Source organism: Paraburkholderia bryophila (assembly GCF_003269035.1).
Lineage (GTDB): Bacteria > Pseudomonadota > Gammaproteobacteria > Burkholderiales > Burkholderiaceae > Paraburkholderia > Paraburkholderia bryophila.
The window spans coordinates 115,343-228,323 of record NZ_QLTK01000006.1 but is presented as its reverse complement, the minus strand read 5'-3'; the positions used below and the strand labels follow the sequence as shown (position 1 = coordinate 228,323).

The window sequence follows — 112,981 nt, the reverse complement described above, 5'->3', positions numbered from 1 at the left end:
GAACGCCACGGACGTCCCCGCCGCGTGATGCGCACTCTTGATGTAGCCGAGCTCGAGCAGTTGATGGCGAATCAGATCGGGATAGCGGTCCGTGATCAGCAAATGGCCTTTCTTCGGCTGCAACGGCAGCGACGGCACGAGTTGCCGCGCGCCCAGACCATTCGCCACGATCACACAGGCCGCGCTGATCGATTCGCCGTTGCTCAGCGTGACGCCGTCCGACTCGATTGAACTCACCGCCGCACCGAGTCGCAGACCAATATTTGCCGCGCCGGGCGATTGCGTCAGCAACCATTCGGCGACGGTGGGCGCATACACGATGCTGTCGTGCTCGATCCGCAACCCGCCCGCCAGCGACGCCGCCAGCGCCGGTTCGCACATTCGCAGTGCGGCGGCGTCGAGCAGTTGCGCAGCGACGCCCTGCGCTTCGAACGCCGCCTGCATGACGCGGGCGGCTTGCCACTCTTCGTCGTCGGCCGCGACCCACAGCGTGCCGCAGCGCGCGAACGCGTCACGCGTGCGCAAGCGCGGCGCGAGTTCGAGCCACAAGTCGCGCGCGTAGCGGCTCAGCGCGAATTCCGCCGGCGAGTCGTTCATCACGACGATATGGCCCATGCCGGCCGCCGTCGCACCGCTGCCGATGCCGTGTGCGTCCAGCACCTCGACCCGCATGCCGAGCGCGGCCAGTTCCGCCGCGCATGCCGCGCCGACGATGCCCGCTCCGACGATCAGCGCGTCCGCTCTCATGCCGTGCGAATGCCCCACGCGAACGGATCGCGCTCGTCAAAACACAGCCGCCCTTCCGCCATGATGTGTGCGCGGCCGGTGATGGTCGGAATCACGGCGTCACCGAAACCGTCAGCGTCGCCGTCTCCGTCACCCCCACCCCCGCGCCGATAGCTCGCCTCGAACACGCTGCCGATAATGCTTTCCTGCCGCCATACCGCGCCTTCGGCGAGCTTGCCGTCGGCCGCGAGACAGGCGATTTTCGCGCTGGTGCCGGTGCCGCATGGCGAGCGGTCGTACGCATTGCCCGGGCACAGCACGAAGCTGCGGCTGTCGATGCCGTCACGCGAGCCCGGTCCGAACAGTTCGATGTGGTCGATCAACGCGCCGTCGGCGCCGGTAATGCGCTGCGCGATCAACGCGTCGCGAATCGCGCCGCTGAAAGCAGTCAATTCGCCGATCCGCGACGCCTCCAGCGCCTGACCATGATCGGCCACGAGAAAAAACCAGTTGCCGCCCCAACCGATGTCGCCGGTCAGCGCGCCGTAGCCCGGCACCTCCACCGCGACGGCCTGGCGATAACGGTAGGCCGGCACGTTGCGTACGCCGACGCTGCCGTCCTCGTTGAGCGTCGCCTCGACCACGCCGACCGGCGTCTCGATCCGATGACGCCCCGGCCCGATCCGTCCCAGATGCGCGAGCGACACGATCAGGCCGATCGTCCCGTGTCCGCACATGCCGAGATAGCCGACGTTGTTGAAAAAGATCACGCCGGCCGCGCAGGTGGGGTCGTGCGGCTCGCACAGCAGCGCGCCCACCACCACGTCCGAGCCGCGCGGCTCGGTGACGACGCCGGCGCGCCAGTCGTCGAAGCGGCTGCGCAATACCTCGAGCCGTTGCGCCAGGGAGCCGCCGCCGAGGTCCGGGCCGCCCGTCACCACGAGGCGGGTCGGTTCACCGCCGGTATGCGAGTCGATGATGTCAATGGTTTTCATGACGCCCATGGTAGAAACGACGGACGTTCAAGTCTTGGTGCGCTTGAGCGTGGATTGTGACGATTTCGGCATAGTTCTACCGGTGTGCGAGGGGTGTTCGGCTCGATGCAGGTCCAGCCCGGCGACTATGCCGAAATCGTCATCCGTCACGCGCGATTCACGCAAGACGGCGGGATTTTCCCTGCTTACACTGCGCTTCGACACATCACACTCAGGAGAGCAGTCGTGGCGCATATCTGGGAAGGCGTATTACCTGCGGTCACCACCAAGTTTCACGCGGATTTCAGCATAGACCGGGCATGGACCGGCAAGAATATCGAAGCTCAGATCGACGCGGGCGTGGACGGCATCATCGTGTGCGGGTCGCTGGGTGAAGCGTCCACGTTGTCGCTGGACGAGAAGTTGCAGGTACTCGATATCGCCGTGGAAGCCGCGCGCGGCCGCGTGCCGGTTCTGTTGACGATCGCCGAAAACAGCACGCTCGACGCCTGCCGTCAGGCCGAAGCCGGTAGCCGTCACGGCGCGGCGGGCTATATGGTGCTGCCGGGCCTGCGCTATCTGTCGGACCGCCGCGAGACGCTTAACCACTTCCGTAGCGTCGCCGCCGCGAGCGCGCTGCCGCTGATGATCTACAACAATCCGCTCGCCTACGGCGTCGACATGACACCGGACATGTTCGCCGAGATCGCCGACGAAGCGAAAATCGTCGCGATCAAGGAATCCTGCGGCGACGTGCGGCGCGTGACCGATCTGATCAACGCGGTCGGCGATCGCTTCGCGATTCTGTGCGGGGTCGACAATCTGGCGATGGAAGCGATCCTGATGGGCGCGCACGGCTGGGTGGCGGGTCTCGTCTGCGCGTTTCCGCGCGAGACGGTGGCGATCTACCGATTGCTGAAGGCGGGACGGCTCGAAGAAGCCCGCGCGATTTACCGCTGGTTCGCGCCGCTGCTGGCGCTCGACGTGTCGGCGAAACTCGTGCAGAACATCAAGCTGGCCGAGACGATCGTCGGGTTGGGAACGGAGCCGGTGCGGCCGCCGCGTCTGCCGCTCGTGGGCGAAGAACGCGAGGCGGTGGAAACGTTGATTCGTCGCGCGCTGGAGACGCGGCCAGCGCTGCCGCAGATTTAAGCTGGATTGAAAGTCGGGCGGCGCTCAGGCCGCTTCTTTCTGGGGACCGGCGGCTTCGTCCTGCAGCAGGTGCAGCAGCCGGTAGCCGCTTTTGTACACCGGCTGCAGCCGGAAGCCGTTCGGTTCGTCGATTTCGAGCAGCAGGCGCAAGCGCGAAACGTGACTGTCGATCGTGCGGGTAAATTCGCGAAACTCACGGCCCCAAACCATCGCGAAAATATGGTCGCGCGACATCACGCGGCCAATGTTGGAAAAGAACAGCGCCGCCAGCTGGTATTGCGTGCCGGACAAGGCCACGATCCGTCCGCGCACCAGCACGATCTGGCGCCGCGTGTCGAAGCGGTACGGTCCCGCCTCGAAGCTCGCATCGCTGAATCGGTCAGGATACGTGCGCCGCAGCAGCGCCGCGACGCGTTCGCGAAACTCGGCTGGCCGGACGGGCAACGCGACATAGTCGTCCGCGCCGCCGACGAAAGCGCGCACCATGCTTTCCTCCGACGTATCGCTGGACGCGAACACGATCGGCAAGCGGTCGCCGCCCGCGGCGCGCACCAACCGCAGAATCTCGGCGCCGGCGAGGCGGGTAGCCTGCCAGTCCAGTACCAGCAAATCCACGGTGGAACGCGCGAGCGATTTCGACATGGCAAGGCCGTCGTCATAGGAAACACAGGTGTGGCTGGCGCCGCTCAGGATCTTTTCGATCGACTGACGCATGAGCGGGTCATGCTGAAGGATGGCAATGCGCATGGGATAACTCTCAACGGATAGGTCGGACGCGATTCTCAGAGCCCCACCCATCCGAACCCATAGGAGCAATCCTAATTTACATAGTTATCGGCTCCCTCTGACAGAGGCGACCGGCATTCCTACAGGCTTTTCCGACTGTTCCCGTGGCTTCGTCCTGGCCAGCACTAAAAACGGCCGCACACGGGAACCTTCCCCAATCCAATTAAGCACTTCCAGAAAGCCCCGGCTTTCGTCCTGTAAAATCGCGCCTGGCCCCTGTCGTCATCGCGCTCGCCCTATCCGGACCGGCGCGCCGGTGTCCCGTGCTCTACCCCGCGCTTGCCACACTTCTCGCCCGACGACCGCCGTATTTCCACGCGCTACGTGTGGCTTCCAATTCAAGACAAGAAACAGTTAATGCAAGCGACAAATCTGGGTGGAGCGCAGGCTGTCACCCCACGCCCTCTTGGGCGCAGCGACTACAAGACGCTCGGCCTCGCGGCCCTCGGCGGGGCGCTGGAGTTCTACGACTTCATCATCTTCGTGTTTTTCGCGCCGGCCATCGGCCAGCTGTTTTTCCCGGCCGACATGCCGGACTGGCTGCGCCAGGTGCAAACCTTCGGCATCTTCGCCGCGGGCTATCTGGCACGGCCGCTCGGCGGCATCATCATGGCGCACTTCGGCGACCTGTTCGGCCGTAAGCGCATGTTCACGCTGAGCGTGCTGCTGATGTCGGTGCCGACGCTGATGATGGGTCTGCTGCCGACCTATGCCAGCATCGGCGTGCTCGCGCCGGTTCTGCTGCTGCTGTTCCGCGTGATGCAAGGCGCGGCGGTCGGCGGTGAAGTGCCGGGCGCATGGGTGTTCGTCTCCGAGCACGTGCCGCAGCGGCACATCGGCTATGCATGCGGCACGCTGACGGCCGGTCTCACGGCCGGCATCCTGCTCGGCTCGCTGATCGCGTCGGCAGTGAACCGCCACTTCGCGCCGGCGGAAATCTCGGCCTACGCATGGCGGATTCCGTTTCTGGTCGGCGGCGTGTTCGGCATGTTTTCGGTCTATCTGCGCCGCTGGCTGCATGAAACGCCGGTGTTCGCCGAGCTCAAGCAGCGCAAGGCGATTGCCGCCGAAGTGCCGCTCAAGGCGGTGCTGCGCGACCACGGCCGCGCGGTGATCGTGTCGATGCTGCTCACGTGGATGTTGTCGGCCGCGATCGTCGTGGTGATTCTGATGACGCCGACGCTGCTGCAGAAGCAGTTTCACGTCGCGCCGGCCACCGCGCTGCTGGCGAACTGCGTGGCGACGCTGTGTCTGACGATCGGCTGCGTGCTGGCGGGCTCGATCGCCGGGCGGATCGGCGCAGGCCGCACGATTTTCGTCGGCGGACTCGCGCTGGCGGTGACCTACTACGTGATGTTCCAGCAACTCGCCGCCGATACCTCGGCGCTGGTGCCGCTGTATGCCGCGGCCGGGCTGTTCGTCGGCGTGATCGGCGCGATTCCGTTCGTGATGGTCAAGGCGTTCCCGCCGGTGGTGCGTTTCTCGGGCATTTCGTTTTCGTACAACGTGGCGTATGCGGTGTTCGGCGGCCTCACGCCGATCGCCGTTTCGCTGATGATGAAGTCCAACCCGATGGCCGCGCCGATGTACGTCGCCACGATCTGCGTGCTCGGTGCGTTGACGACACTGTTCATCAAGGACGCGCCGCAGAAGCATTGAGCTGGCGGTTTGCGCCGGCCGGATGAGCCGGCGGTTCGCAACGACGGCGCGCCTTGGGCGCGCCGTGGTCGTTTGAACGGGTGTAGGCGCCGGTGCGCGGGCTCGCATCGGCCTGCCGCGGCCGGCAAGACACCGCGACTTTCCGTAGTGCCGTGACATGCATACTTCACGTAGTCCCGAAACATGACCCGCTGCATCGCGCCTACGATGTAACGCATGAACTCGCCCAACCCCTCCCTCTCGCCCTCCCTCGGCCGGATTCTCGCGACCGTCAGCGTCGGCTTCGTCGTCACCCAGTTGGACGTGACCATCGTCAATATCGCGCTGCCGAAAATCGGCGCGGACCTGCACGCGAACGTGGCAGGCCTGCAGTGGGTGGTCGACGCCTACACGTTGGCCTTCGCCGTGCTGATGCTGTCGGCCGGCGTGCTCGGCGACCGTCTCGGCGCGCGGCGCATGTACGCGGCGGGCATCGTGCTGTTCGCGCTGGCGTCGCTCGCCTGCGGACTGGCGCTCGACGCCGCCATGCTGGTCGGCGCGCGCGCGGTGCAAGGCATTGGCGCCGCGGCCATGCTGCCGAATTCGCTCGCGCTGCTCAACCGCGCGTACGGGCACGACCCGAAGCTGCGTGCCCGCGCGGTCGGACTATGGACCGCCGCCGGCGCGATCTCGATCGCGGCGGGACCGGTGGTCGGCGGGCTGCTGATCGCGGCGTTCGGCTGGCGCAGCATCTTTCTCGTCAATCTGCCGATTTGCGCGGCCGGTCTGCTCGCCACGTTGCTCTGGGTGCCGCGCACCGAACCTGCCCATCGCGATCCGCAACATACTGCTGGAACCCGCACGGCCACGCCGCGCGGTATCGATCCGGGCGGTCAGTGCCTCGCGATCGTCGCGCTGACCGCCTTCGTCGCCGCGGTGATCGAATGGCGGCCGCTGGGGTTGAGCCATCCGCTGGTGGCCGGCGGCTTCGTGCTCGCCTTGGTCGCGGCGGGCGCGTTTGTCGCCGTGGAAGCGCGCGCCGAATCGCCGATGCTGCCGCTATCGCTCTTCGGCAAACGCAGTTTCAGCGTGGCGGTGCTGTTCGGCATCTGCGTGAATCTGACGTACTACGGCATGGTGTTCGTGTTGAGCCTCTATCTGCAGCGCGTACGCGGTTACACGCCGTTGCAGGCGGGGCTGGCCTTCCTGCCGCTGACCGGCGGCTTTCTGATCTCGAACGTGGCGAGCGGCTGGGTCGTGGGACGCTACGGCGTGCGGGTGCCGATGATTGCCGGCGCGATTACCGCGGGACTCGGCTATGGCCTGCTGCATTTCGTCGACGCCGGCACGCCGCTGATCGGCTTGCTGCTGCCGTTCCTGCTGATTCCGTCGGGCATGGGGCTAGCCGTCCCGGCGATGACCACCGCCGTGCTGGCCTCGGCCGAAGCGAAGCGGGCGGGCACGGCCTCCGCGGTGTTGAACACCGCGCGACAAGCCGGCGGCGCCGTGGGCGTAGCGGCCTTCGGCGCGCTGGCAAGCGGCGCTGCCGCCACGCAGATCGTCGCGGGCATGCAGGCCGCGACCGCGATCTCGGTCGGTCTGCTGGCGCTCGGCGGTGTGCTGAGCTGCTTTATTCATCCGCAGCCGCATGCGTCGTCTTCGTCGCCATCGTCGTCTGGCAACGTGGGCGATACGCGGGTTGGCGAATCTCAGCCTCGCTGACAACCGACGCTTTTTATCAACGCAAAAAACAACCCCCGCAATTGCTTAGGCAATGCGGGGGTTGTTGTCGGCGCGATGCAACGCAGTGCCGTGCAGCGCAGCGCGGCCGTCGCGCGAAAAAACTTCTGCCGCCGTTACGATGCTTTTACAGCGACGCCTCCTGTATCGTGCCGGTATCGATCGCGCGCTCGATCAGACCTTCCTTCTGCGCTTTTTCGATCGCGTCGGCGATCAGCTTTTCCGGTTCCTCGATCTCGGCCTTCAGCGCGCCAAGGAATCCGGACGCATCCAGAACGACCAGCGTTTTGGCCGAATCGGCGAGGCTGATGATCACCCGGTGAGGGGTCGGCCCTTCGCCGAGGCTCGCGCACAACTGGGTGACGTTGCCGCCAATGGTTTGCTCGAAACTTTGAATCATTATTTGCTCCCTTGGTTACAGCCAGAATCACAAGCACTCGACACAGCCTACCGCAACCCGCCGATCAACGACCCAGCCCGCCGCGCGGCGCACGCGCGCCGTCGATACTGATGCGGCCCGCGCCGGTCACGAACAGCAGCAGGAAACCGCCGGCAATCCCGATGTTCTTCCAGAAATGAATCACCATGTCGCGTTGCAGCGCGGCGTCGGTGACGTTCCAGAAATCGTGGCCGAGCACCGCCGTCGCGACCGTGTAGACGGCCATGATCAGCGCCAGCGGGCGCACCTTGAAGCCGACGATCAGCAGCAGGCCGCCGAGCGCTTCGACCGCCGTGGCGATCGGCGCGGCGATCTGCACGAAGGGCACGCCCTTCGAATGCAGGTAGCCCACAAAGCCCGCATAGCCCAGCAATTTCATCACACCGCCCCACAGAAACAACACGGCGAGCGCAATACGCGCGATGAGGATAACGCCGGAATCGATGGGACGCGTCATGAGGGACTCCTGTAAATGAATAAGCAGCAGACCTGTCTAACGGGCCGCAGTTCCCCGCTGTGCCACTGAGAATATGTGCATTACCCGTCTTTTCCAAGCTCGGGGCGGGTTGAGCGGCGTCGGGCGACGCCGCGTGACGAGGTAGTCGAACGGTGCCCGAGCGGCGCCCGGCGACGCCGAGATCGTGACGAGCGCCGGCATTCGCCGCTTGGGTCACACCAGTCAGGCGCGCGGATAGCTCGCCACTTCGATCAGATTGCCGTCCGGATCGCGGCAATACACCGAGATCATCTTGCCGCGCGCGCCGTCGCGTTCGACCGGGCCGGCCTCGATCGCCACGCCCTGCGCCAGCCAATGCGCCTTGACTTCGGCGGGGCTTGCGGTGGTGGTGACGAAGCACAGGTCGGCGCTGCCGGGCACCGGCTCGCGCCCGGTGAACCACGCGACGGTATCGGCCGAGGCGGGGCGCAGATTGATCTTCTGATTGCCGTAGGTCATCGCCACCCGCGTGCCGGTGCGCGATTCGAACTCGGTGCGTTGCATGCCGAGCATACGTGCGTACCAGGCGGCGCTGGCCTCGACGTCGGCAACGTTCAGAACGAGGTGGTCGAGCGTGTCGATCGAGAAGCTCATGAGGTTCGTCCTTGCGAGGTGAAGTGAGGCGCGCCGGCAAGCGGCAGCGACCTCTGCTTACGACTGAGGCGCATCCGGCGCCAGCAACACGCCCTTGGTGAATACGAAGCAACCATAGCCGCGCTCTTCGCCTGTGGCGATGACGCAATAGGCCTTGCGCGCGCGCTCGTAAAAAGCGAATCGTTCGATCGACACGAACGGCACCTCGCGACCTTCGGCAGCATTGACCTCGATCTGCGCTTCGCGCTGCACCGCGGGAATGGTTTTCGGCTCGCCCACCACTTCCATCCGCGACGCGGGATGGTCGATGAACGTGTCCAGCGGCATCACCGACAACACCGCGCGAATTGCACGCGGCGCGCTCACGCCGTCGAGGTGGAGCAACTCGCCCAGCACCGACTCGCGCGCCACCGAACTGCCCGGGAAGTTGGCGTCGCAGATCACGAGTTCGTCGCCGTGGCCCATCGAGCGTAGCGCATGCAATATGTCGGCGTTGAGCAGCGGGTCCAGATTCTTCAGCACGGTCTCTCCTTGAGGTCCGATTGGCGGTTTATCGCCGGGTGTGGACGCTAAGTCCGGATAACGCAAAGCGATCGTTGCGGGCGCTTCACCTGCGCACCTGCGTATGGCCAGGCGCCTGACGACGAGCAAGGCCCGACACGGGCGGCGCGGCGCTTCGACTCGCTTTCCGACGAACGATTGTAGCAAGCAACGAGAGCCCGTCCCGCGCCAACCGGCAAGGCGTGCGCTGGATCGTCCCGCATGACGGCGCGCGACTCGTTGCCGGCGTTTGGAACCGGCTGGCTCGCGCGCGCCGTGCAGGTGTCACGCCCGGTGTGCATGGCGTGCGCCGCGTGGGTGACACGCCCGGCGCGTGTGACACGCCCAGCGTGCGTGTCATGCGCGGCAGCTCGGCCGCCGCACTGCCAGCGCAACCAGCCGAGCGCCGCCAGCAACACGAGACCCAAGCCGCCCAGCACCGGCTCGCGCCAGGCGAGCAGCGCGGTAAAAGCGAAGGCGCGCGTATTCGCAAGTAGCGCGAATCCGGCGATGGCACTGCAAAGCGCGTCGACGGCGTCCGACCAACGGGCAAACGCGACAACGGTATCGGCAAGCGTGACGGCGGCGGGCTCATGCATGATTTTCTCCGTGAGGAAGGCCGTGAGGCAAGGTTGTGGGTCAGGCGCCGCCCGGCGCCTCGTCGAGAAAGCCCGTCACGCTCTGCAGACGGCCACGCGAGTCGACCATGCCGAAGTCGGAGCCCTTGACGATCGCATCGCCCGTCGGCGCGATCAGCGCCCACGAAAAACGCAGCCGGTTCGCGAAGCCGTCCACCTCGGTGGTGCGGCAAAACGTGTGATGCGGAAAGCGTTCGTAGACCGCGCGAATCATCGCGTCGATGCCATCGTGGCCCGCGCCGGCCAGCAACGGATCGCGATAGTCGGCGTCGGCGCTCCAGGTCGCCGCGATCAACTCGCGACGGCGGCCGCCATCGGTTTCGTTCCATGCGTCGAAATAACGGTCGATCAGATCGGTATGCGTATTCATCTCAGACTCCTTGGTGAACTCGACTGAGCGCAACGCTCGGCAGACAGGGTGTCGACGGCGGGCTCGGAGTGAAGATTGACGGTTGCGGTGCGGGGAGTCGATTACGTCGGAGGTAAGGATCTCCCTGCGCCGCCATGCAGGGTCTTCATGGGGATCCTGTCGAGCGGCCGGATCGGTCAGCAGCGCAAGCGGCCGCTAACCGCCGTGTTCACACTGCCGCGCGCGTTGGGCGTCGAACTTCACGCCGTGCCGGATGGCGTGGTCACCGCCTGAGTCGCGTGTGCCGCGTTGTGACGCGTTGCGCTCACGGCCCGCCTGCTGGTGGTGCGGGATCGGGTAGGCGTTGGTGTCGAAAGGACTCGAAGCGGTTACGGGCATTCGTAGATTTCGCCGGGGTATTCCATTACCTGTCGGGTAATGGATCGCTGGTGTGCTTTGGCTATCATGGGCGCCATGAACACACTCTCTCTTGCGCACACGGCGCCGTCGTCACCGTCGTCGCCATCGGCAAGCCGCACCGTCGGCGATCTGCTGCGCGAATGGCGTCAGCGGCGAAGAATGAGCCAGTTGCTGCTCGCCACCGAGGCCGACGTTTCAACCCGGCATTTGAGCTTCGTCGAATCGGGGCGAGCGGTGCCGAGCCGGGAAATGGTCATGCATCTTGCCGAGCGGCTCGACGTTCCGCTGCGTGCGCGCAATGCGCTGCTGGTTGCCGCGGGCTACGCGCCGCTGTTCCGCGAGCGCCCTCTGTCGGACCCGCAACTCGCCGCCGCACGCGAGGCCGTCGAGCTGGTGTTGAAAGGACACGAGCCCTACCCGGCGCTCGCAATCGATCGCCACTGGACCATCGTCGCCGCGAACAATGCGCTCGCGCCGCTGCTATCCGGCGCCAGTCCCGAACTGTTGAAACCACCGGTCAACGCACTGCGGTTGAGCTTGCATCCGGACGGTATTGCCGGTTCGATCGTCAATTGGCATGCATGGCGCGACCATGCACTCGCGCGGCTGCAACGGCAAATCGAAGTGAGCGGCGACAGCACGTTGAGCGCCCTGCGCGACGAACTGGCCGCGTACCCCGCACCGCCCGGCGCCGTGGCGGCCGAGCACGACAACGCGGCCGTCAATCAGATTGCCGTGCCGTTGCGGTTGCGCACACCGATCGGCGAGTTATCGTTTTTCAGTACCACCACCGTGTTCGGCACGCCGGTGGACGTCACGCTATCGGAGCTCGCCATTGAAGCGTTCTTTCCCGCCGATCAGCAAACCGCCACCGCGCTGCGCGAGTTCGCCGACAACCAGCGTGCCGAAACCGCGCCGTAGCGATTGCCTCACACCGTGAGACCGGGCAAGCTCGGAGGTTTAACATTGCGCGCACGCACGGCTGAACCTACACGCACAGAGGGCTTGCACTTGAACGACGCCACCGCTGTATGCATCCGCCAACTCGGCCCTGCCGATCGCGACGCTTATTTTCAGCTTCGCTTGCGCGGGCTCAAGGCTCATCCGGAATCGTTCGGCCAGAGCTACGAGGAAGCGCTGGCGCGAGGCCCCGAGCAACACGACGCGAGGTTGCAAGGTTCGCGCGCCGCCGAGGGGGAGTTTTTGCTCGGCGCTTTTGCGTCGGCGCAGACTTCAGCGGACACACCGTTGCTCGGCGTGGTAGGACTGTCGCGCAACCAGCACGACAAGGAGCGGCATAAGGCGGCCGTCGTCGGCATGTACGTCGCGCCCGAAGCGGCGGGCCGCGGCATCGGCCGCGCATTGCTCGACGAATTGCTGGCACGCGCTGCGCGGATCCACGGGTTGCGGCAAATCCAGTTGATGGTCGGCAGTCACAACACGGGGGCGCGCAGGCTCTATGAATCGGTCGGCTTTATCAAGTACGGCTGTGAAGTGGGCGCGTTGAATGTCGGCGGCGTGTTTCACGATGCCGATCTGATGGTGCGTTTCATGTAATGGGTTTTCGCGCGGGGGCCTCACCGGCCTAGGCGAAACGCGATCCGCTACTTCTCTTTGTAACCGGCCCCAGTCCTCGCGACATGCCAACCGGGCTCATCAGCCGTGTCGTTCGGTGCTTGCCGCAGCGCACCGCCTGGCCGCCCGGTAGTCGGGGCCGCCGCGCTGGGGCGGCCTGATGCCCGGCTATGGCGCCCGCCCGGCCTACGGTTGTCACATCGGCGCCGACTCCGACGGCATGGTGTCAGGCAGCCTGCTGGGCCAGCTCCCGGTCTCCGCCGAATTCGCCCGCTTCGTGCTCAGCATGCGTCTGAGCGGTCCGCTCGGCTTCAAGGTGGAACGCGTTCGACAGACCGGCGCGAAAGCGTTACGTAAGACGTTACAACTTCCGCCCAGTTTGTAACCGGGGCCGCACCAGTCCGTTACATCTCCGATTTGTCCCTCTAACAGCAATGGTTGGCGGTATATATTACTTAATATTCCGCTCCCTTTCTGTTTCCTTTCTTGCTCCCGCGCAAATTACCGCACTGCGAGCCCACTCCGCCTTTTGTTCATATCATTTCGCTAGATCCCCACTGGACAAGGGTTTTCATGGATCAGACAAAAAAATTTCACGGCGAAAAATCTGCTAGGCATTGACTATTACAGCACCGTGAAAGAGTTACCGAAATTTGATGTATCTTTTTGAGATATTTTTTAGAGAAGGGATTGATTTCTTGTTTTGCCCTTCATACAATTCGTCCCAAGCTGTTACGAAATGTAACGCGATGTATCAAAAGGTCGCCGTCTGTATCAAGTCGGTGACATGTAGCCGGAGGTTATCGTTTCCGGCGAGGCAGAAAAGAAATAACGGCAAAAAATGCCGACATAGTAATTCGGGGCTTCGGAAACAGAGAAAATGGACCGTAGCAGCGAGACGCTGGATTCAATCCGCGAGATTAATTTGTCTTACATCATGCTTGCGCAACGTATGTTGCGTGAGGACAAACCGGTCGGCATGTTCCGTCTCGGTCTGTCGTCGGAACTGGCTGATTTGCTGGCGGGCTTGTCGCTCGCGCAAATCGTCAAGCTGGCCGCTTCCGATCAGCTTTTGTGCTTTTTCCGCTTCAATGACCACGCCATGTTGTCGGCGTTGACGCAAACCACGAAGCACGCCGCCGTTGCACCGACTCACGCGGCAATCCTGCTGGCAGGCCAACCTGCCGAGCAGTTTGCTTAATCGAGGTGACTGCAATGCTCAAGCGTAGCCTGACGGAAGACGCACAAGAAGTATTCCGTGCGATCGCGCTGATCGAACTGGGCGCCCGTATGCAGGTGCTCGAGAGTGAGTTGACGCTCTCGCGCGACCGCATGATCCGCCTGTACCGCGAGGTCAAAGGCGTATCGCCGCCCAAGGGCATGCTGCCGTTCTCGGCGGACTGGTACATGACGTGGCTGGCGAACATCCACGCATCGTTGTTCTACAACACGTACCTGTTTCTGAAGAACGAAGCGCGTTGTTCGCATCTGGACGCGCTGACCAAAGGGTATCGGCTGTATCTGGAACATTGCAAGCACAGCGAATCCGAACCGGTGCTGGATCTGACGCGCGCCTGGACGCTGGTACGTTTCTTCGACGCCGACATTCTGCAGTTGACCAAGTGCTGCCGTTGTACCGGCAAGTTCGTCGCCCACAAGCACGACCTGCAGCACAACGTGGTGTGCGGTGCTTGCCAGCCGCCGTCGCGTGCCGGCAAGACGAAGAAGGCGGCAGCCGCTCGCCAGGAAGCGCTCGAAGCCGCGCAGATCGCGCAAGCCGCCTGAGTTGAAGTTATTCGACGAGGGCTGGTCCGGCCCGACTCGAACCGAAGCCTGAAATGCAAAAGGTCCGCCATTGAGCGGACCTTTGTTTTTACGGCGTCTGATTTTTCGTGGCGCCGCGACACTGCGGTGCCACGACACTTTACGCGGCGCCGGTTTGGGACCTCGACTCAGCCGATCAGTCCGATCGTCTGCACCACCAGCCACAGATTAGCCGCGCTGATCACCACGAACAGCGTCCACGCGACGAATCGCGTCAGCAGCGTATTGGCGAACTCCCCCATCAACGCACGGTCGCCGGTCATCCTGATCAGCGGATAAAGCGCGAACGGCAATTGCAGGCTCAACACGACCTGACTGGCGACCAGCAACTTGCCGACCGCGCCGTTGCCCATCATCTGCACGCCGATCAACGCGGGAATCAGCGCCAGCGCGCGCGTGATGAAGCGGCGCTGCCAGCACGGAATTTTCAGGTTCAGGAAGCCTTCCATGATGACCTGCCCCGCGACCGTGCCCGTGAAGGTCGAGCTTTGTCCCGACGCGAGCAGCGCAATGGCGAACAGCACCGCCGCAAAGCCGGTGCCGACGATCGGCGCAAGCAGCTTGTAGGCGTCTTCGATTTCAGTGACCTGGGTATGGCCGTTCGCATGAAACGCGGCGGCGGCGAGAATCAGGATCGCCATGTTGATCAGCAGCGCGATCACCAACGCCCCAATGGTATCGAGCCGCGACATGCCGATCGCCGAACGGATGCTGGCGGAATCGCGCTTCACCGCACGCGTCTGCACGATCGACGAATGCAGGTAGAGGTTGTGCGGCATGACGGTCGCGCCAAGAATACCGATGGCGAGATACAGCGGTTCGCGCGAATTCAGCGCCTGCCACGAAGGAATCAGCCCCAGCGCGACCGCAGGCCAATGCGGCTTCACCAGCGCGAGTTCGACGATATACCCCACGCCGATGGTCGCGATCAGGCCGAGCATGATCGCTTCGAGGTCGCGGAAATTTTTGCCCTTCAGGCCGAGCACGATCAGCGTATCGAACGCTGTCAGCAGCACGCCGGTGGTCAGCGAGCATTTGAACAGCAGATGGAAAGCCAGCGCGCCGCCGAGCACCTCGGCCAGATCGCACGCAATGATCGACACTTCCGCGAGCACCCATTGAAAGCGCGCCACCACCGGCGAATAACGTGCGCTGGACAGTTGCGCGAGGTCACGCCCCGTCGCGATACCGAGACGCATGCTCAAACATTGCAGCGCAATGGCCGCGAGACTCGACAGAACGACGACGAACAGCAGGCTGTAACCATAGCGCGAACCGGCTTCGATGTCGGTCGCCCAGTTGCCGGGGTCCATGTAGCCGATCGAAATCAGCAGGCCGGGACCGGCGAATTGCAGAATCTTTTTCCAGAGCGGCGCGCCTTGCGTGACGGCGACCGAGCCTTGCACCTCGGATGGGCAAAACGGCGCCGTGGCGGTGGTGGGTAGTTTGAACTGCAAGCGTGGAGTCTCTCGAGGAGGATAAAGCGCGGCGTCTCGTATCGGGCGCCGCGAGCCGCCTCAAGTGTACAAAGAAACCTCCGGCAATGTCCCACTCAGCGCGTAGCGGCCGACGTCGCGAATCCGGTAGTCGAGCGGATCGTGCAACGTGTGGACTCGCGCGTTGCGCCAGAAACGATCGAGGGCGAGCGGTCCATGCGTGGCACGCGCGCCACAGGCGTCGAACAGTTTTTCGCTGACGTCGAGCGCCGCGCGGTGCGCAACGATCTTCGCCTCCGACGTCGCGAGCGCGACGTGCGCGCGCGTTTCCGCCGTGAGCGATGTGCCTTGCTGCCAGGCATCGTCGAGTGCGAACGCGGCGCGTGTAGCGAGCGCTTCGGCGCTTACCGTCTGCAGACGCATCTCGCCGAAACGCTGAATCAGGTAGGGATCGTCGGTGGCTTTGTCGACGCCGGAGGTGATCCACGGCCGGCCATGCTGGGTCACGTACGTGCGTGCTTCCTCGAGCGCACCTTGCGCAATGCCTACAAACAGATTGGTCAGCACCTGCTGCGAGATCAGCGTGCGCAAATTCGCGTACGGGGTGTCGGCTCGCTGCAACACTTCGTGCGGCTCGACCACGACCCGCGCGAACGAAACGCTGCCGCTGTCGGTCTGCCGCTGGCCGATCGGGTCCCAGTCTTCATGCACGGTGATGCCCTCGCGCGCGGTCGGCACGACGGCGAACACCGGTTTGCCGGTGACGGGGTCGTGCGCGGAAACCGTCATCATCTGCGAGCCGCGTGTGCCGGAGCAAAAGCCTTTCTGTCCGTCGAGAAGGTAACCGCCGTCGGTGGTTGCGCCCGCAACCAACCGGGTATCGAGCGGATTGACCGCGTTGCCCCACCACCAGCCTTGTTCGACAGAGCCGCGCAAATAGTGGGCACGTTGTGCCGGATTGCCCCAGACGTTGACGCTCACCACCTGCAGGCAGGTAAAGCCCAGCAAATGCGCAAGCGCGCTGTCGACGCGTGCGATCCGCCGGATCGTTTCGTAGATGTCGGGCCAGCGCGCGCCCGCGCCGCCGAATTCACGCGGCACCGCAAGCGTGAGCAGCCCGGCGTCGGCGATCCATTGCTTTTCCTGCGCGGCGTGGCCGCCGTCGCGATCGCGCTGCGCCGCGCTCGCGCGCAACGCGTCGAGCAAACCGGCGAGGTCGCTCGCCACGGGTGTGGCAGATGCGTCGCGTGTGTGCAGCGCCGCGGTAGGGCGAGGATCATTCATGCTGAGTCCGTTTAGAAAAAGTTGCGCGGCCTGCGATCACGCGCGCTGCGCGAAGCGTCTAACGAGCCGGTCGCCGGCGAATTGCACCGCGGTCACGATCGCGATCAGCAAGACGATCACCGTCACCATCACCGTCGTGTCGAAACGCTGGTAGCCGTAGCGGATCGCCAGATCGCCGAGGCCGCCGGCGCCGACCGCGCCCGCCATCGCCGACGAGCCGATCATGGCCACCACGGTAATGGTGAAGCCGCCGAGAATGCCGGGCAGCGCCTCGGGCAACAGCACATGCCAGATGATATGCCGGCGCTGCGCGCCCATGGCTTGCGCGGCCTCGATCAAGCCGCGGTCCACTTCACGCAGGCTCACTTCCGCGACGCGCGCGAAAAACGGGATCGCCGCGATGCTGAGCGGCACGATCGCCGCCCATACGCCGATCGTGGTGCCGATCAGCAAACGCGTCAACGGCAGCAGCGCGACCAGCAGAATGATGAACGGCGTGGAGCGGAACGCGTTGACGAGCGCGCCGAGCGCGCCGTTCACCGCGCGCTTCTCGCAGATACCGCCGCGTGTCGTGGTGACCAGCAGCAGCGCCAACGGTATGCCGATCAATGCCGCGAAGAACGCGGACACGCCCACCATGACGATGGTGTCGCGAATCGCGTCGGCCAATTCAGAGAGCCACAGATCAGACATAGCCGAGTACCTCGACATGGTTCGCATGGCGGCGCGCGCGTTCGAGCAGCGTCGCGATCTGCTTCTGCACGGTACTGTCCGCGCGTTCCCGCACGTGCGCCGACACCACCAGACGCCCCTGCGCATGTCCCTGAATCCGGTCTATGCCGCCATGCACGAAACTGACGCTACCGCCCTCGCTGCCTAGCGCCGAGGTGAGGCCGCCGATATCCGGCTCGTGCGCGTCGGTGCCCGTGAAGCGCACGTCAAGCAGAATCCGCGCTTCGGTCTGCGCCAGATCGTGCAACGGCTTGACCCGCTCCGCCAGATCCGCGGGCAAATCGTGCACCAGCGTGCGCAGCAACGCGCGCGTCGCGTCGTGTTGCGGATCGCCGAACACACGCCACACCGGACCGGTTTCCACCACGGCGCCCCGTTCGATCACGGCGACCGTATCGCAGACTTCGCGAATCACCTGCATTTCGTGCGTGATCAGCACGATGGTCAAATTGAGCCGCCGGTTGATATCGCGCAGTAACGCGAGAATGGCCTGGGTCGTTTCGGGATCGAGAGCGGAAGTCGCTTCGTCGCACAGCAGAATGTCCGGGTCCGTGACCAGCGCTCGCGCGATACCGACGCGCTGTTTCTGACCACCGGACAAGCTCACCGGATAAGCGTCGCGTTTACCGGACAAGCCGACCAGTTCGAGTAGCGCAGCCACTTTCCTATCGATTTCGGCTTTCGGCACACCCGCGATTTTCAGCGGCAATGCAATGTTTTCGCGCACTGTTTTCGCGGAGAGCAGATTGAAGTGCTGAAATACCATGCCGATGCGTCGGCGCAATGCCACGAGCTCGCGCTCGTCGAGATCGCCGACGCTCACGCCGTTCACGCGTACCGCGCCGGACCCCTGTTTTTCCAGACCATTGACCAGCCGCAGCAGCGTCGACTTGCCCGCACCGCTGCGGCCGATAATACCGAACACCTCGCCGCGTGCAACCTTCAGCGTGACGTTGGCAAGCGCCGTAGTCGACACGCCGCGCGCGTCCGTGAACTGCTTGCTCACGCTGTCGAATACCACGGCGGTGTGTTCGGGCGTCTGAGGGGCATCGCGATTCGAGGTGACAGACGGCGAGTCTTCGATGAACTGCGGGGCGCCGAAAAGATGAGCCATGGCAATGCTCCTGTCAGGCTTGCACCGTGGTGGGCCGGTCAGCTTGCTCACCGACTTGCGAACCGGTTTGCGAGCTGGTTTGCAGACCCTCTTGCGCAGACCGCCGATGCCGCGCACCGGCATGCACCGCCGGCAGTCGCGCACGACCGCCGCCGAACAGCTTCTCCCGCAGCGTCGGCGCCGGATCGTAGTCTTCCTTATAGACGCCACGATTCTGCAACTCGGGCACCACCAGATCCACGAAGTCTTCGAACGATTCAGGCATGACGGTGCGCGTCAGATTGAAACCGTCCACTCCGGCCTCGTCGATCCACGACACCAGCTCGTCGGCGATCTGCTGCGGCGAGCCGACGACCGGCTTCGCGCGACCACCGAGCGTCATCTGTTCCAGCACCTTGCGCTTGGTCCACACACCGCTCACGCTCTTCTTCGAGATCGCTTCAACAGCCGACTGCATCGACTCGGTCTTCACATACGAAATCGGTTCGTCCAGCTCGTATTGCGAGAAGTCGATACCGGTCGAACTGGAGAAATGCGCGATGCCGCCTTCCGCGCTGGCATAGCGCCGATATTCCTCGAATTTCTCCTGCGCCGCGCGCTCGGTTTCGCCAACTACCACGGTAATGCCCGCGAAGATCTTGATATCGTCCGGCGCGCGTCCAAAGCTCACCGCTCGCGCGCGAATGTCGTCGACAATGGAGCGCGTCAACTGCTTGTTCTGTCCGCCGACAAACACGCATTCCGCGTGACGTGCGGCGAAATCGACACCGCGGCTCGACGAACCCGCCTGGTACAACACCGGCGTGCGTTGCGGCGAAGGTTCGCTGAGATGAATCGCGTCGATCGAATAGTACGGCCCGTCGTGCTTCACGCGGTGCACCTTGTCCGGGTGCGAGAAGATGCGCGCCGCGCGGTCGCGCACCACGGCATCGTCTTCCCAGCTTTGCTCCCACAGCTTGTAGACCACCTCCATGTAATCGTCGGCGCGGTCGTAGCGATCGTCGTGACTGATCTGCTGCGCGAGTCCCATGCCGCGCGCCGCGCTGTCCAGATAGCCGGTGACGATGTTCCAGCCCACCCGTCCCTTGGTCAGGTGATCGAGCGTCGACATGCGGCGCGCGAACAGATACGGCGGCTCGTAAGTCAGGTTCGACGTGACGCCGAAACCGATGTGCTTCGTGACGTGCGCCATGGCGGGCACGATCAGCGCGGGGTCGTTGATCGGAATCTGCACCGACTCGCGCAACGGCGTTTGCGGTCCACCTTGATAAACGTCGTATACGCCGACGATATCCGCGAGAAAGATCCCGTCGAACTTGCCGCGCTCCAGCGTCTGCGCAAGGTTCGTCCAGTAGTCGAGGTCGGTGTAGTGGGCCGACCGGTCACGCGGATGGGTCCACAAACCATGATTGATATGGCCGACCGCGTTCATATTGAACGCGTTCAGCAGGATCTTTTTCTTCGCCATCGTGCGACTCCTTATCTATGGCTCTCGGCTACACGACGCGGCTACCACGCCACGGCGTAGAGGTTGCCGAAGGCTTTGTCGAGCGCGGCGCGCACGGCGGGCGAATGCTGATAGATGGCGATGAACTTGCGGATACGCGGATCGTCGACGCTATCCGGCCGCACGACCCATTGGATCGCGTAGTTCTTGTTTTCCAGTCCGTCGAACAGCAATGCACTGTTCGGGTCGGTGGTGCCCGCGAGCTTGATGAAGCTTGGGTAGCCTTGGGCGAGATCGACGTCGTCGAGCGAGCGCGCCAGTTGCGAGGCTTCGAGCTGGACGATCTTCAGATGCTTGGGGTTGTCGATAATGTCGAGCGTGGTCGCGCGATAGTCGATGCCCGGCGTCAACTTGATCAGTCCGGCGCGTTGCAGCAGCAACAGACCGCGGCCGCCGTTGACCGGATCGTTCGCAATCGCCACCGTCGCGCCGTTCTTCAATTCGTCGAAGCGTTTGATCTTCTTCGAATAGAGGCCGATCTTCATGATCGTACCCGGCGCGATCGCGACGAAGTTGTAGCCGCCCTGCTTCTTCGCGTTCTCGAGAAACGGAATGTGCTGGAAGTAATTGACGTCGATGTCTTTATTGGCGAGCGCCGCGTTCGGTGTATTCCAGTCGGTGAACTCGATGATCTTGACGTCGAGACCTTGTTCTTTTGCCTCGCGTGCGGCGACTTTGAGCGCCTCGATTTGCGGGCTGGTGGCAGTGCCGATTTTCAGCGTGGGCGAATCGGCCGCCTGCGCGTGCGTGGCCGATAAGGCAAGCGTGAAACTGAACGTGATCGCGCCGATCAGCGCGAGCGTCGGTGCGTTGAGAAAACGCCGTACTTTGGGCAAGGGAATACGCATGGTGAGCTCGTAGAGTTAGACGTGGTGCGTTTCGAGGCGAGCGGATTCAACGGCCCGACCGAGTCGAGTTCGGGTAAGCCGTACGGCATCGGGCAACGGGAAACGGCAACGGGCGGCTTAGCCGGCGCGTCGTGACAGCGACAGGACGCGCGAATCGCTCAGCGCGGACAGCGGAAGGTCGGACAGGTCATCGCCTCTCTCCAGATGAGGTGCGAATCATCATAGAGGGCGGAAAACCAGCGGTCTACGAACGGATTTTTGGAAGGAAAGCGGGAAAAAAGATTTGGGCCGGTCCAGCAATTCGCTTACCGACCATGGCGGCCGGCGCTTGCCATTGCGTTGCGAATTCCGGTGATCTTCGGCATGGCGTCGTTGGCCGCGCTTTTGTCTGCGAAACGCGCGGCCAGATTACGCGTCCATTCGTCGTGAATGCGTGGCGACCATCGTGGCGCGTAGAACTCGTGATCCGCGAAGGTCAGCAAGACATCTCGCACCACCATTGGAAACAGCGCACACGCGTCCAGCACGACAGTGAAGCGACCGAACGACAGCATCAAAGATCGTATCCGTCGATCGATTCGCTATCGGCCACCACGTCGTCCATGCGCATACGGCGATGCCGACCTACCTTGCGGAAGGGTAGATCACCGGCTTCCAGACGAGCGATCAGAAACGGCCGCGAAACACCGAGTAAGTCCGCCGCCTGCTTGGTGGTCAGTTCGGTGTCAGCGGGATAGAGAAGAAACACCTGCTGGCTCGCCATCATGGCCAATACCCGAGACAGCACGCGCAATGTGGCGGGCGGTACTTCGATGCGGGCAATGTCGCCGTCCGTGCCCTCTTCCACCAGCGCGACGCTGTGGGCGCGCGAATGGTCGAGCGCCGCGCCCATCAGGCGGCTCGCGGCGGATAACACGGTGGCGTCGTCGTCCGACAGCACGATACGGTCGGGTGTGGCGGTAGTCATGGTTGGCTCCAAATTAGGTTCAAGTACAGGCCAACAAGCCACTCAAACGCAATAAAAGAAACAAACGAATTATTCGAAACGCATTTTTGTGAACCGTCCACCTGTTTGACCCATGAAAAAAACCGGGCCGCGCTCCCGCACGACCCGGCTTTCGCCACCCTTAAATACTCTGAATGGAAGGCTACTGCTTCGCCACCTGCTGCACAGCCACCGCAGCGCCGGACGTAGCCGAAACCGCAGTCGCCTCCGAAGCCGGCGCCACCGCCCCAACCGCCGCATCCGGCGCCGTCACATCACCCCAGCCGCCGCCCAGCGCGCGAATCAGGTTCACCGTCGCCACCGCCTGCGTGCCTTGCAAATGGCTCGCCTGCAATTGCGAAGTCAGCACCTGCCGCTCGCCGTCGATCACATCCAGATAGCTGACCGCGCCCTCCGTGTACTGCGTGCGCGACAAATGGGCCGCGCGTTGCGACGCTTCGACCGCATTGTTCTGCTCGCGCATCTGATCGTCGAGCAAACGCAGATCGGCCAGGTTGTCCTCCACCTCGCGGAACGCCACCAGCACCTGCTGACGATACTGCGCGACGTCTTCGTCGTACTTCGAACGCGCTTGCGCGAGATCCGCCTTACGCCGTCCGCCATCGAACAACGGCAACGTCAACGCGCCACCGGCGAGCGGCCCGAGCACGAACGCGCGGCTCGACCACAAGAACAGATCGCCCAGCGTAGCCGACTCGAATCCGAACGCGCCGGTGATATCGAGTTTCGGGAAGAACGCCGATTTCGCCAGCCCCACACGCGCATTGGCAGCCTGCATCGCCCGTTCCGCAGCCGAAATATCCGGCCGGCGTTCGAGTAGCGCCGACGGCAAACCCGCCGGCACACGCACTGTGACCGGTGTGAGCGGGGCTTCCGCGAACGAGAATTCCGCCGGCGGCTTGCCGAGCAGAATCGCGAGACTGTGCTCGGACGCGGCACGCTGGCGCGCCACGCCGACCGCGTCGGCACGCGCGCTGGCGAGTTCATTGCGGGAACGCGACACATCCAGCTCGCCGATGTCGCCTTCCTTGAAACGCCGCTCGACCAGCTTCAGCGTATCTTCGCGCAACGCCACGGTACGCCGATACAGATCCTGATCCGAGTCGAGCTCACGCAACTGGAAGTAGTTCTGCGCCACATCCGCTTGCAAAGACAACTGCACCGAGCGGAACAGCGCTTCGCTTTGCTGCTCGTCCGCGCGCGACGCGTTCACATTCGAGCCGACACGCCCAAACAGATCCGTCTCGTACGACGCGGTAGTTTGCGCACGCCAGATCGTGCCGGTCGTACCACCCGCGCTATCCGGCAAGAACTGCGAGGCCGCCGACGCACGCTCGCGCGTCGGGCCGAAGCCCGCGTCGAGTTTCGGGAACCAGTCGGACTTAGCCGCTTGCGTCACCGCACGCGACTGCTGCACGCGCGCCGCCGCCGCTTTCAGGTCCTGATTCGCGGCAGCCGCCTGTTCTTCCAGCGCGTTCAGTTGCGGATCGCCGAAGACCGTCCACCATTCGCCGCGATGCGCGTCGTCGGCGGGTTGCGCCGTTTTCCACGTGCCGGCTTGCTGCGGCGACACCGCCGCGCCCGAAGTCGACGTCGTCACCGGCGCCTCCTTGAAGGCCGCGGGCGTGTCGATATCCGGCCGCTTGTAGGTCGGTTCCAGCGAGCAGGCGGCGAGCAACGCGACCAGCAAACCGCTGGCGGCCGCGCGGCCCCAACCGCTCAAAGATTCATAGCGTTTCATTATTGTTTTCTCCTCAGGCTTCCGTCGCCGGCGCGCCATAGTGCGGCGAATCCTTCTGCGCGACGTGAATCGTCCCGCCCGCCAGCGTGCGCAGCACCACATAGAACACCGGGGTCAGCATCAGACCGAACAGCGTCACGCCGAGCATGCCGAAGAACACCGCGATACCCATCGCGTGGCGCATCTCCGAACCGGCTCCGCTCGACAACACCAGCGGCACCACACCCATGATGAAAGCGATCGACGTCATCAGAATCGGCCGCAGACGCAAGCGGCTCGCCTCGATCGCGGCCGACAGCGGGGTATGCCCGTCGTGTTCGAGTTCGCGAGCGAACTCGACGATCAGAATCGCGTTCTTCGCCGACAGGCCCACCAGCACCATCAAACCGATCTGCGTGAAGATGTTGTTGTCGCCACCGGTGAGCCACACGCCGGTCAGCGCGGACAACACGCTCATCGGCACGATCAGGATCACCGCGAGCGGCAACGTCAGGCTTTCATACAGTGCCGCCAGCACGAGGAACACGAGCAGCACGCTGATCGGGAACACCCACAGGCCCGCATTGCCGGCAAGGATCTGCTGATACGTCAGGTCGGTCCATTCGAGCTTCACACCGTGCGGCAGGGTTTCCGCCGCGACGCGTTCGGCAGCGGCTTGCGCCTGGCCCGACGAGAAGCCCGGCGCCGGCCCACCGTTGATGTCGGCCGCCGTATAGCCGTTGTAACGCACCACCATTTCCGGACCATAGGTCGGCGTGACCGTCACCAGCGACGACAACGGCACCATATCGCCCGCCGCGTTGCGCGTCTTCAGCTGCAGAATGTCGTCGGCACGTTGACGGAACGGCGCGTCGGCCTGCACACGCACCTGGTACACGCGGCCGAACTTGTTGAAGTCGTTCACATACAACGAGCCCAGATAGATCTGCATCGTGTTGAACACGTCCGTGACCGGCACGCCGAGTTGCTTGGCTTTCACGCGATCCAGGTCGACGTTCAATTGCGGCACGTTGATCTGATAGCTCGAGAAGGTCGGGCCCAGTTCAGGCGTTTGCGCCGCTTTCTTCACGAATGCTTCCGCGGCCTTGTTCAATTCCGCGTAACCGACCGCGCCGTGATCCTCCAACTGCATCTTGAAGCCGCCGAGCGTGCCGAGACCGAGCACCGGCGGCGGCGGGAACACCGCGACGAACGAGTCCTTGATCGCACCGTATTTCTGGTTCAGCGCACCGGCAATCGCACCGGCCGAGAGCGCCTTGTTGCCACGCTCCTTGAACGGCTTGAGCGTGACGAACACGATACCCGCGCTCGAACTATTCGTGAAGCCGTTAACCGACAAACCCGGGAACGCCACGGCGCTTTCGACGCCCGGCTGCTTCAGTGCGATCGCGCTCATGTCGCGAATCACTTTTTCCGTGCGGTCCAGCGACGCGCCGTTGGGCAACTGCGCGAACGCGATCAGGTATTCCTTGTCCTGCGCCGGCACGAAGCCGCCCGGCACCACATGCGAGATCAGCACGGTGCCGCCCAGCAGAATCGCGTACACCGCGAGCATCGCGCCTTTACGACGCAGCACGCCGGTCACGCCTTTGCCATACGCCGTGGAACCGCGATGAAAGACCTTGTTGAAGCGCTTGAAAAAACCGCCCAGCAGACGATTCATCACGCGCGTCAGGAAGTCTTCCTTGGCGCCGTGACTGCGCAACAGCATCGCAGCCAGCGCCGGCGACAAAGTCAGCGAGTTGAACGCCGAGATCACTGTCGAGATCGCGATGGTCATCGCGAACTGCTTGTAGAACTGACCCGTCAGGCCCGTCATGAACGCGAGCGGCACGAACACGGCGACCAGCGTCAGCGCGATCGCGATAATCGGCCCGCTCACTTCCTGCATGGCCTTGTAGGTCGCATCGCGCGCACTGAGCCCGTTTTCAATGTTCCGCTCGACGTTCTCCACCACCACGATCGCATCGTCCACCACGATCCCGATCGCCAGCACCATGCCGAACAGTGACAACGCATTGATCGAGAAACCGAAGGCGAGCAGCAGCGAGAAGGTCCCGACAATCGACACCGGCACCGCGATCAACGGAATGATCGACGCGCGCCACGTTTGCAGGAACACGATCACCACGATCACCACCAGCGCGATCGCTTCGAGCAGCGTATGGATCACCGCTTCGATACTCGAACGCACGAACTGCGTGGGGTCATAGACGATCTTGTATTCGACGCCCGCCGGCATGTCTTCCGACAGTTCCTTCATGGCGGCGCGAACCTGATCGGAAATCGCCAGCGAATTCGCACCCGGCGCCTGGTTGATCGCGAGCGCCACCGCCGGCTTGTTGTCGAGCAGCGAACGCAGGCCGTATTCCGAGGCCGCGAGTTCGACCCGCGCAATGTCACGCAGATAGGTCACGCCGCCGTCCGGCGTCGTCTTGACGATGATGTCGCCGAATTCGCCCTCGGACTTCAAACGGCCGCGCGCATTCACCGACAATTGCAGTTGCGTGCCCGGCACGGAAGGCGATGCGCCGATCACACCGGCCGCCACCTGAATGTTCTGCTCACGGATCGCGTTGACCACTTCGGTCGCCGTCAAACCGCGTTGTGCGACTTTCTGCGGATCGAGCCATACACGCATGGCGTAGTCGCCCGAACCCCACAGTTGCACTTCGCCGACCCCCTGAATCCGCGCCAGACGATCCTTGACGTTCAGCAGCGCGTAGTTGCGCAGATACGTCATGTCGTAGCGGTTGTTCGGCGAGATCAGGTGGACCACCATGGTCAACGTGGGCGAGCTTTTGATCGTGGTGATGCCGAGCCGTTGCACGTCTTCCGGCAGACGCGGCAGCGCCTGATTGACGCGGTTCTGCACCAGTTGCGTCGCGAGGTCCGGATTGGTGCCGAGCTTGAAGGTCACCGTCAGCGTGAGGTTGCCGTCGCTATTGGCTTGCGACTGCATGTACAGCATGTTCTCGACGCCGTTGATCTGCTCTTCGAGCGGCGAAGCGACGGCCTCGGCGATCACTTTCGGATTCGCGCCCGGATACTGCGCGTGCACCACCACGGACGGCGGCACGACTTCCGGGTACTCCGAGATCGGCAGCTTGAAGAGCGAAATAATGCCCGCCAGCAGGATCAATACCGATAACACGCCGGCAAAGATCGGCCGATCGATGAAGAATTTGGATATGTTCATGGGATGCTCTTAACGTTGGAGCATGCGCCGCTCAGTTCCAACCGCGGCGCACTCGGCTCACGAATTCTTGTCCGCTTTGGTGCGTGCCTGCGTGGGGGTCTGGGCAAGCGGCGCGCTGTTCGGATCCTGGTCGGCGTTCATGGGCACCATATGGGCACGCACCGCGTCGCCCGGGCGAACACGCTGAATACCGTTCACGACGATGCGATCGGTCGCCTGCAAACCGCCCTTGACCACGCGCAGATTGCCCTGCATGGAACCCACCGAAATCTCGCGATACGCAACGTGATTATTCTGGTCGACCACCAGCACGAACTTCTTGTCCTGATCCGTGCCGACCGCGGCGTCGTCGATCAGCAGCGCCGCATGCGGCGCGCTGCCGCCCACCTTCACGCGTGCGTACAGACCCGGGATCAATGCACCATCCTCGTTATCGAAGCGCGCGCGCACCCGGATCGTGCCGGACGACGTGTCGAGACGGTTGTCGACCGATTCGATCGTGCCGCTGCGCGAGTAGCCGGTTTCATCGGCAAGGCCGAGTTCCACCGGCACCTTGCTGCCGTCTTTCGCACGGCTCAGGTATTGCAGGTAGGTCTGTTCGTCCGCGTCGAACGACGCGTAGATCGGTGAAACCGACACCAGCGTGGTCAGCGGTGCGGCGCTTGCACCCGCCGCCACCACGTTGCCTACCGTGATTTCCGCGCGCGACACGCGGCCCGCCACCGGCGCCACGATCTTCGTGTAGCCGAGATTGATACGGGCGGTTTCGAGCGCGGCTTGCGCGGCCTTCAGGTTGGCGCTCGCTTCACGCGCGGCGTTCTGACGGTCGTCGTAGTCGCGCTTGGCGATCGCGTTGTCGACGATCAGGCGTTGCGCACGCTCCCAATCGCTTTGCGTGTAACCCGTGCGCGCCTGCGCGGCCGCGAGTTGCGCTTCGGCGCGATCCACTTCCGCCGCGTACGGGCGCGGGTCGATCACGAACAGCGTGTCGCCCTTCTTCACGAGTGCGCCGTCCTTGAAGTTGACGGACACGATCGTGCCCGGCACCTGCGAACGCACGTCCACTTTTTCGACGGCCTCAAGGCGACCCGAATAGCTCTGCCAGTCGGTAATCGTCTTCTGCACCACGGTGGCGACGTCGACTTCCGGCACGATGGTCGGCGCGGCCGGCGAGCTTGCGTCGACGCGGATCGCGCCGAACGTGCCCAGCCCGGCCACGACGATGACGGCAAGCGCTGCAATCGCCACGCGGCGACGGGAAAGAGGAAGAATAGTCATGAAAAGCTCCCGGTATCGTTGATGGATTTCTGCTTATTTCTGTTCATCGATGGGCGCGTGCATCGAAGCGCCACTGAAAAAATTGCACCGCTTCCTGCAACGCGGGGGGATGATCGGCCAGTGCGGCATGCGACACGCTCGGATAGCGGACCACCTGGGTCTGCACTCCCGCGTCGATCAGACTGCTGGCGTATTTCTCCGCTTCCACGTGCAGCACGTCGTTTTGCGCCGTCACGATCAGCGTGGCCGGCAGGCCTGCGAGACGGCACGATTCGAGCGGCGCGGCATACGGATGCATGCGTTGCGACGCTTGCGGCAGATAGGCGCGATAACACGCCGCGCATTCCCTGGCCGTGATATCGGAGCCGAGCCGCTTTTCGTCGCCGAGCCGCGTGAGGCTCGGATCGAGCATCGGCCCGAACAGCGCCTGCGCGGCAATCTGCACGTCACCCCGATCACGCGCGATAAAAGCGAGGCAATTGGCCAATTGCCCGCCTGCATCGTGGCCGGCTACGCCAACCTTCCTGCTATTCCCGCCGAACGCGCGCGCTCGCGTTTGCACCCACAGCGCCGCGCGATGCGCGTCTTCCGGCGCCGCTGGAAACGGAAACTGCGGCGCCAACGAATAACCCACCGACACGACGAGTGCCGGTAAGTGTTCTGCGAAATACCGTGCGGCGTAGTCGGCCTGCTCGATCGAGCCCTTCGTAAAGCCGCCGCCGTGGAAGTAAAGCAATACCGGTAGTGCGGTCTTCTTGCCCTGCCGGTACAAACGCAACGTGATGTCCTGAGCGTGCCCTTCGATCCGCACGTCGGTGACGTCGAGTGCCGTGCCGTCCGCCTCTACCAGGCTGCTGCCGGTGGGCATGAAGGAGTACGGCGGTTTAAATGCATCCATGTCGAGCCGCGCAATGCGCATAGAACTTCAATGGTGCGAATTGTGGGTTCGGCAGACTCGTAAATAAATGCCTATAATCCGGCAACACAATTCGGCGCCCCTGAACAATCAGCTGCGATTGTCTGCGGATTCGTTTTCCCGCCCGGTGCGCCCGCCCCTTCCGGAGGTTTGCAATGGACCGGCTTCAGGCCATGCAAGTGTTCACGCGCGTCGTCGACACAAACAGCTTTACCCGCGCAGCGGAAACGCTCGACCTGCCGCGCGCGTCCGTTACTACCATCATTCAGAATCTCGAAGCGTTCCTCGGCACACGCCTGATGCACCGGACCACGCGGCGTCTGTCGCTCACGCCGGACGGCGCGGCGTACTACGAACGTTGCGTGCGCATCCTTGCGGATGTCGAAGAAACCGAAGCCAGTTTTCAGAGCGGCAATAAAAAGCCGCACGGCAAGCTGCGCATCGACATGCCGGGGTCGATCGGCCGCCTGCTGGTGATTCCTTCGCTGTGTGAATTCCACACACGCTATCCGGACATCGATCTGCAACTGGGTTTGACGGACCGGCCAGTCGACCTGTTGCAGGAAGGCGTGGATTGCGTGGTGCGAGTGGGCGCGCTACAGGATTCCTCGCTGGTGGCGCGACGTATCGGCCTGTTCGAGGGGGTGACCTGCGCAGCCCCGGATTACATCGAGCACGCCGGCATGCCGACTTCGCTCGACGATCTGGACAATCACAAAGCAGTCAATTACTTCTCGAGCCGCACGGGGCGCACTCTCGATTGGGCCTTCATGGTTGATGGCAAAGAAATTGAAGTGAAGATGAAGAGCATCGTATCGGTGAACGACGCGGACGCTTACGTGACTTGCGGACTTGAAGGCTTCGGTTTGATTCAGCCGGCGCTCTTCATGGTGCTGCCGCATCTGCGGTCGGGTCAGTTGGTAGAAGTGTTGCCGGAACTGAAGCCTTTGCCGATGCCAATTTCCGCAGTCTATCCGCACAGTCGCCATCTGTCGCCTAAAGTCCGCGTTTTCGTAGACTGGATTGCAGAGCTATTCGATCGTTGTCCATTGTTGAGTGGACGCGGCAGTCTGGATGCAACATGTACGAAGCGCACATTTGAAGAACGCGAATCTGCACCGACACTCGACACACCCGTGATCACCGAATGGGTTGCGTGAGCAACTGGAATTGAACGGCAATTGAAGTGCAGTTTCTGGAACAGTGAATTTCAACCGCGGCGCTAATGCCGCGGTTGCCTCGATCTACCGCCATTCGCGCGGGCTTCACAACGATTGTTCCGGAATCGCGACAATTCATTTCGCGAAAGTGCGATTTATCCGTACTGCTCCGAAGTCTACATTTCACCCTGTCGCGGCGCTGCTTGCGCTGCAAACGAATCGACAGAGGTGAATCATGAAACGCAATCTCCTGGCAGGTCTCGCTCTTTCGCTGCTTGCAAGCGCACCGGTGTTCGCACAGAGCAGTAGCGGCGGTATCGGCCGCGCCGGTAGTTATGAGACGCAACCGGCCGCAACGGTGGCCGCGACCGGCAAAACCCGTGCGGAAGTGCAGGCAGAACTGGTTGCCGCGTATCGCGACGGCTCGCTGGCCTCACTGAATCGCACCTCGTATCCCAACAAAGGCTTGATCGGTCAAACGCAAGCGGCGCGTATCGCCCTGCAGGAAGGCCATGACGGCGACGTCACGCGCGTAGCCGAAAAACAGTAACGCAAGGAAGTGAAGCAGCCGCAATGATTCGGTTTCCAAAAGAAACGCTCAAGCGGCGCCAACCATGCACTCTTCACAAAGGAGCACAACATGACACTCTCTGAACTCGACCATTGGGATACTGACGCACCCGTTTGGACACCGTACCGCGCGCCGCAACGGTAAATGCGTTGTTGGTAGCAGATGAGCCAGGCTGCGGTGTCGATCCTCCGCAGCCTGGTTTATTGGCTGAAGAGAACTAACGTTTGGGCACGCCGTCACGCCACTCGCCCCAATGCGTGGCGATATCCTGCACGAGCGGATTGCCTGAGCGGAAGAGGTTCTCAATCGCAATCGTGAAACCGCCTTGCGACGCGTAATTGAGCAGGTTGTCGGCGCTTGTCTGTCCATCATAAGGGCGGTCGAAATCGGAGCCCGCACGCAGCACGGCGACACGATTCAAATCGACCTTATGCACTGAGGCGGCGCGTTTCAGCGCTTCGTACGTGGCGTTGTCTTCCTGCTGCGTGGTGCAGTAAACCCCCTTTCCGTCCGTGAGAATCTTCGTCCAGTCGCGAGCGCGCTGCCCGATCAGCGTACCGGACCACCACGTATCGCCGGCGAGCGTGTCGCATTGAACCACCGACGGCGGCCGATTAGCCGGCGCGTACGAATACTTGGCCCGCGCGGCCTGAGCCTGCGCGTCGTCCGACAAGGCGACGTTACGCGAAAGCGCGAATGCCGTATCGGCGAGTTGCGTATTCAACTGAAACACTTCGGTCTTATAGTCGAGCGGCGGTTTCGCCGTGGGACCCGTCGTATTGATGCCGAGGTAGCCGGTATTCCAGTTCGACGGAATTTCACGCCCGTCGATCTCCCACTGAATCCCGAAGTCCACCAGATATTTCGCCCACGCGGCCGAACCCACCGTGCCCTGCTGCGGATCGATCCCCGCGATACCAGCAACCATGAAGTACGTGTGCCGCAAATCGAAGCGCGGCGAGAACGTGAGCGCCATGATCGATGCAGCGGCGTTGCTGTGCCCCATGCCCGTGGTCATCACGCACACGTCCTGCCGGTTGCAATGGACTGTCGGGTAATCGGGCGACAAACCGTCGACGGTAATGTCACGCCACGGCCCCAGCCGGTCGAGCCACACCTGGCCTTCCGGTCCAAACATCGAAATGATCATGACCTTGACGGGGCGGCCGTGCGAGCCGCCGTCGGCTTGCGAGAAATCGCCGTTGTCGTCAGCGCTGGCCGGGCCTGGCGTAAAGGCCGCGCAGGCCGCGAGCGTGATAGCGCAGAAAGCGCCGAGTGTGCGAGTCAGCATCGAGTTCTTCCTTTTTGCTGGTGATGCAGGTTGGGAAAGAGTGCCGCTTTCAAGCCGGAAGAAGTATAGGTGTGAGGAAATCATTTGCCACTACGCAGCGCATCATTTCCGAGCTCGACGGGACCGCGGCGCGAAAACACATGCGAATCGGCTCAATACGCATTTTTCGCCGGGTTCTTATAATCGATGGTTCGCAGCATGCCCCGAATGAATCCCGTTCAAAGGTGCACCGCCGTTGTGCACCTCACTTCGTACCTGGAGCATCACGATGGACTATGTGAAACTCGGCCGCACCGGCCTCGATGTATCGCGTCTTTGTCTTGGCTGCATGAGCTACGGCGTGCCCGCTCGCGGCACCCACCCCTGGTCGCTCGACGATGAAGCGTCGCGCCCGTTCATCAAGCAGGCGCTCGACTACGGCATCAATTTCTTCGATACCGCGAACGTCTATTCGGACGGCACCAGCGAGGAGATCGTCGGCCGCGCGCTGAAAGACTTTGCCAAACGCGACGAGATCGTGCTGGCCACCAAGGTCAACAGCCGCATGCATGCCGGCCCGAACGGCGCCGGTCTGTCGCGCAAGGCAATCATGTCGGAGATCGACAAAAGCTTGCGGCGCCTGGGTACGGACTACGTCGACCTGTATCAGATCCATCGCTGGGACTACGAGACGCCGATCGAAGAAACCATGGAGGCGCTGCACGATGTCGTGAAGGCCGGTAAGGCCCGCTATATCGGCGCGTCGTCGATGTACGCGTGGCAGTTCGCCAAGGCGTTGCACGTCGCGGAAAGCCATGGCTGGACGCGCTTCGTGACGATGCAGAACTACGTGAATCTGCTGTATCGCGAGGAAGAGCGGGAAATGCTGCCGCTGTGCGAAAACGAAGGGATTGGTGTGATTCCGTGGAGTCCGCTCGCGCGCGGGCGTCTGACGCGCGACTGGAATACCGAAAGCGCACGCTCCGAAACCGACGAATTCGGCCAGACGCTGTACGCGCAGACCGAAGACGCGGATCGCAAGATCGTCGAACGGGTCAGCAAGATTGCCGGCGACCGCGGTGTGCCGCGCGCACAGGTGGCGTTGGCGTGGGTATTGCAGAAGCAGCCGATCACCGCGCCGATTGTCGGCGCGACCAAGCTGCATCATCTGGACGATGCGGTCGCCGCTCTGTCGTTGAAGCTGAGCGACGACGAAATCCGCCAGCTCGAAGAACTATATGTTCCGCACGCGGTGACCGGCTTCAAATAAGCCGGTTTCAAACGCGCGGCACGTCCGGCTCGAAAAACACCCACCGGACTTGCGGGAACGTCGCCTGCAAGTCCGCTTCGATCACGTTGATCGCGTCGACCATCGCGCGGCCGCTGGCGTAGTCGATCATTTCGGCCTGCACGGCCACCACCACATGGCGGCCCCATTGCAGCGTGATCATGTTGATGATGCTGCGAATTTCAGTCCGCGCCTGCAAATGCGCCTCGATCGCGCGACGCACTTCCGGGCTCGCCGACTCGCCGACGATCATCGACTTCACCTCGCGCGCCACCAGCCACGCGATCACCATCAACAGCAGCCCCACGCCGATCGAACCTAGCGCGTCGTAGACGGGATTGCCGGTCACCATGGTCAGCAGCACGGCAACGAACGCCATCGCGAGTCCCGCCAGCGCCGCGATATCCTCGCCCGCGACCACCAGCAAGTCGGATTCACGCGTCTCGCGAAACCAGCGCCACATGCTCTTGTCCGGATGCGTCTTGCGGATCTCCTTCACCGCGCCCCAAAGCGACAACGCCTCCAGCACGACCGACACGCCGAGTACCACCAACGCCACATATGCATACTGCAGCGGCTCACGCGCGAAGAGCCTGTGCACGCCCTCATACACCGAGAACGCGCCGCCGACGAAGAACAGCAGCAGCGCCACCAGCAGCGAATAGAAATTGATCTCGCGCCCGCTGCCCATGGGGTGCAAAGGGCTCGCCGGCTTGCGCGCTTCACGCAGACCGAATAGCAGAAGCAGTTGATTACCGCAGTCGGCGGTCGAGTGAATCGCTTCCGCGAACATCGAGCCGGAACCGGTGAACGCGGCGGCGGCGAACTTGCAGACGGCAATACCGAGGTTGGCGGCGAGGGCGTAGAAAATGGCTTTCGGCGATTCTTCTTTCATCGTCGTGGAGGGTGTCGGTGGGGTCGGCGCCAATCATACCGCACCGCCTCCACACGACCGCCACGGTCACCTCGACCGATGAACCTCGCGGCGATATCAGCGTCGACATCGCCTCCTCCTCTCAAGCCTCAGTTCTTGACCGCAGCGGTCGTCGTGGCGGCCGCCGTCGTCGCTGCGCCCGCTTCGTGACCGGCCGCTTCCAGAATCAGATTGGCGATTTCCTGCGGATGAGACACGAGCGACAGATGGCCCGCGTCGAGTTCAATCGTTTTCGCCTTCATACGCGCGGCGAGGAAGCGCTCCAGATCGGGAGAGATGGTCTGATCGTCTTTGGACACGGCATAAAACGTCGGCTTGACGTGCCAACCGGCCGCCGTGGTGCGCTCGCCGAACAGCGAAGCCGCCGTCGGCCATTGTTCCGCGTACATCGCCTTCGCCTGGTCAGGCGTGACCCCGTTTGCAAAATAGCGCAGGTAGGCGGTTTCGGAAATGGTGGTCAGGCCGTCATGATTCTCGACGCCCGCACGCACCGGCATGGTCGGAAATTTGCCCGACAGCGCGACGAAATCCTCGCCGGCGTCGGGCGCGCGCGCGGCGACATACACGAGCGCCGACACCTTCGGATCGTTGCCCACGTCGCTCACTACCGTACCGGCCCACGAGTGGCCGACCAGCACCGTCAGACCGTCCTGCAAAGCCAGCGCGCGGCGCGTGGCCGCATCGGAATCCGCGAGCGACGTGAGTGGGTTCTGAACCGCCGTTACATGCATGCCGGCCGCCTGAAGGCGCTCCACCACGCCATTCCAGCTGGAGCCGTCAGCCCAGGCGCCATGCACCAGAACGACATTGTTGGCGCGCACGGGCTGAGCGATTTGCGCCGATGCTTCATTCAGGAACAGTGGCGCTGTCAGCGCGACAAGTGCAACGACATTCGAGAGGCGAAAGGTTTTCATGACTGGTCGGAATAGATTGATGAAGGTCGACGAACTCCCTATCGCGACATGACCGCGATACGAAGCCAGGTTTTCTACAGGTGACTCCAGCGTTAACCCGGTTTCATCCGCTTTATTCCAGATATTTTTTTCGGCCGCCCCAGCCGATAAATTCCGCCGATCGCACCGTTTGAATAAATTCATCGGGCTGCAGCGGAATAGTTGCGCCTGCATAGTGTTGTGCATGACAGCGTGCGCGAACAACACGGGTTGTACGGTCTTTTCGCGCCGCGCCATTCCAACTCCGCGCCAGGAAAGAGACCATGACGATCGTTCGCCGGCTTATCGTGACGCTCGGCGAGGAAATCGCCACGACGTCCGACGCGCAGGGCAACAGCATTCAAGAGGTGAACGTGGCGATCAATCAGATCGACGAATTGACCTAGCAGAATGGGGCGTTTGTCGAAGAGGCGGCCGCCGCCCAATCTCTCGATGAGCAGGTGACCCGTCTGGAGGAGACCGTTGCGGTCTTCAGAGCGGGCGTGAAATAAATAGAAGGCTTGACTCGCGCGCGGGCCGACCTGAACGGCCCGGCGCTTTCATCGCCCCAACCGGATCACGCGCGGATCAAGCGCGCGGATCGGGCGCGCCGTTGTCGTTGCTGCCGACGGTGGTCGTCACCTGGCCGTTGTACAACTGCTTGCCGAGCGCGTCGAGATCCACCGTGCCGGGTTCGCCGATCAGCGCGTAGCCAAGTTGTCCGCGACGCCATGAAACCACGGCCATGCCGTGCACGTTGGCGTCGGACGGCGCGGCGTCCGCCTTCGCCTCTTTCAGCACGCACAGCGCGACAGGATTGCCCTTTTGCGGCAGATACACGATCTGCACGAGCGCCTTGTCATGAAAGCGTAAGCGCTGCACGCGCTTGAACGTGAGGCCCTGGCGGCTCAGATCGGGAATCTGCATGGCGAGGTTGTCGACGTGGCGAATGTCGGCGACGGTGGCCGTCGTCACATTCATGTCGGGCTGCAACAGCGCGACCGTATCGCGTGTGTAAAGCTGCTGATAGCCGGCAGCCGCCTTGATCCACGGCATCATGGCGGCGTCGTTCGACGCGGTGACAACGCCACCACTACCGCTGTTGCCGTTGCCCGCCAATTGCGGCACCAACCGCAACGCGAGGCCGCAACAGAATGCGCCCGCAACGAACGCGACGGCGAGCTTCGGCCACGACAGCATGGGCAGCGATCTGGCGCGTGGCTTCAGGCGATGCACGTTCTCGCCCAAAGACGCTTCTTCAGTCTCGCCACGGGGCGCAGCATCGGCCACTCCGGCCGCGTGCTGCTGCGCGGATGCATTCGCGAGATGCTGACGAATCATGTCGTCGACACTTCGGCTCAGCGATTCAGGCACCGGCGGCAGCGATTGCTGATCGAATGCTTCCGCATAGGGGAGTTGCGACGCGCGCAGCAACGACACACGCGATGCGATCTCCGTGGACTCCTGAATCGCATGTTCGACTTTTATGCACTCGTCCTCCGGCAGATCGCCGTCGACGTAGGCTAGCAGGATGGCGTCATCGATCTTCATTGCGCCGCTCTCTGTGTGTTGCCGGTTGAGCGCGCCGCCGACGCGTCGCGCTCGCCGAATTGCGCGCCGATAGTCTGGCGCGCGCGGGACAGCCGGCTCATGATCGTGCCGATCGGCACGCCGAGCGTTTCGGCTGCTTCTGCGTAGCTCATTCCTTCGACCGCGATCAGCAGCATCACGATCCGCTGCGCGTCGGGCAAACGCTCGACAGCCGCGATGATCTCGCCGCTCAGCAAGCTCGCTTCCGGATTGCGTGCGCCGGGATCGGCCACCGTTTCGAGAAAGTTATCGTCCCATTCCATACTGGAACGGCTGCGCACGTTACGCGCGCGCAATTCGTTGATCCAGGTGGAGTGAACGATCGAGAACATCCAGCTCAGCGGCGACGTCCCCGGCTGCAGTTGACTGGCGCGTTCGAGTCCCCGCACACAGGCACGCTGGAGTACATCTTCGGCGTCGTGCTGATTTCCGCACAGCCGCAAGGAGAATGCCCACAGCCGCGGCAGCATGCCCGGCAGTAAATTCGGCAGATTCTCAGCATCTGCTGTTGACATGATTGACTGGCTGAAAGCAGGGGTTGCGGGCGGGCGAGGCGGCCGAAAAACCGGCCGTTGCGGGCAGGCCACGAAGTTCGCGGATTGTACAACGTTAGTCATGACGCTGCCGCCGCAAAAAAATGCACGGAATCCGACAACCCGGTCGTTTTAGATGTGAAGCCAACTAAACAGACTGCTTCCCTTAACTAAACAATTTTCAGCCGGAATGGCTCGATGACGGACCGAAGGAACACAACGAGACGACCTGCAAGGGCCATCGCACACACTCGTTGCAATGGCACCAACGCCGGTCAGACGCGCTCGAAGTTAGCCGACGCGAACGCCCAGTTCAAATGACGCGAGACGGTGGCAACCAGATAGTCCGGACGGCGATTCTGATAGTCGAGGTAATACGCGTGCTCCCACACGTCGACGGTGAGCAGCGGCGCGAGACCGGCCGTGAACGGTGTTTCCGCATTGCCGGTCTTGACGACCGCGAGTTCGCCGCGATCGACGACCAGCCATCCCCAGCCACTGCCGAATTGCGACGCCGATGTCGCCACCAGCGCTTTCGACAACGCCTCGATCGAGCCGAACTTGCGTTCGATCGCGGCCTGCAGCTTCGCGCTCGGCGTGGTCGCGGCAGGAGTCAGCGAGTTCCAGTAGAAGTTGTGATTCCACGCTTGCGCCGCGTTGTTGAATACGTCGGCGAGCATCGGCTGATCGTGCGACTGCACGATGATCTGCTCGAGCGACGCCTGTTCGAGCGGCGTGCCGACCAGCAGCTTGTGCAGATTGTCGAAATACGCCCGATGGTGCTTGCCGTAGTGAATCCCAACCGTGCGCGCCGAGATGGTCGGCTCGAGTGCGTTTTCCGCGTAAGGCAACGCCGGCAGCGTTTGCGGCGACACGCCGAGGTACGCAGGTACGACGCTGAGCGTGGGCTTCGCGGCAGTCGGTGCCGTCTGGCCGAAAGCAAATCTGGAAAGCGCGACGCCGACCGAAGCCAGCGACCCGGTTGCAATCAGGCGACGGCGGGAAATAAGCGAATTGAGCATGACGGGTACCGTGATTGTGGAGAGAGCGCGGCCATCGCCCGAATGACGGTGAGTCGTGGCCACTCACACAGAACAGCCGACCTCCTCCCACTATTCCAACGTAAAGCGAATTTTTTTCGCGCGATCGGCAAGCCGCCATGCATTCCTGACGGCACGCGGCAATCGGCGGGACGATGTATATCACGTACGCGCTGCTCGGTCCCCACGGCCGTACGCAGGTCAACGGCGCGGGCGACGGCACGACCTTCAGGCAGCCCGGCATCTGGGGCATCGGCTTTGGCAACGGCTTCGCGAATCAGTCGCTCAACACGCTGTTTTTCGCGGCAGGGCCGACGCCGACAAGCGGGGTGTATGGACGTATCGACGCGACGCCGTCAGCGTGCCGCGCGCTTGACGCATGCACACGGGCCGGGCTGATACAAGCCGGCCCGTGTGCGCCGATCCGCTCGCGCGTTACGCTCTTTCCAACGCCGCCATCTCGCGCACGATCACCAGCAGCATCGACAGACTCGCGCCGCCCGTGGCTCGCAAATCGGCCAGCAAACGACCGTAACGTTCGAGCTGCGCAACACGTTTGTCGCGCCAGGCCTGAACCAGCGCATCCGCCGTCGACGCTTCGTCGGCGTCGGTTAGCGCACTCATGGTCAGTGCGCGTTTCAGGCGTGCAAGCTCGGCCAATGCCGTTGCGCGTGCAAGCATGTCCCAGTGCGTGGGTGCGGGCAACGCCGCCGCACGCTCGCTGATCCAACTGTAGTTCAGCAGCGTGCCGAGCGCGAAATACACGCCCGCGACGAGTTCGAGGCTGCGCCCGCAGGTCGACGCCACTTCGGCGATATCGAGCAACGCGGCCGAGATCTCGCCGCTCGCGATCCGCACCGCGAGTTCGCCGTCCACGCCGGCATCCACGAGCACGCGTTGGCGCTCGGACAACGCGTCGAGATCGGCCTCCGGCAGCAACGCGGGCCATTGCGGCGCGAGGCGCTGCGCCGCGTCGCGGCAACGCGCGAGCAGACCGGCCACGTCGCCGCTGCTGACCGCGCCCGATTGCAATTGCCGCAAGAACCACAGCGCCGAACGTTCGACCAGCCGCGCGACTTCGACGAACATACGCGCCTGCACGTCGTCGGCGACGCGATTATCCAGCGCGTCGATACTGCGCCAGACGTCGTCGAGATCGAACACGTCGCGCGCCATGATGCAGGCGCGCACGATATCGCCCGGCTGCGCGTCGGTTTCCTCCATCAACCGATGCACGAACTCGCATCCCACCCGGTTCACCAAGGCATTGGTCAAATGCGTCGCGAGGATTTCGCGGCGCAACGGATGGCGCTGCATCGGTTCGCTAAAGCGCTGACGCAACGGTTTCGGGAAGTACTGAACCAGCATCTCGCTGACGAGCGGGTCCTCGGGCATGGTCGAGTCGAGCAGCGCGTCGTATAACCACATCTTGCTGTACGCGAGCAACACCGCGCGTTCGGGCGTGGTGAGACCTTGTTTCGCCGCCAGCCGTTCGGCGATTTCTTCATCGGTCGGCAGAAACTCGATCACGCGATTCAGGCGGCCCGCGCGCTCGAGATAACGCATCAGACGCGCCTCGGCATCGAGCAACTCGACACCGTAGCGGCCCGCGATCGACAGCGCCTGCGTCTGGTAGTAGTTGTCCTGTAACACGAGCAGGCCAACCTCGTCGGTCATTTCGGCGAGCAACGTGTTTCGCTGTTTCCCGGTCATCTCGCCATCCGCGACTACCAGTCCCAGCAGGATCTTGATGTTGACCTCATGGTCCGAGCAGTCGACGCCCGCGGAATTGTCGATCGCATCCGTATTGATGCGGCCGCCGCGCTGCGCGAACTCGATACGCCCAAGCTGCGTGAGACCGAGATTGCCCCCTTCGGCGACGACCTTGCAGTGCAGATCGGCACCGTTCACGCGGATCGCGTCGTTGGCGCGGTCGCCGACCTGCAGATGCGTTTCGCGGCTCGCTTTCACATACGTGCCGATACCGCCGTTGTAAAGCAGATCGACCGGCGCCTGCAGGATCGCCCGCATCAACTCGGTCGGCGCGAGCGCCGGCGCGCTGACGCCGAGCACCGCCTGCACCGCGGGCGACAAAGGAATCGTCTTGGCGGTACGCGGAAACACGCCGCCGCCCGCTGAAATCAGCGCGGGATCGTAATCGGCCCAACTCGAACGATCGAGACCGAACAGACGCCCACGCTCGGCGAGACTGCTGGCCGGATCGGGATTCGGATCGAGAAAGATATGCCGATGATCGAACGCGGCCACCAGCTTGATATGCGGCGACAACAGCATGCCGTTGCCGAACACGTCGCCGGACATGTCACCCACGCCGACCACCGTGAAGTCCATGGTCTGCGTATCGACGCCCATCTCGCGAAAGTGCCGCTTGACCGACTCCCACGCGCCGCGCGCGGTGATCGCCATCTTCTTGTGGTCGTAGCCGACCGAGCCGCCCGACGCGAACGCGTCGTCGAGCCAGAAACCGTATTCCTGCGAGATCGCGTTCGCGTAGTCGGAGAAGGTCGCCGTGCCTTTGTCGGCGGCGACCACCAGATACGGATCGTCGGGATCGTGCCGCACCACGTCGGGCGGCGGCACCACGGTCGCCCCCGCGAGGTTGTCGGTGACGTCGAGCAGACCGCGCAGGAAGGTCTGATAGCACGCAACCCCTTCGCGCATCCACGCGTCGCGCTCGCTCTGCGGCGGCGGATTCTTCACGACGAAGCCGCCTTTCGACCCGACCGGCACGATCACCACGTTCTTCACCATCTGCGCTTTCATCAGGCCGAGCACTTCCGTGCGGAAGTCCTCGCGTCGATCCGACCAGCGCAGACCGCCGCGCGCTACACGGCCGCCGCGCAAATGCACGCCTTCCACGCGTGGGGAGTACACCCAGATTTCGAACATCGGTTTCGGCTCGGGCAAGCCCGGCACTTGCGACGGATCGAACTTGAACGACAAATACGGCTTCGGCTGGCCCTCCGCGTTGAAGCGATAGTAGTTGGTGCGCTGCGTGGCCTTGATCACGCCGAGAAACTGCCGGAGTATGCGGTCCTCGTCGAGATTCGGCACCTGATCGAGCGCGCTGTCGATCGTACGCAGCCAGCCGTCCACGCGCGCTTCGCGGGTCTCGCCGAGCACCGGATCGAAACGCGCAATAAACAGTTCGACCAGCATCCGCGCGATCTCGGGGTTCCCGGTCACTGCGCGTTCGATATACGCGTCGCTAAAGGTGGAGCCGACCTGGCGCAGATATTTGGCATATGCACGCAGTATCGTCACCTCGCGCGCATTCAGTTGCGCGCGCAACACGAGTCGATTGAAATCGTCGCTCTCGATCGCGCCGGTCCACACCTGCTCGAACGCTTCCTCGAACAGATCCTTGACCCGTTCGATATCGAACTCCGCGTCGTCCGCGAGTTCCAGGCCGAAGTCATGAATCCACGCGGGTGTCGCGTCCAGCGCTTCGATCAGATACGGCCGCTCTTCATCGACGCGCACGCCCAGATGCTCCAGCATCGGCAAACTGCGCGACAGCGCGATCGGCAAACCGGCACGGTAGACCTTGAAGCGGAACGCACGTGGGCCCGCTTCGATCGGGCGATACAGGTTCATCGCGAGCCGCTCGCTGCCCTGCACGCGCTCGATCAGTTCGATATCGCGCACCGCCGTGCGAGCGGGATAATCGTCGCGATAACCGGCCGGAAAGGAATCCGCGTAGTGTTGCAGCAGACGGTTGCCCTGCTCTTCGCCGAAGGCGTCGAGCAAGGCGTCGGCCAGATCGTCCTGCCAGCGGCGCGCCACGTGAACGAGCCGCGCCTCCAGTTCTCGCGTGTCGACGTTGGGCATGCCGCCCGGTTTCGCATGCACGACAAAATGAATGCGCGCCAGCGTCGACTCCGACAGCAGCGGCGTGAATTCGACGTTTTCGCCGTTGAACGCCTCAGCCAGTAACGTCGCGATCCGTTGCCGCAAATCGGTGTTGTACTTGTCGCGCGGCACGAACACCAGACACGACACGAAACGGTCGAACCGGTCGCGCCGTATAAACAGGCGCGTGCGTTGATGTTCCTGCAAACGCAGCACGCCGAGCGCGATGTCGTAGAGCTGGTCTTCGTCGGCCTGAAACAACTCGTCGCGCGGATAGGTTTCGAGCACGGTTACCAGCGATTTCGCCAGATGACCTTTCGGCAGGAATCCCGCTCGCCGCACGATATTCGCGCATTTGCGCCGCACGATCGGAATCTCGGCGGCTGAAACGAAATAAGCGGTCGACGTATAAAGGCCGATGAAACGACGCTCGCCGGTCACCTTGCCGTCCGCGCCCGTGAGCTTGATTCCGACGTAGTCCAGATAGCCCGGACGATGCACCGTGGCGCGTGAATTCGCCTTGGTCAGAAAGATCGGCGACGAACCGGCGATGATGTCGGCTGCCGCCGGCGGCAACGGCGTGACGTCGGGCGCGCCGATGGGCTTCAGTTCGTCGCGCAGAATGCCGAGCCCCGAGCCCGGCACCGGACGCAAACCGTAGCCGATATCGTGCTGCACCAACTCATAATCGCGCTGGCCGAGAAACGTGAAGTGATCGGCCACCATCCATTCGAGAAACGAGCGCGCCTCGAGTCCTTCCGGCCCGGCTTCTCCCGCTTTCATACCTTTAATGGTGCCGCGCGCGAGTTCGACGATCTTCGGCCAGTCTTCCACCGCGGCGCGCACGTCGCGCAACACCTTCGCAATTTCGTCGCGCAGCGCGTCGAGTTTTGCGGCGTCGCCGCATCGGTCGACTTCGAAGTGAATGAACGACGTGAGTTGCGAGCGCGAGTCGGTGGCATCTTCGGCGCCCTGGCCGACGCGCGCGATCGCGCCGTCGGGGCCGCGCCAGATCCGGAACACCGGATGCACGACCGAATGCAGCGCGAGCCGCAGACCGTTGACCGCCATCGACACCGAATCGACCAGAAACGGCATGTCGTCGTTGACGATTTCGATCACCGTGTGATCGGAATGCCAGCCGTGCTGTTCGAGGATCGGGTTATAGACGCGCAGCCGTTCGGCGCCGGGCACGAAGCGCTGCGCGGTTTGCCAGTGCGCAAGCGCCGCGCCGTAGAGGTCGGCGATCGAGCGGCTTTGCAGGTCGTCGGCGTCGACGAAATCGTAGTAATGCCGCAGAAACGGCTCGACGATGTGAAAGGTCGGCTCCGGCAAACGCCCTCGCGCAAAGTCGACGACATCGTTCAGCAGGTGTGTGACGGCTTCTTCGTTCCTGGCTTGCATGATCAACTCCCCCGGCTAGTGGCTACGGCGAGTATCGATTGATTCGCAGGCATCGACTGAAGGGGGATTATGCACCTGCCACCCTGCACACGATGCGCGAGCACCGTTAGGTTATACCCGCTAATGTCGGCAAGTCCGTTCTCACACCGGCGTGCCGCTCAGACTACCGGCTGCGAATCCGCGTAGTCTTGCGCGAGCCATGCACGCACCTGCTCAGCGGTCCAGGCCGGATCGTCGTGCGGCAGATCGTGGCTCGCCCACTCATGTTCACGATGCGGCGCCTGCCACGCCGCCGCCAGTTTCATCGAGCACGCCGGGTCCACCAGTTTATCGTTGCGTGACGACAGAATCAGCAATGGACAGTGCGGCTGTGCAGCATGAGCGGTAAAACGCGCCGCCGCCCACAATTGCCGCAGCGCATTGCCGCGAGTCACCGGTCTGCTGCGACGAATCGCACTCCACGCGTCGAGATCGGCGCCCAATGTTTCAACGTTATTGCAGGTCAGGCGATGAATACCCTGTTCGGCACGGCGCGCATCGCTCCAATGCGCCGCGACGCGCAGCAGGCCCGGCCACGCCGAAGGCCGCAGCCGCTCCTGCATGTGGCTGAACGGCCGCATGCTCGTATTGATCAGCACCAGCCGTTCGATCTCGCCGGGATAGCGCTGCGCCCAGTCCGTCGCCGCCATGCCGCCCAACGACATGGCCAGCACGCAATACGGGCCCGGCACGCCGCTTTGCCCGGCGGCGCGCCGCACGAAACTCACCATGTCCGCGACGGTTGCCGGCGCACGCAAATGCGCGAACTCGCCGTTACCCGGCAGATCGATCAGCAATGGACGGTCGATGCCGGCGGCGTCGCGCAGCGCGGCGGGCAAGCGTCCCCAATGACGTGCTTCGCGCGTGAGTCCGCGCAGCAGAATCCACGTGCTCATACGATGTCCGGGGTGTACCAATGGTCGATCGCGCATTGCAGCAGTTGCTCGCGGCGATTGCCTTGCGGCAGCCAGCGCTGCGACGAAAACGCCGCGCGCGCCAGGAAGTCGAACAGGTTCGCATGACGACGCAACACGCGCGCGGTGCGATGCGCCTTGACCGGATTGAACATGCCCTGGCGCGAGAACAGTTGCCGCGGGTTCTTCTTGATCCACAACCACGAGCCGAGTTCGAGCGTCATTGGCAGGAAGACGCTGGCGGCGGGCGCGCGGTCGTAGGCAAAGTCCCACAGATCGCCGTGCAGCAGATATTGATGGCTCTGCGGTTCGAATGCGTAGCCGTGATGCGGATGCGCGCGTTCGAACATCGTCTTCAAGACGTACATTTCCGGCAAGTGCGGCATCAACTTGCGGGTTCGCGCGTAGGGAAACCAGATGCTGTCTTTCCAGCCGTAGCCCGAGTGGCAATCGAGCGCGATGCTCAGGGGCCGGGCGGCCAGTTCGGCTTCGACTACGCGTAGCAGCGCGGCGGCTTCCGCTTCCATCGGTTCGCCTTCGCGGCCGCGATACCACGGCAGCCATGCGCCCACGCGCTGACCGCCGGCCAGCAGCGGCACGCGTTCGTCGGCATTCTGCGGCGCGTTGCGCATCAGGTCGACGCCGTTCGGATTGGCGCGGGTGGCTGCCCACATGCCGCCGGGGTTGACGATGGGCATAAAGATCAGACGAATGGATTGCAATTGGCGCACCAGCAGTTCGTCCCATTCGAGCCGTGCGAGGAGTGCACGCATGTAGTCGAGCACGAGTTGCGAGCCGATCCGTTCAAGGCCGTGAATGCCGCCGAAAAAGCCGATGGCTGGCGCGAGTGGATCGGTTGAGCCGATACTCGCCGTGCGCACGGCGAATTGCCGGCCGCGTACCGTGGTGTCGCAGACGGTGCGAATTTCGAAACTCGCGCTGCCCTGGTCGAGGATCGTGTTGAGATCTTCGTACTCCGCAAAACTGTCGGGCAGAAAGCTCAGTGGTTGCGGCATGGGGGCGCTGAAGGGAACTGCAAGGTTATTGGGGACGGCTTGCGGTGATGATGCAATATAGCCTGGTGGTGGGGGGGCTTGCATGATGGTGGGGGTGGTTTGTTGGTTGTGTCATTGGTGTGTCATGGACGTGACATTTTTTTGGGGTCTTGCGGCGCTTTTTCGGTGTGCTTTTTCTCTCTCTGGTTTGTTGGCCTTTCCTTGATTTGTTAGTGGTCTATTAGCGTTGCCCCTGTGCGGGGCGGCACTAACTTCTCTTTGCCGCGGCAAAGAGAAGTCAGCAAGAGAAAGCCGCTCAAACCGCTAATTTTTAAGCGGGTCCCCCGCGCAGTCGCGGTAGTGGCTCATCTGGAATCCGTGCTCTCGCACACTCCGCGCTCGTGACAAGGCCATCATTCATCCCGCCTCGCGCTGCGCGCTCGGCGGCACGGTCTGCATTGAAACCAGGGGCTCCGTTTTCGCGCGGTGGGGGCCGTCGGCTTCGCCTCGGCGAGATGCCGTAATGCGCGGGGGCATGCCCCGCTGTTTTTGACCTACCGTTCGGCGCGCGGAGCGCCGCCGGAAGAATGACTGCTGTGTCACTGGCGTCGAATGCGCGAGGACACAGATTCCAGATGCACCACTGCCGCAACTGCGCGAGGAACCCACTTAAGAATTAGCGGTTTGAGCGGCTTTCTCTTGCTGACTTCTCTTTGCCGCGGCAAAGAGAAGTTAGTGCCGCCCCGCACAGGGGCAACGCTAATAGACCACTAAGAATGCAAGTAAAGGCCAACACCCCAGCAACCGCAGCCACAAATCTGCCACACGCCGGCCTCAAAACCTTCACAAAAAGATATAGTCGTCTAGACGTTGCGACACCTTCACTCAACCGTCACAGACGCTTCCTAGAATGAGCACCACCAAATGCTTGAAGCATCAGGGGTACTTATGGAAGCAATCCGCATCGAACGTCTCAGCAAGACGTTCGCCAACGGCCGCAAGGCGTTAGACGAAATCGACCTCCGCGTCGAACCCGGCGAAATGGTCGCCCTGATCGGCGCCTCGGGCTCCGGAAAATCGACCCTGTTGCGCCACATCGCAGGCTTCACCGCCTCCGACGCACAACCGTCACAGATCGCAATTCTCGGCCGCCCGATCCAGCAAAACGGCCGTATCGTGCGAGAAGTGCGCAGCATTCGCCGCGATATCGGCTTCGTGTTCCAGCAATTCAACCTGGTCAACCGCCTCTCCGTCGAGACCAACGTGCTGGTCGGCGCACTCTCGCGCCTCTCCTGGTGGCGTCGGCTAACCGGCCTTTTTCCACGCGCGGAACGGGCCTTGTCGATGGCCGCGCTCAATGAGGTCGGCATCGGCGAACACGCGCGTGAACGCGCCGCCAATCTGTCCGGCGGCCAGCAACAACGCGCCGCACTGGCACGCGCCCTGGTGCAACGCGCACGCATCGTGCTGGCGGACGAGCCGATCGCCTCACTCGATCCTGAATCGTCACGGCGCGTCATGGACATGCTCCGCGCGCTCAATGTCGACCATCAACTCACCGTGCTGGTGTCGCTGCATCAGGTCGACATCGCGATGCAGTATTGCCCGCGCACCGTCGCGCTACGTCGCGGCAAGGTGGTCTACGACGGCCCATCCGCCGCGCTCGGCCCCGCGCTGCTGAAGAAACTCTACGGCGACGACGCCCGCGAACTGCTCGATGAAACACGCGACAGCGCGCACGCCAACCACGCGACTCACACCGCTACCGTCGCCGCGCCGGAACCAGACAATCCACCGGCTGCCACCGGTTACGCGTTCGCCCTGAAACCGGCGCACTCCAACTGAGCACGCCAATCCTTTCCGTTCCCCTACCGGATCTCTAACGATGAAATTCCTGCGCTCACTGATCACGCTGTCCGTCGGCGTGGCCGCCTTCGCCTGCGCCGCCACCGTCTACGCCGAAGACATCAACCTCGGCATCATTTCGACCGATTCGTCCTCGGTGCTGAAGCAGCGCTGGGAACCGCTGATCGCCGACATGAACAGGCAAACCGGGCTGAACATCAAAGCGTTTTTCGCAACCGACTACGCCGGCATCATCGAAGGCATGCGCTTTAACAAGGTACAGGTCGGCTATTTCGGCAATGCGTCGGCGATCGAGGCGGTGGATCGCTCGCAAGGCGAAGTGTTCGCGAAGGTTCAGTACGCGAACGGCGCCGCCGGCTATAACTCCGTGTTGATCACGAACGTAAACAGCCGCTTCAAGACGCTCGACGACGTCTTCAGGAACACCAAAGACGTCACGCTCGGTTATGGCGATCCGAACTCCACGTCGGGCACGCTGATTCCCGGCTATTACCTGTTCGCGAAGCACAACGCGCCGGTGAATACGTCGTTCAAGACGGTACTGCCGTCGAGCCACGAAGCGAACCTGCTGGCCGTGGTGAACAACAAGATCGACATCGCGACGAACAACACCGAAATGCTCGACACGCTGAAGCAACAGCATCCGGACAAGTTCGCCCAGGTTCGCGTGCTGTGGACTTCGCCGCTGATTCCGTCGGACCCGCTGGTGTGGCGCAAGGATCTGCCGCAAGCCACCAAAGACAAACTGCGTAACTTTTTCCTGAACTACGCGAAGACCGATCCGCACGAAAAAGCGGTGATGGCGGGGATTTTCGGCTACGGCGGTTTCGCGGCATCGTCGGATGCGCAACTGTTGCCGATTCGCCAGGTCGCGCTGTTCCAGCAGAAGCAGAAGATCGAGGCCGACACGCATCTGTCCAACGACGAGCGCAAAACCCAACTGGCCGCGCTCGACGCCAAGCTGAGCGCGCTCAACACCGAGCAAGCAAAGCCATGAATACGGCCGATCTGATCGCGTCGCCGGCACGCGCGAGCGACACGCTCGCCGCGCAGGCGGCGGCTCAACCCGCCCCGGCGGCACGCAAGCGCAGCTGGTTCTCGCTGCTCGGTTGGATCGCCCTGTTCGCGGCGCTGGGCGGCGCATGGCATAGCGCCGACATGCGTCCGCTGGATCTGCTGAGCGACTCCGGCAACATGGGCCAGTTCGCGAAAGACTTCTTTCCGCCGAACTTCACCGAATGGCGCACGTATCTGCATGAAATGATCGTGACGCTGTCCGTGGCGGTATGGGGCACCGCGCTCTCGCTCGTCTGCGCGATACCGTGCGGCCTGATGTCCGCGCATAACATCGCGCCGATGTGGATCGTGCAACCGGTGCGCCGCCTGATGGACGCATGCCGCGCGATCAACGAAATGGTCTTCGCGATGCTGTTCATCGTCGCGGTCGGACTCGGGCCTTTCGCCGGCGTGCTGGCGCTGTGGGTTCACACCACCGGCGTGCTTGCCAAGCTGTTCGCCGAAGCGGTCGAGGCGATCGATCCGCGTCCCGCGGAAGGTATTCGCGCAACCGGCGCCAGCCCGCTCGACGAAATCATTTACGCCGTGCTGCCGCAAGTGCTGCCGCTGTGGATCTCGTACGCGTTGTATCGCTTCGAATCGAACGTGCGCTCGGCGATGGTGGTCGGCATGGTCGGCGCGGGCGGCATCGGCGTGGTGCTGTACGAAGCGATCCGCTCGTTCGACTATGCGCAAACCTCCGCGGTCATGATCATGGTGATCGTGGTGGTGTCGGCGATCGACCTGGCCTCCGCGTGGCTGCGCGAGCGCGTGATCTGAAACTTCGTGCACGAAACGGGGCGGTGCAGTGCAAGCAACTTCCTCGCCCTCACGCGAATTGCGGCAATGTCGCGTCGATCGCATCCGCCAACGTATTGAACGCCGGCGCGATGTCCTCGTCCGGCACACACGCGTAGCCGATCAGCAAACCCGACGGCGCCAGCGAAGGCTGCGCGTAATACCCCGACAACGGCCGCACGACGATATTGCGCTCCAGCGCCGCCGTCGCCACGCGACGATCGTCGCTGCCCTCGGGCAACTGCATCACCAGATGCAAACCGGCATCGCCGCCCACGGCCGGCAATACGTCGCCATAACGGTGCGCGGCGGCATCGAGCAAGGTCTGCCGGCGCTGCCCGTAAAGCGTGCGCATCTTGCGGATATGCGACGTGAAATGCCCCTCGGCGATGAACTCGGCGAGCATGGCCTGTTGCAGCAACTGCCCCTCGCGATACAACTCGGCGCTGGCCGTGGCGAAACTCTCCGCCAACGCTTCCGGCACGACCAGATAACCGATGCGCAACCCCGGAAATAGCGTCTTGCCGAAACTGCCTACGTAGATCACCTGCCCGGACGTATCCAGGCCCTGCAACGACGCCAGCGGCCGGCTGCCATAGCGGAACTCGCTGTCGTAGTCGTCCTCGATGATCCAGCACTGGTTCTGCCGCGCATATTCGAGCAGCAGGCGGCGCCGCGCGAGGCTCATTACCATGCCGAGCGGATATTGATGCGACGGCGTGACGAGCATCAGCTTCGGTGGATGCGCGAGGTCGTCGGCGCAAGGATTGATGCCTTCGTCGTCGACCGCGATAGGCCGCGATTGCAGACCCGACACGTGCAGCACGCTGCGCACGCCCCAATAACAAGGATCCTCGGTCCAGATCAGGTCGCCCGGATCGGATAGCAGCCGCACCGCGAGGTCGACCGACTGGTGAATCCCGGTCGTGATGATGATCTGCTCGGGCGTGCAGCGCACCGAGCGCGAGGTGCGCAGATAGTCGGCCAGCGCGTGCCGCAGCGAAGCCAGCCCGCCGCCCGGCGCATACGTGAGGAGATCCGGACGCAGCCGGCGCCAATACTTGTTGTGCAGCCGGCTCCAGACGCGCGCGGGAAATTTCGTGACGTCCGGTACGCCGGGCATGAACGCGCCCCACTGCCGCTTCGACACACCCGCGCCCGCGATCAGCCGCGCGCCGCGCGTGGATAACGCACGCGCCGCCTGCAACGGTGGCGGCGCGCGGCGTGGATCGGGCGCGCCCGGCGCAGCCGGCAGGTCGAGCATGCCGGCACCAGCGGCTGAGCCAATACCGCGAGGGCCAAAGCCAAACTCCCCCTCGGGCGCCCCAACAATCTCATCCGGCGCACTATCCGCCACGAAAGTGCCGCGCCCGGTCGCCGAACTCACATAGCCCTCGAGCACCAACTGCTCATACACCTGCGTGACGGTATTGCGCCCAATGCCCAACTCCTGCGCCAGCAGCCGCGACGACGGCACCTTGCTGCCCGCCGGCAACTCGCGCGACAGGATCGCCTGCTGCAACAGCCGGTGCAGTTGTCGATAGATCGGCTGGCCGTTGCCGCGGTCGAGGCGCTGCGCCAGCCAGTCGGACAAAACGCTCGCGCGCATGATTGGCTCCTACATTTTTATTGAAATGGCTCTGAAATTAAGAGCCAAATCTCATTATAGTCGCTGCATGTGCTGCGCTGAGCGCGCGGCGTCCGCGAAAACGAGGAGCCAAGGAGATGACCATGAAAAATGCCGAACTGAAAAGCCGCAAAGACGCCGCCACCCCGCGCGGCGTCGGCGTGATGTGCGATTTCTACGCCGCGCGCGCGGAAAACGCCGAGTTGTGGGACGTGGAAGGCCGCCGCTTCATCGACTTCGCCGCGGGTATCGCGGTGTGCAACACGGGCCATCGCCATCCGAAGATTCTGGCCGCGATCCGCGACCAGCTCGATCACTTCACGCACACCGCGTATCAGATCGTGCCGTACGCGTCGTATGTCGAACTGGCCGAGAAGATCAACGCACGCGCGCCCGGCGACTATCCGAAGAAGACCGCCTTTTTCACGACCGGCGCCGAAGCCGTCGAAAACGCCATCAAGATCGCCCGCGCCGCGACCGGTCGTCCGGGCGTGATCGCCTTCACCGGCGGCTTCCATGGCCGCACGATGATGGGCATGGCGCTGACCGGCAAGGTCGCGCCGTACAAGATCGGCTTCGGCCCGTTCCCGTCGGACGTCTTCCACGCGCCGTTCCCGAATCCGCTGCATGGCGTGACCACCGCCGATTCGCTGAAGGCGATCGAATTCCTGTTCAAGGCCGACATCGATCCGAAGCGCGTGGCCGCGATCATTTTCGAACCGGTTCAGGGCGAAGGCGGTTTCTATCCGGCGCCGGCCGAGTTCGTGCGCGCGCTGCGCAAGCTGTGCAACGAGCACGGCATTCTGCTGATCGCCGACGAAGTGCAAACCGGCTTTGCCCGCACCGGCAAGCTGTTTGCCATGAACCATTACGACGTGGTGCCTGACCTGATGACCATGGCGAAGAGCCTGGCCGGCGGCATGCCGCTGTCGGGCGTGGTCGGCCGCGCCGACCTGATGGACGCCGCGGCGCCCGGCGGTCTCGGCGGCACGTATGCGGGCAATCCGCTGGCGGTGGCCGCGGCGCATGCGGTACTCGACATCATCGACGAAGAAAAGCTGTGCGAGCGCGCCACGCTGCTGGGCGATCGCGTCAAGGCCAAGCTGATCGCGCTGCAAAGCGACGTGCCGCAAATCGCCGACGTACGCGGCCCCGGCGGCATGGTCGCGGTGGAATTCTGCAAAGCCGGCGGCACCGAACCGGACGCGGAGTTCACCAAGCGCGTGCAGACGCGCGCGCTCGAACGCGGCTTGCTGCTGCTGGTGTGCGGCGTCTATTCGAACGTGGTGCGCTTCCTGTTCCCGCTGACGATCCAGGACGCCGTGTTCGACGAAGCCATGGCGATCCTCGAAGAAGTCATCAAGGACAGCGTCGCCGTCGCGGCGTAAGGACGAGACTCATGACCACGTTGACATTGAAAGACCCGACGCTACTCAAGACCCACGCGTATATCGCAGGTGAATGGCAAGGCGCCGACGACGGCGCGACCTTCGAGGTGAAGAACCCCGCCACCGGCGAAACCATCGCGACGGTGCCGCGCATGGGCACGGCGGAAACGCGTCGCGCGATCGACACCGCCAACGCGGCCTGGCCCGCCTGGCGCGCCACGACCGCGAAGCAACGCGCGGTGATCCTGCGCAAATGGCATGACCTGATGATGGAAAACGCCGACGATCTGGCGAAAATCCTCACCACGGAACAAGGCAAGCCGCTCGCCGAAGCCAAAGGCGAGATCCAGTACGCCGCGTCGTTCCTCGAATGGTTCGCGGAAGAAGGCAAACGCGTGAACGGCGACACGATTCCCACCCCGGCCAGCGACAAGCGCATTGTCGTGACCAAGGAACCGATCGGCGTGTGCGCGGCGATCACGCCGTGGAATTTCCCGGCGGCCATGATCACCCGCAAGGTCGGTCCGGCGCTGGCGGCAGGCTGCCCGATCATCGTCAAGCCGGCCGAAGCCACGCCGTTGTCCGCGCTCGCACTCGCCGTGCTGGCCGAACGCGCCGGCGTGCCGCGCGGCGTGTTCAACGTCGTGACCGGCGAGCCGAAAGCGATCGGCGCGGAAATGACCGGCAATCCGATCGTGCGCAAACTGTCGTTCACGGGTTCGACGCCGGTGGGCCGTCTGCTGATGGCGCAATGCGCGCCCACGGTCAAGAAGGTGTCGCTCGAACTCGGCGGCAATGCGCCGTTTATCGTGTTCGACGACGCGGATCTGGACGCGGCGGTGGCCGGCGCGATTGCGTCGAAGTATCGCAATAGCGGCCAGACCTGCGTCTGCACGAACCGCTTCTATGTGCACGACAAGGTGTACGACGCATTCGCGGAAAAGCTGCGCGTCGCCGTCGAGCAACTGAAAGTGGGCCGCGGCACCGAAGACGGCGTCACGCAAGGTCCGCTGATCAACGAAGCGGCCGTGCTGAAGGTCGAGTCGCATATCGAAGACGCGTTGGCCAAGGGCGCGCGCATCGTCACCGGCGGCAAGCGTCATGCGCTCGGTCACGGCTTCTTCGAACCGACCGTGCTGGCGGACGTCACGCCGGCCATGAAAGTCGCGCGCGATGAAACCTTCGGCCCGCTCGCGCCGCTGTTCCGTTTCTCGTCGGACGAAGAAGTGATTCGCCTCGCCAACGATACGGAATTCGGGCTCGCGTCGTATTTCTTTAGCCGCGATATCGGCCGGGTCTGGCGGGTCGCCGAGGCCCTTGAATACGGCATGGTGGGGATCAACACCGGTTTGATTTCGAACGAAGTCGCGCCGTTCGGCGGTGTCAAGCAATCGGGCCTGGGCCGTGAAGGCTCGCACTACGGTATCGACGACTACGTGGTCATCAAATACATGTGCTTGGGCGGGATCTGATCGTCAGGACGCTTGAAGCATGAAGAACAGCCACGTCGGTTGATCCGGCGTGGCTTTTTTTTGCTGAATCGCTGAATCGCTGAATGCAAAACAGGCTTGCGTCACCTCTCGGTGAAGCAAGCCTGTTGCGTTTGATGCTTATCGAACCGGCGCGAGCGTTCGACTCACACCCGGGTCAATGCTTAGTGGCCGTAGCTGGCAACCGGAGCCGAGTACGAGCTCGACGACGTGCTCGCACGGCTACCTGCTTGCGACGAACCATTGGTGGCCGAACCATAACCGCTGGTCTGCGCATTTTGAGCGGCGACGCGGGCTTCGGCAGCCTGAATGTTGGCCGGGTAGTCGTAGTCGTTCGAGGTTGCCGGGTTGTAGCCGGCCTTTTCCAGCTGGACCAGTTCAGCACGCACCTGAGCGCGCGTAACCGGTTGATTCGACTGGGCGAAAGCGGCCAGCGGCGCGGTGATAAGGGCGGCGATAACTGCGGCTTCGATCAGCGACTTCATGATGACTACCTCCAGAAATTATTTTGTCTAGCGCTGCGAGGCGTGATGTCTGCAGCGGATGGAGGAAGTGTAGGAGTCGGGTTGCCTAGGGTAAACCCCTAAAGTGCCAATTGAGTGTTGTCAAAATCGAGATAATCGACGAATCGTCAGCTTTCCGAAAGCATCGGCACCGCAGCCGGCTCGTCCAGCGACGACAACCCGGTGGCATTTCGGCCGCCCGTCGCCTGCCGGTCGCTTCTCGGACTTGCGCCGAAGCGCGCGCGATAGGTCCGTGAAAAATGCGACGGCGACTCGAATCCGCACGCCACGCAAATCGATGTGATCGACATGTCGGTCTGCTGCAGCAACTCACGCGCTCGGGCGAGACGCAGTTGCAGGTAGAAATGCGTCGGCGTGTCCTTCAGCGACGCGCAGAAAAGCCGCTCCAGCTGGCGCCGCGTCACGCCGATTTCCTGCGCGAGCTGGTCCGGCGCCAGCGGCTCTTCCATGTGCCGTTCCATCACGCCGATCACCTGAATCAGCTTGCGATTGTGCACCCCGTAGCGCGCGGCGATCTCCATGCGCTGATGGTCCGAGCGCTGCCGGATCCGGCTCACCACGAATTGCTCCGACACCGACGAAGCCAGCGCCGCACCGTGCTTACGGCCAATCAGGTCGAGCATCATGTCGATCGACGCCGTGCCGCCCGCGCACGTAATACGCCGCGCGCCGATTTCGAACAGCTCCTGGCTCGCATCCAGTGACGGATAGCGCTCGCGGAATGCCGACAGCGCTTCCCAATGCACGGTCACGCTGTCCGTACCGTTCAGCAAGCCAGCTTCCGCAAGGATGAAACTGCCGGTGTCGATGGCGCCGAGCGTCGCGCCGGCCCGCTCGATCCGCTTCAAGGAATCGGCCAGCGCGCGGCTATAGCAGGCCAGCGGTTCGAAGCCTGCGACCACGAACAGCGTCTGCGCCGTGCCGACCTCGCCGATGGCCGCATCCGCGTTGATCGAAATGCCGTTGCTGGCCGCGACCGGCGCGCCGTCGAGACTAAGAATGCGCCAGCGGTACAGCGCATCGCGAAAGCGGTTCGCCACCCGCAACGGTTCCACCGCCGACATGAAACCGATCGCCGAAAAGCCCGGCAGCAGCAGGAACGACATATCTTCGGGCATCGTGCTCAGACTCGATCAGGGATACAACGCGGAATACAACGTGGGGACGCGGCGTCCCGGCGAGCGTAGCAAGCAGTGCATCAACCGGCAAGGCGCGCCAAAAATCCGCGCGGCCAGACGCCGCGATGCGATGCGTGGTGCACTGCAACGCCGCCCTGCCACGCGTTTTAGCCGGCACTGCTGGTTTTCCCTCGAGGTCGCGTTAGAGCAAGAACGGGTCGCTGGCGGTCGCTTTGGCGGGAATATGGGGCATTAACGTAACGTCATTCCTGAGTCCAGCGCAGTCCAGATATCACCCAGTTTGTTGCCGTATCCAAACCGTCGCGCCGGTCCATGCGCCGCATCTCCGTTCGAGCCGCGGCCCGGTTCGAAACACGCCGTTCAACGTGCCAGAAGGGGGAACCTCATGAAGTGTCGTCTCAATGCCTTGCTTGCTTATCTCGTGGGCGTCGTCGGCTTCGCCGCCATCGCCGCCGCTGCGCCCGCTTTCGCGCAGGATCCGGCCGCCTGCCGCGCGGTGCATTTCGCCGACATCGGCTGGACGGATATCACGTCGACTACCGCGCTCGCATCGACCGTGTTCGAAGGGCTCGGTTATCAGCCGGTCACCACGGTCGCCTCCGTACCGATCTCATTTGCGGGTCTCAAGAGCAAGCAGCTCGACGTGTCGCTCGGCTACTGGTGGCCGGTGCAGGAAAAAGCGATCAGCCCGTTCGTCGAGTCGAAAGCCATCAACGTGCTGCAGCCGCCCAATCTGACCGGCGCCAAGGCGACCTTCGCGGTGCCGAGCTACGAATACGACGCGGGCCTGAAGACCTTCGCCGACATCGCCAAACATCGCGACCAGCTCGACGGCAAGATCTATGGCATCGAACCCGGCAGCAGCGCCAATGCCGCGATCCAGAAAATGATCGCCAGCAATCAGTTCGGGCTCGGCGGTTTCAAGCTGATCGAATCGAGCGAAGCGGGCATGCTGGTGTCGGTGGATCGTGCGATCCGCGAGAAGAAATGGGTGGTGTTTCTCGGCTGGGAACCGCATCCCATGAACATCACGATCGACATGAAATACCTGACCGGCAGCGACGGCGTATTCGGTCCGAACGACGGCGAGGCACGCGTTTATACGCTGACGTCCCCCGACTTTCTGACGCGTTGCCCGAACGCCGGCAAGCTCGTGAGCAATCTGCGCTTCTCGACACAACTGGAAAACGTCGTCATGCAGTCGGTCATGAACAAGGAAAAACCCGCCGACGCCGCGAGGGCCTATCTGAAGAAAAACCCGCAAGTACTCGACGCCTGGCTGGCCGGCGTGAAGACCTACGACGGCAAGGACGGCTTGCCCGCGGTGAAAGCCTATCTGGGCCTCTGAGCGTCGTCATCGCGAGTTGTGCATCTCAAGGGCATCTCAAGCGCATCCCCATTCACAGGAACTAGCACGCATGAATCATGAAGTCATCGTGACCTGCGCGGTCACCGGCGCCGGCGACACCGTCGGCAAGCATCCGGCCATTCCGGTCACGCCGAAGCAGATCGCCGAGGCCGCGATCGAAGCCGCCAAAGCGGGCGCGACCGTCGCGCACTGCCACGTACGCGATCCGGAAACCGGCCGCGGCAGCCGCGATCCGCAGTTGTACCGCGAGGTAGTCGACCGGATCCGCTCGTCGGGCACCGACGTGATCATCAACCTGACGGCGGGCATGGGCGGCGATCTGGAGATCGGTCCCGGCGAGGACCCGATGCGCTTCGGCGCCAACACCGATCTGGTGGGCGGCCTGACGCGTCTCGCGCATGTCGAGGAACTGTTGCCGGAAATCTGCACGCTCGATTGCGGCACGCTCAATTTCGGCGACGGCGATTACATCTACGTGTCGACGCCCGCGCAACTTCGCGCCGGTGCGCGGCGCATTCAGGAACTCGGCGTGAAGCCGGAGCTGGAAATCTTCGATACCGGCCATTTGTGGTTCGCCAAACAGTTGCTGAAGGAAGGCCTGCTCGACGCGCCGCCGCTGTTCCAGATTTGCCTCGGCATTCCCTGGGGCGCGCCCGCCGACACCACGTCGATGAAGGCCATGGCCGACAACCTGCCGCCCGGCGCGCACTGGGCCGGCTTCGGGATCGGCCGCATGCAGATGCCGATGGTCGCGCAGGCGATGCTGCTCGGCGGTCACGTGCGCGTGGGGCTCGAAGACAACATCTGGCTCGACAAAGGTGTGCCCGCAACCAACGGCACGCTGGTGCGGCGCGCGGTGGAAATCATCGAAAGGCTCGGCGCGCGTGCGCTGACCCCGGCTGAAGGACGCCGCAAGCTGGGCTTGCCGGCGCGCGGCGAGCGGCAACTGGAGCGGCGTGCGGCCGGCCAGTATGCGTGATCGCCACTCTGCAACTCGTAGACAAAGGAAATCTCAGCAATGGCAGTGATCGTCGATATCAAAACATTTGCGGCCATCGGTGTGGGCGTGATCGGCAGCGGTTGGGTGGCGCGCGCGCTCGCGCATGGACTCGATGTGATCGCGTGGGACCCGGCAACGGGCGCGGAAAAACAGTTGCGCGAGAACATCGCGAATGCGTGGCCGGCGCTCGAACGCGTCGGGCTGGCCGAGGGCGCGTCGCCGGAGCGCCTGCGCTTCGTCACGACGATCGAAGCATGTGTCGCACAGGCCGACTTCATTCAGGAAAGCGCACCCGAGCGCGAGGAACTGAAACTCGCACTGCACGAGCAGATCAGCCGCGCCGCGAAGCCGGACGCGATCATCGCGTCGTCCACCTCAGGGTTGCTGCCGAGCGACTTTTACGCGCGGGCGGTGCATCCGCAGCGCTGCATCGTCGGGCATCCGTTCAATCCGGTTTATCTGCTGCCGCTGGTGGAAGTGCTGGGGGGCGCCGCGACCGCGCCGGCAACGATCGACGCCGCGCTCGACATCTACCGCGCGCTGTCGATGCGACCGCTGCTCGTTCGCAAGGAAGTGCCGGGGTTTATCGCCGATCGCCTGCTCGAAGCGCTGTGGCGCGAGGCACTGCATCTGGTGAACGAAGGCGTGGCGACCACCGGCGAAATCGACGACGCGATCCGCTTCGGCGCCGGCATCCGCTGGTCGTTCATGGGCACCTTCCTCACCTACACGCTCGCGGGCGGCGACGCCGGCATGCGCCACTTCATGCAGCAGTTCGGCCCGGCGCTGGAGCTGCCGTGGACTAAACTGGTGGCGCCGAAGCTCACGGACGAATTGATCGATCGCGTGGTGGACGGCACGGCGGAACAGGTCGGCCCGCGCTCGATCAAGCAACTGGAGCGTTATCGCGACGACTGCATTACGAGCGTGCTCGCGGCGATCGGCGACGCGAAAGCGCGGCATGGATTGCAGCCAGCGGATTGACGCTGTGGCAAGCGCGGCCCATGCCGGTGCATCGGCGGCATGGGCCGCGCCGAACCTGCATCATTTCAACCGAACCACGGAGACGAATGGCCCATGCCGCAACCCGTATCCCTGCCCTGCTATCGCGATTCTGTACGCGCGCAATGGGTCGACTACAACGGCCACTTGCGCGACGCGTTCTACATGCTGATCTTCAGCTTCGCAACCGATGCGTTGATCGACCTGATCGGTTTGCCCGATGCGGTACGCAAAGCGCGAAAGCGCTCGATCTACACGCTCGAAGCGCACATCAACTATCTGCACGAAATCAAGGAGGGCACGCCGGTTCGCGTCGACATGCGCCTACTCGGGCACGACGCGAAGCGGCTGCATCTGTATCTGGAAATGTTCGCGGGCGACGGCGCTGAACCGGTCGCGGCCGGCGAACAGATGCTGCTGCATGTCGACACCAGCGGACCGCGCGCGGTCGCGTTCGACCCCGACGTTGCGGCCTACGTGCGATCATTGGCGGATGCGCATGCCGAACGACCCCCGGCAAAATACGCGGGGCGCGTTATCGGTTTGCCGGTGCGAACCCAGACCAGCGAGTAAACATGCTCGAACCGCAGATTGCCGCATTCATCGAACGGGCCGTGGCGATTTATCCTGCGCACACCACGTCGCTGTCGCCGCGTGAGCAGCGCGAGCTTTACGACCGTTACGCGGCCACGCTGACACCCGCGTTGCCGGAGGAATTGAGCGTCAGGGATGCCGAATTCCAGACGCGCGCCGGTCATCCCCTCAAATTGCGGCTCTACCGCCATCGTGCGCGCGGCGAGCAGGCGGCTCACGGCGCCGTGTTGTACTTTCACGGCGGCGGTTTCGTGCTCGGCTCGCTGGACAGTCATCAACTCGTCACGGCACGCATCGCCGCCGACACCGGCCTCGACGTCATCGCGGTCGACTACCGGCTGGCGCCGGAACACCGCGCGCCGGCCGCGCATGACGATTGTCTCGACGTCACGTTGGCCGCGCTGGAGCGTCGGCTACCGTTCAATCTGAACAGCGGCACGACGCTGCAACTCGCCGGCGACAGCGCGGGCGCCACGCTCGCGGCCAGCGTGGCGATGCGTTTGCGCGACGACGGTATTGGCGGCGTGCAAGGCCTCGCGCTGGTTTATCCGATGCTCGGCACCGATCCCCAACCGCCCGCCCGCGACACCGAAGCGCAAGCGCCCATGCTCAAACTGAGCGACGTCCATTCGTTTCGCGATCTGTACTGGGGCGAGCACCGGCCTTACCCGGCATGGACGATTCCGCTCGAGGCCACGCGCTTCGACGGCCTGCCGCCGACGCTCGCGATCGGGGTCGAACATGATCCGCTGAGGGACGACGCGCGCGTGTTCGTGGAACGCATCGACGCGGCAGGTGGAGAAGCCCGTCTGTGGATCGGCGCCGGATTGGTGCATGGATGTTGGCGGGCGCTCGAATCGAGCCCCGGTGTGCGGATGCTGCATCGCGAGGTGTGCGATTTTCTGTCGGCACACGCGGCGCCGATGTTCGACGTGGAAGCGTCAAGCCGCCACGGCCGCTAGCCGCTGCTCAGTGGGCAATTTCCTTGCGCCACTGCGAATACGTCACGACGTCCATGCCGACTTCCGCCGCTTCGATCCGGGTCCAGCAATAGAACGCGTCGTCCCAGCCGGGAATCTTCTGCGGCGTGAGCGACCGGAAATTCAAGCCGGCGCGATACGCGAGGTGCGGCCAGAATAACGGCATCGCCTCGCGCACCGCCATTTGCCGCAACAGCTCGACCGGGCCGCTTTCGTCCGCGACGATTTCGCCCTGCGAGATCCAGTCGTTCTCCGCCCACGCGACGAACACGCTCGGGTTGCCGGCACGGTCGAACATCAGAATCGCGTTCTGCTCGGGGCGCCAGTAGTACTCGACGATGCCGTGCGCGGCCACCACCTCGCCAATCACTTTTTTCGTGCGCGGGTCGCAGTACGTCAAACCGTTCTCGCCCAACGCCAGCCATCCGCCTTCCAGACAGTGCCGGTTCTTCGCATCGTTCAGAAAATGGACCAGCCGGTTGGCTGAATCGGGTTCGGTCTTGCGCAGATACAGATCCACGATCCCGGCATTGAAGGCTTTCACCGCGACGGTTTCATCCGCGACGCCGGTCAGCAACACTTTCGCACAGCGCAGGTGGGAGATCGACGCGAGGAATTCGACGCCGCTCATGCCCGGCATGTCGTAGTCCACCACGACCGCCGCCACCTCCGCGAAGCGCGCGCCGCGCGCGAGCAGATCCCGCTCCGCCGACGTTTCGACCAGCCGTTCGATCCCGGTTTCGCTCAGACACGCCGATGCCGACGCGAACTCCAGCGAATTCTCACGCGCGTGCTGGCGAATGAAAGCCAACGCCGTTTGCGGCCGCGAGAAAAACAGATTGGTCGACGTGTCCGGAAAGAAACGGCGCAGTGCGTCGAGGTAGCTGTCGTTGTCGTCGACGAAGACAACCGTGGCCGGATGAGAAACGGGGGGGCGGATAAAGTGGTTCATAAGCTCATGAGGACGATGCTGGCGCGCCGCGCACCTGCTGCGCGCCGGATTGCCTGCTGGCCGCCGGGGCGGCGCCTGTGGACCATATAGTACAGGGCTCTTCGGATCACGGTACAAACTTGCCTGCCGGGTTGCGATCCGGCATATGCCGATCGAATAGCCGGTCCTGAACCGGGGCGAACGGGATGCGCCCGAACCGCCCGCCGACAAAACGCTTACGGCCGGTCGCGAGCAAAAAACGCCATGTACACGAAAACGGCGAAAGCGACGGCGGCGCTGGTAAAGTGCGCGTGATCCGGTTGCTTCCGTCACGCGTCCACCCTATGGCCACGCCGCAATGCCACATGAACTAAACCAGCGAGGCGCCCGTGAGCCGAGCCTGCGCCACGCCCGCACGCTCGCGGCCGTGGCCGCCCCGAGCCTGTGCTTGCAGGGATGCGCATTGCGCGGCGCGCCATCGTTTGAAATCTTCGGCGCGTATTTTCCGTTCTGGCTGCTGAGCGGCGTGCTCGGACTCGTCGGCGCGTTGGTCGCCCAGCGGATCTTCGTGACCACCGGCTGGGCGCGGACCGTGCCGTACCTCCTTTTTGTGTGCGTGGCCATCGGCCTGACGGTCGCGGTTCTTTTCTGGCTTTCGGCAACAGGACTGCTCCTATGAAAATCGCCGGCTTGCGCAAAGCCTCGTCCAGGGGCCGCTTGATCGCGGGCGTGATCGTCGTGCTCGGTCTCGCGGCGGCGTACTACGCGTATGACCGCTCCGTCCGTTTCCCCTCCACCGACGACGCCACCATCGACGCCGACGTCGTGCACGTGGCGTCGCCCGTGGGCGGCCGGATCGTCCGGCTCCCGGTCGAGGAAAACCAGCGGGTCGCGAAGGGCGACGTGCTGTTCGAAATCGACCCGGTGCCCTACCGTCTCGCGCTGGCGCAAACCCAGGCCGACCTGGAACTGGCGCGCGCCTCGCTCGACACGCGCCGCAAGACGATCGTCGGCGAGCGCGCGAACGCATCCATTGCCGGCGACCAGACCGGCAAGGCCGCCCACAACTACGAACTGGCGACCCGCACCGTGCAGCGGCTCGCCCCGCTCGCCGCGAAGGGCTACGTGCCCCAGCAGCAACTCGACCAGGCGCAGGTCGCCCAGCGCGACGCCGCGCTGTCGCTGCAGCAGGCTCGGGCGCAGAAGCTGGCGAGCGCGCAGACCATCGGCGAGGAAGCCGACGCGATCGCCACGGTGCATGCGCGCGAGGCAGCAGTCGCGCTGGCCCAGCACGGTCTCGACGACACCGTCGTGCGTGCGCCGCACAACGGCTTCGTGACTGGCCTGTCGGTACTGGCGGGCGAGACCGTGGCGCCGAGCCAGTCGATCTTCACGCTGGTCCACGCCGACGAATGGTTCGCCGTCGCGAACTTCCGCGAAGGGGCGCTGGCGCACATCGCGCCCGGCGACTGCGCGACCGTCTATTCGATGATCGACCGCAGCCAGGCGATCCATGGCAAGGTCGTCGGCATCGGCGCCGGCATCGCGGATTCGGACCGCATCAACTTGCCGCGCACCTTGCCGATCGTCCAGCAGTCCGTGAACTGGGTGCGGGTCGCCCAGCGCTTTCCCGTGCGGGTGCGTCTCGACGAACCGGCCGCCCGGCTGGTGCGGGTCGGCGCGAGCGCGATAGTCGAGGTCCGGCATGGCGCAGCCTGCCGGTGAACTGGCCCGCCCGGGCGCTGCGGATATTCTGAAGCTGCTCGCGCCGTATCCGGGGCGCGCCGCCATGGCGACCCGCATCGCGCTGATCTGCGCGCTCACGGTGTTCGTGACGAGCGCCTACGGCACGCCGGAAGCGGCGCTCTCCGCGTATATCGTGTTCTTTCTCAACCGGGCCGACCGGGTCACGAGCGTGCTGCTCAGCGCCGCGCTGCTGGTGCTGGTCACGCTGGTGATCGGACTCGTGCTCGGCGTGGCGATTTTCTCACTCGACAATCCGTTGTGGCGAGTCGCGTGCATTGCGGGGCTGTCGTTCGGGCTGCTGTTCGTGACGTCGGCAAGCAAACTGCGACCGGTGGGCGCGATTCTCGCGATGATCGTCGGCTTCGGGCTCGACAAGCTCGGCAGCGTGCCGTTCGGCGAAGTGGCGACGCGCGCGCTGCTCTACACGTGGCTGTTCGTCGCGATTCCGGTCGGTGCGTCGATCTGCGTGAACCTGTTGCTCGCGCCGTCGCCGCGACGACTGGCCGGCGCTGAACTGGCGAAGCGTTTGCGAGCCGCGGCACGCGGCCTGAGCGAGCCGGACGACGCCGCGCGCGCCGCGCTGAGCGCTTGCCTGCGGGGCGCCGATGCGCAACTCGGGACGTGGCTGAAGCTGTCGGTGGTGGACGGCTCGTCGGCGCGCGCCGATATCCCGGCGCTGCGGCAAGCCGTGTCGTCGACGCTGGCGATTCTCGTCGCGGCGGATCTGGCGGCGCGCGAACCGTCGGCCCGCTTGCCGGCCTCGTTCGCGGTGCCGTTGGCGCAGACGCTGGAGGAGATGGCGCAGATGCTCGACGCGGGTGGCTACCCGGTGGAGATCGACGTCGCGCTGCCCGGTTCGGCGGCATTGCCGCCGCTGGCGCGGATGGTCGCCGATAATTTGCACGCGGCCATGACGGGTTTCGCGGTGGCCGAAAAAGCGCCGGACGCCGACGCTGATGCGGCTACATCGGCATCGGCGCGTGCCAAGACTGCGCCAGAGCCGGCGTCGGCACCGACGCCTTCCGCCAAACCCGGCGGCTTCTTCCTGCCCGACGCATTCACCAATCCCGATCACGTCCGCTATGCGCTGAAGACCACCGTCGCGGCGCTGTTCTGCTATCTGCTCTACTCGCAAATCGACTGGCCGGGTATCCATACCTGCTTCATCACCGTCTACATCGTGTCGCTCGGCACCACCGCCGAAACCGTCGAGAAGTTGACACTGCGGATCGTCGGCTGCCTTGTCGGCGCGTTCGTCGGCACGGCGGCGATCGTCTTCGTGACGCCCGCGCTGACCTCCATCGTCGGTCTGATGGCGCTCGTGATGGTGGGCGCCTGGCTGGCGGCGTGGGTGGCGTTCGGTTCGCCGCGGATCGGCTATGCGGGCTTCCAGATCGCTTTCGCGTTTTTCCTGTGCGTGGTTCAAGGCGCGGCGCCCGCCTTCGATCTGACGGTGGCGCGGGATCGCACGATCGGCATTCTGCTCGGCAACGTGGTCGTCTATCTGGTCTTTACGCGCGTGTGGCCGGTGAGCGTCGCCACGCAGGTCGATGTCGGGCTCGCCGCCTTGCAGCAGCAGTGGCAAAGGCTGACCTCGCTCGCTCAAAGCGGCCCGCGACGCACCCAGGCCGCAGGCGCGATGGCGCAATACGGCGCCTTGCAACAGGACCTTGCGCTGATGCACTACGAGCCGTCGTGGGTTCGGCCGGAGCCGGAGTGGATCGCTGCACGGCGCGACGTGCTGGCCGGCTTCGGCGCGCTCGAAGGACCGATGTTCCTGCTCGCCGAACAACGGCCGGGCGATGTCGCGATCGATACCTGGCTACGGCGCGTCACGCGCGAGATGCCACCGGTTCAGGCCGACAACGGTGTGCCGTCGCACGCTCAGCCCACGCCGCCGCAACCCACGGCCGACGACACCCGCGCCGCGCTGCTGAAACTCGGCGACGCACGTCTCACTCAACTCGAACACGCCGCATCGGACGATGCAGCGAAAGGCCTTGCGACTCATGCGCCGGTTTAACGCACCATACGCTCTGGCGATTCTGGCGACGGCGGGTCTAGCCGGCTGCGCGACGTCGTCGCTGGATATGGCGCCGGATAATCCGGACCGTCCCTGGCAACCTCGAACGGACGCGGCTGGCGCAATCGTGCCGGGGCCCGTGGGTGCTTCGGGTGCTTCAAGCGCTTCCGCCGCGCCTTCAAGCGGCTACACGCTCCCCGCGAATCCCGCGCTCGCCGCCGTGCCGCCTCCGCCCGCGCTGGAACAGGCGCACGAATACAGCCTGCCGGAACTGATCGATCTCGCGGAATCGGCCAACCCGCTGACCCGCATCGCGTGGAACGATGCGCGCAACGCCGCGCTCGCGGCCGGCATCGCGAAGGCCGCCTACCTTCCGCAACTGTCGGCGGCCGCGATGGGCTTGTACGCCGATGCACACGGCTCGTCCACCTCGGCACTCGGCGATTCGTCGGCGAACGCGTCGGGGCATGGCGAAACCTCGGTGCTCGCGTTGAACTGGCTACTGTTCGATTTCGGCGGACGCGCCGCGCGCGTCGAAGCGGCATCGCAAGGCTCGGTGATCGCCAACATCGGTTTCACCGCCGTCCACCAACAGGTGATTTTCGACGTGAGCGTCGCGTTCTACAGTTATCAGGCTGCGCGCGCTCGCATCGACACGACTCGGCAAGGGCTCGACAACGCCGAGGCGATCCTCGCCGCAGCACAGTCGCGCTACAAGCACGGCATCGGCACCGTCATCGAAGTCGCCCAGGCCAATCAGAACCGCGCCCAGGCCAGGCTCGCGCTAGTCCAGGCCCAAGGCGCCGAAAGCAACAGCTATCTGATGCTGATCTCCGCGATGGGCATTTCGCCGCTCTCGAAACCCAAAATCGCGACGCTGCCCACGCACGCGCTACCCGCCGCCATGAACGACTCGATCGAACAGATCGTGTCGTCCGCGATCGCGCGACGCCCCGACGTCTTGAGCGCGTACGCGGCCGAGCGGGTCAACCTCGCGAGGGTGAAGGCCGCCGAATCGGAGTTCATGCCGAAGGTTTTCGTGTCGGCGTCGGGCGCGTACCACACGGGCAGCTCGTCGGTCTCGGCGGTGCCGGCCATCGGTCAGCAACTGCCGACCGTGAACCTCAGCGGCGGGCATTACGGCGGCAGTGTGATCGTCGGCGTCACGATTCCGATTTACGACGGCGGCTTGCGTTCAGCGGTGCTCGCGCAGGCGCGCAACGACGCCGACAGCGCGACCACCCGGCTCGCCCGCAGCCGTGAGGAAGCGGTCCGGCAGATCGTCGCCGCGCAGAATACGTTGCAGACGAGCCTGAGCGCGCAGGCCGCCGCAAAAGATCTGCTCGCCGCCGCGCAAACCACCTACGACGCCGCGTTCGACGCCTACCGCCACGGCGTCGGCTCGGTCACCGACGCGCTGCTCGCGCAGAATCAACTGCTGGCCGCGAAGAATGCCGATGCGGATAGTTATAGCGGCGCGTTGTCGGCCGCCGCGGCGCTTGCACTGGCGACCGGGTCGGTCGATTCGATTCCGACGCAGGGAAGTTGGTGAACTCAAGGGTGCGCTCAGGTATGACGCGTCATGCAAATACCCATGCCAACCCAAGCGCTTGCGCGCTCAGCCATACGCCCGCACCCACCACCACCACGCCGATGGCGTGAGCAACACGCTCGCTATCCGGCGCCACGCGTTCGGCGGTAATCGCCGCCGTGACGGCCGCCATGATGCGCAGGTCCATCACGCCGCTCACGAGCAGGATCGCGGTGAAGCCGGCGCAGCAGTAGCTGCAATGCAGACCGATGCTCACGCCCTGCCGCCAGGGCGAACGGACGTCGACCGCCAGACTCCGTGCGCACGTCGGCGCGTTCCGGCAACAGGCAAGACGACGTGCTTTCCATCGGCTGAATTGCAGGGCGCCGCCGCTCAACACGACCAGACCGGCCGCGAGCGGAGCGCCGCGCGCTAACGCCGGCGAGCGCATTTCGAGCGCGGTGAGCGCGGCGCCCAGCGCGAAGCCCGCACATCCGCAAACGGTCCACACGAAGAAGTAGCCGAGACCCAGCAGCGCGCTCGATCCGCCGGTCCGTAACTCGCCGGCGAGACCCGCGCCGCCGGCCTCGCCGGTACCGCTGACGGCGCGCCGATAACGCCACCACACCGGCGCGAACGACGGCAGCATCATCGCCACCATCATGACCGTCCACATGCCGACAAGCGATGCCGCGGCGCGCGCCCAGGTTTGTCCGCACATCGGCCGCCACGCCGTCGACATCGTCCAGCCGCCGGGCATCGGCATCGCGCCCATCTTCGACATCGACGCGCAGCCGGCGATCGTCGCGGTCACGCTAGCCGCGAACAGCACGGCGATAACGACGACGAAGACCCATTCGCCGACGCGGGCTCGCGTCACGGGCGCGCTGGCGGTTGCACTTGCATCAGCCATACCCCACCTCAGCGCGTGGCGTACTCGTCGTGCCGCTTCCACCAGACGCCGGTTTCGTTGCGGCCTTTCGGTGCGCGATCGAGCCACTGGTACATCCCCCAGATACCATCCACACCGCGCGCGTAGGTGGAATACGTGTGGTACACGACGCCGTCCTCCAGCACGAACGCACTCAGTCCTGGCCGGTCCTGCGTATAGGTTGCCGGATCGGTGCCGCAGGTGGCCGCGAATTGGGCGACCGGTTCGGGCACCTGGGCCGCGTCCATGGCGTGCCCGCCGCGTTGGTAGTTGTATTCGACGCGCCCCTCGCGCTGCTCCGCGTCGGTGAACGCAATGTTGAAGTCGAAATTGAAATCGCTGCCGAACGACGAGGCCCACGGAAACGTCCAGCCCATCCGCTGCCGATACGCCAGCAGCTTCGCGAGCGGCGCCCGCGAGATCGCGGACAAGGACACATCGTGGTTCGCGAGGTGGACCACGAGTCCATCGAACCCGTCCGCGATCGACGAGCACGACGGGCATCCCGCCTTGTAGTCCGGTCCGAACATGAAGTGGTAAACGAGCAGTTGCGAGCGTCCGCGAAACAGCTCGGCCAGCGACGCGCTGCCTTGTTCGGTGTCGAACCGGTACGCCTTGTCGATGCGAACCCACGGCAACGCCTGGCGCTGCCGGACCAGTTCGTCGCCCTGCCGCGTGAACGCCTTCTCGGCGTCGAGCAATTCGAGCCGCGCGGCCAGCCATTGTTCGCGGGTTCCAACCGGATGCGTCGTCATCATGTTTCACTCCGTTAGGTATCCTGCGCCGTGGGGTCGGTCGCTCAGCGGCCGGGGCGGCGTAGGGGTTGTCGGTCGTGCTAGATTAGTCGCGCGCAATCGTTCGGAGGGAGTGACAAGTGTGGCGCGATTCGGATCGGCAATGGACTCGCTAGTCACGGCCGCGGCGCGCGCCCTCGCGGCAGGCGATCCGCTCGGCGCGCTGAATCATGTTGCGTTGCGAGACGACGCGCCGGCGCTCGCGCTGCGCGGCATCGCAATGGCGCAACTCGGCGACTTGCCGCGCGCCCGCGTGCTGGTGCGCGGCGCGGCCCGCGCGTTCGGACCGAAAGCGCCGCTCGCCCGTGCACGCTGTGTGGTCGCCGAGGCTGAAATCGCGCTGGCATCGCGCGATCTGAACTGGCCCGTGAAAGCACTCGACGCCGCGCGCGTTCTGCTCGACGCGCACGGCGACCGGCTCAACGCCGCCCACGCGCACTACCTGCAAGTGCGGCGCCTGCTGCTGACCGGTCAGCTCGACGAAGCCGAACACGCGCTCGCCGAACTCGACCCCACGCCCTTCCCTCCGTCGACGCGCGCCGCTCACGAACTGATGGTGGCCGGCATCGCGCTGCGTCGCATGCGCAGCGCAACAGCGCGCGCGGCCCTCACGCGCGCCGAACACGCCGCGCGTCAAGCCGGTATTGCGACGCTGATCGCGGAGGTCGGCCACGCGGGCCTCGCGCTAACCGTGCCCGCGGCGCGTCTGATCGAACGCGGCGAAGAACGGCTCCTTCGACTCGACGAGGTCGAAGCGCTGCTGGCCTCGTCCACCACGCTCGTGGTGGACGCTTGCCGTCATGTCATACAGAGCGCGGCCACGACGATCCCGCTCGCCAGCCGCCCGGTGCTGTTCACGCTGGCACGCATACTGGCCGAAGCATGGCCTGACGATGTGCCGCGCGACACGCTCGTCGCACGCGCATTCAGGGCCAAGCACGCGGACGAATCGCACCGGGCGCGGCTGCGGGTCGAACTCGGGCGGCTTCGTGCGCTGCTGGGTCCGCTGGCCGAGGTAAGCGCGACCCGGCGCGGCTTCGCGTTGGCGCCGCGTGGAACCGCCACGGCCGTGGTGCTCGCGCGGCCCGTCGACGAAACGCACGCTGCGCTGCTCGCATGCCTCGCCGACGGCGAAGCGTGGGCCAGCTCGGCGCTCGCGCTGGCGCTCGGCGCCAGCCAGCGCACCGTGCAGCGCATGCTCGATTCGCTGGCCGCGGCCGGCAAGGTGCAAGCGATCGGACGCGGCCGGGCGCGTCGCTGGACGATGCCGCCCATCCCGGGATTCGCGACGGCTTTGTTACTCCCCGCGCTGTTTTCCAACGACTAGGATGGACGCATGAACCGATCAGCCGCCACAATCCTCCGTGAATATGGACCCTTTCCGGGCGTCGACAGCGTGGGCGGCGTGACGTACGACGGTCAGCATGTCTGGCTTGCCGCCGGAACCAAACTGACTTCGCTCGACCCGTCGAGTGGTGAGACGCTGCGCTCGATCGACGTCGCCGCGCACGCGGGCACCGCCTTCGACGGCCAGCATCTGTTTCAGATCGCGGCGGATCGCATCCAGAAGATCGATCCGCAAACCGGCCGCGTGCTCGGTACGATTCCCACGCCCGGCGGCGCCGGTGCCGATTCGGGACTGGCGTGGGCGGAAGGCTCGTTGTGGGTCGGCCAGTATCGGGACCGCAAGATCCATCAGATCGATCCGCAGACCGGCGCGATTCTGCGCACCATCGAATCCAATCGCTTCGTGACCGGCGTGACCTGGGTCGAGGGCGACCTCTGGCATGCCACATGGGAAGACGACGCAAGCGAGTTGCGGCGTATCGATCCCGACACCGGCGAAGTGCTGGAGACACTCGAGATGCCGACGGGCGTCGGTGTATCGGGGCTCGAATCCGACGGCGCCGATCGTTTCTTCTGCGGCGGCGGCAATAGCGGAAAAGTGAGAGCGGTCCGGCGGCCGTCGGCCAAACGCGCGCCCAGTGAGTCGGAGTCGACCTCGTGAACGCCGGCTTCGGCGTCCACGACATGGCTCGCCCGCGCTAGAGCCTGTTCAGGTCGGCCAGATCCTGATTCAGGGTGCGGATACGGTCGTCCAGGGTGCGATTTTCGGTTTGAACCCGGCCAAGATCGTCCCGCAGTTTGCCGAGGCTGGTTCGCTGCTCTTCAGTCGAGCGGCTGTTCACGTTGATTAACGTCTGCAGAAAGTTGACGTCGAACTCGATGTTGCGCTCCTTACGGCCGCCTTGTTCACGCAGCGTTTGCTGTTGCCGCAGCTCGTTCTGCAGGTGTTGTTTGCATTCCATTATTTCCTGACGCACGTTATTGATCGACACATCGACGGCCTCCACGCTGCGCTGCGACGCGTCCCGACATCGCAGCTCGAAATCCCGCCTGTGTTGCAGTCTCATATCGGGCTGCTGGCGCCGCCGGATTTCGGCGTCGAGTAAATCGAGATCGCGCTGCGCTTGCCGCACCTCGGCCACGCGCGCTCTGCGCTCTCCATGAAGACCGGCTAACCGGCTCTCAAACTGTCGAAGCGGCGAACCGCCCTTGAGGCCAAGATCGTCATGACGCCGGTATTCACCGTTCACGTTGAGCCGGACAGGGATACCTGGCTTGATCGGGTCAGCGGGTTGGTAGACGCGTTCGGTTCGATGGTCGCGGTCATAACGGACCGCATAGGTATTTTTTCCGTCGCCGACGAAGCGCCGGCCTTTCTCGTCTATCCGAACGCCGGGATGCACGAGATCCGGGCGCAGTTTGCCGCTGGGACGTGAGATGTACGCGGCAGGCAGGAGGAGTTGTGGTGTCGAGTCGCTGGCGTGCGGGTATCGGCGCTCCGTCGACACGTGAATGGAAACCGGCGCCGATGGGCGGGCCGGTTCGGGTTGGTGAGGTTCCGGCAGTAAGTGTCCGGACCAGGAATTGGCATGAGAACAACTAGCGGATGAAAACATACGTTGACCTCGTCTGGGTGTCGTGACTGCTAGCAGTGAGGGAGATCGCGCAGATCGCGATCCAGATTCAGCACGATCTGATCCAGCGCGTGGTTCGCGTTCTGTATCCGGCGAAGATCGTCCTGGAGCCTGTGCAGGTCATTGCGCATGGTCGCGGACGGATGGTCGCTCGCATTGATCGCCGTCTGCAGCGCGTCGATCTCGCACCGCGTCGTCTGTTCGAGTTGCCGGCCGTCCTCGCGATGCCTTTGTTTGTCGGCGAGTTGCGCCTGCATCGAATTCCGGGCTAGCTGAACTTCGCGTCGCGTGGCTTCGACATGCCCTTCCTCGATTGCAATGGTCATCCGGGCGTCGTCCAGCGCCCGCTGAAAGGTCTGCTGTCTTTGCCGCAAACCAGCGTCCGGATTCGCGGACCGCCGGATTTCCTCAGCCAGCGCGGTCAACTCCCCTTGCGCGTAGTTCTTTCCTATCCGCGCGCTGTCGAGCTTCTGCTGCGCGGTTTGGAGTTTGCGTGCCAGTTCCTGCCCCGGCGAGCCGCCCTTCAACCCGACTTCGTTGTGTCGCACGTAACGACCTTCGCCGTTCAGCCGAACAGGAATGCCTGGTCTCGCCGGATTATCCGGTTGGTAGACACGCTCGGTCTGATGATCGCGGTCGAAACGAATCGCATACATGTGGCCGCCGTCGCTGATGTAGCGGCGTCCGTTTTCATCGATCTTCAGACCGGGATGGACGACATCCGGCTGTAATTTTCCGCTTGGCAGTGAAGCGTAACTGGCCGGCAGAGCATGATGAGGCGTCGACGGGCGCGGCGGCTCGGGTTGATGAGGTTCCGCCGCTGCGTGCGCGGACCAGGGATGGACAGGGGAACTGCTGACGGAAGGAAACATACGCTTACCTCGTCTCAGTGTAGGGTCTGCCCGCGCCGATGCACGGACAGCTCCATCACAACCGATTCACCGAACCACGAGGTAATAAATAACTATCGGCGCGCGGGTCGCGTGCGGTGTTGCCGCTGCGATCTAGCGCGCCGGGAACATCACCGACACGCTCAAACCCCGTCCGCCGTGCCCTGCTTCCAGCGTGACTTCGGCGCGATGCGCCCGGGCGATTTCCCGCACGATGGAAAGGCCCAGGCCACTGCCCTCTTCACTCGACGCGCGAAAGAACGGCTCGAACACGCGCTCGCGCAACTCGGCGCCGATGCCTGGGCCTTCGTCGGTGATCGTGACGACCCAGCGCGCGTCTTTCGCGGCCAGATCGAGCGCGACATGGCCGCCCGACGGCGTATAACGAATCGCGTTGTCCAGCAGATTGAAGAGCAGCACGGACAGCAACGGCTCGTTGCCCATCACCTCGGCAGGTTCGTCGAGTTGCGCCGATAGTTCGACGCCGCGCCGCTGCGCGAGTAACGCCAACTGTTCGATCGTGCCGGTCGCGACTGCGCGCAGATCGACGGGCACGCCCTGGAAGTCGGCATAGTCCGCAGCTTCCGCTTGCGCGAGTAGCAGCAACTGATTCGTGAGCGCCACCAGCGAAAGATTGCTGCGATGCATCGCCAGCAAGGCCTCCTTGATGGCCGCGAGATCGTCCTGACGGCGCGCATATTGCAACTGCGTGCCGAGCAGCGTGAGCGGCGTGCGCAACTGGTGCGCCGCGTCCGCGATAAAGCGCCGTTGCATCGCGGTCTTACGTTCGATGATATCGAGGCACTGATTGAACGCGCTCACGATAGGACGCAACTCGTTGCGCAACGGATCGGCCCGTACTCGCACCGATGCATTCGGCGCGCGCGCGAGCATGTCGTTGGCGAGCCGCATCAGCGGCCGCAATTCGAACGTCAGCCCGACGCACACCAGCACCACCGCAATCGCGACGATGCCGGCGAAGTGCAGCATCTGCGGTTGCCATAACGCGGCGGCGGTGGCGTCGCGCTGCAGCAGCGTGCGCCCGACCGATACCACCACGCGCTCGACCGCACCCGCGTCGTACATCGGCCGGATCAGCGACACCGCGCGGATCGGATGACCGCTCACCGTCGCGTCGTACCAGAGCGGCGACTCGTCCGGCACGCGCAGCGGGAAGTCCGAGGTGCCCGCAATCGTCGCGCCGCCCACTTCGCGAATGCTGAAATAGACATGGTCGCCGGCGGGTGAACTCAGAATTTCGATCGCGCTGGGCGAGATCTCCGCGTGCAGATAACCATTGGTCCACTCGATGTCGCCCGCCATCACGCGCGCGGACGAGAGCAGCGCTTCGTCCTGCAACAGCCGCGCGGTGCGCGCGGCGTTGTCGTGGGCAATCAGGCCGGCGGCGATCACGTAGACGGTCATCGGCAGCAGCAGCCATAACAGCAGCCTGAGTCGCAGGCTATTCGTCATCGGCGCCGTCTTCCAGCAGATAGCCGAGACCGCGTAGCGTAATGATCGTCGCGGTGCTCTTTTCGAGCTTCTTGCGCAGCCGCGAGACGTAGATTTCGATCGCGTCCTCGCTGGTCATCGCGTCGCCTTTGCTGAGCGAATCCGCCAGCATGGTCTTCGCGACGGTCTTCTTGGCGCGCAGTATCAGCGCTTCCAGCACCGCATGTTCGCGCGGCGTCAGCGCCAGCGGTTCACCTTCCACCGCGAACTGGCAGCGATCCATGTCGTAGGTGAGGTTGCCGCATTTGAGTTTGTTGGAGCGCGACGGCGCCTGGCGACGCGCCAGCACCTTCACGCGCGCCACCAGCTCACGCGCGTCGAACGGCTTGACGATGTAGTCGTCCGCACCCGCGCCGAGCAGCACCACTTTTTCATCGACGGCGCCGGTGGCCGTGAGGATCAGCACCGGCGTCGCGTCTTCGCGCTCGCGCATGCGGCGCAACACGCTTTTGCCCGACAGGTGCGGCAGATTCAGATCGAGCAGCACCACGTCGTAGGGGACGGCGCGCAGCGCGCTCTCCGCGGCTTCGCCGTCGCTGACACGGTCGAGCATGAAGCCGTCGTCGAGCAGAATGCGCGCGAGCCAATGCGCGAGCTGGTCATTGTCTTCTACGAGCAGTAGCCTCATTCCTTCCATCCCCAAAGCGTTCATGCGGTCTTGTATTGCTCCCGCGCCGGCGCGGAACGGTACAGGACCAGCGTGGCGACCACGCCGCACACGGCGGCGAACGACATCCACGCGCCCGGCGAAGCCTTATCGCCGGTAGTATGAATCAGCCACGTCGAGATGGCCGGCGTGAATCCGCCGATCACCGTGGCGAGGCTGTACGCCATCGAAAAGCCGGTGGTGCGCACATGAGCCGGCATCAATTCCGTCAACGCGACGACCATGGCGCCGTTGTACCACGCGTACAGCACCGACAGCCAGAGTTCGACCATCAGCAGACGCCCGAAAGACGGTTGCGCAACCATCCATTGCATCACCGGATAAGCGGTCAGAATCGCCAGCACCGTGCAGGCCAGCAGCACCGGGCGACGGCCGATGCGATCCGACACGGCGCCCGCGATCGGCAGCCAGATGAAGTTCGATACGCCGACGCACACCGTCACCAGCAGCGCGTCGAGCGAAGACAGCTTGAGTACGACCTTGCCGAAGGTCGGCGTGTACGCGGTGATCAGATAGAACGATGCGGTCGTCATGATCACGAGGCCCATGCCGGCGAGAATCAGACGCGAGTGCTGCACCATCGACTTTGCGATTTCGCCCATGCTCGGGCGATGCCGGCGCGCGGCGAATTCCTCGGTTTCCTGCAGCGAGCGGCGCACATAGAACAGGAACGGCACGATCATGCAGCCGACGATGAACGGAATGCGCCAGCCCCATGCGTTCATTTCCGAAGCAGGAATCAGGCGGTTCAACAGCACGCCGAGCGACGCCGCGAACACCACGGCGACTTGCTGGCTCGCCGACTGCCACGAACAATAGAAGCCGCGATTGCCCTTGGTCGCGATTTCGGACAGATAGACCGATACGCCACCCAGTTCGACACCTGCGGAAAAACCTTGCAGCAAGCGCCCGAACAACACGACGGCCGGCGCCAGCAGGCCGATCGCCGCGTAGCTCGGCACGAACGCGACGCACGCGGTGCCGATCGCCATCAGCGTCAGCGACAGAATCAGGCCCTTGCGGCGGCCGTGATGGTCGATGTACGCGCCGAGCACCAGTGCGCCGACCGGACGCATCAGAAAACCCGCGCCGAACACGGACAAGGCCAGCATCAGCGACGCGAATTCGTTGCCGGTCGGAAAGAACGTGGCGGCAATCGCGGCCGCGTAGTACCCGTACACGGTGAAATCGTACATCTCGAGGAAGTTGCCGCTGGTGACGCGGAACACCGCTTTGACGCGCGATTCCCTGGACTTGGGCGGTGCGCCGGCGGGCGCGGTGGCGTCGATCGTGGAGGGGGATGTCATCGTGACCTCGGTGGTTGAGCCCGGCGTTGATGGCCGGGTTAATCTGGGTATGGCGGGACGAACACGTCCTCGGCGGTCGGCGTGGCCGCCGGGTCCGGCTTCATGTTTCAGGGAAATGCGTGGGATCAGCCGATCGTCATCACGGCCTTGCCCAATTGACTGCGTGATTCGAGTGCTTCATGCGCCGCTTCGACGTCGTCGAATGTGTAGCGGCCGCTGATCTCGACTTTCAGCGTGCCGTCCTGCAGCGCGGCGAATATTTCATCGGCGCGGCGCTGCACGGTCGCGCCGTCCGCGAGGTGATCGGCAAGGCGCGGGCGGGTCAGGAACAACGATCCCGCTTCGCCCAGTTCGATCGGATCGAGATCGTTCAACGAACCGGAGACGGAGCCGTAATTCACCACGAGACCGCGCGTGCGGGTCGCGCGGAAACTGTCGCGCAGCGTCACGCGCCCCACCGCGTCGAACACCACGTCGACTCCTCGACCCTGGGTCGCTTCGCGCACGCGGTCGGCGAAACCGCCGTCGTCATAGAGCATTACGTGGTCCGCACCGTGCGCGCGGGCCACCTCGGCTTTCGCTTCGCTGCTGGTCGTGGCGTACACCGTGACGCCGCGCCGCTTCGCGAGCTGCACCAGCAACTGGCCGATGCCGCCCGAGGCCGCATGCACGAGACAGGTGCTGCCCGCGCCGAGTCGCGCGACATCTTCCAGCAGATAGTGTGCGGTCGAACCCTGGAAGATCGCGGCGGCGGCCAGATCGAACGGAATCGCGTCGGGAATGCGCGCGACACGCGCCGCCGGCACCACCGCATAGTCGGCATAGGCACCCCACGAAATACACCACGCCACGCGGTCGCCGCGCTCGCACGAGCTCACGTTCGAACCGGTCTGGACGACCTCGCCCGCGCCTTCCATGCCCAGCGTGATCGGCAAGCGGACCGGATAGGTGCGCGACTCGCGATACTTGCCCTGCCGCGTATGGACGTCCATGAAGTTGATGCCGGCGCAACCAACCCGGATCAGCACCTCGTCCGGTCCCGGCGATGGAATCCCGATGTCGACGCGGCGCAGAACCTCGGGACCGCCGTATTGTTCGATGCGTATGGCCTTCATATGTCGTGTTCCGTGCTCTTGAAGAGTGATGATGCGGCTCAGTGCGCCGCGACGGCGCTGACTTCGTCGGCGAACCGGTTGGTATAGGTCCGGCTCAATTCGACGTGACGCGGCACGATCTCCGGGTTCACCGCGGCGAGCGCGCCCAGGACAGTCTGCGGCGCGCCGTCGGGCATCCTGCCGTCACGCGAAAACGACGGCATCGTCGCGGCCAGAGCCTGCCGGTACAGCGATTCGTTAGCGCCGACGAAATCGCGCGGCAACACGGCCATGATCTGATCGGCGCTGTGCGTGGCAATGAACGCGAGCGAGCGCACCATGGCGCGCACCAGCCGGCGGCTTTCGTCCGGATGCGCGGCGACCCACTTGCGCTGCGCGTACAGGCAGGAACTGGCGTACGGGCCGCCCAGCGCAAGCCGCGTACCCTCGATGCTGCGCATGTCCACGAGGACCTGCGCCGTGCCGGCGGCGAGCAGTTTCGATGCCGTCGGTTCCTCGACCATGACGGCGTCGATCGATCCGTTCTTCATCGCATCGGCAAAACTGTTGTCGGAACCCAGCGGCACGACCGTATAGGCGTTCGCGGGCAGACCGGCGCGTTGCGCGAGAAAGCGGCTCAGGAAGTCGGTGGACGCGCCGAAACCGGTCACGCCGAGCCGCCGGCCGCGCGCGTCGGCCATGCTCTGCATCGGCTTCGCGACTTTCGTCGACGCGAGTTCGGCCAGTCCCGCGGAACGCGCGAGCACGACGATCGCCTCGACTTCGAGGCCGCGGCTTTGCAGATCGATCGTATGGTCGTAGAAACCCACCGCGCCTTGCACGGCGCCGGCAATCAGTTCGGTCGCGGTGTCCACGCCAGCGGGTTCGGACAGGATGTCGACGTCGAGACCCTCGTCGCGGAAGTAGCCTAATCGCGACGCCAGTGTGACCGGCAGGTAGACGATCTTGGTTGCGCCACCCGTCATCAGCGTCAGCTTTTCCGCCTGGGCATGGGGCGTCCAGAGCAGGATCGCGCAGGCGGTCGAGGCGAGCGCCATGAAGCGGGCGAACGGTGGCATGTCAAACGGTCTCCATATGCGAGCACTCGTCCGATGTTGACGGATCGTCTCGTGCCGCGCTTGCCGGGGAGTATAAAAAACCAACGCCTTCTGCCTGCTTTCCGTCGCGCGGAAATGTTGTGGGTGTTTACCCTCTGCGAGCGGGTGCGAAGGCGTTTGCGGCGAAACGGGACGATGCCGTGGCGGTGGTTCGGCCGTCGGTCAATGGCCTTGTTTAACGCGCGCGAAGCGCTCGTCGAAGTCGCGCGCGAGCGCACCCACGGTCAGCTCGCCGAACCGTGCGAGCAACGCGGCCTCGGCTTCCTGCATGGTTTTAGACAGGCCGGCGTTGACGGCCTGCTCTACCAGGCATTGCGGGTCGTCGTCCGTCAGTAGTTCGGAGAAAAGCGGCGGTTCGCCCACCGCGTGGTAGACGTCCAGCAGCGTGAGCCTGTCGAGATCTTCGGCCAGAACCCAGCCGCCCCCGTGGCCTTTTCCAGAGCGCACGTAACCCTGATCGCGCAGACCCGCCAGCATTCTGCGCACCACCACGGCGTGCGTGCGCAGCATCTGCGCGATCGTTTCGGACGTCAGCGGGCCGTCGTGCCGATCCATGTGAATCAGCACGTGCAGCATCCGCGAGAGCCGGCTGTCGGTTCTCATTGCTCACCTCGTTGTTGGACCCCGTCGCGTCGAATCAACTCACGCAACATTAAAAGTTGCAAGAAGTATAGCACTCGACCTATCATGCAACTCGTGATGTTTCATGAAATGCGTACGGACGCTTAAGCGGTTGACCGGGCGGCGCACGCCCAACATTGGAGAGAAACCATGCAGACCGGACACGATGTGATCGTTGTAGGAGGGAGCTTCGCGGGGCTATGGGCGGCGATGCAACTGGCGCGTGCCAGACGCCGCGTGCTGGTGATGGACGCGGGCCTGCCGCGCAACCGGTTCGCTGCGCTCGCGCACGGCTTCTTCGGTCAGGACGGCAAGCCGCCGGCCGAGATCATCCGCGAGGCCGCGGCACAACTCGCGTTGTACCCGACGGTGCAGATGGTCGAGGGCGAGGCCGTCGCGGCCGAACGGGTCGCGGACGGGTTTGAAGTGACGCTGGCGGGCGGTCGCGTCGAGTCGGCTTCACGCCTCGTTCTCGCGACCGGCGTGAGAGACGAATTGCCCGCCATTCCCGGACTTCAGGCACGTTGGGGCAAGACGGTCGTCCATTGTCCGTACTGCCATGGCTACGAGGTGCGGGATCGGCGTCTCGGCGTGCTGGCGAGTCACGCGTTGTCGATTCATCAGGCACTGCTCGTTCCGGAATGGGGGCCGACGACCTATTTCACCCAAGGCCACTTTGAACCTGACGCGGAACAGATTGCTCATCTGGCCGCGCGGGAGGTTCGGATCGAACGCTCGCCGGTGGTCGAACTGCTCGGCGAGGCGCCCCATCTCGACGCGCTGAGACTCGCCGACGGACGCGTGATCTCGATCGACACGCTATTCGTCGCGCCGAAAACCCACATGACGAGTCCGCTCGCCGAGCAACTCGGCTGTGCGTTCGACGACGCGCCGCTCGGCCGTATCGTTCGCGTCGACGGATTCAAGCGGACCACCATCGACGGCGTCTATGCCGCGGGCGACGCGACCAACGCTATGACCAACGCGACGTTCGCTTCGGCGGCGGGCGCCATGGCGGCGGTGAGTGTGCATCAGTCGCTGGCTATGCCGGCGCACGTTAGCTAACGGACCGGGTTGTTTTAATCGCGCAGGCGGCGACTTCTGCAACGCTCAGCGCTTGGCGCTTGGCGCTCAGCGCTTGGCGCTCAACGCGAACAGATCGTCATGGCTTGCGCGAACGCATCTTGCTGCGCCGGGTTCTGGAAGAAGGCTTCGAGACTCGTGTGCTCTTCGTTTGCGATCTGTTCCAGGCATAGCCGCGTATTGGCGCGCGTGCTGTCCGGCGCGTAAATGATTGCGACGACGACTATTACCATGGCGACCAGCCAGATCGTCGCACCCAACGCCCAGCGCAAACCGTTTTCCGTTATCCACGACGGCGACTGCGTGCGCCTATGCGTCGTTGTACTGTGTGCCGCGCTGCTTTTCATTCGGCCTTCCTTTTTGATTAGCAAGACAACCATCTGGAATAAAAAACCCTTCAAGACAGGGCTTTTCGTACGTCGTGCATACCTGACACCGTCGTTTCGAACAACTCCCGCCCGATCTTCGAGCGCAAGGTTCTGGCAATCTGCGCACTGGCTTCGGTGATGGGCTTGTCGAGCGCCTTGCCTGCCTGCGTGGGATAAACGCCCCACTCGCGAGCGTCGGCTTCCCCCTGCCGACGCTCGACGAGTTCCTTGTCGCACAGGTTGTCGATCAGCCTCGTTGCAGTGGGCCGCGCTATGCCCAACAGGCTGGCCACCTCGCTGCTGAGCGAGCCCGGCGAGGCCAGCACCACGCGCAACACAAAACCCTGCGCCGGTGTCAGCCCAAACGGTGCGTAGGCAATGGTCCACTCACGCTCGGTAAGCCGGGCGAGTGCCGAAGAGTTGAAGTAAAGGCAGTGATCGAACATGAATACATTAGATCGTAAATTGGTTAGCAAGACAATCACAATTTCATTCCTGCAGTCGCCTGAATGCTCCGCGCATTCCTCTTGACCCTCACGTAGCGTAAGGTTCTAACCTTCATCGTGGACCCTGACTGGAGGCTCGAATGCGGTTGAAAGTGGGCGAACTTGCCAAACGCAGCGGACTCACCGTCCGCACGCTGCACCACTACGACGCAATTGGCCTGCTGAGGCCGTCGGCACGCGCCGACAACGGCTATCGGCTGTACGACCGTCACGACGTTGCCCGGCTCCATCAGATCCAGGCACTACGTCGTTTTGGACTCGCGCTCGCCGAGATTCAGACCTATCTGGCTCAACCCGAGACCCCGCTGGCGACCATTGTGGCGCGTCAGATCGCCATGCTCGACAGTCAGATTCAACAGGCGGCGCGTTTGCGCGAACGTCTTGCGGATCTGCACGGCATGCTGATCGACGGCGAGGAACCGGAGTTGACCGACTGGCTTACCACGTTGGAGATGATGACCATGTACGACAAGTATTTTTCCACCGACGAACTCGCCCGCCTGCCGATGTACCGCAATACGCAGGCGCCCGATCCCGAATGGACCGCACTGGTTGCCGAGGTTCGCACGTTGATGGACAGCGGCGTGCCGCCCGAAAGCGAAGCCGCGCGAACGCTGTCGACGCGCTGGATGACGATGCTGGTGCGCGACACGGGCGGCGACCCGCGCCTCGTCGCGAAGCTGAATCAGATGCACGACAGCGAGCCGTCGATGCAGGCGCACATCGGCATTTCGATCCAGTTACGCGACTACGTGCTGCTCGCGTTCAGTGAAACGAAGATGCTGGTCTACGAAAAGTATCTGACGCCCAGCGAGATTCGCTTCATGCGAGCCAACTACGGCAAGCGTGCAATGGAATGGCCGCAGCTAATGGCCGACGTGCGCGATGCGATGGACGCGGGTGCCACACCGGAATCGCCACAAGGGCGCGAGCTTGCCCGACGTTGGCTCGAACTGTTCCGGAGCTATGCGGGCGACGATCCCGAGACGCATTCGAGGCTGCGTCACGCGCTTCAAACCGAGCCCGAGTTGATGCTGGGTTCATGGACGGATGAATCGATGCTCGCATTCATGCGCGCGGCGATGAATGCCGGCGTGCAGTCGCGGTAACGCCCGTAACGAACGTCGCGAGCCGGCGGTTAGCCGTCCCGTAGTCCGCCTACTGATGGCCGCCAAGCTGCAACGCGGCCTTGCGAACCGCCGCCGCGATCTCCTCGCCCACAGCAGGATCCTTCACCGCGCGCGACAGCGTCACCCCGCCGACCAGCAAAGCCAGCAACGCCGTGGCCTCCTCGCGCCGCGCCTTCGGTTTGCCTTCGAGCGCTTTCGCCACCGATTCGACAATCGCCGCGAATTCCGTCTCGAACGCCTGGCGCGTGTCGTCGTCGGCGCGCGCCACTTCGCCCGACAGACTCTGCAGCGCGCAACTGTCCGCGAGATCGCAAGTGCGCCGGTCGCCCAGGTAAAAATCAATGAACCATTCGCGCCAGCGGTCGCCCATTTCTTCGCGCGTACGGTCGATAGCGTGTCGCAAATCGCCGAGCCCAATCACGACAGCTTCCTGAAAGGCCGCCGCTTTCGACTTGAAATGCGCGTAGAACGCCCCCGATGTGACGGCCGCGTCTTTCGCCAGACCATCTACGCCTGAACCGCCAAAGCCGCGGCTGCGAAACCCGCGGCCCGCGCTGTCGAGAATCCGCGCCTTACTTTCTTCTTTCCGGCCAGCCCGATGTGCCATGTCAACGCTCTCCACATAACGATCGCTATTTTGTGCTTGACGACATCACGATCGTTATGAAACTATCGCGACATCACGACCGTTATATAACGAGCGTGACGCCTGTGCAATAGCTCTGCCTTGACTCACTCATTCAATCCAGGAGTTTGCAGCCATGCCTATTTCAGTTCATGTCACCCAGGGTCTTCTCACCCAGCAAGGAGAACGTGACGTACTTCCGTTGGTCGCCGACGCGCTGCTGCGCGCTCACGGCCTGATCGATAACCGCTTCATGGCGCCGAACGTGATCGGCCATCTGATCGTGAGCGAGGAGTCGAAGACGTATGTGGGCGGCAAGTCCCAGTCGCTGGCGGTCGTGGAGGTGAAGGTGCCGTCGGCCACGTTCCCGAACGACGAGGTCAAGCAGGCGTTCGTCAGCGCGGTGACCGATATCGTCGATCGGCACAAGGCGGGCTCGCATCCGCGCGAACGCACGTATGTGAACGTGACATATGCGGTGGATGGCGCGTGGGGGATCGGCGGCAAGGCCTATTCCAACGCTGAATTGGGCGAGGCGATTCAACGCGGCGCCCACTGAAAAAATGAAACGATAGCCGTGTGATGCGGATACGATGCAGCGCTGTCATTTCAGCGCTGCATCGTTGAACTCGTTTACGGTCACGCCGAAACGCTTGTGCTGCCCGATGCTCGTACGCTGTCGGTCGAATCGCTATCTTCGTCCATGCGCAGTAGTCGCCCCGCATTCGCGATCACGATGAACGTGCCGAGGTTATGCAACAGCGCGATCCACACGGCGCCCAACGTGCCCGTCGCCGCGAGCACGATCACCGCGACGGTCCACGCCAAACCGATCGCCGCGTTGATCGTCGCGGTATGCAAACAGCGGCGCCCGAGCCGCACGCAGGTCGCAATGCGACGCAGGTCGTCGCCCAACAGAACCACGTCGGCCGAGGCCACCGCGATGTCGATCCCATGCTCGCCCATTGCCACGCTCGTCGGGCCGGCCTTGATCGCGAGCACGTCGTTCAGGCCATCGCCGACCACCAGCGGGTGATAGCCCTGCGCCATTTCCCGCACCACGTAGTCGAGTTTGTCGTGCGGCAAAGCTTCGGCGACAACGATCTCGATACCGGTTTGCGCCGCCAGTTTGTGAGCGACGGCCGCGCGGTCGCCGGTCAGCAGCGTCTGACGCGTCAGCCCGAGCGCGCGCAAATCTTCGAGCGCATGTTTCGCTTCCGCACGCAGCGCGTCCGCAAAACCGAACCAAGCGAGTAGACGGCCGTTCAGTGCGAGGCCGACGCACGGGCCGTCGATTTCCCGAGGCGGCGCCGGCAAATCCCGCACGTATTCCGAGAGCAGGCCGTGGCGACCCAGCACGGCGACGCCGTCGACGGTATCGGCCACCACGCCGAGCCCACGCAATTCGCGCGCATGGTCCAGCGGCGTTGCGTCGACGCCGACATCGCCGCGCCCCGCCTGCGTCGTATAGCGAACCAGCGCACGGCTCACCGGATGCGCGCTGCTGCCGCCCAGCCGCGCCGCCAGTTCGTGTACCTGGGCCGTGTCGACGCCCTCTTGCAGCAACACCCGCTCGACGCGCAACTCCCCGTAAGTCAGCGTGCCGGTCTTGTCGATCACGAGCGAATCGATCTGCGCGAACTTGTCGAGAAACGCGGCGCTCCTGAACAGAATGCCGTGCCGCGCGCCGACCGCGATGCCGGCGATGGCCGTCGACGGCGCGGCGAGCACCAGCGCGCACGGACATGCCGCGACGATCACCGCCAGCATCGCCGATGCATTCGCCGACGTGAACCACACGATCGCCGCGATCAGCAACACGAGGCACAGATAGCCGCCCATGTAGCGTTCGAGCAACTGCGTGATCGGCGGCTTGGCCTGCTCGGCTCGCTGCATCAGTTCGATGATCTTGCCGAGCGTCGACTGCTTGCCCGCGTGCAGCACTTCGATTCGCAGCGGCCCGTCGAGATTCATCGCACCGCCGAACACCGTCGCGCCCGTATCGACATCGAGCGGCACCGACTCGCCGGTGATCGCCGCATTGTCGACGCTCGATTGGCCATGCAGCACCACGCCGTCGGCGGGGATACGCTCGCCGGCCGCGACTTCGATCCGGTCGCCGGCGTGCAGCGCTTCATACGGCACCTCGTCGAGCGAGCCGTCCGCGCCGACACGCCGCACCTTGCCCGAGGTCAAGCGGCCGAGTGCCCGGATCGCTTCCTGCGAGCCGAGCACACTGCGTTCTTCGAGCGCGTGGCCGAAGGTCATCACGATCGGCAGCAACGCCGCGGTGGCCATGTCGCCGACAGCCCAGGCCGCCAGCATCGCGAGGGCGATCAGGCGGTCGGTCACGCCATGCAGACTCGGCGACTTGAGGCTGTACCACGCGCCCGCGAACACCGGGCCGGCGACGATCAGCGACGCCAGTCCCGCGAGCACCTGAGACAGCGCTTCGTCCGCGGGGGCGAACGCGTGCCAGGCGGTCGACAGTATCAGCAGTCCGCCGGCCAGCAGCGCCAAGGCGATTTGCCGCGTGACCGTGCGTTGCTCGGCGGCCGAGAGTGGAATGGGTTGGGCGGGCGTTGGGCGATGTGGGGCGTGTGCGCCATGTGGCGCGACGTGATCCGAGTGCGTATGCTCTGTGTGCGCATGCCCCTCATGAGCCTCATGGTCATGCTCACGCTCACGCCCTTTCCCACCTCTCACAGGTCCGATATTCGCGCTCATCTCGCGTTCCCCGGCAAAATCAGACTGGACGTGTTGTGCGGATCGACCGTGGTCACGCTAGCCGCCTTCGCGAGAATCGACTGCACGCGATCCCGGTACACGCGCGCCAGCAGACCCGGATCACTATTGCTGCGCAGCGGCTCTTCCAGTTGCTGAATGGTCAAGGTTTTCGCCCGCGCCGTGGCCACCCGTTCGACCGCGCTCGCCTGCGCGTTCTGCACGATCCGGTCGGCGTCCTGCTCCGAATCCTGGCGGATCTTCTCGGCGGCAGTGCGTGCTTCGGCCATGCTGCGCTCGGCCACTTGCAACGACGTCAGCACCGAATTGAACGCGCCGACCGCCGCGGCCGGAAACGCCGCCTCGACGTCGACACGCGCCACTTCGACACCGAGCCCCGCGTGCTGCGCATCGAGCTGCCGCAGACGCCGCTCCACCTCCTGCGCGAGATCGCCGCGCAGGCGTTCGCGCTTCACGGCGAGTTGCTGATCGGCCGACAACAACTCCGGCCGCGCAACCAGAATCGCATCCAGATTCCGCTTCGCCACGACGGCGGCGGCGGAAGCCGACACGATCCGTTCGAGCGCGGCGTCGAGCCGGTCTTTTTGCAATACGTAGGCGTAAGCGTCGACCACGCGGTAGTACAGCGTGGCCCGCAACTGCAAGACGCCGTTGTCGCCGGTGAGCAGATAGCCCGAGCCGGCGAGCGCGTCGGACAACAGCGTGACGGGCGCCGGCGCATCTTCGGGAGCGACGTTCTGGTCCGACACGGCGGGGATGCCGCCGGGCGGCACATCCGTCGGACCGGCCGCGCCGCCATCCGCATCGGGCAAGCCTGGCGACAGGGACGAAGCGTCCGGCGAACGCGCATCCGCATCGCGCGCGCGTGGATCGCGTTCGAGCGATTGAATGCGCTGCTCCAGCACCCGTGCGCTGCCCGGCACCAGCAAGGTCGTTTCGAACGGACGCGGCCACGCGATCAGCAAACCCGCGTCCTGGGTGCGCACAAACGCGCCGAAGCGCAAGACGACCGCGCGGCTGTCCGGCGGAATCCGCTGGATGTTCGAACTCGCCCACGCGCACGCGGCCAGCACCGCCACGGCCGCGACGAACCAGAACGACAGGCGAACCGCCTGTGCGCCGGGTCCGAGCGGCGGCAAGCCGGCGTCGGTGCTCATCGCGAGGTCCTGGATTTTTTCGCCGACGGCGCGGCCGCCTGACTCGCGCCACCTTGGTCCTGTGGCCCCTGCACCAGCGCCTGGAACGGCGCGGCATCGGTGCGTAAAATCAGGTTCGTGTTGGCGCTGACCACGGTGTCGAGCGTGTCGAGCGAGCGCAGCATCGTGTAAAGCCGTGGATTGCCTGCATACGTGGCACCATAAATCGCGGCGGCGTCCTGGCGCGATTGCGCTTCGATCTGCGCGGCCTTCACGTTGGCATCGGCCACCGCGAGACGAGCGTCGCGGTCCGCATCCGAACGGATCTGCGCGGCCTCGCGATTGCCGTCCGCGGTGCGCTGCGCGGCGACCGTTTCGCGCTCCGCGCTCATCCTGCTCACCGTGGCCGCCAGTGTCACAGCGGGCAGCGTCAGCCGCTCCAGGCCCACTTGCACGACATGTACGCCGTAGGCCGAATAGAGCTGTGCGTCGATCTGCGTGCGCAATGCGTCTTCAAACGCGGCAACGCGAACCCGCGACGGATCGGTATTGACCAGCGAGGCCAGATCGAAACCCGCCGACGTGGTCTGCAACGACGAGCCCAGCAATGAACGAATCTGCTGCGCCGCCTCGTCGGGCCGGTTGCCGACGGCGCGCACAAAACGGCGCACGTCGTTCGGATCGGCAGCGACGCGCCACGCCACATAGGCCTGCACGATGATTCGCAAGCCGTCGCGCGTGCCGACGTCCTGCAAGCCGCTCGATGTCGTATGCAGGCGCAGGTCGACCGGCACCGCCGCTTCGATCGGTGCCGGCAAACGCCACGCGAGTCCGGGTTCGAGCAGCACACGCACCGGCTGCCCGAATCGCGTGACGACCGACGCCTCGCCCGCCCGCACGGAAATGAAGCTCGCCACCGCGATCGCGATCGCGACGCACAGCAACGCGAGCAGCACGCGCAGATAGAACGGACCACCCCGTTTGCTCTGCGCATCATCCGGATCGCCGTGGTGATGATGATGGTGATGGTGCCCGTGACCATCGGCATGCGAATGCAACACACTCATGAAATCACCTTGAAAAACAGCCTCGCCGGCATGGAGCGCACGCCTCAGTTACCGCGTGGAAGGCCGGCGACATCGCCGGCCGTGAAAGTGCGCAGATCGAGCGTCGCGCGATGATCGGCGACCAGCCGGTCGTCGATCACGGTAATGCGCGCGTTCTGCAATCCCTGTTGCAATTTGGCGAGGTAGTACTCGAACGCGAACGCCGGACCAGCCAGACGATAAGCAACGGCTTCCGCCGAGAAATTGGTTTGCTGCACGCGCGCCGCCGCCAGCGTGTCGCCCGCCCGCGCGCTCGCTTTCGCGACCTGGGTCAGCGCTTGCTGCTGCGCGGTGCCGAGCACCTGCGCGGCAAATCCGTGAGCCTGCGCCACGCTGGCCTGCGCGCGAATCTGCGCAGCCTGCACGTCGTGATAGGCCACGGCCGCGCCCGCCGGCGGATGAACACTCTCGATCACGACCGCGACCACGTCGATGCCGCTGCCGAGCCGGTCGAGTTGCGATTGAACGGCGTTGCGCACCGTTTCCGCCATCACGGTCTGGCGGGTTTCGAGCAGCGACGCCAGCGTATGCGACGCGAGGTAATGCATCACCTCGCGATTGGCGATCGAGCGCACGGTGCTCTCCGGATCGACCGAGCGATACAGCGCAGCGCGCGCGGCCGCGTCGCTCAAGCCGATGCGGTAATCGAGCCGCACGTCGGCATTGACAATCTGGAAGCTCTGCTGATCGCCGCTCGAACCGGCGATCACCTGACTCGTCTCCCACGGATGCTGAGCGTCCCAGAGACGGTTCAACTGCTCGGGGGTGGGTCCGTCGGCGGCCGCGGCGGGCGCCGCGACGCTGCTGTCGTCCGCACCGCCGGACACGATCAGTTGATGCACGGCGCCGTTGTCGACCACCCGTGTCTTGCCGAACGGCCAGGGCAAGCCGGCATGCAAACCCGGCGACCAGACCTCGACCGGCGCGCCGAACCGCTCGTACACCGCGCGCTGGGCCGGGTCCAACACGACGACCGATGTCAGTAGCCACGCGCAAACCGCCATGATCGCGATCGTGGCGGGCAGCAGGCGCATGAAGCTGCGCAGCACCCAGTTCTGCCGCAGATCGATGCCGTAGCGGTCATGCAATTCCGCGCCGAGCGAGGCCAGCGGCGAGCGGCGAAAACGCAATAGCCCGGCCAGCAGACTCGACGGAACCTGCGTCGCGCGGTCGGCCGCACGCGGCATGAAAAGCCACAGCACCAGCATGCGCAATGCCATCTCGACGGCAATCGCCGCGCACAGCACGGCGGCCGCCTGTACGACCAGATCGAGCGCCCTGTGCGCATAGATGAACCATGCCGCCGACAACGCCGCCGCGAGCGCGCACAGCAGCAACACGCGCAACATGCCAGCCAGCGACGCCGCACGCGAGGCGCCCGAGCGCTCGGCGGCATGCGCGTAAAACCGTTCGGCGACGAGGGTAAGAAACGCGAGCGTCAGCGCCGCCGCGCCGCCGGCGATCACGAGCGACGGCGTGACCATGGCGTGAACCAGCATGGCCGGGTCGAAGGGTTTGAATGCCGTCAGCGCGAACGCCACGGCCAGGCAGCACGCCGCCACCACGCACCAGGGTTGCCAGCGAAGCCGGCGCAACATACCGGCGAAAGAAGGCGTGTCGGCGTCGTGCCAGACGAATCGCCGGAGATACGTTATGGCGCGCTTCCAGGCCGGTCCTTCGACAGGCGCCGCCGCTCGGCGCGACGGCGGCAGCCGCCAGATCGCAACGACGACTACGTTGACAAAGGCGCTCGCCAGCACGGCACACCAGCGCGGATCGACCGGCAAGCGTTTCGTCAGGCTCAACGCGCCGAGCACGGTTGCGAATGCCGCGGCGGCCCAGCCGAGCAGCGCGACGTCGTTACGTTCGGCCAGCCGCGCACGCATGTCGGTTTCCTCGCGTCCAGCCTGATCCGACATCTGCAATCCTTACCAATGAGTTACAAACCGGATGACGTACCGCCTCTCCGAACCAGACCGCTCTGTACCGCGAGCCGCAATTTAACGTGCCGGTACAGGAAACTCAAGGATGGTCGGCTAGCGGTGTGCAGCGTTCGATCGACTCCGGCGTCAGCCCGAGATGGTCCCGCAAACCCACCCAGCCTTCCTGCGTGATCTGCACGGCCCGAGATGTACCGGCACGCCTCAACCAGCCCTTGGCGCACAACAGATCGAGAAATCCCACCCCGAGCGGACCGGCCAGATGATGCTGGCGTTCCGACCAGTCGAGACACTGACGCGCAATGCCGTGCCGGCCGGGTTTCACCGTGGCGATATCGAGCCCCAGCTTGCCGAACCATGCGTTGCCGGCCGGTGTGACCTCGAACCGTTTTTCGTCGGCAGCGGCAAGAAAACCGTGCTGCATCAGATGCTGCGTGATCGCCACGCCGGCCTGTCCCGCCAGATGATCATAGCAACAGCGTGCAAACCGCAACTTGCCTGCTTCGCGGCCGAGCGATTTACGACGCACAACCCGTTGCGTGCCAATCGACGCAAGGCTTTCGAGGGCCACGGCAACGTGCGGATTCGCGAGCCGGTAGTAACGGTGACGCCCCTGTTTTTCAACGGCGACGAGGCCGCCGTCGAGCAACTTGGCCAGATGGCTGCTGGCCGTCTGCGCGGTGACGCCGGCCGCGTAGGCGAGTTCGCCGGCGGGCAGCGCGCGGCCGTCGACCAATGCCATCAGCATCGCGGCGCGCGCGGCGTCGGCAATCAGAAAAGCGGTGGCCGATAAATTGGGCTGGGCATGCATGACGGTCTCCGGGTTGTCGGATCGAGCATAGCGCGACGACATGGTCGCACGTTTCGATCCGTATCGAAGCATTCGTCCCGACAATAATTGGGATCTCGTGTATGAACGCCAAGCACGACATCACTTCGGTTTTTCCGAACTATCACTTCGAAATTATCAGGTTTGTTCGATTTGTCGCATCACGCAGACTGAGGTTCATCACCACAGCGGACATCGTCCACGACAGGAACCCGATCATGCGAACCTATCCCCGTAACAGCCCTCAGGCCGCCGCCCGTATCGTCGCGCTCGCCCTCACCGCCGACGGCCACGTCTGCAGTTCGGAGGAACGCGCCCTCGACAGGCTGGACATTGCTGGTCAACTCGGCCTCGCCCCGGCGCAATTCGCGCAGATCGTGCAGGCCATGTGCGAAGACCACTCCGGCGCGCAGACGTCGTTGGCGCCCACGGTCGGCCCGCTCGACGAGCCCATGCTCACCAAGCTGATCGCCGAAATCGACGACCCCACGCTGCGCGCCAAGGTGATCCGCCTGTGTATCGCCGTCACGATCGCCGACAACCACCTGGCGGATGGCGAAATCGCCTTGCTAGCGGCCATTCTCAACGCGTGGGGGCCGCAACCCAACCCGCTGCTAAGCCGGCACGGCGCGCTGCTGCGCGCGCCGCGCGCTTACGAACGCACGGCGGCCAGGACCTGAGAGGCGAGCACATGATGTTGCCCGCGCCGCGAGCGGATCGCGTGGATCTCTTCGACCACGCCTTCCGCGCGGCCGAGCCAGCGCACACCGCGCAGCAGCGTCAGGTCTTCCGCGCCCAGTTCCGCGAGCGGGAACACGCCGAGCCCGCGCGCCGCGAACACCGCCATCAGCGCGCTGTCCTCGAACTCGCCGACGACGCGCGGCCGGATGCCCGCCGCCTCGAACCAGCGGTCGAGCCGCGCGCGCAACGCCGCATGCCGTGTGGGCAAAAGCACGGGCACCTCCGCCAGACACTGCGGAAAGCCCGCGCGCGTGGCCTTGCGAACAATGTCCGCGGGACCGTACCAATCGACCGGCGAGCCGACCAGACGATGACTGAACACCCGCAAGTCGGTGTCATGCGGCGCGGGCTGGCACGCCAGCACGAGATCGAGCCGATGTAGCGCGAGTTCGGACAGCAGTTGCGAATGCTCGCCCTCGTGACAGAGCAGCCTGAGCGACGGCGTGCCCAGCACCGGCGCGAGAAGCGCGTGCGCCGCGAGCTTGGAGATACCGTCGGAGAGACCGACCGCAAGCCGCGCCACGCCCTCGCCGGCGGGTTCGCGCATCTCGTCGAGCAGCGCTTCGCCGAGCTGAAAGATCTGCTCGGCGCGATTGAAGGCCGTTTCGCCGGCCTCGGTCATCGTGACGCCGCGCCCAGCCGGTTTCAGCAGCTGCCGGCCAATCGATTTTTCCAGCTCGCGCACCTGCGCGCTGATGGTCTGGACGGCCATGTCGAGATGTTCGGCCGCACGCGCGAAGCCGCCCTCCTTCACGACGATCCAGAAATAGTAGAGATGACGGTAATTGAGCATGTCGGAAACACTTCGTAAAAACCGATGTATCGATCAGCTTATCACTGATTTATCCGAACCTCGTTAACAACGAAGATAGCTCTACCGCAACGTTTGACGCCTCCATTTTCTGACGACTCCCATGGACACCCTGCTCGTACTCCTCGCCGATCCCGCCGCATGGGCCGCGCTCCTCACGCTGGTCGTGATGGAAATCGTGCTCGGCATCGACAACCTGATCTTCATCTCGATCCTCAGCAACAAGCTGCCCTTGGCGCAACGCGCCCGCACGCAGCGGATCGGCATCATGCTCGCGCTCGTGTTGCGACTCGCCCTGCTCGGCACGGTGGCGTGGATCGCGCAATTGACCGCACCCGCATTCGCGCTGTTCGGCCATGCGTTCTCGTGGCGCGATCTGATTCTGCTTGCCGGCGGCCTGTTCCTGGTCTGGAAGGCGACCGGTGAAATCCGGCACCACGTCACGCATAAGGACGAAGTCAGCGGCAAAGCGAGTTCGACAATCCAGTTGACCGCGGCAGCCGCGATCGGCCAGATCCTCGTGCTCGACATCGTGTTTTCGGTGGACAGCATCATCACCGCGGTCGGGATGACGGAACACATGCCGATCATGTTTATCGCGGTGATCGCCGCCGTCATGGTGATGTTGTTCGCTGCTCAACCGTTGTCACGCTTTATCGAGCGTAATCCGACCATCGTGATGCTGGCGCTCAGCTTCCTGCTCGTGATCGGTATGACGCTGATCGCCGAGGGTTTCGGCTCCCACGTGCCGAAGGCTTACATCTACGTGGCGATGGCGTTCTCCGCATTCGTCGAAGGCATGAACATGATGGTGCGGCGGGCGAAATCGAGGCCGGGCGTTAGCAGCGGCGAATGATCGACGGCACCTGTGCCTGAGCTTTCCATGTTTTGTACTCTCGAGGAGCAACACCATGAAATGCCCTGTTTGCAAGACCACCGATTTGCTGATGACCGAGCGCCGCTCGATCGAAATCGACTACTGCCCGGACTGCCGGGGCGTCTGGCTCGATCGTGGAGAACTCGACAAACTGATTGCGCAGGACGACGCGAATCTCGATGCGCCCGCAACGGTACGCACGGGCCGGGACGACTATCGCGAACGCGACAGGGACCACGCGTACAATAACCATCGCGGGCGCGATGAACATCGTACGGGGTATCGGGGATATAAGAAAAAGCGCTCGATCTTCGACGTGTTCGATTTCGATTGAGCGTGGGGCGGCGGGTTATCCAATGGCCTTGCGAAACGCCCGGAGGCACGCGGTGCGACGCGGTGCAGTCGTGGTGCGGCGCGCCGCGCGCGATCAGCGTGCTTTGCCGCGGGTGTTCTTGCCGGCGCTCGCGGCACGAGGCGCCTCCTTGCCCGCCGGTGCGCCGCCGTTCATCTGCTCCATCCACGACAACGCGTCGACGTAAGCCAGAAACTGCTTGAGATAGCCCGGCGACAACTCGCGCATCAGCGAAAGCGAACGATGCACCAGGCTGCTTGAATTGAGCGGTCCGGCATTGCCAGGAACTTGCTCCAAAGACTGACGCAGCTGTTTCTCGGTCCGTACCTTCGACCAGATTTCCCTGAAGTGATCGAGCGCCGCCAGTTCCGGATACGACGCGGCGGTCGGCAGACCATGCGCGACGACGCGCTGCTCGCCTTGCGTCGGCGCGTGACTGACGATGTACCCGGTCAATCCGGCGAGCGCCGTTCGGGCGGGTGTATCCGAAGCCGCTACGGTCGCCGCCATGCCGCTTTCGGCTGCGGACGACTCGGCGCGCTGTAAATCCGCTGCGTAGGCTTCGATCAACGTCGCCAGCTTCGCGTCGAGGATACGCCGCGCCGCGCCGCTATGATTAGCCGCGCGACGTGCCAGCGCGTCGATGAAATGGAAGCGGATCGGGTCGAGGCGATCGGCGTGGCGCTCGCGCCAGGCTTCGAGCGTGGCGTTTACCGCGTTTACCGCGCTTATCTCGCCTGACGTGCTCACCGCGCCGCTCACTTCCTCTTGCTCACTCACGCGCCTTCCCCGCCGCATTCGCCGGCCCCGGCACCGGCGCGATTTCCACCCGCCGGTTCTTCGCCCGCCCCTGATCGTCGGCGTTCGAGCCCACCGGCTGCTGCGAGCCGAACGCGGCCGCGAATACCGAGGCCGCCGGCACACCGTCGTCGATCAGGGCGCGCGTCACCGTCAGCGCGCGCTGCGCCGACAGTTCCCAGTTGTCCGCGAAGCGACGATTCGCTTCGCGCACTTGCCGGTCATCGGTAAAGCCGCTCACCATCAGAATCTCGTCACGGGCATGCAGATACGCCGTGAGCGGCCCGGCCAGGCTCTTCAGCAGGTCGCGGCCTTCGGGCTGCAACTGGTCGGAGTTCAGCGCGAAAAGCACATTGCCGCTAATGCCGATCCGTCCATTGACCAGCGTCACGCGGCCCGCCGCCAGCGGACCCGCGAGCGCCTGCTCGAGCGTCTTGCGGCGCTGCGTTTCCACCTGACGCTGCTTGACCTCCTGCTCCAGCCTGGTCGACAGTTCCAGTTGCACACCGATGACGCCCACCAGGATCAGCACGAACGCGCCCAGCAGCACCGACATCAGATCGCCGAACACAGGCCAGATCGGCGCGGTGGTCTCCACGCCGCCGTCGATTTCCTCCCTCATGCGGCGTCCGCTCCGGCCGCGACGCGCTGCCCGGCGAGCTGCTGCAGATCCTCGACGATCTGCTTCTGCGACATCACGCTCAGGTCCACGACTTCCCGCGCCTGCGCCACGTAGTACGCCAATTGTTCGTCGCTGCGGGCAAGCGACTTGTCGAGCGCGGCTTCGATTCGCTCCAGATGCGCCACCAGTTTGTCGTTCGACTCACCGAACACCTGCACGGCGCTGCCGAACGCGTCGCCGAGGCTCGCCACTTCGACGGCGCTGCTGGTCACTTGCGCGGCGATGTCGCCCAGCTTGCCGGTTTCGAGTTCGACTTTGTCGGTAAAGCGCGTGCCGACCCGCTCCAGCAGATCCGCGGACGTCGCAACCAGCGCGTCGACGGCCGTCCGCTGTTCGGTGGAGGCATGATTCACGGCATCCAGCAGCGTCTCCAGCGTTTCCAGCAAACGCGCGCGCTCCTGCAACATCGCGGTATCGCGGACCATGCTGTCGGACAGTTTCTGCCGCAATTCGGCGACGACTTCAGCCGCCGCTTTCGGCGCTTCCGACGCCGCCTGGACCAGTTGTTCAATCTCCGCGATCGTTGCGCTCGCCTGCGTTTGCGTTTGCGCCGCGATATCGCGCGCGGTTTGCTCCAGGGTTGCGCAGATTTCCTGCTGACGGCTCGCGGTGCGCTCTCCCGCCTGCTCCCACTTCTCGCTCAATGCAACGGCCATCGAATCGAGTTTTTCGGTCCATGCGGCCAGACGTTGTTGATCTTGCGCGGCCAGTTCCGTGCGCAGATTCGCGGCGGCTTTGGGGGCTTCGGCTGCGGCATCCACGAGGCGGCCGATCTCCGCGATCGTTGCGCTCGCATGCGTTTGTGTTTGCGCCGCGATATCGCGCGCGGTTTGCTCCAGGGTCGCACAGATTTCCTGCTGACGACTGGCGGTGCGTTCGCCCGTCTGCTCCCACTTCTCGCTCAACGCAGTCGCCATCGAACCGAGCTGTTCAGTCCATACGGCCAGGCGTTGTTCATCTTGCGCCGCCAGTTCCGCGCGCAGATTCGCAGCGGCTTTGGGAGCTTCCGCAGCGGCATCGACGAGACGGCCGATTTCGGAGATCGTTGCGCTCGCATGCGTTTGCGTTTGCGCCGCGATATCGCGGGCGGTCTGCTCCAGCGTCGCGCAGATTTCCTGCTGACGGCTCGCGGTGCGTTCGCCCGTCTGCTCCCACTTCTCGTTCAACGCAGCGGCCATCGAACCGAGTTGCTCGGTCCACGCCGCCAGACGTTGTTCGTCGCGCGAGCCCAGCGTCGTCTGCAGATTCGCATGCGACTCGCCGACGTGGGCAAGCAACGACACCGAATGCTGCTCGAAACTCGCCGCGGCCGCCGCCAACGCTTGCCGATTGTTGTCCGCGAGCGTCTCGCCGACGCGCTCCTGGCGGGACAAGGCTTCGCTCCATGCCTGCGACACGCCCTGCGCCGTCGCATCCAGCCGCGCGGACACGCCGTCGAGCAGACCGGCCGAGCGTTGCTCGAACGTTTCCGTGAAGCGATCGAGCGTGGCCCGCAGATGCTCCGTCAGTTCCTCGCTCGAACGCTGATGGCCGGCCAGCGCCTTGTTCCAGATCTCGGCCACGTTCACGGCCATCGCTTCAAAACCGTTCGACACGCCGTCCAGTTGCCGCTGCACGGCGTGCGAAACGCTGTCGTGCAAGGCGGTGGTCTCGCGGGCGAGACCGGCCATCGTCGCTTCCATCACCGGCTGCAATGCCGCGCCAGCCGCGCGCGTGCTGTCGGCGACGCTTTGCTTCAACGACTGCTCGACGGACGCGGCCAGCCGCGTATAAGCCGCCTCGGCCTTGCCATGGAACGCCTCCTGACTGGCCACCTGGCGCTCGTTCAACGCGAGGCTCTGCTGTTCGATCGCCGACATCATCGACTGCAGGCGGTCGACCAGGGCGGGCATCACGTCGGCCTGCCGTTGCAGAAGCCTGAAGCTCTCGTCGCGCTGATGAGCCTGCGAATAGACGCGCAAGCTCGTCGCGATCTTCAGGTCGAGCGCTTGCGCCGCCTGCAGCCGTTCGCGACGGCACAGCGCAGCCAGCAGCCCCAGCATTGCCGAGGTGGACACGCCCGCGATCGAGGTGCCGAACGCGAATCCGAGCCCCTTGACCGGCGCGGCCAGCGAAGCGCGGATCGCCTGCAGATCGGTCGAGCTTTCCAGCGCCATGCCGGTACCGCGCAACGTCGCGACCATGCCGAGCAGTGTGCCGAGCATGCCCAGCAACACCAGCAAGCCGACCAGATACGGTGCGAGCGCAGGTCCGGGCAAAGCCACCCGCTCCCCTTCGACGCGCAAACGCGCCGCGTTGCGCAAGCTCGGATGCAAGGAATCGAGCCAGGCGCCGAGACTCGACGGCGGTCCGGACAAGTCCGCGACGGCGCGCGTCAACGTGCCGGTCGCCTGGTTGTAGCGGTGCAGTTCGAGCGAGCCCGCGACGTAACACACGCCGATCAATAAGGTAACGGCCAGCGCCAGCGGGTTCGAGCCGAGGTAACCCACGGCGATCCAGCACACGGCGGCCAGACCGGCCAGAAACACAACGAGGTCAATACGATATCTGGACATAGTGTCCCAGTTAGCTGGTGCGAAGAGCCGCGAGCAACCCTTCGACCGGTTGAAAACGAACGTCCAGTTCGGCAAGCAACACGCTCTGCATGTCCTTGCGGAACACGTCCAGCCATGCGCCGGGCGTGAGCGCCGCGGCTGCGTCCTCCGTGTCCTCCGCTGCGGCCAGCGCCGCCTGCTCCGCCGCCCGCAAGCGTTCGAAGTGCCCGGCCAGCAGACCGGGCACGCCGCCCAGCAGATTCCGTTCGCGCTCGCCGAGCGCGCGCTCCATGACGGCGTCCAGCACCGCCAGCCGCGCCAGTGCGGGGGTTTTCGCGGCCAGCAGGCTGCGCAGGCGCACGCGCAACGTGCCGACCGCGGTTTCCATCGACTGCTGCAACGCCTGGTAGCGTTGCCGGAACACCGCGTAATCGGGCGCCGCATCGGCCGGTGCGGGCTGCGACGGCATGTGGGCCTGCGAATGCGGGTGCGGGTTTGCGTGTGGAAAGGCCTGCGAGTGACCCAATCCGCGCCGCTTGCTCGCGACGAGCACGCTGTCGCCCGCCACCGACTTCATCAGCGAAACGCGCACGCGCGCACACTCGTCCTCTTCGGCGCGGCCGAACGCGCGCGCGCCAGCCGGCACGGCCGGCGGCGCGCCGTTCAGCGCCGACGACAGCGCAATGGCGTCGGTCCAGCCGAGCCATTGGCTAAGCCGGTCCGAGAGCGATTGCCGGGATTCGGGGACATCGACATCCGCCAGACGAGCCAACAGGCGAATAAGCGCCGGGCCGCTGAGAGCTGTGCGCTGGGGGGCTTGCAACATACCACCGGAGTCAAAAAAGTCAGCAGTTTACACGCTGCCGGGGTGGAAGCTGCCGCCGCGCGATTTAGCGGGCCCGCAAGAGAGGTATTTCGAAGCACGCGGCGCGGCCGTGAAGCCTGCTTCGACGAGCCGCGCCGGTGGATGACAACGCAACGTTACTGGGGCGAAACGCTCGCGTCGAAGCGCAGGTTGTCACGCATCCACTGCGCCATCGAGCAGACGGCGAGCTGTTTTTGCGCGTTAAACGTGCGCTCCTTGTGCCACGACACGCCCGCCCCTTCGGCGAACACCACGCGATATTTGCGCAGCGAGTCGTCCGGCTGGGTCGCGAGTTCGCTTTTCAATTGCGGCACGGTCCATTCCACGCGCCGCGATTTCACCCCACGCATTGCGTCGATGGCGTCCGCGAGCTGGCCGTAGGTGACGGTATCGCCCGCCACGTAGACGATTTCATCCGCAATGCGCGGCTCGGTGAAAACGATCTCGGCGGTCAGCCTGCCGATGTCGTCGGCGGTCGTGACGGTGACCGCGTTGTCCCAACTGCCGAGCGCATGAACCGTGTTCCTTTCCAGGTCCACCACGCCGAACGACGGTTCGAACAGGAAACTCGTGAACATCCCCGTCGACACGATCACCCATTCCGTGTTCTGTTGCGCGCGCAACAGATCGCGCACGTCGAGTTGTTCGTCGAACAGATCCTGCGCGCTGCCCCGGCCGATCACGTCGTAGTCGACGCCGAACTGCCACGGGAAATAGCGTTTGATGCCGGCGTCGAGCGCCGCGCGCGCGAGCTTGAGCTGCACGCCTTGACCGCCGACGAACCCGGTGCACGAAATCACCGTATCGAAGCGCCGGAACAGATCGGCCAGCGACGCCTCGGACAGCGCGTTGAGGTCGCCCGGCACGAGTTCGATAGCCAGCGCGCGCAGTTCGGCGACGTCTTTCCGCTTGGCCGGATCGTTCGAATCGAGGGCGGATGGGCGCAACAGCGCGGCGACCGAAACACCCGGTTTCACAGCGGCACGCTGCGCGAGACTGCGCAAGACGGCCATGCCGAGCTCACCGGCACCGAGGACGAGAATGGATTGAGAGTGCGACATGGTGGTGACCTTTTCTGATGGGCGATGAAGTGGAAAAGCGAGCTTTGAAAACCGTGCGGGCGCGAACCTGATTCGCCGTTAAGCGCGGTAATTCGTAGCGGCTTCAGGCAGGAGTCAGCCTGACGATCTGGAGTCTAGTGGCGGAGGGCATGGGCATTGTTCGCCGCTACGGAATTAACAACGCGAGTATCCCGAACGCCGGGTTCGGGGGCGTGTGAACATCGCGCCGGCCACGCGCAACACGCCGGGGTATCCCTGTAAGATGATTCCCGCTTCAACGCGCTCATGGACAGCGCGACACGAACCGCACAGGTACCCGGCTCATGGACAAACTTCAAGCGATGACCACGTTTGTGCGCATCGTCGAAGCTCAAAGCTTCAGCAAGGCAGCGGAAACGCTCGCGCTGCCCCGTTCGTCGGTCACGACGATCATCAAGCAGCTGGAACGTGAACTAGGCGCCGCGCTGCTTCGCCGCAGCACCCGCACCCTCAGTCTGACCGACGCGGGCGAGCGCTATTACGCGTCATGCCGCGCGATCCTCGCGGAGATCGTGCGCGCGGAAAGCGAACTGTCGACCGACGCCGGCGCGCCGCGCGGACGCGTGCGGGCGGACATGCCGGGCGTGATCGGCCGCGGCCTGGTGTTGCCGCGGCTCAGGGATTTCGAGCAGCGCTTTCCCGGCATCGAGCTCGTGCTCGGTCTGAGCGACCGCCCCGCCGACCTGATCTACGACGGCATCGATTGCGTGATCCGCACCGGCGCGCTGGCGGATTCGACGCTGACCGGCCGTCGTATCGGGCAGTTGAACTGGATCACCTGCGCGTCGCCGCGCTATCTGAAGGAGCACGGCGAACCCGATACCGTGGCCTCGCTGGCCGATCACCGTGCGGTCAACTACATCTCGAACGCCACCGGCCGGCCGCTCGACTGGCGTTTTCATGTGCAGGGCGAGCCGCTCACGCTGAGCATGCCGAGCCGCTTCGCCGTCAACGAAACCGAGGCCTATCTGCAATGCGGTCTCGAAGGATTGGGGTTGATCCAGCTGTCGGAGTTCGTCGCGTTGCCGTATCTTCAATCGGGCCGCCTGAAGGAAGTGCTGGCGGGCGCGAGAAGCTCGCCGGTGCCGGTTTCGATCGTCTATCCGGATGGCCGCAACGCGAGCGGCGCGACCCGCGCGTTCGTGGAGTGGGTCATGGAATTATTCGAACACAGCGACTTCGGGCGAGGCCAATGAACCGTATTCCCTTCGACACCGTGGTACTCGGCGCGGGCATTGTCGGCGTGTGCGTCGCCGTGCATCTGCAGAAGCGCGGCCGCCAGGTCGCATTGGTCGATCGCAGGCTGCCGGGCAATGAGACGTCGTTCGGCAACGCCGGCTTGATCCAGCGCGAAGGCGTCTATCCGTATGCGTTGCCGCGCGACCTGGACACCTTGCTTCGTTACGCGCGCAACCAGTCGCCGGACGTTCGTTACCATGCCGCCGCCCTACTCAAGGTGGCGCCGTTCCTGTGGCAATACTGGCGCAATTCGCACCCCGCCACGCACGCGGCGATCGCCAGGTCGTATTCGACGCTGATCGAGCGCAGCGTCAGCGAGCATCGCGAGCTGGCCGCCGCGGCCGACGCGAGCGCACTGTTGCGCCCGATCGGCTGGATGAAGGTGTTTCGCAGCGCAGCGGCCCACGACAAGGAAATCCGCGTCGCCGAACGCTGGCACGCCGAGTACGGTGTCGAGTTCGAGACGCTCGACGCCGTTCGTCTGCAGCAGATGGAACCCGATCTCGACAAGGCCCTGCTCGGCGCGGTGCGTTATCCGCAGTCCGATTCGGTGAGCGATCCGCATGCACTCGTCACCGCCTACACGAAGTATTTCGAGGCATTGGGCGGCCGTTTTTTTATCGGCGATGCGGACACGCTTCGCGAAGGTTGGGAAGTCGATACACAGGACGGAACGATCGCGGCGCACTCGGCGGTCGTCGCGCTGGGACCGTGGTCGGAGCGACTGACCACACGGCTGGTTATCGCTTGCCGCTCGCTGTCAAACGTGGATATCACATGCACTACGCGCCGCAAGGCGCGGCCCGTTTGAATCACCCTGTGCTCGACGCGGAAACCGGCTATGTGCTCGCGCCGATGGCGCAAGGCATCCGTCTGACCACCGGCGCGGAAATCGCCCTGTACGATGCGCCCAAAACGCCGACGCAACTCGCCGTGGTCGAACCGGTTGCACGCAAGCTGTTCCCGCTCGGCGAGCGACTGGACGACGAACCGTGGATGGGCCGCCGTCCCTGCACGCCCGACATGATGCCGATCATCGGGCCCGCGAGAAATCATCGGGACTTGTGGTTCGCGTTTGGTCACGCGCATCACGGATTGACACTGGGCCCGATCACGGGTCGCCTGATCGCCGAAATGATGACGGGCGAGGAGACAGTGGTCGATGCACGGCCGTTCAGGGCGGAGCGGTTCTAGGCGGCCGGCGCGGGATCAGGCGCGGGCTTGGACCATGTTGAAACGCGGGGCAAACTACCGGAACGCCGGCCTCGTCGGCTGCTTCCCTTCCTCGACAGTTTTACTCAGCGGACGAACGCGCCCATGTCCAGCGAATTTCCGATTTCGCGTGCGCCCAGGCGACGCGTTTGCGTGGGCTCGCTCGCGAAGTGCCGAAAGTCAACTCGAACCTGCTCTGATTCGTCGACGTCTGCGCCACCGCAAGCATTGCCGTGGGAAAAAAGAAAATCCCCCGCAACGAATCGTCTGCGGGGGATTTCAGGGAATCGGCCTTAGCCTACCGGCGCCCTCGACAACGACCCATCAAGCCGCCGCCACCCTGCGCGGCGACACGACCGACACCACGAAGCTCACGACGATATTCGCCGCCAGCGCGATCAGCCCGATATACACCGGGTAGACCGCATCGCCCAGATGCAGCGCGTACACCGGCTTGAGCCCCTGAATGATCGCAAGGCTCGTCCCGATCACGATACCGACCAGCCAGCCGAGGAACAGACCCGGCGTATTCAGCCGGCGCGTGTACAGCGAGAACACGATCGCCGGGAAAATCTGCAGAATCCAGACGCCGCCCAGCAGTTGCAGATCGATCGCGTATTGAGTCGGCAGGAACACGATGAACAGCAGCGCACCGAACTTCACGACCAGCGACACGATTTTCGCCGTGGAGGCCTCGCCTTCAGCCGAGATATTCGGCGACACCAGCGGACGCCACAAATTGCGCGTGAACAGATTGGCCGCGCCGATCGACATGATCGCGGCCGGCACCAGCGCGCTGATCGCAATCGCCGCCGCCGCGAAGCCCACGAACCACGACGGAAATAGCGTGTTGAACAACGCCGGCACCATGTCCGACGCCGACTTCACATGCACGCCGGCCGCGATCGCCATATAGCCGAGCAGTGCGATCAAGCCGAGCAACAGCGTGTACGCCGGCAGGAAAATCGCGTTTTTACGCACCGTCTTCGCCGACGCGGACGACAGCACCGCCGTCATCGTATGCGGATACATGAACGCCGCCAGCGCCGAACCCAATGCGAGCGAAGCGTAAGCGGTGAACTGCGTCGGCTTCAGAATGATGCCGGTCGCGCCGCCCTTGGCCTTGAAGTAAGTATCGGCCGCGTCGAACACGTGCGCGTAGCCGCCGAGCTTCGCGGGAATCAGCCACACCGCCGCGATCACGACGATATAGATCATGATGTCCTTGACGAACGCGATCATGGCCGGTGCCCGCAGGCCGCTTGCATACGTGTAGAGCGCCAGAATCACGAAGGCGACGATCAACGGCATTTCGCCGCTCACGCCGAGCCCCTTGATCACGACCTGCATGCCCACCAGCTGCAGCGCGATATACGGCATGGTCGCGACGATACCGGTGATCGCAATCGCGGCCGGAAACCACTTGCCGCCGTATTCGCCCTGCACGTAATCCGCTGCCGTGATGTGGTTTTTCGCATGCGCGATTTTCCACAACTTCGGCATCACCGCGAACACGAACGGGTAAACGATGATGGTGTACGGCAACGCAAAGAAGCCGTACGCACCCACCGAATACACCAGCGCGGGCACCGCGATCACCGTATAGGCGGTATAGAAGTCGCCGCCCACGAGGAACCACGAAATCACCGTGCCGAACTGGCGGCCGCCGAGGCCCCACTCGTGTAGTTGAGTCAGGTCACCGCGCTTCCAGCGCGCGGCGAAAAAGCCGATCACGGTGACCAGCACGAAGAATGCGATAAAGACGGTCATCGCCACCGGATTCACGGGGTTCACATCGCTCATTTGACACCTCGATACACGACGTAAATCAGCAGCGAGGTCAACGGCACCCACAAGAACTGATACCAGTAGAAGAACGGAAAGCCCGCGAACGACGGGCGTGTGTCGTTATAGAACGGCAGCCATAACAACGCGATATAGGGGATCAGCAGAATCAGCCAGAGCCATGAACGGCCGGCGGTCGGGGAGGTCTCCACACACTTCTCCTAAGTCTATTATTGAAACCGCGCGCCACGACTCGTGGCCCGGCACGCGGAAACCGGTTACCGCATATCAGACGGCAAATCCGCGGTTTGCAGCTGGCGCGGCAAGGCGCCGGTCATGTTCCAGCCGGCAGGCGCGGCAGCCCGCGAACCGTCACTCGTCGCGGGGATGTAGTATTCGCCTTCGTCGGCGTCCTCACAAGCGCGCGACTACGTACATCGGCTACGTAATACTACGTAGCCGGCCTTCCGCAGCATGTTGCGGTCTTTTCAACGATGAAACTCAAAGCGAAGCTCGTCCTGCTGGCCATCGTGCCCTTTCTTGCCGCTATCGCCAGCATCGAAATCGGCGTGCGCCAGGAAGCCATGGCGCTCGCCGAGTCGCAGCACGCGACCACCCAGGCCGCCTACCTGGCCAGCAAGCAACTCGAACTCAAGCACTACGTGGAGCTCGCCTCCACGGCGATCGCGCCGCTCTATGACGCCGGCCAGCAGAATGCCCGCGACGACGCGATGCTGCGCACTCGCGCGCTCGACGTGCTGCAAAAAATGGACTACGGCAAGGACGGTTACTTCTTCGTCTACGACACGCACGGGCGCTCGTTGATGCACCCGCGCGAACCCGATCTGGTGGGGCGCGATCTGTGGGAGCTGCGCGATCCGCAGGGCATGCTGACCATCCAGCAACTGCTCGCGGCGTCCGCTCGCGGCGGCGGCTATGTGCGCTATGTGTGGCATCGGCCGTCCACCGGCAAGCTCGCGTCGAAACTCGGCTACGTGGTGCCGCTCGAACGCTGGGGCTGGATGATCGGCACCGGCATCTATCTCGACGACGTGGATGCGGCGCTCGCGGATATCGATGCACGCGCCGCGGCGAATATCGATCGTACGATGAAATGGATCGACGCGATCGCGATGGCCGGACTCGCGGTAATCGCACTGTGCGCGCTCGTGCTCAACGTCACCGAATATCGCAGCGCCGACGCGAAATTGAAACGGCTCGCGCAGCAGGTGGTCGAGTCTCAGGAAAACGAACGGGCACGGCTGTCGCGTGAATTGCACGACGGCATTAGCCAGATGATGGTGTCCGTGAAGCTGCTGCTCGAATCCGCGCTCGCGCGCTTCGAGCGCAGCGAAGCGCGGGTGCCTGCGGCGGAGGCCGCGCTCGCCACCAGCTTGACGCGACTCGGCGACACGTTGCGCGAAGTACGGCGCATTTCGCATGCGCTGCGTCCGTCGATGCTCGACGACCTCGGCGTGGCCGCCGCGCTGGAACAACTCACACGCGAACTCGGCGAGCAGTCGGCGGTCGAGATCGGCTTCACGCAGATCATGCACACCCACGCAGCGGTTTTGCCGGATGCGGTGAACACCGTGCTGTTCCGGATCGCTCAGGAAGCGCTGACGAATATCGTGCGCCACGCGCAAGCGTCGAGCGCGGCGCTCACGCTGGAAGTCTCGCACGACGCCGTCACGCTGACGATCGCCGACAACGGACGCGGTTTCGACACCGCCTACGCGTTCGTCGGCCGACGCTCGGGCGTGGGTTTGCGTAATATGCGCGAACGGCTGGAACCGCTGGGCGGCAAGCTGTCACTCAGTTCGCAACCCGGCCATACGCTCGTGACCGCGCGTGTGCCGCTCGACACGCCGGTGCGGCTCGCGCCCGTTTCGCAGGAAAGTTAATCACGTCATGAACGACACACCATCCGCCATCGCCCGTTTGCTGCTCGTCGACGATCACCCGCTGGTGCGAGACGGCTTGCGCGCCCGGCTCGAAGCGGGCGGCAATTTCGAAGTGGTCGGCGAAGCCGGCAATGCCCAGGAAGCACTCGCGCTCGCCGCCGCCGCAACGCCGCATCTCGTGCTGATGGATGTCGGCATGAACGGCATGAACGGCATCGCGCTGGCCGGCATGTTTCACGAGCGCTTTCCGGCAATCCGGATTCTGATGCTGTCCATGCACGACAACCTCGAATACGTGACTCAGGCGGTGCGCGCGGGCGCCAGCGGCTACGTGCTCAAGGATTCGCCCGCCACCGAGATCATTCAGGCCATCGGCGTGGTGCTCGACGGCAAGCAGTTTTTCAGTGCCGGGCTCGGTGCACGTTTGATTCAGGCATCGGCCAATCAGTCGCCGATCGAACGACTCACGCCGCGCGAGCGCGATATTCTCGACGCGCTCGCGGAAGGCCTGTCGAGCAAACAGATCGCGCAACGCAACGACCTGTCGGTGCGAACGGTGGAAACGCATCGGCTGAATCTGAAGCGCAAGCTCGATATCGAAGGACAGGCGGAGTTGATCAAGTTCGCGGTCGAAAACCGCCGCACGAAGAGGTGAACGTATGAGGACGACACGTCGGATCGCAATGCGGCTCGCCAGTCTGATGTTCTGTGCCGCGACCCTTCACGCCCGGGCGGAACCGCTCCGCGTGAATCGCGGGCACGATCCGTTCTTTCAGATTTCCAAAGCCGTCGATCATTGCCCGGCGCCGCTGGGTCCGCTCGAAACCGAGCAGGAATGGCTCGACGACAGTCATTACCGGATCGAGCGCGGCAATAGTTGCTGGATAGAAGGACGCTGCCGTTTATCGAACGGTTATCTCTACGACACGGAAATTGCCGAGGCCGTGCAACGGCGCCTCACCAATATCAACTACGCGACCCACTGGCGCGAACAATCGACCTTGTGGCTCACGCTGCAACGCCGCTTCATCTACGTGCAGGGTTGCGTGGCACCCGGCTTCGACAAGCAAACCTTTCTCACCGAGCTCGGCAAAACCGCGGACGTGGAACGCGTAATCGACGACACCACGACTAATCCACATGCCGCGCAATTACCGTATAAAACGCTCGCGGATCCGGATAAGCCCGTGCTCGATCCGGGCAACTGATTCAAGCAAACACGCGTCTACGCTTGCAACAAGCACGCACGCGCAATACCCGCTATTTCGCTGCGGCACCTATATCGACAATCGGACATAGCAACGCAGAAATCGATCTTTGGCCATCCAGACGTCATTGCTACCATCGGCGACCCGACATATTCGGTCACCAAAACAATGACAACACATCGATCGCAACGCCCCGTTCTGCGTCCCGGCATCATCGGCGCAGCCGTCGCCGGCCTCGTCGCCCTTGCTTCATGCGGCGACAACAATCTGCCCGGCGGCGCTACCCCACCCGTCGTCGCGCAAAAGCGCCCGAACATCCTGTACATCATGGCCGACGACCTCGGCTACTCGGACATCCACGCATTCGGCGGCGAAATCAACACGCCGAACCTCGATGCGCTGGTGCAATCGGGCCGCATTCTGACCAATCATCACACCGGCACGGTCTGCGCGATCACGCGTTCCATGCTGATCTCCGGCACCGATCACCATCTGGTCGGCGAAGGCACCATGGGCGTGCCGACCGATGAACGCAAAGGCCTGCCCGGCTACGAGGGTTATCTGAACGACCGCGCATTGTCGGTCGCACAACTGTTGAAGGACGGCGGCTATCACACGTATATGGCCGGTAAGTGGCACATCGGTTCGGGTATTGTCGGCAGCGCGACGGGCGGTGGGCAGACGCCGGATCAATGGGGCTTCGAACACAGCTATGCGCTGCTCGGCGGCGCCGCGACCAATCACTTCGCGCACGAACTGGCGAACTCGCAGAACTACACCGAAGACGGCAAATACGTGCAGCCCGGCCAACCCGGACAACCGGGCGGTGCGGGCGGCAGCCCCGCCGTGTTCTATTCGACCGACTTCTACACGCAACGCCTGATCTCGTACATCGACTCGAACAAGGGCGACGGCAAACCGTTTTTCGCGTACGCGGCCTACACGTCGCCGCATTGGCCGTTACAGGTTCCCGATCCCTATCTGCACAACTACGTCGGCCAATACAACGCAGGCTACGACGTGATCCGCAACGCACGCATTGCACGGCAAAAAGCGCTGGGCATCATTCCGAACGACTTCGTACCTTACGGCGGCGCATCGGAAACGCTCGTCGCGAGCGCGGCCACGCCGAACAACGGCACGGTCAACGCGAAGTACGTGAGCGCGGTGCATAGCGCAGTGCAAGGCTATACCGACTACGGCCCGGGCACGGTCAACAAAACGTGGGCGAGCCTCTCGCCGGCCGAAAAGAAAGCACAGGCCCGCTACATGGAAATCTACGCAGGCATGGTCGAGAATCTCGATCACAACATCGGCCTGCTGATCCAGCACCTGAAGGACATCGGCGAGTACGACAACACCTTCATCATGTTCCAGTCGGACAATGGCGCCGAAGGCTGGCCGATCGACTCCGGCGCCGACCCGACCGCCACCGACACCGCCAATGCCGCCGACCCGGTCTACTCGCAACTCGGCACCGACAACGGCAAGCAGAACGCGCAACGTCTGCAATACGGTTTGCGCTGGGCCGAAGTCAGCGCGACACCGTTCCGGTTGACCAAGGGCTATTCGGGCGAAGGCGGCGTGTCCACGCCGTTGGTCGTGCATCTGCCAGGCCAGACCACACAGAAACCGACGCTGCGCGATTTCACGCACGTGACCGATAACACCGCCACGTTCCTTGCCGTCGCGCAGATTACGCCGCCCACGCAAGCCGCGCCGCCGCTGGTCAATACGCTCACCGGCGTGGATCAGAACAAGGGCAAGGTGGTCTACAACAATCGCTATGTCTATCCGATCACTGGCCAATCGCTGCTGCCGCTGCTGAACGATCAGACCACGGCCGCGGTACACAGCGCGTCGTTCGGCGACGAAGCGTACGGGCGCGGTTATCTGCGCAGCGCCGACGGTCGCTGGAAAGCACTCTGGACAGAGCCGCCGCTCGGTCCGGTGGACGGTCACTGGCAACTGTACGATATGAGCACCGACCGTGGCGAAACGCAGGACGTGTCGACGCAGAATCCGTCAGTGATCGACGGTCTCATCCAGCAATGGAATAGCTATATGAGCAGCGTCGGCGGCGTCGAGCCGTTGCGCCCGCGTGGCTACTATTGAGTGACGGGCGCGTCATGACAGCACGTTCCAGGCTGAAGCGCGTCACGGCGCTTTACGGCACCTACGCCGCGATCGCCGTGGCGGCGTTCAGCGCCGCTTTCACCGCTGCCCTGGCCGCTTCGGCGGCATTCGGCGGCGGCAAGGCGGGCGCATTCGACGAACTCAATCGCTCGCGCCCGCTGGTCGCTCTCGGCTCCGAATCGCAATGCGAGCGCTACAGCGGTTTGCCCGCGCGCTGGCGCGACGATCCACGAGCCGGCATGGTGCATCTGCGTGGCGGCGACTTCGTGTTCGGCAGCAAACTCGGCTACGAAGACGAGCGCCCCGCCGGCGACGGCAAGACACATGTCGCGGGCTTCTGGATCGATCAGACCGACGTGACGAATGCGCAGTTCGCGGCCTTCGTCAAAGCAACGGGCTATATCAGCGATGCGGAACGCCAGGGCGGCGCCGTGGTGTTTCACACGCCGACGCGCGACGAAATGAACGCGCGCGATCTGGCATGGTGGACGTGGGTCAAAGGCGCGGCGTGGAATCGTCCGAGCGGGCCCGGCAGTACGCTCGACGGCCGCCTGAACCAACCGGTCACGATGGTCACGCAAGCGGACGCCCTAGCCTACGCACGTTGGCTCGGCCGCGATCTGCCGACCGAAGCCGAATGGGAATTCGCCGGCAAAGCCGGTCACGAAGGCGCGGACCTCGACACCGCACCGCGCGACGAACACGGCAAGCCGAGCGCGAACTACTGGCAAGGCGTATTTCCGGTGTTGAACACGAACGAAGACGGCCACGTCGGCCTCGCTCCGGTAGGCTGCTATGCCGCTAACGATTTCAGGCTTTACGACATGATCGGCAACGCATGGGAATGGACCCGTGACGTCTACACAGGTCCGCACCAATCGCACACCAATGGCGACACGGCGGCGGTTGCGCCGCTGGGCCGCAAGCACGATACGCCGATGGTGATAAAAGGCGGCTCGTTCCTGTGCTCGCGCGACTATTGCGTACGTTATCGTGCTGCCTCGCGCGAACAGCAGGAAGCAGATTTGCCGGCCTCGCATATCGGTTTTCGCACCGTGTCGAGGGACGCGTCATGAAGTTTCGGCAATTCATAACGACGCTGCTGCTGGGCACGGCATGCGTGCTTCCGCACGCGCAAGCAACTGAATCGCAGGTCGTCAGGGTCGGCGTGATTCCCGGCGCACAGGCACAAATCATGGACGAAGTACGCCGTGTGGCGGCCAGCCAGGGACTCAAGCTCGACGTTGTCGTGTTCGATCGACCCGAGCGCATCGACGCGGCACTCGCCGCGAAACAGATCGACGCAGCAAGTTTCGAAGACGGCCCGAGTCTCGACGCGCAGCGCAAACTGCACGGCTATCCGCTGACCCGCGTCACGACGACCGTAACGTTTCCGATCGCGCTGTACTCGCGCACGCTGACGAACCTCGCCCAGTTGCAACGCGGCGCGACGATCGCCATTCCCGACGACGCCGAGGGCACCGCGCGCGCCCTGATCCTGCTGCAAAACTTTACCCTGCTGACCTTCAGGGACAGCGCCGGTCTGCATGCAAAACTCGGCGATGTCACCAGCAACCGGCTGAATCTGAAGATTCGCCGCGTGCCGCGAGCGCATCTGTTCGACACGTTGCATAGCGTGGCTTTCGCCGTGATCGATAGCGACGACGCCGCGCGTGCGGGTCTTTATCCGGCACGCGACGGTCTCGGTATCGAAGACGCACGCTCGCCGTACGCGAACGTGCTGGCGGTGCGCGACGCCGACCGCGAGCAGCCGTGGGTTGCGCAACTGGTCGCCGCGTATCACTCGAACGACGTCGCCCATTTCATTTTGACGCGCTACCAGGACTCGGTGCGCCGGCCGTGGTGAATACCTTCTCGTTCGCGTGCTCGGCGTGCGGCAAATGCTGCAATAGCCCCCCGGCAATGACGTTGCCGGAGCTGTTCCGGCATCGTGATCTGTTCGTCGGTTGTCTGGCGATTGGCCGCGTGCCGCGCAGGCGGGCCGGCGAACGGCTGCGTGCGGGTCGACACGAAAGCGTGCTCGACGAAACGGACGCGGCCGCGTTCGCGTCGCTAGCGCAGACGTTGCTGCATGATGCCGGCGATACCTTCAGCATCGTCACGCAGGGCTATGACTATCCGTCTCTGGCGCGCTGCCCTGCGCTCGAAGACGACGGACGCTGCGGCATCCACCTGAGGGGCAAACCCGTCACGTGCGAAGTGGTCCCGCTCGATCCGCTCGTGCCGGACACGCTGCAGCATCTGGTGCTGGCTGGGCGCAATCAAAGCGCGCTCTATCTCGGCGCCGATTGCATTCAGCAAGGACCACGCGCTGACGCGACGCTGCTGGTCGCCGAGGGCCGCATCGAAGACGCGAGCGCTCAAAGCGCGTTGGCGCGCCGCCGCCACGCACTCGAACAGGAAAAGACGATGTGGGGTCGCGCCGTGTTCGACTCGCTGCGTCAAGATCCGTTCGAATCGCCCGCCGCGTTGGCGCGCATTCCCGCCGGCGGCTCCCTGACGATTTCGATCGTGCCGGCGCTGTTGGCCGTAGCGGGCGCGTCAGTGCGCTGCCGTGAATGGTGCCTCGACTATGTCGACAGTCAACTCGCGTTGATCGAACGCCGCGTCGCGCAAGCGTTGCTGCGCCGTCGGCTCGACGATCGTCCGGTCACGCAGGAATTGCGTGGTTTCGCCAACGCTTTTCAACGCGCCAGAACGCTGCTGACTGCGCCAACACAGCGCCGCAACGAAAACACGGCCTTCGCCTTACGCGTCGAAGCCTACCTGTCCGGCGCGGAGCGCTAACTAATCGGCTGCGCCGCCGCGGTCGCTGTTCTCCCTGATGATCCGCGCGATCAATGCGTCGGCATCGCGCGAAACGTTATCGCGCACGCGGGTGGTCTGTGTCGCCGCCGGCGTGTCGTTGCCGATCAGATGACCGCCGCGCTGGTGCGTATCCACCGACACCTGCATCGACAAACCCAGCCGCAACGGATGCGCGGCCAGTTCCGCCGCATCCAGCGAAATCACGATCGGCACGCGCTGCACGACCTTGATCCAGTTGCCGGCGGCGTTCTGCGACGGCAGCATCGAAAACGCGCTGCCCGTCCCCGCCGAAAAGCCTTCCACATGGCCGCGATACACCACTTGCGAGCCGTACACGTCCGACACGATACGCACCGGCTGCCCCACCCGCATGCTGCGAATCTGCCCTTCCTTGAAGTTGGCCTCGACCCACAGGCGTTCGAGCGGAACGATCGACATCAGCGCGAGCCCCGGCCCAACCTGCTGCCCGATCTGCACCGAACGCTGACCGACCGTGCCGTCCACCGGCGACACCACGGTCGTGCGCTGAACATTGCGGTAAGCGAGCCGAAATTGCGCGGCGGCCTGCAACACCGTCGGGCTCGATTCAATCGGGACTTTGCCGCCCAGCGCACGCGCGGCGTCGAGTTGTACCTGCGCGGACGCGAGGTTCGCCTGCGCGACCGCCACCGTCTCCTTGGCGCGCGCCAGTTCTTCCGGCGACACGACTTCGACCGACGCATGGTCGCGCGCGGCGAGCGCGCGTTGCGCCAGGGCGAGTTCGGCGCGGCGCGCGTCGATGGCTTGCACGTACAGCTTGCGCGAGATCGTGGCGTTCGCCACCTGACGCACGGCCAGCGTCAGTTGCGCGCGAGCCTGCGCGAATGCGGCGGCCGCCTCGGTATCGTCGAGCTTGACGAGTGGCTGACCGGCACGGACCTGGCGCGTGTTGTCCACCAGAATATCCGTCACGGTGCCCGGTATCTGCGCCGCGATCTGCACGATGTTGCCGGCCACGTAGGCGTCGTCGGTCTCCTCGTAGAAGCGTGCGCTCAATCCCCAATACGTGAGCCACACCGCGCCGGCGAGCGCGACCGCGCCGAAGAACATGGCGAAACGGCGCCGTCGACCCGCACGTTTGCGGTCGTGCAGCGTTTCCGCATGGTCCGCCATGCTGGCCGCGTCGGGCTGTTCCTGCGTCCAGCCGGCGGCATGCTGTGCCTGTTTATCGTTGTGCATTCAATCGAAGTGCGTGTCCATGATGCGTGCGTGGGAGAAAAAGGCCGCTTGCGAATGCGCGATCGGTGCGCCGGCCACGTTGCGTTCGTCGAAACCGCCGCCGAGCGCGCCGACCAGCGCCACTTGCAGCAAGCGGCGGCGGCCTCGCAGATCGACCTGCTGCGCGCGCTCGTCGAGCAGCGACAGATCCGCGAGCGTCACGTCCTTCTGCATGCCGATCCCGCGCCGGTGCCGCTCCTCCGCAATCGCGACGATGCGCGAGGCCGCGTCCACCGCGTGCGCCTGTTCGAGCGCGAGCGTGTCGACGGTGCGCAGCGAGGTGAGCCGCTGGGCGACTTCGCCGAGCGCCTGGTCGATGGTTTTGTTATAGAGGCCTACGGCTGCATCGACATTGGCATAGTCGCCGCCGAGTTGCGCGCGCAACCGCGTTCTGTCGAAGATCGGCAGCGAAATGGCCGGCCCCACCGAACCGGTCAGCGCGGCACGCGAGAACAGAGCGGCCGGCGTCAACGCCGTGAGCCCGGCGAACGCCACCAGGTTCACGTCGGGATAAAACTGCGCACGTGTGGCCTCGGTATTCGCGAGCGCCGCTTCGGCCCGCAACCGCGCCGCCACGATGTCGGGACGGCGGCCTAGCAGATCGACCGGTAGTTGCGCGGGCAACGGCGTGTCAGCCGTCGCGGCAAGTCGCGGACGACGCAAAGACAAACCGCGCTCCGGACCACGCCCCGTCAACACACCGATCTGC

At 64.2% G+C, this 112,981-nt stretch carries 106 protein-coding genes and 1 pseudogene (2 of these 107 cut by a window edge); 44 read left to right on the top strand and 63 right to left on the bottom strand.

The features are described from left to right. A protein-coding gene (locus tag BX591_RS13040) for an NAD(P)/FAD-dependent oxidoreductase (RefSeq protein WP_111931839.1) crosses the window boundary here: on the bottom strand, nucleotides 1–747 show its 5' portion. The gene continues 381 nt to the left of window position 1, outside the view; the window shows 747 of its 1,128 coding nt (coding positions 1–747); the start codon lies at nucleotides 745–747; the stop codon falls past the left edge of the window. Continuing rightward, on the bottom strand, nucleotides 744–1,730 hold the full coding sequence (locus BX591_RS13035; protein ID WP_111931837.1) for a 4-hydroxyproline epimerase: 987 nt from the start codon (nucleotides 1,728–1,730) through the stop codon (nucleotides 744–746). The genes BX591_RS13040 and BX591_RS13035 overlap by 4 nt, the downstream gene beginning before the upstream one ends. Before the next feature lie 216 nt (nucleotides 1,731–1,946). Between BX591_RS13035 and BX591_RS13030 the strand changes: the two genes are divergently transcribed. Further along, nucleotides 1,947–2,852 (top strand): dihydrodipicolinate synthase family protein, encoded by a 906-nt coding sequence (locus tag BX591_RS13030; RefSeq protein WP_111931836.1) that lies wholly within the window; start codon nucleotides 1,947–1,949, stop codon nucleotides 2,850–2,852. A gap of 24 nt (nucleotides 2,853–2,876) precedes the next feature. Here BX591_RS13030 and BX591_RS13025 read toward each other — a convergent pair whose 3' ends face one another. Next, a complete protein-coding gene (locus BX591_RS13025) occupies nucleotides 2,877–3,599 on the bottom strand; it encodes a response regulator transcription factor (RefSeq protein WP_111931835.1) in 723 nt (240 codons plus the stop codon). A 396-nt stretch (nucleotides 3,600–3,995) separates the two neighbouring features. Between BX591_RS13025 and BX591_RS13020 the strand changes: the two genes are divergently transcribed. Both BX591_RS13020 and BX591_RS13015 read left to right on the top strand, forming a co-directional pair. Continuing rightward, complete coding sequence (locus BX591_RS13020; RefSeq protein WP_111931834.1) at nucleotides 3,996–5,297, top strand: MFS transporter; 1,302 nt, start codon at nucleotides 3,996–3,998, stop codon at nucleotides 5,295–5,297. A 216-nt stretch (nucleotides 5,298–5,513) separates the two neighbouring features. Further along, on the top strand, nucleotides 5,514–6,998 hold the full coding sequence (locus tag BX591_RS13015; RefSeq protein WP_111931833.1) for an MFS transporter: 1,485 nt from the start codon (nucleotides 5,514–5,516) through the stop codon (nucleotides 6,996–6,998). A gap of 145 nt (nucleotides 6,999–7,143) precedes the next feature. On the opposite strand, the gene BX591_RS13010 is transcribed toward BX591_RS13015, so the two are convergent. From BX591_RS13010 to BX591_RS12985, 6 genes are all read right to left on the bottom strand, one after another. After that, nucleotides 7,144–7,416 carry a hypothetical protein gene (locus BX591_RS13010; protein ID WP_111931832.1) on the bottom strand — a complete coding sequence of 91 codons (273 nt, stop codon included), beginning with the start codon at nucleotides 7,414–7,416 and terminating at the stop codon, nucleotides 7,144–7,146. Nucleotides 7,417–7,480: 64 nt separating this feature from the next. Next, nucleotides 7,481–7,912 carry a DoxX family protein gene (locus tag BX591_RS13005; RefSeq protein ID WP_111931831.1) on the bottom strand — a complete coding sequence of 144 codons (432 nt, stop codon included), beginning with the start codon at nucleotides 7,910–7,912 and terminating at the stop codon, nucleotides 7,481–7,483. Between the two features lie 222 nt (nucleotides 7,913–8,134). After that, nucleotides 8,135–8,545, bottom strand: a complete 411-nt coding sequence (locus tag BX591_RS13000) for a VOC family protein (protein WP_111931830.1) — start codon at nucleotides 8,543–8,545, stop codon at nucleotides 8,135–8,137. A gap of 57 nt (nucleotides 8,546–8,602) precedes the next feature. Beyond that, a complete protein-coding gene (locus BX591_RS12995; RefSeq protein ID WP_111931829.1) occupies nucleotides 8,603–9,067 on the bottom strand; it encodes an RbsD/FucU family protein in 465 nt (154 codons plus the stop codon). Nucleotides 9,068–9,114: 47 nt separating this feature from the next. Next, the gene (locus BX591_RS36920; protein ID WP_244146995.1) at nucleotides 9,115–9,684 is read right to left on the bottom strand and encodes a hypothetical protein; all 570 of its coding nucleotides are present in this window, start codon (nucleotides 9,682–9,684) and stop codon (nucleotides 9,115–9,117) included. Between the two features lie 40 nt (nucleotides 9,685–9,724). After that, nucleotides 9,725–10,093 (bottom strand): nuclear transport factor 2 family protein, encoded by a 369-nt coding sequence (locus BX591_RS12985; RefSeq protein WP_111931828.1) that lies wholly within the window; start codon nucleotides 10,091–10,093, stop codon nucleotides 9,725–9,727. Nucleotides 10,094–10,240: 147 nt separating this feature from the next. On the opposite strand from BX591_RS12985, the gene BX591_RS37150 reads away from it, so the two are divergent. The 6 genes from BX591_RS37150 to flhC all read left to right on the top strand — a co-directional run bounded on the left by BX591_RS37150 (nucleotide 10,241) and on the right by flhC (nucleotide 13,852). Beyond that, nucleotides 10,241–10,366 (top strand): hypothetical protein, encoded by a 126-nt coding sequence (locus BX591_RS37150; RefSeq protein WP_276330767.1) that lies wholly within the window; start codon nucleotides 10,241–10,243, stop codon nucleotides 10,364–10,366. Between the two features lie 180 nt (nucleotides 10,367–10,546). Continuing rightward, nucleotides 10,547–11,413, top strand: coding sequence for a helix-turn-helix domain-containing protein (locus BX591_RS12980; RefSeq protein WP_476739454.1), 867 nt, complete (start codon nucleotides 10,547–10,549; stop codon nucleotides 11,411–11,413). Between the two features lie 84 nt (nucleotides 11,414–11,497). Continuing rightward, nucleotides 11,498–12,049 (top strand): GNAT family N-acetyltransferase, encoded by a 552-nt coding sequence (locus BX591_RS12975; protein ID WP_111931826.1) that lies wholly within the window; start codon nucleotides 11,498–11,500, stop codon nucleotides 12,047–12,049. A gap of 178 nt (nucleotides 12,050–12,227) precedes the next feature. Then, a complete protein-coding gene (locus tag BX591_RS12970) occupies nucleotides 12,228–12,452 on the top strand; it encodes a hypothetical protein (RefSeq protein WP_111931825.1) in 225 nt (74 codons plus the stop codon). Between the two features lie 495 nt (nucleotides 12,453–12,947). Then, nucleotides 12,948–13,268 carry a flagellar transcriptional regulator FlhD gene (flhD, locus tag BX591_RS12965; protein WP_035558891.1) on the top strand — a complete coding sequence of 107 codons (321 nt, stop codon included), beginning with the start codon at nucleotides 12,948–12,950 and terminating at the stop codon, nucleotides 13,266–13,268. Nucleotides 13,269–13,282: 14 nt separating this feature from the next. After that, a complete protein-coding gene (gene flhC / locus BX591_RS12960; protein ID WP_111931824.1) occupies nucleotides 13,283–13,852 on the top strand; it encodes a flagellar transcriptional regulator FlhC in 570 nt (189 codons plus the stop codon). A 167-nt stretch (nucleotides 13,853–14,019) separates the two neighbouring features. On the opposite strand, the gene BX591_RS12955 is transcribed toward flhC, so the two are convergent. From BX591_RS12955 to BX591_RS12900, 12 genes are all read right to left on the bottom strand, one after another. After that, the gene (locus BX591_RS12955; RefSeq protein WP_111931823.1) at nucleotides 14,020–15,348 is read right to left on the bottom strand and encodes an Nramp family divalent metal transporter; all 1,329 of its coding nucleotides are present in this window, start codon (nucleotides 15,346–15,348) and stop codon (nucleotides 14,020–14,022) included. A gap of 60 nt (nucleotides 15,349–15,408) precedes the next feature. Continuing rightward, nucleotides 15,409–16,611, bottom strand: a complete 1,203-nt coding sequence (locus tag BX591_RS12950; RefSeq protein WP_111931822.1) for an acyl-CoA dehydrogenase family protein — start codon at nucleotides 16,609–16,611, stop codon at nucleotides 15,409–15,411. A gap of 36 nt (nucleotides 16,612–16,647) precedes the next feature. Continuing rightward, nucleotides 16,648–17,304 carry a methionine ABC transporter permease gene (locus BX591_RS12945; protein ID WP_111931821.1) on the bottom strand — a complete coding sequence of 219 codons (657 nt, stop codon included), beginning with the start codon at nucleotides 17,302–17,304 and terminating at the stop codon, nucleotides 16,648–16,650. Further along, nucleotides 17,297–18,457, bottom strand: coding sequence for a methionine ABC transporter ATP-binding protein (locus BX591_RS12940; RefSeq protein ID WP_111931820.1), 1,161 nt, complete (start codon nucleotides 18,455–18,457; stop codon nucleotides 17,297–17,299). Before BX591_RS12940 ends, BX591_RS12945 begins: the two co-directional genes overlap by 8 nt. Before the next feature lie 13 nt (nucleotides 18,458–18,470). Continuing rightward, entirely contained in the window at nucleotides 18,471–19,925 is a 1,455-nt protein-coding gene (locus BX591_RS12935) for an LLM class flavin-dependent oxidoreductase (protein ID WP_244146994.1), read from the bottom strand. A gap of 41 nt (nucleotides 19,926–19,966) precedes the next feature. Next, entirely contained in the window at nucleotides 19,967–20,812 is an 846-nt protein-coding gene (locus BX591_RS12930; RefSeq protein ID WP_111931819.1) for a MetQ/NlpA family ABC transporter substrate-binding protein, read from the bottom strand. A gap of 305 nt (nucleotides 20,813–21,117) precedes the next feature. Continuing rightward, entirely contained in the window at nucleotides 21,118–21,366 is a 249-nt protein-coding gene (locus BX591_RS12925; RefSeq protein WP_111931818.1) for a hypothetical protein, read from the bottom strand. After that, nucleotides 21,366–21,779, bottom strand: coding sequence for a helix-turn-helix domain-containing protein (locus tag BX591_RS12920; protein ID WP_111931817.1), 414 nt, complete (start codon nucleotides 21,777–21,779; stop codon nucleotides 21,366–21,368). The genes BX591_RS12925 and BX591_RS12920 overlap by 1 nt, the downstream gene beginning before the upstream one ends. Nucleotides 21,780–21,960: 181 nt before the next feature. After that, complete coding sequence (locus BX591_RS12915; RefSeq protein ID WP_111931816.1) at nucleotides 21,961–23,559, bottom strand: efflux transporter outer membrane subunit; 1,599 nt, start codon at nucleotides 23,557–23,559, stop codon at nucleotides 21,961–21,963. Between the two features lie 13 nt (nucleotides 23,560–23,572). Then, on the bottom strand, nucleotides 23,573–26,758 hold the full coding sequence (locus BX591_RS12910) for an efflux RND transporter permease subunit (protein ID WP_111931815.1): 3,186 nt from the start codon (nucleotides 26,756–26,758) through the stop codon (nucleotides 23,573–23,575). A gap of 57 nt (nucleotides 26,759–26,815) precedes the next feature. Beyond that, nucleotides 26,816–28,036, bottom strand: coding sequence for an efflux RND transporter periplasmic adaptor subunit (locus tag BX591_RS12905; protein ID WP_111931814.1), 1,221 nt, complete (start codon nucleotides 28,034–28,036; stop codon nucleotides 26,816–26,818). Nucleotides 28,037–28,079: 43 nt separating this feature from the next. Next, on the bottom strand, nucleotides 28,080–28,934 hold the full coding sequence (locus tag BX591_RS12900) for an alpha/beta hydrolase (RefSeq protein WP_111931962.1): 855 nt from the start codon (nucleotides 28,932–28,934) through the stop codon (nucleotides 28,080–28,082). Nucleotides 28,935–29,107: 173 nt separating this feature from the next. Between BX591_RS12900 and BX591_RS12895 the strand changes: the two genes are divergently transcribed. Both BX591_RS12895 and BX591_RS12890 read left to right on the top strand, forming a co-directional pair. Further along, nucleotides 29,108–30,112: a LysR family transcriptional regulator gene (locus BX591_RS12895; protein ID WP_111931813.1), complete on the top strand. Its 1,005-nt coding sequence runs from the start codon at nucleotides 29,108–29,110 to the stop codon at nucleotides 30,110–30,112. 235 nt (nucleotides 30,113–30,347) lie between these two features. After that, a complete protein-coding gene (locus BX591_RS12890; RefSeq protein ID WP_111931812.1) occupies nucleotides 30,348–30,662 on the top strand; it encodes a DUF4148 domain-containing protein in 315 nt (104 codons plus the stop codon). A 238-nt stretch (nucleotides 30,663–30,900) separates the two neighbouring features. On the opposite strand, the gene BX591_RS12885 is transcribed toward BX591_RS12890, so the two are convergent. Then, nucleotides 30,901–31,974: a purine-nucleoside phosphorylase gene (locus tag BX591_RS12885; RefSeq protein WP_111931811.1), complete on the bottom strand. Its 1,074-nt coding sequence runs from the start codon at nucleotides 31,972–31,974 to the stop codon at nucleotides 30,901–30,903. 268 nt (nucleotides 31,975–32,242) lie between these two features. Here BX591_RS12885 and BX591_RS12880 point away from each other — a divergent pair, with 268 nt between their 5' ends. After that, the gene (locus BX591_RS12880) at nucleotides 32,243–33,223 is read left to right on the top strand and encodes an aldo/keto reductase (protein ID WP_111931810.1); all 981 of its coding nucleotides are present in this window, start codon (nucleotides 32,243–32,245) and stop codon (nucleotides 33,221–33,223) included. A 7-nt stretch (nucleotides 33,224–33,230) separates the two neighbouring features. Here the strand turns inward: BX591_RS12880 and BX591_RS12875 are convergent, their stop codons facing one another. The 3 genes from BX591_RS12875 to BX591_RS36090 form a co-directional block, all read right to left on the bottom strand. After that, nucleotides 33,231–34,136, bottom strand: a complete 906-nt coding sequence (locus tag BX591_RS12875; RefSeq protein WP_111931809.1) for a cation diffusion facilitator family transporter — start codon at nucleotides 34,134–34,136, stop codon at nucleotides 33,231–33,233. 128 nt (nucleotides 34,137–34,264) lie between these two features. Continuing rightward, a complete protein-coding gene (locus tag BX591_RS12870) occupies nucleotides 34,265–35,089 on the bottom strand; it encodes an alpha/beta fold hydrolase (RefSeq protein ID WP_111931808.1) in 825 nt (274 codons plus the stop codon). A 112-nt stretch (nucleotides 35,090–35,201) separates the two neighbouring features. After that, nucleotides 35,202–35,393: a hypothetical protein gene (locus BX591_RS36090; protein WP_146749758.1), complete on the bottom strand. Its 192-nt coding sequence runs from the start codon at nucleotides 35,391–35,393 to the stop codon at nucleotides 35,202–35,204. Here BX591_RS36090 and BX591_RS37145 point away from each other — a divergent pair. Then, entirely contained in the window at nucleotides 35,392–35,514 is a 123-nt protein-coding gene (locus BX591_RS37145) for a hypothetical protein (RefSeq protein WP_276330766.1), read from the top strand. The two genes, BX591_RS36090 and BX591_RS37145, sit on opposite strands and share 2 nt — an antisense overlap. Before the next feature lie 181 nt (nucleotides 35,515–35,695). Here the strand turns inward: BX591_RS37145 and BX591_RS12865 are convergent, their stop codons facing one another. The 6 genes from BX591_RS12865 to BX591_RS12835 form a co-directional block, all read right to left on the bottom strand. Then, nucleotides 35,696–36,658 carry an anti-sigma factor family protein gene (locus BX591_RS12865; protein ID WP_111931807.1) on the bottom strand — a complete coding sequence of 321 codons (963 nt, stop codon included), beginning with the start codon at nucleotides 36,656–36,658 and terminating at the stop codon, nucleotides 35,696–35,698. Beyond that, on the bottom strand, nucleotides 36,655–37,212 hold the full coding sequence (locus tag BX591_RS12860; RefSeq protein ID WP_111931806.1) for an RNA polymerase sigma factor: 558 nt from the start codon (nucleotides 37,210–37,212) through the stop codon (nucleotides 36,655–36,657). The genes BX591_RS12865 and BX591_RS12860 overlap by 4 nt, the downstream gene beginning before the upstream one ends. Nucleotides 37,213–37,505: 293 nt before the next feature. Further along, on the bottom strand, nucleotides 37,506–38,252 hold the full coding sequence (locus BX591_RS12855) for a superoxide dismutase (protein ID WP_111931805.1): 747 nt from the start codon (nucleotides 38,250–38,252) through the stop codon (nucleotides 37,506–37,508). A 453-nt stretch (nucleotides 38,253–38,705) separates the two neighbouring features. Then, nucleotides 38,706–43,547 carry an NAD-glutamate dehydrogenase gene (locus BX591_RS12845; protein WP_111931804.1) on the bottom strand — a complete coding sequence of 1,614 codons (4,842 nt, stop codon included), beginning with the start codon at nucleotides 43,545–43,547 and terminating at the stop codon, nucleotides 38,706–38,708. Between the two features lie 158 nt (nucleotides 43,548–43,705). Further along, the gene (locus BX591_RS12840; RefSeq protein ID WP_111931803.1) at nucleotides 43,706–44,482 is read right to left on the bottom strand and encodes an alpha/beta fold hydrolase; all 777 of its coding nucleotides are present in this window, start codon (nucleotides 44,480–44,482) and stop codon (nucleotides 43,706–43,708) included. Next, nucleotides 44,479–45,516, bottom strand: coding sequence for a M14 family zinc carboxypeptidase (locus tag BX591_RS12835; protein ID WP_111931802.1), 1,038 nt, complete (start codon nucleotides 45,514–45,516; stop codon nucleotides 44,479–44,481). The genes BX591_RS12840 and BX591_RS12835 overlap by 4 nt, the downstream gene beginning before the upstream one ends. Nucleotides 45,517–46,443: 927 nt before the next feature. On the opposite strand from BX591_RS12835, the gene phnC reads away from it, so the two are divergent. From phnC to phnE, 3 genes are read left to right on the top strand one after another with little or no spacing between them, the layout of a single operon-like run. After that, on the top strand, nucleotides 46,444–47,340 hold the full coding sequence (phnC, locus tag BX591_RS12830) for a phosphonate ABC transporter ATP-binding protein (RefSeq protein ID WP_111931801.1): 897 nt from the start codon (nucleotides 46,444–46,446) through the stop codon (nucleotides 47,338–47,340). A gap of 40 nt (nucleotides 47,341–47,380) precedes the next feature. After that, nucleotides 47,381–48,358: a phosphonate ABC transporter substrate-binding protein gene (gene phnD / locus BX591_RS12825; protein WP_111931800.1), complete on the top strand. Its 978-nt coding sequence runs from the start codon at nucleotides 47,381–47,383 to the stop codon at nucleotides 48,356–48,358. Next, entirely contained in the window at nucleotides 48,355–49,197 is an 843-nt protein-coding gene (gene phnE / locus BX591_RS12820) for a phosphonate ABC transporter, permease protein PhnE (protein WP_111931799.1), read from the top strand. Before phnD ends, phnE begins: the two co-directional genes overlap by 4 nt. A gap of 49 nt (nucleotides 49,198–49,246) precedes the next feature. On the opposite strand, the gene pdxR is transcribed toward phnE, so the two are convergent. Continuing rightward, nucleotides 49,247–50,824, bottom strand: coding sequence for a MocR-like pyridoxine biosynthesis transcription factor PdxR (gene pdxR, locus BX591_RS12815; protein WP_111931798.1), 1,578 nt, complete (start codon nucleotides 50,822–50,824; stop codon nucleotides 49,247–49,249). A 122-nt stretch (nucleotides 50,825–50,946) separates the two neighbouring features. On the opposite strand from pdxR, the gene BX591_RS12810 reads away from it, so the two are divergent. Both BX591_RS12810 and gabD read left to right on the top strand, forming a co-directional pair. Further along, nucleotides 50,947–52,230, top strand: coding sequence for a 4-aminobutyrate--2-oxoglutarate transaminase (locus BX591_RS12810; RefSeq protein ID WP_111931797.1), 1,284 nt, complete (start codon nucleotides 50,947–50,949; stop codon nucleotides 52,228–52,230). An 11-nt stretch (nucleotides 52,231–52,241) separates the two neighbouring features. After that, nucleotides 52,242–53,702 (top strand): NADP-dependent succinate-semialdehyde dehydrogenase, encoded by a 1,461-nt coding sequence (gene gabD / locus BX591_RS12805; protein ID WP_111931796.1) that lies wholly within the window; start codon nucleotides 52,242–52,244, stop codon nucleotides 53,700–53,702. A 182-nt stretch (nucleotides 53,703–53,884) separates the two neighbouring features. Here gabD and BX591_RS12800 read toward each other — a convergent pair whose 3' ends face one another. Then, nucleotides 53,885–54,205, bottom strand: coding sequence for a DUF4148 domain-containing protein (locus BX591_RS12800; protein WP_111931795.1), 321 nt, complete (start codon nucleotides 54,203–54,205; stop codon nucleotides 53,885–53,887). 146 nt (nucleotides 54,206–54,351) lie between these two features. Next, nucleotides 54,352–55,362, bottom strand: coding sequence for a GlxA family transcriptional regulator (locus tag BX591_RS12795; RefSeq protein WP_111931794.1), 1,011 nt, complete (start codon nucleotides 55,360–55,362; stop codon nucleotides 54,352–54,354). A gap of 406 nt (nucleotides 55,363–55,768) precedes the next feature. Between BX591_RS12795 and BX591_RS12790 the strand changes: the two genes are divergently transcribed. The 5 genes from BX591_RS12790 to BX591_RS12770 all read left to right on the top strand — a co-directional run bounded on the left by BX591_RS12790 (nucleotide 55,769) and on the right by BX591_RS12770 (nucleotide 60,310). Continuing rightward, nucleotides 55,769–56,731: a choline ABC transporter substrate-binding protein gene (locus BX591_RS12790; protein ID WP_111931793.1), complete on the top strand. Its 963-nt coding sequence runs from the start codon at nucleotides 55,769–55,771 to the stop codon at nucleotides 56,729–56,731. A 70-nt stretch (nucleotides 56,732–56,801) separates the two neighbouring features. Beyond that, nucleotides 56,802–57,731 (top strand): 3-dehydrocarnitine:acetyl-CoA trimethylamine transferase CdhC, encoded by a 930-nt coding sequence (gene cdhC / locus BX591_RS12785; RefSeq protein ID WP_111931792.1) that lies wholly within the window; start codon nucleotides 56,802–56,804, stop codon nucleotides 57,729–57,731. Nucleotides 57,732–57,770: 39 nt separating this feature from the next. Next, nucleotides 57,771–58,736: an L-carnitine dehydrogenase gene (locus BX591_RS12780; protein WP_111931791.1), complete on the top strand. Its 966-nt coding sequence runs from the start codon at nucleotides 57,771–57,773 to the stop codon at nucleotides 58,734–58,736. A 93-nt stretch (nucleotides 58,737–58,829) separates the two neighbouring features. Then, nucleotides 58,830–59,327 carry a thioesterase family protein gene (locus BX591_RS12775; protein ID WP_111931790.1) on the top strand — a complete coding sequence of 166 codons (498 nt, stop codon included), beginning with the start codon at nucleotides 58,830–58,832 and terminating at the stop codon, nucleotides 59,325–59,327. Nucleotides 59,328–59,329: 2 nt separating this feature from the next. After that, entirely contained in the window at nucleotides 59,330–60,310 is a 981-nt protein-coding gene (locus BX591_RS12770) for an alpha/beta hydrolase (RefSeq protein WP_111931789.1), read from the top strand. A 7-nt stretch (nucleotides 60,311–60,317) separates the two neighbouring features. On the opposite strand, the gene BX591_RS12765 is transcribed toward BX591_RS12770, so the two are convergent. Continuing rightward, a complete protein-coding gene (locus BX591_RS12765) occupies nucleotides 60,318–61,280 on the bottom strand; it encodes a response regulator (RefSeq protein ID WP_111931788.1) in 963 nt (320 codons plus the stop codon). 406 nt (nucleotides 61,281–61,686) lie between these two features. Between BX591_RS12765 and BX591_RS12760 the strand changes: the two genes are divergently transcribed. The 4 genes from BX591_RS12760 to BX591_RS12745 are packed head-to-tail and all read left to right on the top strand — an operon-like array spanning nucleotide 61,687 to nucleotide 66,580. Continuing rightward, entirely contained in the window at nucleotides 61,687–61,938 is a 252-nt protein-coding gene (locus BX591_RS12760; protein ID WP_244146993.1) for a YtcA family lipoprotein, read from the top strand. Continuing rightward, nucleotides 61,935–62,984 (top strand): multidrug transporter subunit MdtN, encoded by a 1,050-nt coding sequence (gene mdtN / locus BX591_RS12755; RefSeq protein ID WP_111931787.1) that lies wholly within the window; start codon nucleotides 61,935–61,937, stop codon nucleotides 62,982–62,984. Before BX591_RS12760 ends, mdtN begins: the two co-directional genes overlap by 4 nt. Then, entirely contained in the window at nucleotides 62,965–65,028 is a 2,064-nt protein-coding gene (locus BX591_RS12750; RefSeq protein WP_111931786.1) for an FUSC family protein, read from the top strand. Before mdtN ends, BX591_RS12750 begins: the two co-directional genes overlap by 20 nt. After that, a complete protein-coding gene (locus BX591_RS12745; protein WP_111931785.1) occupies nucleotides 65,015–66,580 on the top strand; it encodes a TolC family protein in 1,566 nt (521 codons plus the stop codon). The genes BX591_RS12750 and BX591_RS12745 overlap by 14 nt, the downstream gene beginning before the upstream one ends. 28 nt (nucleotides 66,581–66,608) lie before the next feature. Here the strand turns inward: BX591_RS12745 and BX591_RS12740 are convergent, their stop codons facing one another. Both BX591_RS12740 and BX591_RS12735 read right to left on the bottom strand, forming a co-directional pair. Next, nucleotides 66,609–67,472 (bottom strand): DUF2182 domain-containing protein, encoded by an 864-nt coding sequence (locus BX591_RS12740; RefSeq protein WP_111931784.1) that lies wholly within the window; start codon nucleotides 67,470–67,472, stop codon nucleotides 66,609–66,611. A gap of 8 nt (nucleotides 67,473–67,480) precedes the next feature. Continuing rightward, nucleotides 67,481–68,245: a DUF899 domain-containing protein gene (locus tag BX591_RS12735; RefSeq protein ID WP_176343085.1), complete on the bottom strand. Its 765-nt coding sequence runs from the start codon at nucleotides 68,243–68,245 to the stop codon at nucleotides 67,481–67,483. A 142-nt stretch (nucleotides 68,246–68,387) separates the two neighbouring features. Here BX591_RS12735 and BX591_RS12730 point away from each other — a divergent pair, with 142 nt between their 5' ends. Next, nucleotides 68,388–69,611 carry a helix-turn-helix domain-containing protein gene (locus BX591_RS12730; protein ID WP_111931782.1) on the top strand — a complete coding sequence of 408 codons (1,224 nt, stop codon included), beginning with the start codon at nucleotides 68,388–68,390 and terminating at the stop codon, nucleotides 69,609–69,611. A 9-nt stretch (nucleotides 69,612–69,620) separates the two neighbouring features. Next, nucleotides 69,621–70,292, top strand: a complete 672-nt coding sequence (locus tag BX591_RS12725) for a Vgb family protein (RefSeq protein WP_111931781.1) — start codon at nucleotides 69,621–69,623, stop codon at nucleotides 70,290–70,292. 37 nt (nucleotides 70,293–70,329) lie between these two features. Here the strand turns inward: BX591_RS12725 and BX591_RS36085 are convergent, their stop codons facing one another. From BX591_RS36085 to BX591_RS12680, 8 genes are all read right to left on the bottom strand, one after another. Then, nucleotides 70,330–71,247, bottom strand: a complete 918-nt coding sequence (locus tag BX591_RS36085; RefSeq protein ID WP_146749757.1) for a BAR domain-containing protein — start codon at nucleotides 71,245–71,247, stop codon at nucleotides 70,330–70,332. A gap of 29 nt (nucleotides 71,248–71,276) precedes the next feature. Beyond that, the gene (locus tag BX591_RS12710; protein ID WP_111931778.1) at nucleotides 71,277–71,921 is read right to left on the bottom strand and encodes a hypothetical protein; all 645 of its coding nucleotides are present in this window, start codon (nucleotides 71,919–71,921) and stop codon (nucleotides 71,277–71,279) included. Between the two features lie 348 nt (nucleotides 71,922–72,269). Next, nucleotides 72,270–73,628, bottom strand: a complete 1,359-nt coding sequence (locus BX591_RS12705) for a sensor histidine kinase (protein WP_111931777.1) — start codon at nucleotides 73,626–73,628, stop codon at nucleotides 72,270–72,272. Then, on the bottom strand, nucleotides 73,618–74,295 hold the full coding sequence (locus BX591_RS12700) for a response regulator transcription factor (protein WP_111931776.1): 678 nt from the start codon (nucleotides 74,293–74,295) through the stop codon (nucleotides 73,618–73,620). Before BX591_RS12700 ends, BX591_RS12705 begins: the two co-directional genes overlap by 11 nt. 20 nt (nucleotides 74,296–74,315) lie before the next feature. Then, complete coding sequence (gene tcuC / locus BX591_RS12695; protein ID WP_111931775.1) at nucleotides 74,316–75,641, bottom strand: MFS transporter; 1,326 nt, start codon at nucleotides 75,639–75,641, stop codon at nucleotides 74,316–74,318. A 125-nt stretch (nucleotides 75,642–75,766) separates the two neighbouring features. Then, nucleotides 75,767–76,756, bottom strand: coding sequence for a quinone oxidoreductase family protein (locus BX591_RS12690; RefSeq protein ID WP_111931774.1), 990 nt, complete (start codon nucleotides 76,754–76,756; stop codon nucleotides 75,767–75,769). Nucleotides 76,757–76,794: 38 nt separating this feature from the next. Beyond that, on the bottom strand, nucleotides 76,795–77,814 hold the full coding sequence (locus BX591_RS12685) for an ABC transporter substrate-binding protein (RefSeq protein ID WP_111931773.1): 1,020 nt from the start codon (nucleotides 77,812–77,814) through the stop codon (nucleotides 76,795–76,797). 201 nt (nucleotides 77,815–78,015) lie between these two features. Next, entirely contained in the window at nucleotides 78,016–78,456 is a 441-nt protein-coding gene (locus BX591_RS12680; protein ID WP_111931772.1) for an Rrf2 family transcriptional regulator, read from the bottom strand. A 168-nt stretch (nucleotides 78,457–78,624) separates the two neighbouring features. On the opposite strand from BX591_RS12680, the gene BX591_RS12675 reads away from it, so the two are divergent. After that, nucleotides 78,625–79,539, top strand: coding sequence for an NAD(P)/FAD-dependent oxidoreductase (locus BX591_RS12675; protein WP_111931771.1), 915 nt, complete (start codon nucleotides 78,625–78,627; stop codon nucleotides 79,537–79,539). 80 nt (nucleotides 79,540–79,619) lie between these two features. On the opposite strand, the gene BX591_RS12670 is transcribed toward BX591_RS12675, so the two are convergent. Both BX591_RS12670 and BX591_RS12665 read right to left on the bottom strand, forming a co-directional pair. Continuing rightward, complete coding sequence (locus BX591_RS12670) at nucleotides 79,620–79,904, bottom strand: hypothetical protein (RefSeq protein WP_111931770.1); 285 nt, start codon at nucleotides 79,902–79,904, stop codon at nucleotides 79,620–79,622. 50 nt (nucleotides 79,905–79,954) lie between these two features. Then, nucleotides 79,955–80,371, bottom strand: a complete 417-nt coding sequence (locus tag BX591_RS12665; RefSeq protein WP_111931769.1) for a MarR family winged helix-turn-helix transcriptional regulator — start codon at nucleotides 80,369–80,371, stop codon at nucleotides 79,955–79,957. Nucleotides 80,372–80,511: 140 nt separating this feature from the next. On the opposite strand from BX591_RS12665, the gene BX591_RS12660 reads away from it, so the two are divergent. After that, on the top strand, nucleotides 80,512–81,540 hold the full coding sequence (locus BX591_RS12660) for a MerR family transcriptional regulator (protein WP_167444547.1): 1,029 nt from the start codon (nucleotides 80,512–80,514) through the stop codon (nucleotides 81,538–81,540). A 49-nt stretch (nucleotides 81,541–81,589) separates the two neighbouring features. Here BX591_RS12660 and BX591_RS12655 read toward each other — a convergent pair whose 3' ends face one another. Then, the gene (locus BX591_RS12655; protein WP_111931767.1) at nucleotides 81,590–82,168 is read right to left on the bottom strand and encodes a TetR/AcrR family transcriptional regulator; all 579 of its coding nucleotides are present in this window, start codon (nucleotides 82,166–82,168) and stop codon (nucleotides 81,590–81,592) included. Nucleotides 82,169–82,322: 154 nt separating this feature from the next. Here BX591_RS12655 and BX591_RS12650 point away from each other — a divergent pair, with 154 nt between their 5' ends. Continuing rightward, entirely contained in the window at nucleotides 82,323–82,745 is a 423-nt protein-coding gene (locus BX591_RS12650; protein WP_134964241.1) for a tautomerase family protein, read from the top strand. A gap of 80 nt (nucleotides 82,746–82,825) precedes the next feature. Here BX591_RS12650 and BX591_RS12645 read toward each other — a convergent pair whose 3' ends face one another. From BX591_RS12645 to BX591_RS12625, 5 genes are all read right to left on the bottom strand, one after another. Beyond that, nucleotides 82,826–84,706, bottom strand: coding sequence for a heavy metal translocating P-type ATPase (locus BX591_RS12645; RefSeq protein ID WP_244146992.1), 1,881 nt, complete (start codon nucleotides 84,704–84,706; stop codon nucleotides 82,826–82,828). A 203-nt stretch (nucleotides 84,707–84,909) separates the two neighbouring features. Further along, nucleotides 84,910–86,088 (bottom strand): SPFH domain-containing protein, encoded by a 1,179-nt coding sequence (locus BX591_RS12640; protein ID WP_111931764.1) that lies wholly within the window; start codon nucleotides 86,086–86,088, stop codon nucleotides 84,910–84,912. Continuing rightward, nucleotides 86,085–87,134, bottom strand: coding sequence for a protease modulator HflC (hflC, locus tag BX591_RS12635; RefSeq protein ID WP_111931763.1), 1,050 nt, complete (start codon nucleotides 87,132–87,134; stop codon nucleotides 86,085–86,087). Before hflC ends, BX591_RS12640 begins: the two co-directional genes overlap by 4 nt. A 44-nt stretch (nucleotides 87,135–87,178) precedes the next feature. Further along, nucleotides 87,179–89,092, bottom strand: a complete 1,914-nt coding sequence (gene hflK, locus BX591_RS12630; protein ID WP_244146991.1) for a protease modulator HflK — start codon at nucleotides 89,090–89,092, stop codon at nucleotides 87,179–87,181. 103 nt (nucleotides 89,093–89,195) lie between these two features. After that, a complete protein-coding gene (locus BX591_RS12625) occupies nucleotides 89,196–89,924 on the bottom strand; it encodes an ArsR/SmtB family transcription factor (protein ID WP_111931762.1) in 729 nt (242 codons plus the stop codon). Nucleotides 89,925–90,025: 101 nt separating this feature from the next. Between BX591_RS12625 and BX591_RS12620 the strand changes: the two genes are divergently transcribed. Next, nucleotides 90,026–90,622 carry a tellurite resistance TerB family protein gene (locus tag BX591_RS12620; RefSeq protein WP_244146990.1) on the top strand — a complete coding sequence of 199 codons (597 nt, stop codon included), beginning with the start codon at nucleotides 90,026–90,028 and terminating at the stop codon, nucleotides 90,620–90,622. Here the strand turns inward: BX591_RS12620 and BX591_RS12615 are convergent. Then, nucleotides 90,595–91,476 (bottom strand): LysR family transcriptional regulator, encoded by an 882-nt coding sequence (locus tag BX591_RS12615; RefSeq protein ID WP_111931761.1) that lies wholly within the window; start codon nucleotides 91,474–91,476, stop codon nucleotides 90,595–90,597. The genes BX591_RS12620 and BX591_RS12615 overlap by 28 nt on opposite strands. A 121-nt stretch (nucleotides 91,477–91,597) precedes the next feature. Between BX591_RS12615 and BX591_RS12610 the strand changes: the two genes are divergently transcribed. Together BX591_RS12610 and BX591_RS12605 are read left to right on the top strand one after the other, a co-directional pair. Continuing rightward, nucleotides 91,598–92,350, top strand: coding sequence for a TerC family protein (locus tag BX591_RS12610; RefSeq protein ID WP_111931760.1), 753 nt, complete (start codon nucleotides 91,598–91,600; stop codon nucleotides 92,348–92,350). Nucleotides 92,351–92,405: 55 nt separating this feature from the next. Next, nucleotides 92,406–92,705 carry a TFIIB-type zinc ribbon-containing protein gene (locus tag BX591_RS12605; RefSeq protein ID WP_111931759.1) on the top strand — a complete coding sequence of 100 codons (300 nt, stop codon included), beginning with the start codon at nucleotides 92,406–92,408 and terminating at the stop codon, nucleotides 92,703–92,705. Between the two features lie 93 nt (nucleotides 92,706–92,798). On the opposite strand, the gene BX591_RS12600 is transcribed toward BX591_RS12605, so the two are convergent. The 5 genes from BX591_RS12600 to BX591_RS12580 all read right to left on the bottom strand — a co-directional run bounded on the left by BX591_RS12600 (nucleotide 92,799) and on the right by BX591_RS12580 (nucleotide 98,663). Then, nucleotides 92,799–93,473: a DUF2894 domain-containing protein gene (locus tag BX591_RS12600; RefSeq protein WP_420849371.1), complete on the bottom strand. Its 675-nt coding sequence runs from the start codon at nucleotides 93,471–93,473 to the stop codon at nucleotides 92,799–92,801. A gap of 22 nt (nucleotides 93,474–93,495) precedes the next feature. Beyond that, nucleotides 93,496–94,143, bottom strand: coding sequence for an OmpA family protein (locus tag BX591_RS12595; protein ID WP_111931757.1), 648 nt, complete (start codon nucleotides 94,141–94,143; stop codon nucleotides 93,496–93,498). Further along, nucleotides 94,140–96,758, bottom strand: a complete 2,619-nt coding sequence (locus BX591_RS12590) for a DUF802 domain-containing protein (RefSeq protein WP_111931756.1) — start codon at nucleotides 96,756–96,758, stop codon at nucleotides 94,140–94,142. Before BX591_RS12590 ends, BX591_RS12595 begins: the two co-directional genes overlap by 4 nt. A gap of 10 nt (nucleotides 96,759–96,768) precedes the next feature. After that, nucleotides 96,769–97,563, bottom strand: a complete 795-nt coding sequence (locus BX591_RS12585) for a DUF3348 domain-containing protein (protein ID WP_111931755.1) — start codon at nucleotides 97,561–97,563, stop codon at nucleotides 96,769–96,771. Between the two features lie 155 nt (nucleotides 97,564–97,718). Then, nucleotides 97,719–98,663: an aromatic alcohol reductase gene (locus BX591_RS12580; protein ID WP_111931754.1), complete on the bottom strand. Its 945-nt coding sequence runs from the start codon at nucleotides 98,661–98,663 to the stop codon at nucleotides 97,719–97,721. A gap of 323 nt (nucleotides 98,664–98,986) precedes the next feature. Here BX591_RS12580 and BX591_RS12575 point away from each other — a divergent pair, with 323 nt between their 5' ends. Next, a complete protein-coding gene (locus BX591_RS12575; protein ID WP_111931753.1) occupies nucleotides 98,987–99,898 on the top strand; it encodes a LysR family transcriptional regulator in 912 nt (303 codons plus the stop codon). A gap of 5 nt (nucleotides 99,899–99,903) precedes the next feature. After that, nucleotides 99,904–101,135, top strand: a pseudogene (locus BX591_RS12570) (NAD(P)/FAD-dependent oxidoreductase). Between the two features lie 342 nt (nucleotides 101,136–101,477). Here the strand turns inward: BX591_RS12570 and mctP are convergent. Next, on the bottom strand, nucleotides 101,478–102,956 hold the full coding sequence (gene mctP / locus BX591_RS12565; protein ID WP_111931752.1) for a monocarboxylate uptake permease MctP: 1,479 nt from the start codon (nucleotides 102,954–102,956) through the stop codon (nucleotides 101,478–101,480). Continuing rightward, nucleotides 102,953–103,150: a DUF3311 domain-containing protein gene (locus tag BX591_RS12560; RefSeq protein ID WP_035559097.1), complete on the bottom strand. Its 198-nt coding sequence runs from the start codon at nucleotides 103,148–103,150 to the stop codon at nucleotides 102,953–102,955. The genes mctP and BX591_RS12560 overlap by 4 nt, the downstream gene beginning before the upstream one ends. A gap of 282 nt (nucleotides 103,151–103,432) precedes the next feature. Between BX591_RS12560 and BX591_RS12555 the strand changes: the two genes are divergently transcribed. From BX591_RS12555 to BX591_RS12525, 7 genes are all read left to right on the top strand, one after another. Then, nucleotides 103,433–104,842: a cache domain-containing protein gene (locus BX591_RS12555; RefSeq protein ID WP_111931750.1), complete on the top strand. Its 1,410-nt coding sequence runs from the start codon at nucleotides 103,433–103,435 to the stop codon at nucleotides 104,840–104,842. 7 nt (nucleotides 104,843–104,849) lie between these two features. After that, on the top strand, nucleotides 104,850–105,497 hold the full coding sequence (locus BX591_RS12550; RefSeq protein WP_111931748.1) for a response regulator: 648 nt from the start codon (nucleotides 104,850–104,852) through the stop codon (nucleotides 105,495–105,497). 4 nt (nucleotides 105,498–105,501) lie between these two features. Continuing rightward, nucleotides 105,502–106,050 (top strand): hypothetical protein, encoded by a 549-nt coding sequence (locus BX591_RS12545; protein ID WP_111931746.1) that lies wholly within the window; start codon nucleotides 105,502–105,504, stop codon nucleotides 106,048–106,050. Nucleotides 106,051–106,218: 168 nt separating this feature from the next. Next, nucleotides 106,219–108,165, top strand: a complete 1,947-nt coding sequence (locus BX591_RS12540) for an arylsulfatase (RefSeq protein WP_176343123.1) — start codon at nucleotides 106,219–106,221, stop codon at nucleotides 108,163–108,165. 14 nt (nucleotides 108,166–108,179) lie between these two features. Then, complete coding sequence (locus BX591_RS12535; protein ID WP_111931744.1) at nucleotides 108,180–109,262, top strand: formylglycine-generating enzyme family protein; 1,083 nt, start codon at nucleotides 108,180–108,182, stop codon at nucleotides 109,260–109,262. Continuing rightward, the gene (locus BX591_RS12530) at nucleotides 109,259–110,053 is read left to right on the top strand and encodes a MetQ/NlpA family lipoprotein (protein ID WP_111931742.1); all 795 of its coding nucleotides are present in this window, start codon (nucleotides 109,259–109,261) and stop codon (nucleotides 110,051–110,053) included. Before BX591_RS12535 ends, BX591_RS12530 begins: the two co-directional genes overlap by 4 nt. Nucleotides 110,054–110,109: 56 nt before the next feature. After that, on the top strand, nucleotides 110,110–110,994 hold the full coding sequence (locus BX591_RS12525; protein ID WP_244147121.1) for a hypothetical protein: 885 nt from the start codon (nucleotides 110,110–110,112) through the stop codon (nucleotides 110,992–110,994). Here BX591_RS12525 and BX591_RS12520 read toward each other — a convergent pair whose 3' ends face one another. Then, complete coding sequence (locus BX591_RS12520) at nucleotides 110,995–112,167, bottom strand: HlyD/EmrA/EmrK family protein (protein WP_244147125.1); 1,173 nt, start codon at nucleotides 112,165–112,167, stop codon at nucleotides 110,995–110,997. A gap of 66 nt (nucleotides 112,168–112,233) precedes the next feature. Then, a protein-coding gene (locus BX591_RS12515; protein ID WP_420849370.1) for an efflux transporter outer membrane subunit crosses the window boundary here: on the bottom strand, nucleotides 112,234–112,981 show its 3' end. It continues 824 nt past the right edge of the window; the window shows 748 of its 1,572 coding nt (coding positions 825–1,572); the start codon falls outside the window, past its right edge; its stop codon occupies nucleotides 112,234–112,236.

What these genes read in the sequence shown, in the direction of transcription:
- BX591_RS13035 (WP_111931837.1), bottom strand. Translation starts at nt 1,730, where the DNA reads ATGGGCGTCATGAAAACCATTGACATCATCGACTCGCATACCGGCGGT.
- BX591_RS13025 (WP_111931835.1), bottom strand. Translation starts at nt 3,599, where the DNA reads ATGCGCATTGCCATCCTTCAGCATGACCCGCTCATGCGTCAGTCGATC.
- BX591_RS13020 (WP_111931834.1), top strand. Translation starts at nt 3,996, where the DNA reads ATGCAAGCGACAAATCTGGGTGGAGCGCAGGCTGTCACCCCACGCCCT.
- BX591_RS13015 (WP_111931833.1), top strand. Translation starts at nt 5,514, where the DNA reads ATGAACTCGCCCAACCCCTCCCTCTCGCCCTCCCTCGGCCGGATTCTC.
- BX591_RS13010 (WP_111931832.1), bottom strand. Translation starts at nt 7,416, where the DNA reads ATGATTCAAAGTTTCGAGCAAACCATTGGCGGCAACGTCACCCAGTTG.
- BX591_RS13005 (WP_111931831.1), bottom strand. Translation starts at nt 7,912, where the DNA reads ATGACGCGTCCCATCGATTCCGGCGTTATCCTCATCGCGCGTATTGCG.
- BX591_RS13000 (WP_111931830.1), bottom strand. Translation starts at nt 8,545, where the DNA reads ATGAGCTTCTCGATCGACACGCTCGACCACCTCGTTCTGAACGTTGCC.
- BX591_RS36920 (WP_244146995.1), bottom strand. Translation starts at nt 9,684, where the DNA reads ATGCATGAGCCCGCCGCCGTCACGCTTGCCGATACCGTTGTCGCGTTT.
- BX591_RS12985 (WP_111931828.1), bottom strand. Translation starts at nt 10,093, where the DNA reads ATGAATACGCATACCGATCTGATCGACCGTTATTTCGACGCATGGAAC.
- BX591_RS37150 (WP_276330767.1), top strand. Translation starts at nt 10,241, where the DNA reads ATGGGGATCCTGTCGAGCGGCCGGATCGGTCAGCAGCGCAAGCGGCCG.
- BX591_RS12980 (WP_476739454.1), top strand. Translation starts at nt 10,547, where the DNA reads ATGAACACACTCTCTCTTGCGCACACGGCGCCGTCGTCACCGTCGTCG.
- BX591_RS12970 (WP_111931825.1), top strand. Translation starts at nt 12,228, where the DNA reads ATGCCCGGCTATGGCGCCCGCCCGGCCTACGGTTGTCACATCGGCGCC.
- flhD (WP_035558891.1), top strand. Translation starts at nt 12,948, where the DNA reads ATGGACCGTAGCAGCGAGACGCTGGATTCAATCCGCGAGATTAATTTG.
- flhC (WP_111931824.1), top strand. Translation starts at nt 13,283, where the DNA reads ATGCTCAAGCGTAGCCTGACGGAAGACGCACAAGAAGTATTCCGTGCG.
- BX591_RS12950 (WP_111931822.1), bottom strand. Translation starts at nt 16,611, where the DNA reads ATGAATGATCCTCGCCCTACCGCGGCGCTGCACACACGCGACGCATCT.
- BX591_RS12945 (WP_111931821.1), bottom strand. Translation starts at nt 17,304, where the DNA reads ATGTCTGATCTGTGGCTCTCTGAATTGGCCGACGCGATTCGCGACACC.
- BX591_RS12940 (WP_111931820.1), bottom strand. Translation starts at nt 18,457, where the DNA reads ATGGCTCATCTTTTCGGCGCCCCGCAGTTCATCGAAGACTCGCCGTCT.
- BX591_RS12935 (WP_244146994.1), bottom strand. Translation starts at nt 19,925, where the DNA reads ATGGCGAAGAAAAAGATCCTGCTGAACGCGTTCAATATGAACGCGGTC.
- BX591_RS12930 (WP_111931819.1), bottom strand. Translation starts at nt 20,812, where the DNA reads ATGCGTATTCCCTTGCCCAAAGTACGGCGTTTTCTCAACGCACCGACG.
- BX591_RS12925 (WP_111931818.1), bottom strand. Translation starts at nt 21,366, where the DNA reads ATGCTGTCGTTCGGTCGCTTCACTGTCGTGCTGGACGCGTGTGCGCTG.
- BX591_RS12920 (WP_111931817.1), bottom strand. Translation starts at nt 21,779, where the DNA reads ATGACTACCGCCACACCCGACCGTATCGTGCTGTCGGACGACGACGCC.
- BX591_RS12915 (WP_111931816.1), bottom strand. Translation starts at nt 23,559, where the DNA reads ATGAAACGCTATGAATCTTTGAGCGGTTGGGGCCGCGCGGCCGCCAGC.
- BX591_RS12910 (WP_111931815.1), bottom strand. Translation starts at nt 26,758, where the DNA reads ATGAACATATCCAAATTCTTCATCGATCGGCCGATCTTTGCCGGCGTG.
- BX591_RS12905 (WP_111931814.1), bottom strand. Translation starts at nt 28,036, where the DNA reads ATGACTATTCTTCCTCTTTCCCGTCGCCGCGTGGCGATTGCAGCGCTT.
- BX591_RS12900 (WP_111931962.1), bottom strand. Translation starts at nt 28,934, where the DNA reads ATGGATGCATTTAAACCGCCGTACTCCTTCATGCCCACCGGCAGCAGC.
- BX591_RS12895 (WP_111931813.1), top strand. Translation starts at nt 29,108, where the DNA reads ATGGACCGGCTTCAGGCCATGCAAGTGTTCACGCGCGTCGTCGACACA.
- BX591_RS12890 (WP_111931812.1), top strand. Translation starts at nt 30,348, where the DNA reads ATGAAACGCAATCTCCTGGCAGGTCTCGCTCTTTCGCTGCTTGCAAGC.
- BX591_RS12885 (WP_111931811.1), bottom strand. Translation starts at nt 31,974, where the DNA reads ATGCTGACTCGCACACTCGGCGCTTTCTGCGCTATCACGCTCGCGGCC.
- BX591_RS12880 (WP_111931810.1), top strand. Translation starts at nt 32,243, where the DNA reads ATGGACTATGTGAAACTCGGCCGCACCGGCCTCGATGTATCGCGTCTT.
- BX591_RS12875 (WP_111931809.1), bottom strand. Translation starts at nt 34,136, where the DNA reads ATGAAAGAAGAATCGCCGAAAGCCATTTTCTACGCCCTCGCCGCCAAC.
- BX591_RS12870 (WP_111931808.1), bottom strand. Translation starts at nt 35,089, where the DNA reads ATGAAAACCTTTCGCCTCTCGAATGTCGTTGCACTTGTCGCGCTGACA.
- BX591_RS37145 (WP_276330766.1), top strand. Translation starts at nt 35,392, where the DNA reads ATGACGATCGTTCGCCGGCTTATCGTGACGCTCGGCGAGGAAATCGCC.
- BX591_RS36090 (WP_146749758.1), bottom strand. Translation starts at nt 35,393, where the DNA reads ATGGTCTCTTTCCTGGCGCGGAGTTGGAATGGCGCGGCGCGAAAAGAC.
- BX591_RS12865 (WP_111931807.1), bottom strand. Translation starts at nt 36,658, where the DNA reads ATGAAGATCGATGACGCCATCCTGCTAGCCTACGTCGACGGCGATCTG.
- BX591_RS12860 (WP_111931806.1), bottom strand. Translation starts at nt 37,212, where the DNA reads ATGTCAACAGCAGATGCTGAGAATCTGCCGAATTTACTGCCGGGCATG.
- BX591_RS12855 (WP_111931805.1), bottom strand. Translation starts at nt 38,252, where the DNA reads ATGCTCAATTCGCTTATTTCCCGCCGTCGCCTGATTGCAACCGGGTCG.
- BX591_RS12845 (WP_111931804.1), bottom strand. Translation starts at nt 43,547, where the DNA reads ATGCAAGCCAGGAACGAAGAAGCCGTCACACACCTGCTGAACGATGTC.
- BX591_RS12840 (WP_111931803.1), bottom strand. Translation starts at nt 44,482, where the DNA reads ATGAGCACGTGGATTCTGCTGCGCGGACTCACGCGCGAAGCACGTCAT.
- BX591_RS12835 (WP_111931802.1), bottom strand. Translation starts at nt 45,516, where the DNA reads ATGCCGCAACCACTGAGCTTTCTGCCCGACAGTTTTGCGGAGTACGAA.
- phnC (WP_111931801.1), top strand. Translation starts at nt 46,444, where the DNA reads ATGGAAGCAATCCGCATCGAACGTCTCAGCAAGACGTTCGCCAACGGC.
- phnD (WP_111931800.1), top strand. Translation starts at nt 47,381, where the DNA reads ATGAAATTCCTGCGCTCACTGATCACGCTGTCCGTCGGCGTGGCCGCC.
- phnE (WP_111931799.1), top strand. Translation starts at nt 48,355, where the DNA reads ATGAATACGGCCGATCTGATCGCGTCGCCGGCACGCGCGAGCGACACG.
- pdxR (WP_111931798.1), bottom strand. Translation starts at nt 50,824, where the DNA reads ATGCGCGCGAGCGTTTTGTCCGACTGGCTGGCGCAGCGCCTCGACCGC.
- BX591_RS12810 (WP_111931797.1), top strand. Translation starts at nt 50,947, where the DNA reads ATGAAAAATGCCGAACTGAAAAGCCGCAAAGACGCCGCCACCCCGCGC.
- gabD (WP_111931796.1), top strand. Translation starts at nt 52,242, where the DNA reads ATGACCACGTTGACATTGAAAGACCCGACGCTACTCAAGACCCACGCG.
- BX591_RS12800 (WP_111931795.1), bottom strand. Translation starts at nt 54,205, where the DNA reads ATGAAGTCGCTGATCGAAGCCGCAGTTATCGCCGCCCTTATCACCGCG.
- BX591_RS12795 (WP_111931794.1), bottom strand. Translation starts at nt 55,362, where the DNA reads ATGCCCGAAGATATGTCGTTCCTGCTGCTGCCGGGCTTTTCGGCGATC.
- BX591_RS12790 (WP_111931793.1), top strand. Translation starts at nt 55,769, where the DNA reads ATGAAGTGTCGTCTCAATGCCTTGCTTGCTTATCTCGTGGGCGTCGTC.
- cdhC (WP_111931792.1), top strand. Translation starts at nt 56,802, where the DNA reads ATGAATCATGAAGTCATCGTGACCTGCGCGGTCACCGGCGCCGGCGAC.
- BX591_RS12780 (WP_111931791.1), top strand. Translation starts at nt 57,771, where the DNA reads ATGGCAGTGATCGTCGATATCAAAACATTTGCGGCCATCGGTGTGGGC.
- BX591_RS12775 (WP_111931790.1), top strand. Translation starts at nt 58,830, where the DNA reads ATGCCGCAACCCGTATCCCTGCCCTGCTATCGCGATTCTGTACGCGCG.
- BX591_RS12770 (WP_111931789.1), top strand. Translation starts at nt 59,330, where the DNA reads ATGCTCGAACCGCAGATTGCCGCATTCATCGAACGGGCCGTGGCGATT.
- BX591_RS12765 (WP_111931788.1), bottom strand. Translation starts at nt 61,280, where the DNA reads ATGAACCACTTTATCCGCCCCCCCGTTTCTCATCCGGCCACGGTTGTC.
- mdtN (WP_111931787.1), top strand. Translation starts at nt 61,935, where the DNA reads ATGAAAATCGCCGGCTTGCGCAAAGCCTCGTCCAGGGGCCGCTTGATC.
- BX591_RS12750 (WP_111931786.1), top strand. Translation starts at nt 62,965, where the DNA reads ATGGCGCAGCCTGCCGGTGAACTGGCCCGCCCGGGCGCTGCGGATATT.
- BX591_RS12745 (WP_111931785.1), top strand. Translation starts at nt 65,015, where the DNA reads ATGCGCCGGTTTAACGCACCATACGCTCTGGCGATTCTGGCGACGGCG.
- BX591_RS12740 (WP_111931784.1), bottom strand. Translation starts at nt 67,472, where the DNA reads ATGGCTGATGCAAGTGCAACCGCCAGCGCGCCCGTGACGCGAGCCCGC.
- BX591_RS12735 (WP_176343085.1), bottom strand. Translation starts at nt 68,245, where the DNA reads ATGACGACGCATCCGGTTGGAACCCGCGAACAATGGCTGGCCGCGCGG.
- BX591_RS12730 (WP_111931782.1), top strand. Translation starts at nt 68,388, where the DNA reads ATGGACTCGCTAGTCACGGCCGCGGCGCGCGCCCTCGCGGCAGGCGAT.
- BX591_RS12725 (WP_111931781.1), top strand. Translation starts at nt 69,621, where the DNA reads ATGAACCGATCAGCCGCCACAATCCTCCGTGAATATGGACCCTTTCCG.
- BX591_RS36085 (WP_146749757.1), bottom strand. Translation starts at nt 71,247, where the DNA reads ATGTTTTCATCCGCTAGTTGTTCTCATGCCAATTCCTGGTCCGGACAC.
- BX591_RS12710 (WP_111931778.1), bottom strand. Translation starts at nt 71,921, where the DNA reads ATGTATGCGATTCGTTTCGACCGCGATCATCAGACCGAGCGTGTCTAC.
- BX591_RS12705 (WP_111931777.1), bottom strand. Translation starts at nt 73,628, where the DNA reads ATGACGAATAGCCTGCGACTCAGGCTGCTGTTATGGCTGCTGCTGCCG.
- BX591_RS12700 (WP_111931776.1), bottom strand. Translation starts at nt 74,295, where the DNA reads ATGAGGCTACTGCTCGTAGAAGACAATGACCAGCTCGCGCATTGGCTC.
- tcuC (WP_111931775.1), bottom strand. Translation starts at nt 75,641, where the DNA reads ATGACATCCCCCTCCACGATCGACGCCACCGCGCCCGCCGGCGCACCG.
- BX591_RS12690 (WP_111931774.1), bottom strand. Translation starts at nt 76,756, where the DNA reads ATGAAGGCCATACGCATCGAACAATACGGCGGTCCCGAGGTTCTGCGC.
- BX591_RS12685 (WP_111931773.1), bottom strand. Translation starts at nt 77,814, where the DNA reads ATGCCACCGTTCGCCCGCTTCATGGCGCTCGCCTCGACCGCCTGCGCG.
- BX591_RS12680 (WP_111931772.1), bottom strand. Translation starts at nt 78,456, where the DNA reads ATGAGAACCGACAGCCGGCTCTCGCGGATGCTGCACGTGCTGATTCAC.
- BX591_RS12675 (WP_111931771.1), top strand. Translation starts at nt 78,625, where the DNA reads ATGCAGACCGGACACGATGTGATCGTTGTAGGAGGGAGCTTCGCGGGG.
- BX591_RS12670 (WP_111931770.1), bottom strand. Translation starts at nt 79,904, where the DNA reads ATGAAAAGCAGCGCGGCACACAGTACAACGACGCATAGGCGCACGCAG.
- BX591_RS12665 (WP_111931769.1), bottom strand. Translation starts at nt 80,371, where the DNA reads ATGTTCGATCACTGCCTTTACTTCAACTCTTCGGCACTCGCCCGGCTT.
- BX591_RS12660 (WP_167444547.1), top strand. Translation starts at nt 80,512, where the DNA reads ATGCGGTTGAAAGTGGGCGAACTTGCCAAACGCAGCGGACTCACCGTC.
- BX591_RS12655 (WP_111931767.1), bottom strand. Translation starts at nt 82,168, where the DNA reads ATGGCACATCGGGCTGGCCGGAAAGAAGAAAGTAAGGCGCGGATTCTC.
- BX591_RS12650 (WP_134964241.1), top strand. Translation starts at nt 82,323, where the DNA reads ATGCCTATTTCAGTTCATGTCACCCAGGGTCTTCTCACCCAGCAAGGA.
- BX591_RS12640 (WP_111931764.1), bottom strand. Translation starts at nt 86,088, where the DNA reads ATGAGCACCGACGCCGGCTTGCCGCCGCTCGGACCCGGCGCACAGGCG.
- hflC (WP_111931763.1), bottom strand. Translation starts at nt 87,134, where the DNA reads ATGAGTGTGTTGCATTCGCATGCCGATGGTCACGGGCACCATCACCAT.
- hflK (WP_244146991.1), bottom strand. Translation starts at nt 89,092, where the DNA reads ATGTCGGATCAGGCTGGACGCGAGGAAACCGACATGCGTGCGCGGCTG.
- BX591_RS12625 (WP_111931762.1), bottom strand. Translation starts at nt 89,924, where the DNA reads ATGCATGCCCAGCCCAATTTATCGGCCACCGCTTTTCTGATTGCCGAC.
- BX591_RS12620 (WP_244146990.1), top strand. Translation starts at nt 90,026, where the DNA reads ATGAACGCCAAGCACGACATCACTTCGGTTTTTCCGAACTATCACTTC.
- BX591_RS12615 (WP_111931761.1), bottom strand. Translation starts at nt 91,476, where the DNA reads ATGCTCAATTACCGTCATCTCTACTATTTCTGGATCGTCGTGAAGGAG.
- BX591_RS12610 (WP_111931760.1), top strand. Translation starts at nt 91,598, where the DNA reads ATGGACACCCTGCTCGTACTCCTCGCCGATCCCGCCGCATGGGCCGCG.
- BX591_RS12605 (WP_111931759.1), top strand. Translation starts at nt 92,406, where the DNA reads ATGAAATGCCCTGTTTGCAAGACCACCGATTTGCTGATGACCGAGCGC.
- BX591_RS12595 (WP_111931757.1), bottom strand. Translation starts at nt 94,143, where the DNA reads ATGAGGGAGGAAATCGACGGCGGCGTGGAGACCACCGCGCCGATCTGG.
- BX591_RS12590 (WP_111931756.1), bottom strand. Translation starts at nt 96,758, where the DNA reads ATGTCCAGATATCGTATTGACCTCGTTGTGTTTCTGGCCGGTCTGGCC.
- BX591_RS12585 (WP_111931755.1), bottom strand. Translation starts at nt 97,563, where the DNA reads ATGTTGCAAGCCCCCCAGCGCACAGCTCTCAGCGGCCCGGCGCTTATT.
- BX591_RS12580 (WP_111931754.1), bottom strand. Translation starts at nt 98,663, where the DNA reads ATGTCGCACTCTCAATCCATTCTCGTCCTCGGTGCCGGTGAGCTCGGC.
- BX591_RS12575 (WP_111931753.1), top strand. Translation starts at nt 98,987, where the DNA reads ATGGACAAACTTCAAGCGATGACCACGTTTGTGCGCATCGTCGAAGCT.
- mctP (WP_111931752.1), bottom strand. Translation starts at nt 102,956, where the DNA reads ATGAGCGATGTGAACCCCGTGAATCCGGTGGCGATGACCGTCTTTATC.
- BX591_RS12555 (WP_111931750.1), top strand. Translation starts at nt 103,433, where the DNA reads ATGAAACTCAAAGCGAAGCTCGTCCTGCTGGCCATCGTGCCCTTTCTT.
- BX591_RS12550 (WP_111931748.1), top strand. Translation starts at nt 104,850, where the DNA reads ATGAACGACACACCATCCGCCATCGCCCGTTTGCTGCTCGTCGACGAT.
- BX591_RS12545 (WP_111931746.1), top strand. Translation starts at nt 105,502, where the DNA reads ATGAGGACGACACGTCGGATCGCAATGCGGCTCGCCAGTCTGATGTTC.
- BX591_RS12540 (WP_176343123.1), top strand. Translation starts at nt 106,219, where the DNA reads ATGACAACACATCGATCGCAACGCCCCGTTCTGCGTCCCGGCATCATC.
- BX591_RS12535 (WP_111931744.1), top strand. Translation starts at nt 108,180, where the DNA reads ATGACAGCACGTTCCAGGCTGAAGCGCGTCACGGCGCTTTACGGCACC.
- BX591_RS12530 (WP_111931742.1), top strand. Translation starts at nt 109,259, where the DNA reads ATGAAGTTTCGGCAATTCATAACGACGCTGCTGCTGGGCACGGCATGC.
- BX591_RS12525 (WP_244147121.1), top strand. Translation starts at nt 110,110, where the DNA reads ATGACGTTGCCGGAGCTGTTCCGGCATCGTGATCTGTTCGTCGGTTGT.
- BX591_RS12520 (WP_244147125.1), bottom strand. Translation starts at nt 112,167, where the DNA reads ATGGCGGACCATGCGGAAACGCTGCACGACCGCAAACGTGCGGGTCGA.